Source organism: Acinetobacter sp. FY683, from assembly GCF_059515885.1.
The window spans coordinates 1-115,343 of sequence record NZ_JCAKNA010000003.1 but is presented as its reverse complement, the minus strand read 5'-3'; the positions used below and the strand labels follow the sequence as shown (position 1 = coordinate 115,343).

Here is a 115,343-nt window from a genome sequence, read left to right as displayed (position 1 = left end):
AAACGACGTTCAAACACACCCGAAACTTGTGCAAGCTCGCTATCTACATTTGTTTCTTTTTCAATAATTGAAGCCATCGTAAGTACTTCATATTTATCTTTATACGGTAAGTTTTCCTCACGCTGTTCCCATGCAGCATCTAAAGCTTTCATTTGACGTTTATATAAGTCTAATAAAATCGCTTTATCTGACTCACCTTTATCATAAAAATATGTATCTGGAGCAAATAAACCTTCAGGATGGTCGTAAGGAATATCTAAAGCTTTTAAAATTTCTGCATTAGACAAGTGGCTAACTTCATTTTTCACCAAAGGGTTCTTTCTTAAAGAGTTAATTAAATCTTTAAAAGTTGTACCCTCAATCACCTGAACTCGATTCATGTCAGCATTATCAATATTAGAAATCATATCCAATACTTGACGCACACTCATGCCTTTTCGAACTTCATAAACACCTGCTTTTAAGGTGTCATGAATCATTAGTTTTTGATAAAGCTTCAATACTATAGGGAAACTTACTTTATTTTCTTGCGCCAAACCATCAATAAAACCTGAGTAAGTATCTCCATTACTAATGACAAGACGTTGTTTAGACGTCTCTACAGGATAATCCTTAAACAAACTGCTCCAAAGTACACCTACAACTACAACCGCACAAATAAGTACAGTAATAACAATAGCTTTAGGCGAAAAAACTAATGAGGTTTTTTTCGTTTTCTTTTTAACTTTTGGCTTCGGTTTAGACATATTAGTGAATCTGGTTCAATTGAAGATGATGAAATAAATCAATACATGCTTGTGTATTTAACTGTTCAGAATTAAGTTTTGCCACTATTTTCATAGGACTTAAGGCATTACAAAAAAATAGACTTTGAATGTTTTGTATTTCATTCTGATCTATACGGCGTTGCTCACAAACTACGCCTTGTTGTTGCATGCGCTTAAGAATTTCTGCGCGCATAATACCATGAACACCATTATAACGAAGTTCTGGTGTCAGCCACGTGTTGTTTATTCGCACAAAACAATTACTACTCACCCCTTCAACTACAGCACCTTGAATATCTGTCACTAAAGCTTCAGCCAAGTTCTTATCATCTGCTTCTTTTTTTAAGAGGACTTGTTCTATTCGATTTAAGCTTTTAATTCCAACCAAATTAGGCATAAGCATACCTATAGATTGCGTTAAAACACCTGCTTCAATTTCTTCATATTGAAAATCCTGAACGTCTTTAGGATAGAAGTAAAACCAAAGCTCTGCATCATGTTCAGGTAGACTGTATCCACGCTGTCCATCACCTCGGCTAATAATAATTTTAAAAGTGCCATTGAGCACGCCATGTTCTTGTTTAAGTTGATCAATGCTTTGATCAATTAAATCTAAACTGACATTTAACAGTAATTTTTCACAAGCAAGTTTTAGGCGTGATTGATGTAATTGTGCTAATTCAATTTCATTATTACGAATACGTCCTGTCGTAAAGCAACCATCGCCATAATGGAATGCTCTGTCTAACAATGAGATATCCAAAACTTTTTGAGCATTTTTAAAACATTGCATACAGCATATATCCTATGAGCCTTAAAACATTTTAGAAATGATTAGTTCATTTCTTATTCACATAAATTCACATCAAATTCGTTTTTTATTATTTTTTTGGAAAAAAAACTCCCGCTATTCTTGCCTGACTTTAACAAATTATTCAAATAATACTTTGAGGCAAAACATGAATATTACTCATAAATTAAAACTTGGGATTCTCACAGCTCTTATTTCAGCAACAGCTTTTAGTGTTTCTGCAAAAGACTTTTTAAACGTATCTTATGATCCAACACGTGAACTATACGATAATTTTAACAAAGAGTTTGGTGCATACTGGAAAAAACAAACAGGTCAAGATATCCGTTATAAGCAATCACATGGTGGTTCTGGAAAACAAGCACGCGCTGTTATTGATGGTCTAGATGCCGATGTAGTTACACTTGCCCTTGCTGCAGATATTGATGAAATTGCAGAACGGGGTTTAGTTGCAAAAGATTGGCAGAAGAAGTTTCCACAAAACTCTACACCCTACACATCAACTATTGTTTTCTTGGTTCGTAAAGGCAACCCTAAAGGAATTAAGGATTGGGGGGATTTAGTTAAAAATGATGTTGCCATCATTACACCAAACCCTAAAACTTCGGGTGGCGCACGCTGGAACTATTTAGCAGCATGGGCTTGGGCTAAACATCAAAAAGGTGGTAACGACAAAACTGCTCAAGAATTTGTACGCAAAATTTATCAAAATACCAAAGTACTCGACTCGGGTGCACGCGGTGCAACAACTACATTTGCAGAACGTGGTATTGGTGATGTACTACTTGCGTGGGAAAATGAGGCTCATCTAGCAATTCGTGAACAACCAGATAAGTTTGAAATTATTACACCATCTCTTTCAATTTTAGCAGAGCCACCCGTGGCAATTGTAGAGAAAAATGCGAAGAAAAATGGCAATGAAAACCTTGCTAAAGCATATTTAAACTATTTGTATTCACCTGCAGGGCAAACAGTTGCTGCAAAAAACTTCTATCGCCCACGTAATGCCAGCGTACTTGCAAAATACAACACTGTATTTAAACCCTTAAAACTTGTGACGATTGATCAGGAGTTTGGTGGCTGGACAAAAGTACAAAAACAACACTTTGACAATGGTGGTATTTTCGACCAAATCGTAAAAGAAAATAGTAAAAAATAAAATTACACTCTATTTTAACCCTTTTAAAAACATTGGTTTTGTCCGCAGAATCAATGTTTTTTTGTATTTAATACATTTATCGTTTTTTTTCATATCAAATTCATTTTTTGTTATTTTTTTTGCATAAAGAAAATCGCTATTCTGCATCCATGTTTCAAAACATTAAAATATTGAGGTTGGCATGAGTGTTTCATCAAAATTAAAGCTTGGAGTCTTAGCTGCTCTAATCTCTGCAACATCGCTTACGGTTGCTGCTAAAGACTTTTTAAACGTTTCTTATGATCCTACTCGTGAATTATATGAAGATGTAAACAAGCAATTTGGTAAATACTGGGAAAGCCGTACAGGTCAAAAAATCAATTTTAAACAGTCACATGGCGGTTCTGGTAAACAGGCTCGTGCTGTGATTGATGGTTTAGATGCCGATGTTGTAACCCTTGCTCTTGCAGCCGATATTGATGTTATTGCTGAAAAAGCAAAATTATTACCATCCGACTGGCAACAGAAACTTCCTCAAAACTCAACACCTTATACATCTACAATCGTATTTCTTGTACGTAAAGGAAATCCAAAAGGCATTAAAGATTGGGGCGATTTAGTTAAACCTGACGTAGGAATTATTACACCAAACCCTAAAACGTCAGGTGGTGCACGTTGGAATTATTTAGCAGCTTGGGCTTGGGCGAAGCACCAAAAAGGTGGTAACGACCAAACTGCTCAAGAATTTGTTCGTAAAATTTATAAAAACACCAAAGTCCTCGATTCTGGTGCACGTGGCTCAACCACTACATTTGCAGAACGTGGTATTGGCGATGTACTACTCGCTTGGGAAAACGAAGCACACTTAGCCATTCGTGAACAACCTGGTAAATTTGAAATTATCACACCATCGCTTTCAATTTTAGCTGAACCACCTGTTGCTATTGTAGAGAAAAATGCTGCTAAAAAAGGCAATTTAAACTTAGCAAAAGGTTACTTAAACTACTTGTACTCACCTGCTGGGCAAGAAATTGCTGCGCGTAATTTTTACCGTCCACGTAACGCAACAACATTAGCAAAATATAAAGATACGTTTAAACCACTCAAACTAGTGACTATCGATCAAGAATTTGGTGGTTGGGATAAAGTACAAAAAGCACACTTTGAAAATGGTGGTGTGTTTGACCAAATCGTAAAAGCAAACAGCGCTAAATAACGAGCAGAAAAAAGGAGCAGGATCATGACACATACCGTAATTGTTCCAGGGGTTGGAGGTAGTGAATACAACCACTGGCAATCTATATTACAAAGACAGCTCATGCCCTCTTGCTCTCGTGTTCAACAAGCCAATTGGAATTTACCCATTTTAAAAAACTGGGTCGCAGAATTTGTTAAAACTGTAGCGCCTATTCAAGGTGATATTCAAATTGTTGCTCATAGTTTTGGTTGCCTAACTACTGTTGCTGCATTAGCACAGCACCCTGAACTGAAAAGCAAAGTTAAAAATTTAGTTTTAGTTGCACCTGCAAATCCTGCACGTTTTGGAAGTGCTGGTTTTGCTCGAAATAGCCATAACGACTATCAAGCTTATTTTCATCAGTTAAAAATACATGTGCCAACACATTTAATCATTAGTGAAAATGATCCGTGGTTAGAGTTTCAAGATGCCTTGCAATTGGCAAAATCGTGGGGCTTAAATCCAATTAATTTGGGTCAAGTTGGACATATTAATGTTGCATCTGGTTTTGGTTCTTTCCCTGAGTTAGAAAGCTATCTACTTTCAGATAAACCATCAAAACATATCAATATTTCTGATGTAGGCAAGTATTTTTTTAAATTTGCTATTTAACACTTGCAAACTATGCTTGTTTTCAATTTATTTATTTCACTGACTCATTTTAGTCAGTGCTCTCTTTTTGAGGAGTAATCATGTCGCAGCAATCCCGAGTGCTGCCAGGATTTGGTCTTTCTCTAGGCTTTACCCTAGCGTATTTATCATTAATTGTACTTATTCCACTTTCTGCGGTTTTTATTAAATCGTTAGGCATTGGATGGGATGGTTTATGGGAAATTTTAACATCTGAGCGTATTTTAAAGTCTTTACAACTCAGCTTTAGTGCAGCGGTTATTGCTGCTTTTATTAATGTTGTTTTTGGCTTATTACTGGCTTGGTGTTTAGTTCGTTACAACTTCCCCGGCAAACGTATTGTAGATGCTTTAGTCGATTTACCATTTGCATTACCAACGGCTGTTGCAGGTATTGCGCTTACATCACTTTATGCACCTACAGGTTGGATTGGTCAATATCTTGAACCACTTGGTATTCAAGTCGCTTATACCCCTTTAGGTATTACGCTTGCACTTATTTTTATTGGTATTCCTTTTGTGGTTCGTACAGTTCAACCTGTACTTAGCGACTTAGAAACCGAACTTGAAGAAGCTGCTTCTGCTTTAGGGGCAAGTCGTTTCCAAATTATTACTAAAGTGATTTTACCTATTTTATTGCCTGCATTAATTACGGGCTTCGCTTTAGCTTTTGCACGTGGTGTCGGTGAATATGGATCGGTTATTTTCATTGCAGGTAACCAACCATTTGAAACTGAAATTGCTCCACTCATGATTATTTCTCGCTTAGAAGAATATGATTATGCAGGTGCAACAACCATTGCTGTGGTCATGCTACTTCTGTCATTTGTAATTCTGTTCTTAATTAACCTATTACAAGCGTGGGCAAGTCGTCGTACAGGGAGAACTGCTCGATGAACACAAATAGTTTTGCTTTAGCTGAAAAACTACAATCTCGTGATGCGACACGTGAACCGACATGGGTACGTTATACGCTTCTAACTATTGCACTCATTTTCTTTTTGAGTTGCTTAATTTTACCTTTAGTTTTGGTATTTGTAGAAGCATTTAAACAAGGCGTTAGCGTTTATGTTCAAGCTTTGATTAATCCAGATACTTTATCTGCTGTGAAATTAACATTGTTGACCGCTGCAATTGCTGTACCACTAAACGTTGTATTTGGTATAGCCGCTGCTTGGTGTGTTGCGAAATTTCACTTCCGTGGTAAATCTATTTTAACCACTATTATCGACATGCCATTTTCGGTATCTCCTGTTATTGCAGGCTTAATGATTGTTCTCATTTTTGGGACACAAGGATGGATGGGCACTTGGCTCATGGATCACGACATTAAAATTTTATATGCCGTTCCTGCCATTGTTCTTGCAACTGTATTTGTTACTGTTCCTTTTGTTGCCCGTGAACTTATTCCTCTCATGGAAGCTCAAGGTACAGAGGAAGAAGAAGCTGCTATTGTATTAGGTGCTTCAGGTTGGCAAACCTTTTGGAAAGTGACCCTACCTAATATTAAATGGGGTTTAATCTATGGCGTCATTCTTTGTAATGCACGTGCAATGGGTGAATTTGGCGCAGTGTCTGTGGTTTCAGGACATATTCGCGGTGAAACCAATACATTGCCACTACACGTAGAAATTCTATATAACGAATATACATTCAGTGCTGCATTTGCTGTGTCTTCACTTTTGGCATTACTCGCAATTGTGACCCTCATTTTAAAAACATGGGTTGAGATTCGCCAAGAGAAACAAGACAAACGCAATGAAGATGCACAAGCTTAAGGAATGACCTCATGAGTATTCAAGTTAAAAATATTGAAAAACACTTTGGTGCATTCCATGCACTTAACAACATCTCTTTAGATTTCCCAGATGGTCAATTGGTTGCCCTACTTGGTCCATCTGGCTGTGGTAAAACAACATTACTTCGTATTATTGCAGGCTTAGAATCTGCAGATGGTGGTCAAGTTATTCTAGAAGGTGAAGATGCAACCAATGTTCATGTACGTGAACGTGAAGTTGGTTTTGTATTCCAGCATTATGCTTTGTTCCGCCACATGACTGTATTTGACAACATTGCATTTGGTTTACGTGTACGTCCACGTGCAACACGCCCATCTGAAGCTGAAATTAAAAAGCGTGTTACTCGTCTTCTAGATTTAGTCCAACTTGGTTTCTTGGCAGACCGTTACCCTGCTCAACTTTCAGGTGGTCAGCGTCAACGTATTGCACTTGCTCGTGCTTTGGCTGTTGAACCACGTGTACTTTTACTAGATGAACCATTTGGTGCACTAGATGCAAAAGTACGTAAAGAATTGCGTCGTTGGTTACGTACATTACATGATGAGCTTCACATTACCTCTATTTTTGTAACGCACGACCAAGAAGAAGCGCTTGAAGTGGCAGACCAAATTATTGTGATGAATAAAGGTAATGTTGAACAAATTGGTTCACCTCGTGAAGTTTACGAAAGACCAGCAACACCATTTGTATTCGACTTTTTAGGTCAAGCAAACCGTTTTGAAGGACACAATCAAAATGGTGTAATTCAAATTGGAGAAGATCGAGTTCAACTTGCAAGTTTACAAAATGCTCCACAAGGCAGTGTAATTGCATTTGCTCGTCCAGATGAGCTACATATTCATGCTCAACCGCAAGACAATGCAATTCAAGCAACTTTCTTACGTGAAGTATGGATTGCAGGTAAAGTTATTGCAGAATTACAAGATCGTCAGGGCAACTTAATTGAAATTACCTTAACGTCTGATGAAGCAAAATTACACCAATTCCGTCCTGACCAAACAGTTTGGTTAAGTGCAACGGCATTGCATTTATTTGAAAATCAAGTCGCTTAAGACTTTAGAGTGGGGTTAATTCCCCACTCACCAAAAGGGAACAAAGATAATGAATTTCCAACAACTACGAATCATACGAGAAACCGTAAGACAAAATTATAATCTTACAGAGGCTTCTGCAGCTTTATACACTTCACAATCTGGTGTAAGTAAACACATTAAAGATTTAGAAGATGAATTAGGCGTACAACTTTTTATTCGTAAAGGTAAACGCTTACTTGGCTTAACAGAACCTGGTCAATCTTTACTTGGTATCGTAGAACGAATGTTGGTAGATGCAGATAACATTAAACGTCTTGCAGATGATTTCAATAGAGTCGATGAAGGTACGCTGACCATTGCGACCACGCATACACAAGCACGCTATGTGTTACCGCCTATTGTAAATAAATTCAAAAAAGAGTTCCCTAAAGTTCACTTGATTTTACAACAAGCAAGCCCTGTTGAAATTACAGAAATGTTGCTCCAAGGCGAAGCTGATATTGGTATTGCAACAGAGTCTTTAACAACTGAAAGCAACCTTGCAAGTGTGCCATTCTACAATTGGCAACATAGTATTATTACGCCACAAAATCATCCGCTTGCAAGTAAAAGTAATATTACCATTCCAGATTTAGCAGAATACCCAATTATTACCTACCACGGTGGTTTCACGGGTCGTTCTAAAATTGATAAAGCATTTGAAGAATCTGGTGCAGATTTTGACATTGTAATGTCAGCACTAGATGCCGATGTAATTAAGACTTATGTTGAGCTTGGAATGGGCGTGGGTATTGTAAATGACGTTGCGTATGATGCTGAACGTGACCACCGTTTAAAGCAAATTCCAACAGATATTTTTGGTATAAATACGACATGGATTGCCGTTCGTAAAGGACATTTACTTCGTGGATATGGCTACGAATTTGTATCTTTATGCTCCCCAGAAACGGATATTAAAGCCTTAAAGAAAATGGCTTATCCTGAAGAATAATTTTAATCCTTAAAATTTAAGACATTAAAAAAAAGAGGCTATTAATAGCCTCTTTTTTAATTCAGACGTTAAATAAAATTACCAGTAGAAATTCACACCTACTTTACCAACGGGTAACCAAGCATATTTATTATCATTTTCAAGTTTATGTGCTTCCTTTGCCAACTCTGCATCTAAACTTGTTCCTGCATTATTGGTTGCCGAACCTGAAATAGTTTGTAAAGTTACAGTAGGATTACCTGTGTAGTAAGCACCAATTTCACCAAATACCCCCCAGTTTTTGCCAAACTTAGGTGCAATACCTAAACCTAAATATGGTGCAAGTGCATTGTCATATTTCATTTTACCATTAATATGAACACCTTCAGCACCTGCTAAAAAGTCGGTATTATTTACTGTAAAGCCACGTGCTCCATCTACACGGCGGTCTAAGTCATAATCATTTTTTAAATATGCTGCACCTGCTGCAACATATAGTCCTTGTGCCCAACGATTTTTGCTTGTACCCCAAGGGTGAATTTCCGCATTTAAATAGATATTTTTATTGTTCATATCAACATCATATTTAGAGCCATTAATTTTAATATCGTCAGACCATGACAAATCACCGCCATTATAACCTAGCGATAAACCGACATAAGGACTTGCAGTCCATTGAATTGCACCACCGTATCCCGTTGTACCAACTTCAGCACGCACACCTGTGGGGATTAATCGATTTTGTTCAAAAATATAACCATCTTTAATAACAGCATCTTCAGCCATTACCGTACCTGTCGCTGTTGTTAAAACAGATGCAACTAAGGCTGTTTTTAAATATTTCATTTCATACTCCATTAAGTGCGACATTGCCTTAAGCCATGAATCGTATAAATAACCAACGAATTCACTATAGTTTGAAAGTCGCTAATTTTTTGAGCGTGTTTTGCTTATTTTTGTTTTGTTTTACGTCATTTTCATAAGATTTAGTACAATTATGAAGGAAGATAGAATATATGATCACATTCAGTTATAAAAGATTAAAAAAATCAAAATATTTAAGAATAAATTCATTGCAGACTCGGTTTTAAGTCATTTTTTTAGTCAATATAGTGTAAAATCGTTAAAAATTTTTTTCTGGAAGGAAGATCATGTCTCAGCTTTCAACAATCATTGAACAAGCGTTTGAAGACCGTGCTAATTTCACAGCAGCGGATTGCTCTACTGAAATTCGCTCAGCAGTAGAAGAAGTTATTGCTGGCTTAGATAACGGCTCATTACGTGTAGCTGAAAAAATCGATGGTGAATGGGTTGTTCATCAATGGATTAAAAAAGCGGTATTGTTATCTTTCAAATTGAATGACAACAAACCAATGGAAGCTTGTGATCTTCGCTTCTATGACAAAGTTGATACTAAATTCAATGGCTGGACTGAAGAACAATTTAAAGCTGCTGGTGTACGTGTAGTACCTCCTGCTGTTGCTCGTAAAGGTTCTTTCCAAGCAAAAGGCGTAATTTTAATGCCTTCTTACGTAAACATTGGTGCTTACGTAGATGAAGGTACAATGGTAGATACATGGGCAACTGTTGGTTCATGTGCTCAAATTGGTAAAAATGTTCACTTGTCTGGTGGTGTTGGTATTGGTGGTGTTCTTGAGCCACTTCAAGCAAACCCAACAATCATTGAAGATAACTGTTTCATCGGTGCACGTTCTGAAATCGTTGAAGGCGTAATCGTTGAAGAAGGTTCTGTAATTTCAATGGGCGTATTTATTGGTCAGTCGACTAAAATTTATGACCGCGCAACTGGCGAAATCCATTACGGCCGTGTACCAGCAGGTTCTGTAGTTGTTGCAGGTAGCTTGCCTTCTAAATGCGGTACTTACAGCCTTTACGCTGCAATTATCGTGAAAAAAGTTGATGCGAAAACTCGCGCAAAAACAAGCTTGAACGATTTATTACGTGAAGATTAATCTTCTTCATTAAATAGATTACGGAACTTTAATTGTTCCTTGTCTCTACGGTCAGCCATGATCGTAGAGATTTTTATTTTTATAGTGTTCTATCTTCCTTGGTTAATTTTGTTATGAATAATCTCCGATCTTCCGCTATTCCTGTTTCTGATCCGTCTGCGGGTTTACGCATTACGGAGATTTTTTATTCATTGCAAGGTGAAGCAAATGCAGCTGGCTTACCTACGGTTTTTATCCGCTTAACGGGTTGCCCTTTACGCTGTACCTATTGCGATACAACTTATTCTTTTGAAGGTGGTGAACGCCAATCATTAGATGACATTATTCAAACAACACTAGATTTTAAAACACCTTATATTTGTGTCACGGGTGGTGAACCGCTCGCTCAACCCAATGCATTACCTCTTATGCAGCGTTTGGCAGATTTAGGTTGTGAAGTTTCTTTGGAAACAAGCGGTGCTTTAGATGTTTCTAAAGTAGACCCTCGTATTTCAAAAGTTTTAGATTTAAAAACACCAACTTCAGGTGAAGTTGCACGGAATTTGCTTTCAAATCTTGACCACTTAACAGCACACGACCAAATCAAATTTGTGATTTGTAACCGTGAAGATTATGAATGGTCTAAACAACAAGTTGAGCAATACAAACTGAATGAAAAAGTAAGCACTGTTTGGTTTTCGCCTGCATTTGCAGTTGAAAAAGGTGCCGTTCGTTTACCTCAACTTGCGCGTGATTTAGCGCAATGGATTTTAGACGACCATCTCCCTGTTCGTTTCCAATTGCAATTACACAAGTTGCTTTGGAATGATGAAACTGGTCGTTAATTTGATGCTGTTATAACTGCATCTCAGTATTTATTCTATATTTTTGGAGATTTAATATGCGCCCTCGTGCGATTGTATTGTTGTCTGGCGGTTTAGATTCAACTACATGTTTAGCTTGGGCTCAAGCTCGCTATGAATGTACAGCACTAAGCTTTATGTATGGTCAACGTTCAACGACTGAGTTAGTTGCTGCACAAGAACTCGCTAAGCGTTCAGGTGTAGAACATCGCATTATTAATATCGACTTAGGTAATTTAGGTGGTTCTGCATTAACAGATCACAATATTGAAGTTCCTGAGCAAGAACAAGAAGGTATTCCTGTTACTTATGTACCTGCACGTAATACCATCTTCCTGTCTTATGCTTTGGCTGCAGCTGAGGTTTTTGGTGCTGAAGCGATTGTAATTGGTATTAATGCAGTAGATTATTCAGGTTATCCTGATTGCCGACCTGAATTTATTGAAGCATTTGCCAACATGGCTCGCCTTGCTACAAAAGTTGGCGTGGAAGGTAAACCTTTAAAATTTGAAACTCCACTTTTACTATTATCTAAAGCAAATATTATTCGCTTAGGTCTCGAGCATGGCGTAGACTATAGTCAAACCGTGTCTTGCTACCAAGCAGATGACCAAGGACGTGCTTGTGGTGTTTGTGATAGCTGTCGTTTACGTAAACAAGGTTTCGTAGAAGCAGGTGTCGAAGATCCAACACGCTACATTCCAGTATAAAGGGGTATTTTGACCTAATGAAATCTAAAATTATTATTGCAAGTCTAGCTGCTGTGACTACTCTTTTTTCAGTAGCATCTTTCGCTGCTGCCGATCAATCTAAAATGGCTGCAGCTTATAAAAGTAATAATGTTAAACAAAGTTTAATTAATGTTTGTGTTGATGAGCAAACTAAAGCTGGTGCTTTAAAAGCAATTACTAAAGATGAAGTAAGTAAACTTTGTAAATGTAATGTTGAATCTCAAGGTCGTATGCCACAGTCTCTTCAATGGGAACTTCAAGGCGCTCAAAATGCGAAAGACCAAAAACGCTTTGCAACTGCAATGCAAGGTTTCGCAAAATCAGAGCAACCTAAAGTGAAAGCATGTTTAGGTACTGCTTTAGAAGCAAAATTATCTAAATTACAAAAATAATTTATTGAAGTTAAAAAAGCCACGTCATGTGGCTTTTTTATTGAATAAACACATGGCTTAAAAAAACAAAAAATCATTGAAAAGTCTTATCTATTTTTCCTCGCATTGAGTATGATCATCTACATAATTGAGAATTTTTAGAGTTTTAATATGTCTACTGAATTAAGTTTACTCAACCAAGTTTTCCCGACCACGTCAGGTGAAATTAATTTAACTGAAGTTCCTACAGAATGGTTAATTGTTTATTTCTACCCTAAAGATTCAACACCAGGTTGTACAACTCAAGCGGTTGGCTTTTCTTGTTTAAAAGATCAATTTGATACTTTAAACACCACTATTTTTGGTGTTTCTCGTGATTCTGTAAAAGCGCATCAAAACTTCACAGAAAAGCAAAACCTAACAATTGATTTAATTAGTGATAAAGAAGAAGTGCTTTGCCAGCATTTTGATGTGATTAAAGAAAAAAATATGTACGGTAAAAAAGTAATGGGCATTGAACGCTCTACGTTCATTTTCCATAACGGTAAATTAGTTAAGGAATACCGTAAAGTAAAAGCAGCTGGTCATGCTGAACAAGTTTTAGAAGATTTAAAAGCGCTTCAGGGTTAATTAAATCGTTAAGTTTAAAAGCAGGATACCCAAAAGCATCCTGCTTTTTTATGCAATTAACGAATACGCAATTCCCCACATCAAGAAACCAATACCCACATCTAAAACTTTCCAAGCCCTATAATCTTTAAACAATGGTTGTAAATATTTCGCACCATAACCCAAGCTAAAAAAGAAGATGAAAGACGCTAAACTTGCACCTATCGCAAAATGAACTTTATCCCCTGAAATTTGCGTAGAAATTGCGCCTATTAAAATGACTGTATCTAAATATACATGTGGATTTAGCCACGTAAATGCTAAACAAATCAGTAAAACTTTAACCAAGCTTGCTTCATCTTTGCCATTTGCTTCTAAGCTTTGTTTTTTTGTCCAAGCTTGATAAAAATGCTGTAAGCCATATAAAAATAAAAACATCGCACCTAAATATTTAGCAATATCCACCCAAGCTGTATGACTTTGTACAATATGACCAAAACCAAATACACCTGCAAAAATTAAAATGGCATCGGATATTGCACAAATCAAGCAAATCCAAAAAACATGTTCTTGTTTTAAACCTTGTTTCAATACAAAAGCATTCTGTGCTCCAATTGCAACAATCAGCCCAATACTCACTAAAAAGCCTTGAAGTACCGTATGTAGCATTTCAAATCACCGTCATTTAAATATGCGGGGAATTATGTCGTAAATTTTTAAAAATTAAGTATTATTGAGAAAATATCAATATAACTAAATTTTTTTTAGGATTAACTATGCTTCCACATAAAGCTTGCGAAGCCTTTCTTGCTGTAGCAGAAACAGGAAGTTTTGAGCAAGCTGCAATTCGCTTACACATTACTGCTTCTGCGGTCACACTTCGTGTGCAAAGTTTAGAAAAAGATTTAGGTAATACACTCATTGTGCGTGAACGCCCTTGTCGTGTGACATCAACAGGTCAATTACTTTTGGAACATTTGCAACATCAACGCTTAATGGAACAAAATTTATTACAACAACTCAAAGGAAAATCGGATACATCTTCCTTTTTTAAATTAAACATTGCGACTAATGCAGACTCACTGGAAACGTGGTTACTCCCTACACTTCAACCCACGCTTATTCATGAACGCATTGCACTTCAATTAAGTATTGATGATCAATCCCAAACGCATCAGCTGATGGAAGCTGGTATTGTGAATGCCTGTATTAGTTCTGAACAATTACACGTGAAAGGTTGTGTCACACATCACCTAGGGGCAATGCGTTATTTGATGGTTGCGACACCTGAATTTAAAAATACGTGGTTTCAACATGGTGTTAACCGTGAAAGTATTCGACGTGCTCCTGCGGTTATTTTTGGAGACAAAGATCAACTTCATTCAGATTGTATTTTGAAGTTATTTGGATTAAATATGCAAAGTTACCCCTATTACTTTGTTCCATCTTCATCGGCTTTCGCGGATGCAATTATTCTAGGTTTAGGCTATGGCATGGTACCCGAAATGCAAATTCGTAAAGAACTAAAAAATGGTCAATTAATTCCTCTTATTCCTGAAGCAGAAACTGATGTTCAATTATATTGGCATCACTGGAAACAACAGTCCGATGCTTTAAAAACCTTAACAACCATCATCCTTGAGCATACGAATAAGCTATTTATTCAAAATACAAAAGAGCCATCTTAAAGATGGCTACATAAGTAAGAAAATGCTTAAAGATCAATATTTGTTTTATCTTGATCTTTAAATTTCTGCTGTAGTTTTTTATAAATTTCAGTATTTTGGAATTTTTCTAGAAATTGGATTGAGCCTTCAGGAAAAGCTTCACGTAAAATATGACCATCATAATATGCTTCACGCATAGGTGTTGCAGACATTGAGCCTTCAAGGCTTTCAAGCTCCACCATTTCCCATTCAGGGAAAAATTTTAAATAGTAAGATGAATCATCTTTGAAATGTCCAATTAAACCAATTTTAGCCTCAGGTACAACAACGTCAGCGACTAAAGATTTAACAAGTTTCTGCCATTTTTCATCGTTATACACATCAACAACATGAACAAACTTAATCCGTTTTTGATCATCTTCTGAAAAATTAGAGAGCACCATTTTTTCACGTTCTGTCGCTAAAAATGGATTTTTGATATTACGTTCAAGTTGCGCCGAACCTAATGCTAAAACCACAAACTGACTTTGCTCTAAAGCAATTTGAATGGTTTTCATGTGTGCCAAATGAAATGGCTGTAGACGACCAATAAAAACGAGATAATCAAATTTATAATTCATAACCGATCTGACTTTTTATGACTCATGAGTTGTGTCCATATTAAAAATATGCGACATAATGAACCATAGAATAAATTAAGTTTAAAGCAAGGATAGTACGATGACACTCAGTTGTATTCAACAACCTCATCAACATTTAAACGCATCTTTAGAAAATGGCGTATTAACTTTAGCAATCAATCGCCCTGAAGCAAAAAATGCAATTTATGGTGAACTCTATTTAAAAATTGCTGAAGCTTTAGATCAAGCAGATTTAGATAACAGTGTTCGTGTTGTGATTTTACGTGGTCAAGATGCCGACTTTAGTGCGGGTAATGACATGCAAGATTTCATGAAGTTTATTCAAACACCACTACAAACTAAAGCAGGTGATGCGCCTCCATTTGTGGTATTAAAATCAGCTGCTCGTTTTTCTAAACCGTTAATTTCTGCAGTTCGTGGTGTTGCCATTGGTATTGGTGTCACTATTTTGTTACATGCAGACCTTGTTTATAGTGACAACACTGCCCTATTCCAAATTCCATTTGTAAGCTTAGGCTTATCGCCTGAAGGTGCTTCAAGTAAATTGCTCATTCAACAAGCGGGTTATCATAAAGCTGCTGAACTATTATTTACTGCTCAAAAATTTAATAGCGAAAAAGCTTTAAGTGCTGGTATTGTAAATAGTATTGAAGATGATGTTTATGCAACGGCTTTAAAACAAGCACAGCATTTAGCTGCTTTACCTTTAGCATCTTTACGTCAAACGAAAGCACTCATGAAGCACAATTTAACAGAAATTGTAGAATGTATTGACCATGAAGCTGAAATCTTTATGAAGCGTGTTGCTTCACCTGAAATGAAAGAGGCGCTTTCTGCATTTATGCAAAAACGTAAACCCGATTTTACACAGTTCAACTAAAGTCCATGATGCACTTTTTACTTTCATTTAAAGTGCATCATCTTATGAAGAATAAACATGACCACTTCTGAAAAAAAGCGTTATTACGAGCCTGCTCCTCAAGATATTGATATTAATAACTTCCGTAAAGTTATTGAAAGCCGTCGTTCTGTACGTAAATTTACCGAAAAAGCTATTCCTGAAGATGTGCTTGATGCCTGTTTAGATTTAGCCTTACTTGCACCTAATTCTTCAAATTTACAGCCTTGGACATTCTATGTTGTTCAAAATCCTGAGAAGAAAAAACAACTCGTCAAAGCTTGTTTAGGTCAATTAGCAGCAAAAACTGCTTCCGAGCTCATTGTATGCGTAGCACGTACAGACCGAATTGATGAAATGGCAAAACGTAATATCAAGGAATTTCCACTTCCGAAAGTTCCTGCTATGGTTCAAAAATATTACAAGTTCATTCCATACAACTATAAGACAGGTTACTTTAATTCACTAGGTAACTTTAAGAAAGTAGCTTTCAAAGTTGCACGTACACTAGATAAGCAACTTCCAGTTACGGCATTCAGCACAGATGATGCAAAACTTTGGGCAACAAAAACTACGGCACTTGCTTGTGAAAATCTTGTATTAGCTCTTCGTGCTTATGGCTTTGATAGTTGTATGATGGAAGGATTCGATGAGCCTTTAGTCGCTAAAATTTTAAAACTTAACCATCAGCAATACCCAGTAATGGTCATTGGTGCAGGTGAACGTGCTGAAGATGGTGTATTCTTCCCACAGTATCGTTTTGATCGAAATCTATTTATTCAAAAAGTTTAAAATAAAAAGACCTATATTAAATATAGGTCTTTTTCTATTTAGGTTCATTTATTTAAAAGCTTTTGCTTCTTGTGAGCCGTAAGACAAACTTTTTACAGATGAAATAAATGATCCTGTATTAGCATCACGACCTCATAATCAATATTTTGGGTTTTGCATGCTATAAACATTAAAAGCGACTGTAGAAGACTATCCAATAATCATTGAGCTTTTACCTGTCCCTTGAGTTTGGAAATAATCATTATAAAATTTAGATAGAAAATTATGAGGTTCTGAATACTATTTTTAAACATCCTTATAACCTTTATCACGTTTTAAACATTTACATACTTCAAAAGAAATGATGTGGAATTTTTATTATTTAGAATTTTATACAAGATACAAAAACTTATTTGATCAAAAACAGAGCAAATATTTTTGTTCCAATATTTATCTATTTTTTCTTAGAACCCTTATTACTCCTAAAATTCAGACGAATCACTACACTATAAAACCAATGATATTAACAATTTATAATAAATATAAGTGTGCAAATTTTATGAATTTAATGTAAATATAAATTCATTATTAGAATTTGATTTTGTAGATTTTTTAATAAATCAGTTCAATAATTAATGGAATATTAAAATAAAGGAGTATCAAAATAATGATTAAAAAATCACTATTCATTACAGGCTCAGTGCTAACAATTGGACTTAGTCTTGCAGGCTGTAATAAAGAAAAAATTACATCTGGTGAACCTAAACGACCTGAATGTATTGCCCCAGCTAAACCAGGTGGTGGCTTTGATCTGACCTGTAAGCTCGCTCAAAATGGTTTAAAAGCAACTGACATTCTTGAAGCTCCTATGCGAGTAACATACATGCCAGGTGGTGTTGGTGCAGTTGCATATAACAAAATTATTGCCAACGACCCTGCAAATGACAATGCTATTGTCGCTTTTTCGACAGGATCTTTACTCAATATCGCTCAAGGTAAGTTCGGCAAATATACAGAAAAAGATGTCCGCTGGTTGTCTGTTATTGGTACAGACTACGGTATGGTTGCGGTAAAAGCAGACTCTCCTTACAAAAATTTAAATGATCTTGTTGAGGCATTGAAAAAGAATCCTCAAGCAGTAAGCTTTGGTGCGGGTGGTAGTGTTGGTGGTCAAGATTGGATGCAGACTGCCATGCTCGCAAAAGTTGCAGGTATAGACCCTAAAAATATGACCTACATTGCTCTTGAAGGCGGTGGTGAGGCTGTAACAGCTGTACTTGGTGATCATATTCAAGTTGTAAGTGCAGGCGTTGCTGAAATTGTTCCACACATGAAAGCAGGTAAAATGCGTGTATTAGCCGTATTTTCAAAAGACCGCTTACCAGGCAATTTAGCATCTATACCAACAGCAAAAGAACAAGGTTTTGATATTGAATGGCCTGTAATTCGCGGTTATTACATGGGGCCTAAAGTTAGTGACGAAGCATATAACTGGTGGAAATCTTCATTCGATGCTATGGCAAAAAATGAAAAATTTGAACAAATTCGTCAACAATATGACTTATTGCCTTTAACTTTGACTGGTGATGAGTTAACTCAATATGTGTACAAGCAAACGAATCAACTTCGTGAATTATCAAAAGAATACTATCTAATTGGTAAGTAGTCAGAATTAAAAACAAAAAAGGAAGAATAAGCTCAAGCTTTAATGAGCTTATTCTTATTATTAAAAGGAAATATCATCATGCTTTTTGAAAGGATTTTTATAGGCAGTATCGGTATTGCATGCTTTGGATTACTCTTTATTGCATGGGGTTTTGTGGCTCCAATTGCATACGATCCGCTTGGACCAAGACCCTACCCACTACTTCTGCTTTCACTTCTGATTATTAGTTGTATTTATTTGGTTTTTAGACCTAAAAAACTCTCAGACAAAGTTGATGTCGGTTTTTTAAATCCTCTTATATTAAAAAAAGTGTGCTTAACACTTCTCTTCTTTTTTATTTATGCATTTACCTTCGAATTTCTAGGTTTCATTCTAGCAACTACCATTATGTGTTTTGCCCTTAGTATTTTATTTGGTGGAAATATTAAAGCTTCCCTCATTAGTGCTATTTCACTTAGCGTGTTTTGCTACCTGATGTTCGACTATGGTTTAGATGTTCCTTTGCCTTTAGGCTTTTTCTTTAGCAAGTGAGATAACAATAAATGGATACTTTAGCGTACCTTGCACACGGATTTGAAATTGCCTTACAACCACAAAATTTATTAATTGCTTTAATTGGTGCTTTCATTGGCACCATTGTCGGTTTATTACCAGGTTTAGGACCAATTAACGGTGTTGCTCTACTTTTACCTTTTGCATTTGCATTAGGTTTACCACCAGAAAGTGCTCTAATTTTACTTGCTGCCGTGTATTTAGGTTGTGAATATGGTGGACGTATTTCAGCTATTCTCATTAACGTACCTGGAGATGCTGCCGCCATTATGTCTACCTTAGATGGTTATCCACTTGCTAAACAAGGTAAAGCTGGAATTGCACTCTCTTTATCTGCGGCTAGTTCATTTATCGGAAGCATGGTTGCTACCTTAGGTATTGTTCTATTTGCGCCACTTTTAGCAAAATGGGCAATTGTATTTGGTCCTGCCGAATATTTTGTTCTAATGGTCTTTGCATTGACCTGCTTAAGTGGTCTTATTAGCGACCAACCTGTAAAAACAGGCATAGCCGCTTTAATTGGTCTTGGTTTAGCCACTGTTGGTGTGGATGCAGTCACAGGTGTTTATCGTTTTACCTTTGACTCTGTAAACCTAAGTGATGGTATTCAATTTACAACTATTGTGATTGGTTTTTTCAGTATCAGCGAAATTCTCATTATGCTTGAACAAACCACACTTGGACAAAAAGCCTTAAACCAAGGCAAACGTACCCTCTTCAACTTTAAAGAGTTTATATTCTCTTTGGGCGCTATTATTCGTTCTTCATTTTTAGGTTTCATTGTGGGTATTTTACCTGGTGCAGGTGCAACAATTGCAAGTGCTATGGCATATACCAGTGAACGCAAACTTGCAGGAAAAAACAATCAGTTTGGTGAAGGTGACTTACGAGGTATTGCAGCACCAGAAGCAGCAAATAACGCTTCTGCATGTGGTTCCTTTGTTCCAATGTTAACTTTAGGTGTCCCTGGCTCAGGTACAACGGCGGTAATGCTTGGTGCATTAACCCTTTACAACATTACACCAGGACCACAACTTTTTACGGAACAACCGACTATTGTTTGGGGCTTAATTGCATCGCTTTTCATTGGTAACGTCATTCTATTGGTCATGAATATTCCAATGGTTGGCTTCTTTGCAAAGCTTCTCACTATTCCGAATTACATTCTTATTCCTGCAATTGCAACAGTAAGCTTTGTTGGTGTATATGCAATTCACAGTACCGTATTTGATCTTGTATTTATGGTGGTATTGGGCATTTTTGGTTATTTATTAAGAAAAATGAATTTCCCACTTTCCGCATTAATTTTAGGTTATGTACTGGGTGAGCTTATGGAATCTAGCTTAAGACGTGCACTATCTATTTCTCATGGTGATTTATCTATTTTATTTCATGGTCCAATCACTAAAGTACTTTGGATTCTTGCAGGGCTAATGGTTGTATTACCATTATTCCGTTATATCCGTAACCGTCGCAATCCAACTTCTGCTTAATTTATAAGGAGTATCAACATACAAATTGTGTATTGATACTCCTTTTTAAGATACATATAAAACGGTATGCTTTATTTCCAATATTTCTACAGTTTTTGCTTTGCCCTTTGTGGTGCATTTATAGCGCAGCAACTCAACTTGCCTATTCCTTGGTTACTTGGTCCTTTATTTGTAACCGCTCTTTTAAAAATCAACAATGCACCTATCGAATGTCATAAATCTGCACGTCAAGTTGGTCTGCTTATTATTGGCTTATCGCTAGGTTTATATTTCACCCCCGATATGATTCGAACAGTACTCAGCCATTGGGCAGTTTTATTGGTAGGATTAGCCTTTGCATTAATCATGGGTGCAGTAACTGCATGTATTGTTTTTAAATGGGGACATGTCGACTTTAAAACAGCATGGTTTGGTTCTGCGGTTGGTGGTGCAAATGAAATGTCGAATTTAGCCGAACATTATCAAGCTCGCGTAGATAAAGTAGCATCTGCACATGCTTTACGTGTTCTGTTAGTCGTTGTATTTATCCCCTTCTTTTACCGTTTAATGGGTTGGCATGGCTCAGATCAATCTTTAATTTCAAGCATCCCTATTCATTGGGGAAAGTTCATTTTGCTATTTGTCTTATGTTTATTAGGGTGCTTTATTTTTAAAAAATTTAAACTTCCCAACCCTTGGACATTTGGTCCTTTACTTGTCGCTATTCTTCTAACATCAAACAGCATTCAATTATCATCTATTCCACCATCTATTTTGCATTTAGGTCAGGTGCTTTTAGGTTGGTCTTTAGGAAATAAGTTTAGTCAAAGTTTCTTTAAAACCGCACCAAGATATATGTCTGTTGTAGCAGGAGCAAATATCTTAAGTATTGGTATGGCATTTTTATGTTCTTATGCCTTGGTTTATTTTGTTGATATTCCTATACCCACTATTTTATTGGGTTTATCACCTGGTGGAGTTGCTGAAATGACCCTAACCGCAAAAGTACTTCATTTAGGTGTTCCTATGGTCACGGCATTTCATGTTGTACGAATGATTGGAGTCATGAGCACCGTAGGTCCTTTATATCTTTATATTGATAAAAAACTTAATCCCGACAAAAAATGATTTTTCAGCCCTGTCTTACATTTAAATATCAATAATTTGTAAAAACTCAAAAGCAGGTTCTTCATAGGGATGACTTGCTTTCAATGCATTTACCACAATTTTGGCTTTTTCTTCAGGCACAATGGTTTCGACTCTCCATTCAGGTAGCTGTTCCAATGTTTCAAGTTCACCAATAAATGGATTCGCGCCTTTTACAGGTTTAAATTGACCTGTACCAAGCACTTGCCAAGCACAATGTTCATAATGACCTATACCACCAGCACCCGCGTCAAAGATAGCAAGTTTAGTAGATTCAAGATGAGATTCAGGAACATAATAAATAAGCTTTAACATTAGCCAACCACCCCATAATTACTGTTATCAATTTAACAAATCTTACCCATGATCTATAATCATTTTTTCTTCCAACTTTCAGTCATATCACTTTGTATAGTTGAACCTAAGCGTTAAATCACAAGCTACATATAAAATACTAAATTCCATAATGGTTTAAATTTCAATCAATAAAAAATAAAAACCGACCTAAATACTATAAAATAAATAGATGATTGTTAATAAATCTTGTATTCATCTTTTTTATTCCTTAAATTAATAAAAACAGATATTTAAATTGCACTAGTACAACAAGGGAACACCAATGAATATGCTTTATGAACACATGCTGACTGTCTTTATGGCGTTCTTTGCAATCATGAATCCAATTGCAAATACTGCTGCATTTGCCGGTTTAACAGGCAGTATGAGCAATGAAATGAAAAAAGCGACTGCTCTAAAAGCACTTACTTTAACTTTCATATTAATTTCATTGTTTGCATTACTTGGACAAAAAATCTTTACCTTATTTGGAATTACCTTACCTGCACTACGTATTACAGGCGGTATTCTTGTATTTATGATTGGTTATCACATGCTGCAAGGTTCTGCATCTACAATCCACTCTTCAAGTAATGCAGATACCAATAATGATATTTCAATTTCTCCATTAGCCGTACCCTTACTTGCTGGACCTGGAACGATCGCAACAGCAATGAGCTATTCTTCTGGCGGTATTGAAACAGATTTATTAACAATCGCTGTTTTCTTTGTTCTATGTGTCATCACTTACTTCTGTTTTATTTTTTGTAATCAAATTATTTCCAAAATTGGTCAAAATGGTTTAAACATTGTGACGCGTTTAATGGGGCTTATTTTGGCTGTCATTGGTACGCAAATGTTAATTGCAGGTATTACAGGCGCTTTTAACTTAGGCTAATTGTGTTCACCGTTACTTTAAAAGCTTTAGTTATAACTAAAGCTTTTTTTACTTCTCTATTTCATATCCCTACTTCTAAGATGATAAGTTGGTCTTTTCAGGAAACTAGTAAATGAGTTTAAGTATTTAAATTCATTACTATAATATTAATAAACATAAAAAATTAATATTGGTATTCCCTCTCCTTTTAAGAGAGAGTTAGGGAGAAGGAGCATTCATTGATAGATTAAATAACTTTTATAAGTCTTAAATATTTTAATTTAATCAAATTTTCTTTAATTGTACTTTTTTTCTAATATCATAAAGATTTCTAAATAATTGAATAGCTTGTCGTTCTTCCTCCTGATATTCATTAGCCTTTTCATAAGAATCTTCATATCGCACGTTAGACTGTGAAGAAAAAATGCTTCTTCATTCTAATAAAAGTTTTTTATTACTATTGCCCTTTCAAAAGTAAGAGAAATATTTCCAGCAATAAAAAAACCACCTTACGGTGGTTTTTTTATTCTATTTCTAGAAACTATTCAACACATAACTTGCACTCAGCAATACAGCCTGAACCACAATAACAGCACCAAATAATTTCCAACCTTTCTGCTTTAGTTCAACTTTATCATCCGTGAGCTTTTCACTATTAATCATTTCATCACCTCATACTTGAGTGTTGATACTGAAATTATCGAGTTATCCAACTACTTAATTGTTGTAATTTTTCTGTGCATAAAACACACAAAAACATCATTACCTTTATATAAATGCAAAATATGAACCAAGTCTAGCAAGTTTATGTACAAATCATCTTTAAATTGCAACAAAATAAAAAAGCCACCCGAAGGTGGCTTTTTCTAAACGCAGTTCAAATTAACCAATGAACTTACGTGCATTACGGAACATACGTAACCATGCACCATCTTGATCCCAATCTTCAGGTTTCCAAGAATGCTGAATAGCACGGAAATTACGTTCAGGGTGTGGCATCATAATTGTTGCACGACCATCTGTAGACGTCACACCTGAAATCGCTTCAGGAGAACCATTCGGGTTCATTGGGTAATGTTGCGTTGGGTTACCATAGCTATCTACATAACGTAAAATCACTTGGTCACCCGCATTCAACGCAGCAATATTAGATTCCGGCGCTACAACACGACCTTCACCATGTGCAACCGCAATTGGTAAAATCGAACCTTCCATACCTTCTAACAATACAGACTTCGATTTTTCAACACGTACGTTTACAGCACGTGCTTCAAACATTTCAGATGTATTGCGATGGAAACGTGGCCAAGCTTCTGCACCAGGAATTAATGGCGCAAGTTGTGACAACATTTGACAGCCGTTACAAATACCTAAAGAGAATGTTTCATCACGGTTGAAGAATTTCTCGAACTGGTCACGAAGCTTCGGATTGAACAATACCGATTTAGCCCAACCACCGCCTGCACCAAGTACGTCACCGTAAGAGAAGCCACCACACGCCACTAAACCTTCGAAATCATCTAGGCTTACACGACCTGCAAGTAAATCACTCATGTGTACATCGACAGTATTGAAACCGACTTTGTCAAATGCAGCAGCCATTTCAACATGACCATTTACACCTTGTTCACGTAAAATCACCATGCTTGGACGGCGTTCCGCAATGTACGGCGCTTCAATTGGTTCATTCAAATCAAACGTAGGTTTAGCAATTAAACCTTGGTGTGATTTGTCTGTAATTAAAGCAAATTCTTGATCTGCAGTTTCTACGTTGTCACGTAAACGTTGGATTTGGTGTGACACTTCAGTCCAAGCCACTTGAAGATCGCTACGATCAAGGCTTAAACCATTTACAGTTAAAGTATCTGTATTGTTTACAGTACCAACTACTGCAATTGCATCTTTCAATGTAGATGCTACAACTTCGGCTTCTAATGCTGCCCAATCAGACTTACTGATTTGAAGCACTGCACCAATTTCTTCTGCAAATAACGATGCAACCGATTGATCTTCTAATGCCACACCTAAGCGTGAAGCAAACATCATTTCCGCAACAGTCGCAACTAAACCACCATCACCAATGTCATGGTAAGCCTGAATTAAGCCACGGTTGTTCCAGTCTTGAACCAATGCAAAGAATGCTTTGAAGTCATCAAAGCTATCAACATCAGGAGTCACAGAACCGATTGCTTTATACACTTGCGCTAAAATCGAACCACCTAAACGGAATTGACCTTTAGACAAGTCAATACGTACAAGTACAGATTCTAAGTTTTTAAGTTCAGGTGTTAAGGTTTTACGAACATCGGTCACTGGTGCAAATGCAGTAATTACGCCTGACATTGGAGATGTTACAGCTTTATCTTCACCTTCATCATTCCAAGTAGTACGCATAGATAAAGAATCTTTACCTACAGGAATTGCGATACCCAATGCAGGACACATTTCCATACCAATAGCTTTTACGCCTTCGAATAATGCTTGGTCTTCACCTTGTTGACCTGCCGCAGCCATCCAGTTTGCAGACAATTTAATGTCGCTAATCTGGTCAATTTTTGCAGACATGATGTTCGAGATTGACTCGGCAACAGATAAACGTGCCGATGCAGCAGGATTTAGAAGTGCAACGGGTGGACGTTCGCCCATTGCCATTGCTTCACCTGTGTAACCCACTAAGCTTGTTGTAGTTACCGCAGCATCCGCGACAGGAACTTGCCATTTACCTACAAACTGATCACGTGCAACCATACCCGTAATAGAGCGATCACCAATGGTGATTAAGAATGATTTAGACGCAACTGTCGGGTTTTTAAGAACACGGTAAATCGCATCTTTAAGATCAGTTACTTTTGAAGCTTCAAAGTCATCGCCTTTACGTTCAATTGTCTCAAAAGTACGGCTCATGCGCGGTGTACCACCAAGCATCACTTGCATTGGCATATCCACAGCTTTGTTTTCAAACAATGGATCTTCAACAGTTAAATGACGAGCTTCAGTCGCTTCACCAAGCACTGCAAACGGGCAACGCTCACGTTCACAAATAGATTCAAACAATTCTAAAGAGCTTGGGCGAATAGCCAATACATAACGCTCTTGCGCTTCGTTTGACCAAATCTCCATTGGAGACATGCCTTTTTCAAGCGATGGAATTTTACGTAAATCAAGTACCGCACCTAATTCGTGATCATTCACCAATTCAGGCATTGCATTTGAAACACCGCCCGCACCTACATCATGTACAGATACGATTGGGTTGTAATCTTCCATGCGCCAGCAAGTATCAATAACTTCTTGGCAACGACGTTCCATTTCTGGGTTTTCACGTTGTACAGAAGCAAAGTCAAGGTTTTCACCCAATTTACCGCTATCTACAGAAGATGCTGCACCACCGCCTAAACCAATCAGCATTGCAGGACCACCAAGAACAATTAATAAATCGCCCGGTTGAATTGCATCTTTTTCTACATGGTCAGGACGGATGTTACCGTAACCACCCGCAATCATAATTGGCTTATGGAAGCCTTTTACATCGCCATTTACATTTTGTTCGAAAGTACGGAAATAACCATTTAACGCAGGACGACCAAATTCGTTATTAAATGCAGCGCCACCCAAAGGACCATCAATCATGATCTGAAGTGGAGAAGCCATACGAGATGGTTTGCCGTAATTTTCTTCCCAAGGTTGTTCAAAACCAGGAATATTTAAGTTAGAAACCGTAAAGCCTGTTAAACCTGCTTTTGGCTTACCACCACGACCTGTTGCACCTTCATCACGGATTTCACCGCCTGAACCTGTTGCAGCACCAGCAAATGGCGCAATCGCAGTTGGATGGTTATGTGTTTCTACCTTCATTAAGATATGAGCAGCTTGGCTCTTATACTTATAAACATGATGACCGGTTTCAGCATCTTGTTTTGGATAGAAACGCTGAGTATCGAAGCCCACAATTACAGAAGCGTTGTCTTTATATGCCGACAATACATCTGTTGGAGATTCTTTATAAGTATTTTTAATCATCTGGAACAATGACAATGGTTGAACTTCACCATCAATTGTCCACTCAGAACCAAAAATTTTGTGACGGCAGTGCTCAGAGTTCGCTTGCGCAAACATCATTAATTCGATGTCATGCGGGTTACGACCCATTTTGATAAATGCGTCTGTTAAATAATCGATTTCTTCATCTGATAATGCAAAACCAAATTCAGAGTTTGCTTTAACCAGTGCATCTTTACCTTGACCTAAAATATCAATTGAATTTAAAGGCTTTGGTTCAGTTTCTAAAAACAATGCAGCAGCATCTTCAATTTGATTGAAAACACTTTCTGTCATGCGGTCATGCAATGCCAAAATTACTTCTTGAGAAATGTCTTTTAGACCCTTCAAAGTAAACAAAACACCGCGTTCAAGGCGGTGTATAGGGGTATTACAATTGGCAAAGATATCCGTTGCTTTAGATGACCACGGAGAAATTGTACCTACACGTGGTGTGACTAATATTTGAACTTCATCACTTGTAGCTTGGCGTAGTTCAAAAGATTGACCATCGTTTAATAGCTGTAAAGCAGATTGCTGTTGTTGCTCATTCAACGCTTGGTCAAATAGATAAACCCACTGGCTTTCTATAGATTGAACAGAACTAATTGAAGATAGACGTGTTAATAGTTGCGTTTTCTTAAAAGAAGAGTGTGCTGGTGCACCGGCCACGATAAACATGCTGATTTTGGCTCCACGGGCAGGTCTTTTGAACCTTGCCACAATGTGACTTGAAGAGAGCGCATATTCTACTGTGTATTGGATAAATCGGCTAGATGGAAATACAGATTAATCGGCAAAATAACTGTAACAAACTTAAAGAAATTCTTTATTTTCAGATAAAAATTTTGAATGTATAAAAATTTTAACCACATGTTTTAACTATATTGATCATTCTAAAGGAGTTCTGCCCATTAAAAAGAGTTTGAGCAATCTTTATCTACATTTTAATTTTGGGCAGAAACCTAAATTGAATTCAATACATTGCTTATCTAGATAGACTATTCAACAAATAGACCACCGCATCACCCGCAATTTGTAATGATTCTGGATCAACCTGATCAATTGTGTCGCACTTTTTGTGATAACACGGCGCAAACTCAAGTTCATCTCCGTTCATTTGCTCATTAAACATAATGATGGAAGTCACAGGAACTTTACCTAAAAAGGGTGCTGTATCACTTGCTGTTAAAGTTGATACATCTTTTTTCAACGTAATTTTTTTATCTTTAAAAAACTCAGATAACGTATTTTCCAATGCAATATCGCCAGCATGAGTAGGAACTGCTCTCAAACTATCTAAAACTGGCTTGTAATCATTTTCATCCATTTGGCGTTCTTTAAACAATTTTTCCATGTCCGTTACCGATGATTTAGACGCATCAGCAATCATGACATCTGGATTTTTTGTTCCAACCATATCTACATTAATATAGGCCTTAATGCCTTTTAATTGTTCAGCACTTAATTTTTTTACATAGTCTTGTGAACCCGCAATGCCTGTTTCTTCAGAATCCCAAAAAGCAAGAACAATTGTATTTTGAGGTTTTTCTTTCGAAGCCTTTAATTGGTGCATTAAATCTAGAAGCAATGCGACACCTGAAGCATTGTCATTAATCCCCGGTCCCATTTTTACAGAATCATAATGTGCGCCTAGCAATACGACTGATTCATTCGTTTGTCCTGGAATTTCTACAAATATATTTTGCCCCACCACTTTTTCACGATTTTCAAACGCTAACATTTGTACCTGTAAACCCGCTTTTTTTGCCTCATCTAAAATGTATTTTGCAGATGCCATGCCACCTTTTGTACCTACAGCACGATTCCCACCATTGGCTTGTGCAATTTTTTGAAAGGCAACTAAGTGAGTCATCATACGTGTACTATCAAGTTTAATACTTGGGTCAGATATAACTGCTGAAACCTGTGATGCTCCCTCTGATCGACCTACTGTATTACATGCCGTTAAAGAAAAACCTAAAGATACTGCTACGGCTAAAGCCAAAAATTTACTATTTTTCATTTTCAAAATCCTAAAACCCTTTGTTATTTCTTTTAAAACGTAAAACACATGCAAATTTTAAACACTGCACTCATAATTAAATATATCTTTTACGTAAATTCACTGATAGAACCATTTAAATAAAAGACAAGCTACGTCGCACTCGACTAGAGCTTTGTTTCATTTTTTGGCATGATAATAAACAAAGAGATGAGCGAATAACGATAAATGATGCAAATGAGATGGTTAGAACTACTTTCAACAGTTCGTTTAGGCAGTAAAAAGCAAAGTACAGAACAAGCACGAAGCCCTTATCATAAAGACTATGACCGCATTATATTTTCGCAAAGTTTTCGACAGCTCAACCGTAAAACTCAAGTCCACCCCCTTACACAACACGATGGTATTCACACTCGCCTCACCCACTCATTAGAAGTGTCCTGTATTGGGCGTTCATTGGGTATGCTTGCCGCTGAAAAAATCCAAGATGAGTTACCGCCTTGGATTACCCCTGCCGATGTAGGCGCAATTATTCAAGCAGCCTGTTTAGCGCATGATATTGGCAATCCGCCCTTTGGACATGCTGGTGAATATGCCATTCGTGAATGGTTTGATGATGCCTCGCATACAGACTTCTTAAAAGATTTAAGCCCTGAACAAGAAGCCGATGTACGTCAATTTGAAGGCAATGCACAAGGTTTACGCCTTTTGACCAAAATCGACTATCACCCGAACAATGGTGGCATGCGTTTAACCTATGCCACCTTAGGTGCTTACTTAAAATATCCATGGTTATCTAAAACCATCAGCTCACAAGGTAATATTCCTGCAAGCCAACGAGCAAAATTTGGTTGTTATCAATCTGAAAAAGAAATTTTGGCACAAATTGCAGAACAGCTCGGTTTAATTCAACTTGGTGATTACCATTACTGCCGTCATCCACTTACCTATCTATTAGAAGCTGCTGATGATATTTGTTATGCATTAATCGACCTTGAAGATGGCATTATTTTAAATATGCTGACGTATGAAGAAGTCGAACCTATTTTCTTAGATTTGATTGGCGACTATGGAACACCTGAAGAACTGGCACTGACCACCACAACATGGCAACAAAAAATTGCAGCTTTACGTGGTCGAGTTATGAAGCGTCTAGTCGATGAAGTAACCACTGCTTTTGCCCAAAAACATGGTGAAATATTAATGGGGCAACTTTCAGGAAGCTTATTACAGTACTGCTCACCTGATATTGAACTCGGTATTAATAAAGCAAAAAATCTTGCAAAAAATAAAATTTTCGAACATCCGCAAAAAGCAGGTTTAGAAATTATTGCCCATCAAAGCTTACAACATATTTTAGATGCTTTTATTCCACTCACCACACCAAACAAAACATTAAGTTTTAAAGAAAATCGATTATTCGCAATTTTAACACGTGCAGGCACTCAATTTTCCGATGATCATTATGACAACATCATGCAAGTACTTGATTTAATTTCTAAGTTTTCAGATCATCAAGCTTATAATTTGGCTCAAGAGCTACAAGGAAATAAAGCAGGTTTACTCTAAATCTATAACTCAGCATTTTTTGAACGAATTGTGTGGATAATTGCATAGATTATCCACAAACATTCAATTGGATTTTTTGCCTTTAAAAGCAATCACCACTACTATTAGCGTATTAACAAAGAAGCGAAAACAAACATGATCGGATGTCTTATTGGCGAAGTATTAGCATTGGAAGCACCCACCGTTGTTTTAAATGTAAATGGTGTTGGCTATGAAATAGATACGCCACTGTCTACATTTTGCCAATTACAGAAAGGTCAAAAAGCAACAATTTGGACTCACTTAGCCGTTCGTGAAGATGCTCAATTATTATATGGTTTTTTAGATTCACGTGAAAAAACCATTTTCCGTACTTTATTAAAAGTTAATGGCGTTGGGCCAAAAATGGCACTTGCGATTCTTTCGACACTCAGCGTGGAAATGCTTGTTCATACCGTTGAAAACGAAGATGTGAATACACTTGTTAAAGTTCCGGGTGTAGGCAAAAAAACTGCTGAACGCCTCATGATTGAATTGCGTGATCGCTTCAAAGCTATGTCTACAAGCTCACAACCAACCAATTCAACAGTAGAACAAATTCAGTTCACAGGAAGTTCTGCTGTTGCTGAAGCCGAAGCAGCTTTACAATCATTAGGTTACAAACCACTTGAAGCGCAGAAACTTGTAAATGCAGTAAAAGGTGAATTGACCGAAGCAGGTGAAATTATCCGTGCAGCATTAAAGTCGATGAATAGATAATTAGCCGATTAGAGAAGAATCAGAATATATGCAAGACCGTTTAATTAGTGGTTCTGAAAAACCTGAAGATCATTTTGATCGTGCCATTCGACCAACCTCACTCGATGACTACATTGGTCAGCCTGTGGTTCGCGAACAAATGGAAATCTTCATTGGTGCAGCACGTGGTCGTGGCGAAGCACTCGATCACACGCTTATTTTTGGACCGCCGGGTTTAGGTAAAACTACACTTGCCAACATTATTGCCCGTGAAATGGGTGGTAATTTAAAGTCGACTTCAGGACCAGTTCTTGAACGTGCAGGTGATTTGGCAGCCATGCTGACCAACTTAGAAGAAGGTGATGTTCTCTTTATTGATGAAATTCACCGTCTTTCGCCTGTAATTGAAGAAATTCTTTACCCTGCAATGGAAGATTACCAACTCGATATTATGATTGGTGAAGGTCCTGCTGCACGTTCAATCAAGTTAGATTTACCACCTTTCACTTTAGTTGCAGCAACCACACGAGCAGGCTTACTCACCTCTCCGCTTCGTGACCGTTTTGGTATTGTTCAGCGTTTAGAATTCTATTCTGTTGAAGACTTAACGCACATTGTTTCGCGTTCGGCAAATCTAATGGATGTGCCAATGACAGACGATGGTGCAAAAGAAATTGCACGTCGTGCGCGCGGCACACCGCGTATTGCAAACCGTTTATTACGCCGTGTTCGTGATTATGCACAAGTGAAAGGCACAGGTGAAGTAACACAAGAAATGGCGCAACTTGCCTTAGATATGCTGAAAGTAGATAAAGATGGTTTAGATACTTTAGACCGTCGTTATTTAAGCATGTTACTTGAACGTTTTGATGGTGGGCCTGCTGGTGTGGAAGCTTTGGCTGCGGCTATGGCGGAAGATTCGGGTACACTTGAAGATGTCATTGAGCCTTATTTAATTCAGCAAGGTTATGTTATGCGTACCGCACGTGGTCGTATTGCCACAAATATGGCGTATTTACAGTTTGGTTTAACACCGCCAGAGCCGAAAGATAAGTAAGAAAAAAAGCAGCTTAGGCTGCTTTACTTATTAAGTAGTTCATGAATAACATCAATAAAGTTATTATTCAAATCTATGAGATCTTGTAATTGATGATTCACTTCCTCTGTATCACCATTCATCATTACAGATAAAATTTCATCTATTTTATTATAAATATCTATAGCATTATTTTTTATATTCAAACTCTTATAAACCTTAACAAAATGACTAATACTAATAATGTATGATCGTAAATCAACCATTTCTTGTTTAAGTTCTATTAACTCATTAGAACTTAGATTTCCCAACCATACCTCCTTATTTTTTGTTATAAAAAGAATACGCATATTATTTACTGAGTGCTCAATTTCACAAAGCTTATTTATAATTTGGAGATTCCTTGATTCGTCAATCTCAAGCAATTTAAGTTTTTCCTGACTTTCATATAACTTAACATTTGATTCAATTTGATTCTGCGTTGTTTTTTTTACAAGATAACTTGTCAGTAAAAAACCTATCAAACTCAGCAATACAGATCCAGCAACCACCCAATCCGTTGAGTGCTGTAAATCCAAACGTATCATTTGATCAGTCGGCTGTTGTAAAACTACCGCTTGCGTATTTTGTTGTGTCACATTGTTCTCAATATTATTTTCCCCATAGCAAAGCTACAAAACCAACCAAACAAAATCAACAACTTAAAACAAAAAAAGTAATCTTAAAAAATAAAAACAGGTCTTAACCCTCTTTCCAATTAAACATTTTAAATTGATCACACTTAAAACCATTGCATATTTTTTTAATCACATATTATTATATATTTGTGACTTACATCACATAATGATTATTCTTAATAAAAACAGATCACCAACACTAAACACAATAATAAGTACTAAAAAATCCAAATAAATACAGGATACTAACAATGAAAACTCTAATTATTATACTTTGTACAAGTATTGCCCCTACACTACTTTGGGCAAACACTTCATCATGGAATTGCCAAAATACAATCAATGAAATTAGATGTAAAAACAAAACTTGTCATTCTAGTTCTGTTTTAGATTCTTCATTCAAAGTTTCTATTCAAGATCATTCAAAAGTAACAGTATGCACTCAAAAGAAATGCTGGAATGGTCAGGCTATTTCGCAAAGTAACGCAAATCAAGAACTCTATACAATTAAACAATTTGGCTGGACAACTCAAAACCAACCAAATGCAAATTACACTTTAGCTGTGAACAACTCAACAAACAGCCTATATCTTCAAGGCAATGAAAAAGTACACCCTCTTCAATGCCAACTTGCATAAACCTAAAACATGATTATTTAAAAATATTCAGGAGAAACAACAACATTAAAGTGCATTTATTACGCTTTTAGCTTCTATCTAAAACATAATTCAAGGTGCGCACAAACCCAAAAACCACAAAACAACCATACAAAACAAATACTTACAAAATATCCTATGAGTTATTTTTATGACTTTATACTAAGCTAAATATACTTACACTCAATGACTTAAGTTTGAAACCTTGTGCCATAGGACAACAAAGTCATTATGATAAAATTCTTGCCCTGAAAAACACGGCTTTTATCAAATATTTTCGTAAAATATTAAGTTAAAATTTGAGTCAAAAGTTTCTAAAACACTTTGAAATAAAGAAATGGGATACCAAAATGGCGAATAAATTCGAATTCAACATTCGTGTATATATTGAAGATACCGATGCTGGTGGTATTGTTTACCATGCAAATCATATTCGCTTTATGGAACGTACTCGTACAGAATGGCTTCGTGCTTCTGGTATAGATCATTATTGGCATCAAAAAGATTACAATTTTGTGGTACATAAAATTAACTTAAAATATTCACGCCCAATTCTTATGGATGATTTAATAACAGTCACTGCGAGTGTTGTTTCTTGTAAAGCTTCATCTTTTGTATTGCAACAGAATATTTATCGTGGTGAAATTATGTTGGCATCTGGTGAGGTCGAATTGGCATGTATTAATGCAGATATGCGACCATCTCGTCTCCCAGAAGAAATTCGTGAACTAATTCTAAAAGAATTGGAACAAGACTAAAAAAAATTAATTGGCTCAATGTAATTATGGCAACACAAATAGAATCTACCCTGCACGTTTCTGATCTTATTCTCCAAGCAAGTCCAGTTGTACAACTAATTATGCTTTTGCTTCTTTTAGCATCATTATTTAGCTGGTACTTAATTGCCAAATTACATATGAGCTATAAAAAAGCTCAAGCAGAAGATGACCATTTCCAAAAAATCTTTTGGTCTGGTGCAGAATTAAATACCCTATATAACAATGCTCAGCTCAACTCAAAACGAGTTGGCTTAGAAGATATTTTCTATCAAGGTTTAGGAGAGTTCCTGAAACTTAAAAAGCGCAATGCATCATCAAATCAAACAATTGAAGGTACAGAACGTATTTTACGTGTTGGTTTAAGCCGTGACCAAGGTTATTTAGAACAAGGCTTAGGTGCGCTTGCAAGTATTGGCTCTGTTGCACCGTATGTAGGTTTATTTGGTACAGTTTGGGGCATTATGAATGCCTTTATTGGTCTTGCAGATGTAGACCAAGTTACCTTAGCCACTGTAGCTCCAGGTATTGCAGAAGCCCTCATTGCAACAGCTATTGGTCTTTTTGCCGCAATTCCTGCTGTATTAGCATTTAACCATTTCACAGCTAAAGGCGAATCTATTTATTCAGACCGTGCTTTATTTGCTGAAGAAATGATTGCACTATTACAACGTCAATCTTTAGATTCAAATCAGGATCAAAAATAATGGCGATTCAACGTTCAGGACGCTTCGAGCGTATCAAAAAACCACTAAAAAGTGAGATGAACGTCGTTCCCTATATTGACGTGATGCTTGTACTTTTAGTGATTTTCATGGTGACTGCGCCAATGATCACAAGCGGAATTAAAGTCGATCTACCTCAAGCAAATAGCACTCCAATGGAATCTAAAGATGCGCCCGCTATTGTCAGCTTAGATAAAGATGGACAATATTTCTTACAGTATAAAGATCAAAAAGCCGATCAACCTTTAGAACTTGCAGAACTTACGGCTATTTTAAGTCAAGCTCAACAAACCGCAAAAACTGAAAACAAAGAACTTAATGTAGTCATTGAAGGTGAAAAAACACGTTCATACGGTGAAGTTATGTCACTCATGAACAGTCTTCAAGAAGCGGGGCTTACTCAGGTAGGTTTGCTTACAGAGCCATTAAAATAATTTATGAAAGATTTCAACAAGCCTCCTTTCAAACAGAATTCAATTGCAATTGCTTTCACACTTGGTGTGCATGTTATTGCAATTGTTGGCTTGCTTTATTTGGGCATGAGTAAAGCACCTGAACCACCAAAGCAAATCAAAACTGTTTTAATAACGCCTGAAGATTTAAAACCTGTAACTCGTGAAGTGACAGAGTTTGAAGAAACAGCTCATACAAATGTAAAAGAAGAAATTACACAGACTGCTGAACCAAGTGTTGAAGCTCCTGTTATACCAACCACACCGCCTGCAAATACCCAAAAAGCAAAGCAAGAAGCACAAAAAGCAGAAGCTAAGGCTGCTGAAGATGCAAAAAAGGCAAGTGAAAAAGCCAAAGCTGCTGCGGATGCAAAAGCGATAGCAGATGCACAAGCTAAAGTGGCAAATGATGCTAAATCAAAAGCTATTGCGGATGCTAAAGCTAAGGCTGCCGCTGAAGCAAAAGCTGCTGCGGATGCAAAACTGAAAGCAGCAAATGATGCTAAAGCAAAAGCTGCTGCAGATGCAAAACTGAAAGCGGCAAATGACGCTAAAGCCAAAGCTGCTGCGGATGCAAAGGCAAATGATGCTAAGGCTGCTGCGGATGCAAAGGCAAAAGCGGCAAATGATGCTAAAGCCAAAGCTGCTGCGGATGCAAAGGCAAAAGCGGCAAATGATGCTAAGGCTGCTGCAGACGCGAAAGCAAAAGCCGATGCTGATGCAAAAGCATCTGCAGCAAAAAAAGCCGCTGAAGAAGCTGCCACCAAAAAAGCGGAAGCCAAACGAATTGCCTCTTCAGCCAAGCAGGATTTTGAAAATAAAATTAAACGTGCATGGGATACACCATCAGGTTCATCAGGTAAACGTGCAACTGCACGCGTTACTCTAAGTGAAAGTGGTGCGGTGCAATCTGTTGTTGTTAACTCCAGTGACCCAGATATGAAAGCAAGTATTGAAGCTGCCGTTCGTGCTGCTGCACCATACCCTATGCCTTCAGATCCAGATGCACGACGTGAGGCAAGATCATTTACCTCAAGTTTTACATCAAAATAGTAAATGCATTAACACCCAATAAAGCCATTGACTAAAACAATGGCTTTATTTAATAATTTTTTGTTTTATTTTTAAACACTTTTATATTGTTTTAACAGTTCTTAATAATCATTTACTTTAAATATAATAAAATCGTGCCATTATGTGAAACAAACACAATAAACCATTTGATTTGAGTTAATAACGAATGATGGAAAAAACTCGTAAACATCTACTCTGCCTAGCTATTCTTACCTCTTTAGGTGCAACCATTTCAATTTCTGCACATGCACAGTTGCATCTAGAAATTGCTAAAGCACCTGAAGAAGCTCCCAAAATTGCAATTATTCCTTTTGCAAATGATTCTAGTCTTTATCCTATTATTGAAACTGACTTAAATCGTTCAGGTAAATTCGCAAGTGCATCACAAAACCTACCTGCCACGGCAAGCATGAACAACCCAAATGCTGCTGCTTGGCAAAGTGCTGGAGTTCCTTATGTTGTAACAGGAACAACTAAACAAAATGCGGATGGTGCATACGAAATTCACTATCAATTATATGATGTTCAAAAACAACAATATTTGTTAAACGAATTACTCACTGTTCCTGCCTCTCGTTTACGTGCAGCAGGACATATGATTAGTGACACCATTTATGAAGCACTTACAGGCATTAAAGGTGACTTTAGTGGCCGTATTGCTTATGTGTTACGTAATCCAGCAACACCAAATGAACGCTATACATTACAAATTGCAGATACAGATGGTGCACAACCACGTACTGTACTAACTTCACGCGATCCTATCCTTTCCCCTGCTTGGACACCTGATGCGAAAAAAATTGCATACGTTTCATTTGAAACCAAACGTCCTGCAATTTATGTTCAAGATTTAGCAACAGGTCAGCGTGAAAAATTAGCAAGCTTCCGTGGCTTAAATGGGGCACCAAGCTTTTCGCCAGATGGCAAAAGCATGTTATTTACAGCTTCTATGCATGGCAACCCTGAAGTTTATCAAATGAACTTACAGACTCGCGAATTGCAACGTATGACAAATGATAGTGCAATTGATACAGAAGCACGCTATGCACCCGATGGAAAATCATTTATTTTCACTTCTGACCGTGGTGGTTCTGCACAAATCTATACCTATAACTTAGATACAGGCTCAACCAAACGCCTAACTTTCCGAGGTGCATTCAATGCTCGTGGAACATTAAGTGCAGATGGTAAAAAGTTAGCTCTTGTACACCGCCCTAGTGGTAGTAATTACAAAGTTGCTATTCAAGATTTAAACTCGGGTATTACCAATATTTTAACACCAACAAGTTTAGATGAATCTCCAAGCTTCTCTCCTAACGGACAAATGGTGGTATATGCAACACGTGAAGGAAATCGTGGTTTATTGTCAGTTATGTCGTTAGATGGACGTTTCCGTATGAACTTACCAAGTGAACAAGGTGAAGTTCGTGAACCTGCATGGGCACCTAAATAATTTTAAAATTTCAAACTAACTTTAGAGATCAATACTATGAAAACTGTTAAATTTTTAGTTTTACCACTTTTAGCTACCGCTTTAGTTATGACGGGTTGTGCAAGCCGTAAACCTGCAAATATAACGGATGCAACACAATTTCCAAATGGTGCAGGAAGTGTAAACACCTCAGGTTTAAGCGAAGATGCAGCATTAAATGCACAAAACTTAGCTGGTGCTTCTTCAAAAGGTGTAACTGCTGCAAATAAAGCATTTTTAGCAAAACGTGTAGTTCACTTTGACTATGACAGCAGTGAATTAACCAACCAAGACTATCAAACACTTCAAGCACATGCCCAATTCTTAATGGCAAATGCAAACTCACGTGTTGCACTTACAGGTCATACAGATGAGCGTGGCACACGTGAATACAACATGGCTCTTGGTGAGCGTCGTGCAAAAGCTGTTGAAAACTTCCTTGTAACAACAGGTGTTAACCCAGTTCAACTTGAAGCTGTAAGTTATGGTAAAGAAATGCCTGTAAACGCAGGTCATGATGAAAATGCATGGAAAGAGAACCGTCGTGTAGAAATTAACTACGAAGCTGTTCCACCACTTTTAAAATAATATTTTGATTTCTACATAAGACATCAAAAATAAAAAAGCACTTCATTTTATGAGGTGCTTTTTTATATCGGTTTATTCGAATTTTTTTTAAGTTTGAGGATTTTCTTCCGAGCTTTGCATGGCTTCTATTAAATCGTGTTTATTTACTTTTTTATACTCAGGCTTAGCTTCATAATCTTTCCATGCTGCTTTTACGCTATCTACAGAAATATCATCAAGTTTAATTGCCTCATTAGGCGTTGGAGTCTTATCAAACTTTAATGTTGTCATTTTTCACTCTCCAATATTTTTCAATTATTTATATCAACATAGCAGTTCCTAAAATAGTTGCAAGGGTAAAATCACGTCAAATAGTGTAGTTTAATTTTTCTTTTAGCGCGTTCTGCTCTAAAATAGTCCGCAATATTGTTTTTGATAAGTCTTATCAATCCTATTTTCGGAGTTTCCCTACCATGTCATACCTCACCCTCGATCAATTCTTACAAAAACAAAGTGGTAATTTAACACCTGAACTTGCTCAAGTTATTGAAACAATTGCCAACACTTGTAAAGATATTGATCAACTTTTACAAAAGGGTGCTTTAGCAGGTGTTTTAGGTAGCGCACAACACGAAAACGTACAAGGCGAAGAACAAAAGAAATTAGATGTTATTTCTAATGACTATTTAATCGATGCTTTAAAAGTACATCCACATGTAGGTGGTTTGGCTTCTGAAGAATTAGACGAATTTACCCCAGCACAAGAAAATGGTGAATACCTTGTTTTATTTGATCCATTAGATGGTTCAAGCAACATTGATATCAACATGTGCGTAGGGACTATTTTCTCTATTTTGCCTGCAAAAAATGCAGTTACTCAAGCTGAAGATTTCATGCAAGCAGGCGTAAATCAAGCTGCTGCAGGTTACGTACTTTATGGCCCATCTACAATGATGGCATTAACAGTTGGTGCAGGTACTGTATTCTTTACTTTTGACCCTGAATCTAAAGAATTCTTACTTACTTCAGACAATATTCAAGTTGCTGCTGATACTAAAGAATATGCAATTAATGCATCAAACCAACGTCATTGGGAAGCACCCGTAAAACGCTATATCGATGAATTACTAGCAGGTAAAACTGGTCCACGCGAAAAAGACTTCAATATGCGTTGGGTTGCATGTATGGTAGGTGATATTCATCGTATTCTTTGCCGTACAGGTATTTTCATGTATCCATACGATACAAAAGATCCTAAAAAAGCAGGTCGTCTACGTTTAATGTACGAAGCAAACCCTATGAGCATGCTTATGGAGCAAGCTGGTGGTGCATCTACCACAGGTCGTGTACGTATTTTAGATATCCAACCAACTGAACTTCATCAACGTGTTCCTGTTGTTATTGGTTCTAAAAATGAAGTTGACCTTGTCACTCAATACCACAACTAATTTCAAAAAATGAAAGTAAGTCATGCAAACTGCATACTTACTTTCATGGATAAAATCTCCCATGCCAGCTTTTTTTCTAGATTCAAAAGATAATCCTAAAATTAAACACTTACGTGGTTTAATTGATCAAAATGCTTATCGTAAAAAAAACCGTCAAACAGTACTTGAAGGCACGCATTTAAGCCTTGCTTGGTTAGAACAGAAACGCCCTATCGTTTCAATTTTTACAACTGAAGTCGCTTATAGCCACCCAGATTTAGAAAAAATTGTTTCTTTATACGATGGCAATGTTTTTGTATTAAGCGAATCTTTATATAAAGATTTAAGTACTTTAGGTACATCTTTGGCTTGTCTTGCAATTGTAGACTTACCTACATCTCGTGATGCTCTTAATTTTACTGAAGACACGCTTATTTTAGACAACATTCAAGACCCAGGTAACGTAGGTACTTTATTACGTTCAGCTGCAGCAGCAGGTATTGAGCAAGTTGTATGTACAAAAGGCTCTGCTTCTATTTGGTCACCACGCGTTTTACGTGCGGGAATGGGTGCACATTTTTCATTAAATACGTATGAAAATGTGGAACTTGAAGATATTTTAAGTAAATTCACCATTCCTGTTTATGTTACTAGCTCACATCAATCTGAAAGTTTATATAGCAAAAACTTAAGAAAACAATGTGTTTGGATTTTAGGTAACGAAGGGCAAGGTGCATCTAGCTATGCTTTAAAAAATGCCGAAGCTGTTGCCATTCCACAACCCGGTGGTCAAGAATCTTTAAACGTAGCAATTGCAGGTTCTATTTGCTTCTTTGAAATGGTTCGCCAACGCCTTTAAAAACATCGTTATTTTATTTTAAATAAGCTAGCCCTTATTTAAAAATAGATTACACTAGAAAAATAATAACTTGTGATGTCAACCCAACCATTGTTTTCAACGTTATATAGAATATAAACTTGTTAATGATGGTGGGGATTCAATGACAGGATTTTCCATCTCTATGGACTCAGCACCCAAACAGTCTCGGATAGAAACACCAAGTACTCTTAAGAGTACTGCCGAACTTCGCCTAAAAAACTTCATGAATGAAGTTACAGGCCGTGCTTTAGTTATGATGGAAAGTGCAACTCAGGGACATCATGGTATTGCAATGGATTTGGTACAAGAAGCTTTTATTTCTTTACACAAATCTTATTCAGACAAAACCACAGATGAATGGTATCCCCTGTTCTACACCATTTTAAATAACAAATTACAAGATTGGCGCCGTAAAGAAGCTCGTCGTGCACAACCTTTTTCTTTTTTTAAAAAAGTAAGTTTAGACGATGACGATATTGAACAACTTGATATTGTAGATGAAAGCACACTCAATCCTTTTGATTTTTTAGATCAAGCTCTTGATGCTGAAGAAATACAAAATGCGATTGCGCAACTTCCAACACGTCAACAACAAGCTTTTATGCTTCGTGCATGGGAAGGATTTGACACTAAAACCACTGCACAAGTTATGAATTGCACCGAAGGCAGTGTAAAAACGCATTACCACCGAGCAATTCAAGCTTTGCGCTTAAGTTTGTCACACATGAATCCATATACAGGAGGATCATCCGAATGAAACAAGATGATTTCTTAAAACAAGTTTCTTCCAAGCTTGATGGACTCGCACAGCATCACCAAAATAAGCCTGCTGTGATGAACCATGTTTTGGAAAAAATCCAAGATAAAAAACAATCTAGATACGGTTTTTTTAAAATGTCTGGATATGCTTTAGCAGCGGCAATTACAGGATTTGTAGTACTTCCAAATGCATTGGATATTACAACTCAACCTGAAAATCAGGCAGTTGTAACCCCAAAACTCTCACCTCAAATGGTTGAAGATTTGGAAATGTTAATGGTGATGGGCGAGGATCAAGTTCAACATGGTAGCTAAAAGAAGATTAGTGCTTACATTTTGCATACTTGGTTTTTTGCAAACAAGTTTCGCAGGCTTTGATCGTTTTTGGTTTTTTTCCAAAGATGCAGATACACAAGTCAGCGATACTTGGGACAGCATGAGCGAAGAAGAACAACAAGCACTGATTAAACGCTACCAATCTTTAAATAAAGAGCTCCCTGCATCTGCTCGAAACTCATTACAACAACGTATGGATTGGTTTAGCCAACTTCCTGAAGCAGAAAAACAGCAAATGCGAGAAGCTTGGCAAAAAATGAGTACGCAAGAGCGTAAAGAGTTAAGCCAACGTTTACAAAATGCTGCGCCAGAAAATCGTGCAATCATTCGTGAAGAATATATTCAAAAATATAAAACAACATATAACAATTAAAATAGTACAGCTAAAATAAAAAGGTCTCTTCTGAGACCTTTTTATTTAATATTACTATGAGTCATATTCATCAATTAAGGCATAAATTTGACGAATATTAGAACCACTTAATTTCGTTTTCTCGCCTTTTAATAACTGAATAAGCTTTTCAATGAGTTTTAACAAATCTGAAGTTTGATGAGGACCATGTGCTAACAAATAATCAACGATTTGCTGATCAATATGAACTCCTCGACGCTCTAGAACAGAATTAACCAAAGCAAGTCGATCGGCAAATAAGCTTCCACTAGGTACCTTAACGCTTACTGCTTGCGTTAAACGTGACTGTAGATCTGGTAATTCAAGTTTAAGTTCTATTGGTGCAAAACGAGATGAAAATACCAATTGACCGCCCATTTCATCACTATAATTAATTAAGTGAAAAACAGCACGTTGCCAATGAGGAACTCCACTAATCGCTTCAATATCATCTAAAGCCACTAGGTCGTACTGATCAAGTGAAGTAATTGCTTCTGTTGGTGCATCTAACAATTCTAGTAAAGAAACATGAATTGCCGTTTTACCAATTTCTAAATAAGAATCGCAAATGGCAGACAATAAGTGGCTCTTTCCTGTTCCTGCCCCGCCATATACGTAAAATCGATTTAAGAGTCCTGCGTGCAATTGTCTTACTGCATCGACAACATGCCCCCAACCCGGACCCGAAAAATCACTAATTCGGGCATCAAGCTGTGGTTCTATGTCTAGCTGCAATTGACGCATAAATATATTATAACCCTAAGAATCTTTATTATCTGAAGCTTCAATACTACCCGATTTTTCGCTCTCTTGCAGTGCTTTTGCCTGATGCTTTTTCAGCTCAATATCCACTTCAATTTCGTCTGTTTCAATACTTATAGAGCCAGTTTGAACATCTTGTGAAACTGCAATATGTGGTTGATACATCTGACTTTGTTCATAGTAATCTCGAAGATGCTTCAACAAGACAACAATAACAGCCGCAACAGGTAATGCAAGTAGCATTCCTAAGAAACCTGCAAGTTGTGCTCCAGCTAACACTGCGAACACAACAGCAACAGGTGACAAACCAATTTTATCGCCCAATAAGAATGGCTGAAGAATATATCCCTCGATTGCTTGACCAATCATGAAAACAATACCAACTAGTAACAATTGCATCCAATCTAGACCGAACTGGAAAAATGTCGCAACTGCCGCAGCAATAATTCCAACAGCAAATCCTAGATACGGAATAATACTAGCAAGCCCTGCAATCATGCCAATAATCAAGCCAACTTCCAAACCAATAAGCTGTAAACCTACGGCATATACAACGCCCAAAAGGAACATCACAAGGAACTGTCCCTTAACAAATGCACCTAAAATGTTATGGCATTCACCCACAATTTTCAGTGTCGATTTTTCATAAGGACGAGGGATAAGTCGACGTAAACTATCAAGCATTTTTTCCCAATCTAGTAAAAAATAGAATGAGATAATTGGAATTAAAACAACCGTTCCACCCACCTGAATAAAGCTCAATCCTGACTGTGCTAATCTTGCAATAACAGTCTGAATACTGTCTGCACTATAGTTAGTTTGAATATATTCCATAACTGCTGCAGAAATTTGATCTACATCTAATTCCATAGGAACAAGATCAAATGTATGCGACGACCAAGGTAAAAAAGTATAATTAACCCAATGAATTCCAGCAGGAATACTCGATTTTGCATACATTAACTGTTGCCAAACCAAAGGAGCTAAATACCACATAGCCCAAGTAATAACGAGCCCTATACCTATAAAAACAATACTAATAGCTACCCAACGAGGTAAACCGATCTTATGAAGCCTATCCACAAGCGGACTAAATAAATACGCAATTAAAAGTGCACCAAGAAATGGAATAAGCACGGGCTTTAATAGATATAAAACCCAAAGAAGCAATACAATTCCGACAAGGATAAAAATGCGACGTAAGGTGCGATCTACCATAGGAACTCGCCTTTTTTCAGTATATTCATTATAGAAAGTAAAATATTTCGATAAAGATAACATTTTAAAGCATAAATAGCATAAGAGTTTCGTATATTCAGGTTATAATCCCCGCGCGAATGCGGAGACTTCAATATGAGCAACTCAACTTCTACCCCAAACACTGGTTTAAGCTACAAAGATGCAGGTGTCGACATTGAGGCGGGCGACGCGTTAGTCGATCGTATCAAATCTGTCGCTAAGCGTACTGCACGTCCTGAAGTAATGGGCGGTCTAGGCGGCTTTGGCGCACTTTGTAAAATTCCTAAAGGTTATGAAGAACCTGTTCTTGTATCTGGCACAGATGGTGTTGGTACTAAATTACGTTTAGCATTGAATTTGAACCGTCATGACACAATTGGTCAAGACTTGGTTGCAATGTGCGTAAACGATCTTCTCGTGTGTGGTGCCGAACCATTATTCTTCCTAGACTACTATGCAACTGGTCACTTAAATGTTGATGTTGCTGCTAATGTAGTAACAGGTATTGGTGCTGGTTGTGAACTTGCAGGCTGCGCATTGGTTGGCGGTGAAACTGCTGAAATGCCAGGCATGTATGAAGGTGAAGATTATGACCTTGCAGGTTTCTGCGTAGGTGTAGTTGAGCAAAGTAAAATTATTGATGGCTCTAAAGTTAAAGCGGGTGACGTTTTAGTTGGTGTTGCATCATCTGGTGCTCACTCAAATGGTTACTCATTACTTCGTAAAATTTTAGACGTTAAAAATGTCGATTTAACTCAAAACGTAGATGGTCGCCCTCTTGCTGATGCAGCAATGGAACCAACTCGTATTTACGTTAAACCAATTCTTGAATTGCTTAAACATGTAGATGTTCATGCAATGGCTCATATCACTGGCGGTGGTTTACCAGGTAACCTACCACGTGTATTACCAAATGGTGCACAAGCAGTTGTGAATGAATCATCTTGGGAATGGCCAGAATTATTCAAACTTCTTCAAAAAGAAGGTGGTGTTGAACAATTCGAAATGTACCGCACATTTAACTGTGGCGTAGGTATGGTTCTTGTTGTAGATGCTAATGATGCAGATAAAACTGTTGAAATGCTAAACACTCTTGGTGAAAAAGCATGGACAATGGGTCACATCGCAGACAATGCCGAATCTGTTGCGGGTGCTGACGAAAAAATCCGTGTGATTTTCGCTTAATAGATATCTCATGATTAAAATTGCTGTTCTTGTTTCAGGCAGTGGTAGCAACCTACAAGCCTTGATTGATGCAAATCTTTCAGGGCAAATTGTAGGTGTTATTTCCAATAAACCTGATGCATACGCTTTAGAACGAGCAAAAAGTGCCGATATTCAAACTGCAGTTATTGAACATAAACAATACCCTACTCGCGAAGATTTCGATGCCGTAATGCATCAACAACTTCTAGATTGGAATGTTGATTTGGTAATTCTTGCAGGTTTCATGCGAATTTTAAGCGCTAAATTTGTGCAAAACTGGGAAGGGAAAATGGTCAACATCCACCCTTCTTTATTGCCAAATTATAAAGGCATGCATACGCATAAACGTGTATTAAATACAGGTGATGTTTTCCACGGATGTACTGTTCACTATGTAACAGCTGAATTGGATGCAGGTCAGGCATTGGCTCAAGGTGTTGTAAAAGTAGCACACAATGATACTGAAACAACGCTTGCAAATCGCGTGCATGAACTTGAGCATATTATTTATCCTCAAGTCATTGAATGGATTTGTACAGGAGCTTTAAAACATACTTCAAATGGTGTGATTTACAGAAATCACCCAATGAAAGCACCAGTTCAATTTTGCAAGTTCTAAAATTTAAATCATAAAAAAACGCATCCTAGGATGCGTTTTTTTATTTCTATAATGGCGTATTCTGCTTAATCAGATCTTTTAGCATTTCCGCAACCTCAACGGGTCGCTCTAGAGGGAACATGTGTCCCCCTTTTTCAATACTAAAAGGAATACCAAATTTCCTTTGAGTAATTTGGGGAAATTTACGTGCTAAAAACGGTCCATCTTTCGCAATAACTAAATGCACAGGAACTTTTGGCTTTGCTTGTGGCAACCACCATAAAGATGGATTAGTTCTAAAAATTTCTACCTCATCATCACGTGAAATTGTCAGTTCAACACCACCACGTGCTGTGTCCTCTTTCAAAGCATATTGAATATAAGCATCAAAACAATCTACATCAAAATGTTGGTAAAAACCTTTAGGACGCAATAACTCAGCAGCTTGCTCACGTGAATCCCAATGATCACGACGACGCTTAGACAGACCTGCTGGAGACATTTTATCTAAACTCTTAAGCTTGAGTAATTTTGCAATATGAAAAGCAAAACCATCTTTACCCACAATCAATGGTGGATCAAGCATAATCACTTGCTCAAACAGTTCAGGGCGTTGTAACGAAGCCTGAAATGTAAGAACTGAACCTAGTGAATGCCCCAAGCCTATCACCTTACGACCATTTGCTTGACGAATAACACTATCAATTACTTGTTGAGTTAAGCTTTTCCAATGATTATCAATTGGATAACGCTTATCTGGTCCAAGTAGTGGTACATAAACGATGTCATAATCATCTTTTAGTGCATCAAATAACTTTTGATACACTTTTGATGGAACACCATTGGCATGTGCAAAATGAATTAAGGGCTTCATTGAATTTTCACATTTTGTTCAGTTTGAACTTGTTTCGAAAGTGACGTTGCAAAACCTTCACCAACTGAAGCTCCCATACGGTCTAAAATAGAATCGAATGGACTATATTCAATCGTATAGTTCACAGCTGTATCAATTTTCAAATCACGCTTTAAGGTATTTAAACTACCTGTTTTATCTGCAACACCTAATTTAACAGCCTGCTCACCTGTCCAGAATAAGCCTGAGAAAATTGCAGGATCATGTGATTTTAATTTTGCACCACGACCTTCTTTTACTGCATTAATAAAATGATCATGAACATTATCAAGTACACCTTGAACATGTGCTTTTTGTGCAGGATCAATTGGTTGTGTCATTGATAGCAATGCTTTGTTATCACCTGCTGTCATTGTACGATCTTGTACACCTAACTTCTGCATCAAACCTGTAACGCCATAATTTGGCATAATCACACCAATAGAACCAACAAGGCTAGATGGATTGACAATAATTTCATCAGCTGCTGACGCAATATAATAAGCACCTGAAGCACCTGTATCGCCAATAACTGCATATACTTTTTTATCTTTATACTGCTTTTTCAAATATTGAATTTCTTGCCAAATTTCATCTGACTGTACAGGTGAACCACCTGGAGAGTTAATATTTAAAACGACAGCTTTACTATTTACATTTTCAAAGGCTTTACGTAATGATTTAATTGTATCGCTACTATTCACACTTTGTTTATCTGCCGCAATTGTGCCAATAATATTTACGACAGCAAGATGTGATTTCGATGTAGGAGCTGATTCATTATTACTGCAACCATTCCCCATCAAAATAAATAACAAGATAAAAATATAACCAAAAGTTAAAAATTTGAAAAAAATCCCCCAACGGCGTGCTTTACGCTGTTCATCAACAGAGACTAAAATTACTTTTTCAAGTAACTTCCACTCTTCACCCGTAGGCTGTTGTTGATATTTTTGAGTGTTTTGATTCTCATCTTGTGGTTTTGGTGGCCAATCCGACATAAAACATTCCCAAATTTATTAATATTGCTAACATTATATACAATGATAGCGCGTTCTATATTTATACATCATAATTTCCCTGATAATATTTAAATTCTTTTCACACTTTAATGCGCTCTACAAAATTGAAGACAATGACTCATAAAAATTCAAATTTCACACGTTTAATTAATTTTGTAAGTCGCCAACCTCTTAGTGTTGCTCGTTTTACTGCAAAGTTTTTAGCATTATTGGTGAATACTTTTAAATTAACTAAAACAGCTCATATTATTCGGTTAAATCTAGCAATTGCTCTCCCTCATTTAAGCCAAACAGAAAGAAATAAAATTGCTCAAAATGCTATTCAAAATGAAATGATTTCATATTTTGAATTTTTTCATATTTGGGGAGCTAAAAATGATAAAAATATTGCACGTATCAACAAAGTTCATAATGAGCAGCTCTTTCATAATGCACTTGCTAAAAATAAGGGCTTAGTTTTAGTCATGCCACATTATGGTACTTGGGAAATTATGAATGCATGGCTTGCACAATATACTCAAATGACCATTATGTATAAGCCTATCAAAAATGAATCTGCTGATGATTTTGTTCGTAGTGCACGTAGTCGAGATCAATCGATATTAGTGCCCACTGATGAGTCTGGCGTACGTCAAATTTTTAGAGCTTTAAAACAAGGTGGCACAACCGTTATTTTACCCGACCATTCACCTGATCATTCAGGTGAACTTATACCTTATTTTGGTATCCCCCTATATTCAAGTAACTTAAGTGCAAAACTCATTCAAAAAACTAAAGCTGCAACTTTATTTATGTACGCACTTAGAAATGAAAACAACTCATTCGATATTTTTATAGAGGAAATTGATTCTGCAATTTATACCCAAACAGCAGAACAAGGTACAGAAACTATTCACCAACAACTTGAAGCGTTAATTCGTAAAAATCCAGAAAATTATCATTGGAGCTACAAACGCTTTAATGCTAATCCTGAATTGCAAAAAATTTATAATATTCCTACGGATAACGCCTTAGCCTTGGTCGAAAAAATACGCCTCAGTAAAACTATTCACTAATTTCTCTTTTTAGCCATAATCGATGATCTCGTTCTTTTTTGATCTCGATATGGCTATATTTATCTTGTGAAAACTGAATAGTTCCACTTTGAATCGTGCTCAACATAGGGATATTTAAGTCTTTTAACCGTGATTTTACAATTTCACTTGGATGACCGTATCGATTATTAAAGCCTGCCGATACTACTGCAATCTTAGGTCTAATCCTCTTTAAAAAATCATAAGAAGAACTATGCTGACTACCATGATGCCCAAGTACCAAAACATCTACTTTTAGGTTTGGATACGTCTGCAAAATCTCATATTCTGTTTGCCAGCCAGCATCACCCATCAATAAATAATTTTGATATTTTTGTGCATTTAAAACTTGAATATATAGCACACAAGAGTTCTCATTTTTATCATATTTAGCAAAAGCGAGTTGCTCTGTTTTAGGTGAAAGTACTTCTATTTTTACATGATTATTAAGTGTAAATATTTGCCCCTGCTTACAATAAAAAAATTTGGAATGTGGTAAAACATCAATCTGCTCATTTGAATAAACATGTTTAAAAGTCACATTATTCTTCAAATATGTATATGCACCACTATGATCCTGATCTAAATGTGTAAGAAATAAATAATCAATTTTTTTCATACCATTTACCGATAAAAATGGCTGAATAATTTGCTTACCTACACTAAATTTTGTTTCATCATAATAGCCACCCGTATCCACCATGATGACTGTGTCTGCACTACGAATCACAATAGATTGCCCTTGCCCAACATCTAAAACTGAAAATTCAAATGGATCATCTTTATGCTCACTCCAAAATAATGGAAATAAACAAATTCCTGCCCATGCTTTTGGCAAAAGTCCTTGCGGTGAAAATAAGATAATTAATGAGAGAATCAAGCAGATCATGAGCCAAAAATTCATTGCAACTGGGATTAGTTGCGGATGAAAAATTTGATCAATACATTCAACAATAAAGAGAAGTAAACCAATACAAAGATTATTTATTTGAAAAAATAGCTGACTTAATGGCTCAAATAGCAAATAACTTAAGCCTGCTAAAATATCTATAGGGACAATAACCAAACCAATAAATGGAATGGCAAAAAGGTTACTAAAAGGGGTAATCCAAGCAATTTGTTTAAAGAAAATAATCATTAATGGAAATAAAGCAATAAAGATTTTCCACTGAGATTCCACTAAAATCTTAAGTGCATTTATACTTTTTTGTATTAAATTTTGCTGTTCAAAATTCTGCTCTTGTATGGTTTGATAAATTCTTAACAACACAAAACATGCGCCATAAGACAGCCAAAAAGCTGCCGATAAAATACTAAAAGGATCAACAATTAATAATAATGAAGCGCTTAAAAGTAACAAGCTTAAAGCTTTAATTGGATACTTAAATAAAATCCACACACTAGCCAGCAAAGTCATTAGCAAAGTTCTTAGTGCTGGTATTTCAAACCCGACATAAGCACAATATAAAAATACACAGCTTAAAAATGGGAACAGAAGTAAAGTTTGTTTTGGAATTTTCAAATAAACTTTAGGGCAGTATTTTTTTATTACTTGATGAATAAGCCAACACATCATACAAGCAAAAATAATAACATGTGGACCTGATATTGCAAGCAAATGACTCATTCCAAAGCGTTGAAACTGTTCTTCTATTTGCTTATTCAACAAACTTTCATCACCTGTTAAAAGTGCGAGCGTTAAACCTTTATGCTGTATTGGTTGCTTTTGAATAAAATAACGAATATCTAGCCGCTGAAGCTCTACCCATCTTTTAAATTTTGCTGTAAAGCTTTGGTTTTTCTTTACATAAGAAGCATATCCAAGCTCTTTGACTTCATCTTCAGATAAAGGCTTCACATGCTTAATCTGAAAATTACCCATCCAATTCTGCTGTATATACCATTGCTCGATATCAAAAACACCAGGTGTTGCATAACTATGAATAGGAGAAACTTTACCTTGTAACCGATAGTACTTCCCTATCTCAAGGGGTTTAAATTGTTCAGCTTTAAGTGAACTATTCCAAATAACGGGTTGCTCAAACTGATTAAGCACAATTAATTGCTGTTGAATTGTTTCATGTTTTAATTGATTAATAGAGTTCACAGCCACAATAACGTCAATATTATCTGTATGCTGTACTCGATATTTAAGACGTTCTAATAGTTGATTGTTTGAATAATTCACACCAAGAAAACTTGCAATAATAAATGCAAATACCGCACTGATTATACGTAGAGGAATTTTATTGATTCTGAAATAAACTAAAAATAAAACAATAAGTAAAGCCGTAACACTAGAAAGACCAACAGAAGAAAGCTTTAGGTCATTTTCAATATTTTTACCTAAAAAGCTAATGCCGAATATCCATCCAGCACAAATCATTTGAATCATTATTATAAGCTTTATTTTAATTATTACGCGCAATAATAAAGCCCACTAAAGTGGGCTTCAAGGTTACTTGTCGTATTTACAAAATTATTCGTCTACCCAAATACCATCTTGCATATGCAAGATTTTATCGGCAGATTGAGCAAGCACTTCATCATGCGTCACAATCAGCATTGCCATATTAAACTCATTACGTAAATCGCTTAATAATTCGAAAATTTTAACTGCTGTTTTACGATCTAAGTTACCTGTTGGCTCATCTGCAAGCATCACCGCAGGCTTAGTAACCAAAGCTCGCGCCATCGCAACACGCTGACGCTCACCACCAGAAAGCTCACCTGGCTTATGTGTTAAACGATGAGATAATCCCACTCGATCTAACAAATATTCCGCTTGTTCTTTAACTTTTTTATAGCTCGTACCATCACGCAGCATTAAAGGCATTGCAACATTTTCCAACGCAGTAAATTCAGGTAATAAATGATGGAATTGATACACAAAACCTAAATGTAAATTACGCTGAAAACCACGTTCAGATTCACCTAAAGTGTCAAATCGTTGTCCATTTAAAAATACCATACCTTCCGTTGGACGCTCTAAACCGCCTAACACATGTAATAAAGTACTTTTACCTGAACCACTTGAACCTACAATAGAAACAAACTGACCTTCTTCAACTTTTAAATCTAAACCACGAATCACTTCGACTGTAGTTTTTCCATCAGTAAAATGCTTCGATACATTCTTTGCTTCAAGGACTACTTTATTCATAACGTAATGCCTCTGCAGGTTGAATTTTCGCAGCACGAAAAGCTGGGTAAATAGTTGCTAAGAAACTTAAAATTAAAGATAAACTTACAATCACTACAACATCTTGCCATCTTAAATATGATGGTAAATAGTTAATAAAGTAAGCATCAAATAAATTTAAGCCAAATGCAGTACTAATCCATCCCACAATACTACTAATACTCGTTGCAAGAATAATCCCTAAAATAGCACCCGAAACTGTTCCAATTACGCCAATAACAGTTCCTTGAACCATAAATATTTTAGTAATTGTGGCAGGTGAAGCACCTAAGGTTCTTAAAATGGCAATATCTGCTTTTTTATCGGTTACAACCATAACCAATGAAGACACAATATTAAATGCAGCAACCAATACAATAAGAAACAACAGTAAGCTCACCATTGCTTTTTCCATTTGAATTGCACTGAATAAATTACCGTGTGTAAACGTCCAATCAGAAGCATAAAAATTAGATGGTAATTCACGTACAATTTCATTTGAAACAATAGGTGCTTGGAAAATATCATCCAACTTCATACGCACACCTTGAGCGCCATCAGGAAGGCGTAAAAGTGTGGAAGCATCATTGAGTGCGATATAACCCATCATTGAGTCAACTTCGGCACCAATACTAAAAATACCAACAATTTTAAAGCGTTTAAAACGTGGTACAACACCCGCTGGAGACGGCGTAGCTTCTGGTAAAACTAAAGTAACATTGTCATTTAAACCTAAACCTAAGGCATCCGTCAGTTGTTTGCCTAAAACAATACCAAACTCACCTTTTTTTAGATTATCAATATTACCTTCAACCATATGATTTTGTATGATAGAAACCTTCTTCTCATACTTTGGTTCTATACCTGTCACCATAATGCCAGATACCTGCCCTTGAGCTGTTAACATCCCCTGTAATTGCGTGAAAGGTGCTGCACCTGTCACATGTGGATGTTGCTCAATTTTTTTGGCAAGTTCAGGCCAATCTGTTAATATTTGGGTTGAAGAAACAGTAGCTTGCGGTACCATACCCAAAATACGATCTTTTAATTCACGATCAAAACCATTCATTACAGAAAGGACAGTAATGAGTACGGCAACACCTAAGGTAAGGCCAATCATTGAGACCAAAGCAATAAAAGAAATAAAATGGTTACTGCGCCTAGCGCGAGTATATCTCAACCCTATATATAGCGAGATTGGTTTAAACATACCATCTAGTCCGAGGTAAGATTATGGAAAAATTTCAGCATCAATTTGGTCAAAATGACCGTCGTGTAATGTCGCGTATCGATGCTGCCTTGAGAATCAACTATCAGGTCATTTCTGAACAAGTTGCGCTAAACGACCCTTATGATTCAAATTTTGTGTTGCCACGTTATTTTCTTCTACTTGCAGAATTAGATCAATTTGATCTTGCATTAGACCACGAAATAGAACAAATATCTGAAAAAGATCAACAGATTGCACGCATATTATCGTTATTCAATCAAAAGTTAAACCTCATCACAGGTACTTTATACGATGCAATTGTACAATCCTTGTTACCAATTCCTGAAAATGTGAATATATCTGAAAGTGGTATTAGCTTTTTTTCAGATCAGCCCCTCACAGAAAATACATATATTCATATTACCCTAAGCCATCCCGAGAATTTTTTCCATATCGCAGCTATTGCACAAGTGGTTCATTGCCGTGAAGAGGATAATGGGAAATATAGAACAGGTGCTTATTTTATTACTTTATTGCCACAAGACCGTAGTAAATTAAGTGAAGCTCTTAAACTTATACAAGCACAATAAAGCCGAATTAATCTAGAGATTCAGCTTTTTTAATGGCTCTACTTTGCATAAGATCTTTATAGAAATATACAAACAGTCCTGTTAGTAAAACCACAGTACCAAGAAATATCATGCTGGTGAGTTTTTCATTATTCAACAATGCCCCAAACACCATTGCAAGTAATGGTGTCATAACTGTGGTTAAAGATAATGTCGTCGCTTTAATATTTTTCACCAATTTAAAATAACAAAACATTGCAAGCAACGAAGCCATAATTACAGCATAAAACAAACCAATTAAAGATTTTGTACTTGGAATATGAGTGGGTGCGTACTGCCAAATGAACGGCAACAAACACAATGCAAACATACTAGAAACAATAATTGAACCAGATGCTTGCGCCATAGGTTCTAGTGGTGCATTAATTTTTTTAACCCAGAAAATAGACATACAATATACAAAAACGCTAATGAGCATTAAAACAATACCTATTGGCTGTATATGATGTTCACTTCCTCCCACACAAATAATCATTAAACCAATAACAGCAATCAGCATCCCAACCCATTGCATACGGTGTAAATGAATATTAAATACGAATCGACCAATAAGCCCAGTCATAATGGGCGCTAAGCCGAACATCAATGCGATAATGCCCGAACTTAAATAACTTGTTGCTAAATACGTAAAAAATTGCGAGCCAATAAAACTACAAGCGCCAGCAATATAACTATGAATAGAAAGAAAATTAAGCTGTAATTTTACTTTCATTAAAAAAAGCAGCACTAAAGATAAAGGCAGTGCTATAAAAAAACGTAATACCAAAGCCCACAAACTATGAAGATCTGAAACGCTCCAGACAATAGCAAGAGGTGTTGTCGACCAAATAAATATCAGCAATACATAAGTCGATATTAAGTTTGCTTTAGATGGGATCATAAATATCTAGGCTGTTTTACGTTTTTGTTTTTGAATGGTCTGATCCAACGAACTAGAAAACTCTCGCTTATCACGCTCAGCAAGTGGCGGTGGTCCACCTGTTTGTACACCTGCACCACGTAAAGTGTCCATAAAATCACGCAAATGCAGACGAGCCTTGATATTTGCAGTTGTATACACTTCACCACGCGGATGAATAGCAACACCACCCTTTTCAATCACCTGTGCTGCAAGAGGAATATCTTGTGTAATGACAATATCATTCTCTTTCATACGATCTACAATTTCTTGATCTGCAACATCTGCACCACTCATTACCTGAATTGAGTTAATCCGTACAGATGGTGTAATACCGACACTTTGATTTGCCACAAATGTAACTTCCATTTGATAACGATCCGATGCACGAATAATCACATCTCTCAAAATACGTGGCAAAGCATCAGCATCAACCCAAAGTTTAAATGGCAGCACAGGAAAACCCTAAATAATTAAGCATGATTAGTCTATCAAATTTGTATCACTTACATGATAGATAATCTCTTTTAAAGTCCTCTATCTAGATTTGTATATACACTTGCTATCTAAGCAGATTTTGATTAGCTTTAAATGAATGTTTTGTTACATGAAAAAGATAATTTTCAGTTTCTTTAAGCTTATGACTTGAAAATTTCAAATAACCCTCGATCTAATAGATAAATACAACCCAAAATCAATTGTGCATATGAAAAATCAAAATAGTCCTGAACGGATCACCATTGAAGATCAACACTTCGGTAGTCATGCAGAGCACTGGAATTTGCTCACAGACCAACCAGCCATAGATGTGCCAAAATGGTTAGGTATGGCACTTGATGCTCCAATTATGCCAATGGGTTTGTGTCGAGCAGAAGCTGAAATGGATGAACAATCTTGGTTAATTCAAGGTCCAAGTACGGCAGACATTTTACTCAACCAAGTCATTGATGTTGAAAATAATAAACCTAAAGCGGTTAAAACTGCTTTTCCAACCTTTGATAGCCCATATAAAGTAGATGCAAAGATTGAACGCATTATTTGTGGGAAATCAAATGCTCAAGCGGTACTTCAGCTTAATGTAGGCTCTGGTGTTGCCTATGCTTTTGACAACTTATATAGCGTAAACCGCCAACAATATAACAAAGATCAAACGTACAGCGTTCAACTCAATGGCTGGGCATACGAACTAGAAGCTGTGTCAGATCACGAACAAATCATTGTAGATGATCCTGCTTCTATTAAGCACCACCGCGCATTGAATGATATTTTGGCAGAACATGGTGGCGTTGCACCAGAAAACTTACAAGAACTACTCGATGCTTGGGAACCTAAAAATGACGATGATAAAGAACCTGTTACCGTTAATTTTTCAAAAATGGTTGCTTATCTTTATGGTGAAACCATAGGACAAGAAGATGAAGCATGGTTCCAAGGTAAAATTGTGGGTAAAACTTCTATGAGTTTTATGGATAATGAATACACACTTTATGATATCACTCTGTTTTTAGAGGAAAATCAACCTGCGATTCTTGCACGTATTGCAACAAAAGATCATGCCTATAGTCACTTTGAAATTGGTCAATACATTCGTGGCAATATCTGGCTTCAAGTCAGTATTTTTAATAAAAAAAAATAATTTATTTAAATTAAAATCTCGGTTTCATGATCAATTTAATTGAATGAATACCGAGATTTTTTTATAGCTCATTGTTGTTACCTCAATTAAATATAGAATATTTGATTATTTTATCCACAAATAAAGACTGTTTTTTAATCAAATTAAATTCAAAAAATAATAGTTATCCACAGATTTAAATTCAATTTTGCATTTTTAAATTCAAAATATTGTGCATACTTTTATTCTAATTAATTTACTTCGATATAATCTGAAAGCCCGAATTTACTTGGATTAATATAATAATTTGACAATAACTCTATTAAATAAAAAATATATTAAGTTAATTTTAAATAGTACTTTATTTAATCAATTTTTTATGTTAAAAATATGACAAACTAATGGAATCAACGATAAATAGATCATCGGAAATAATATCTATGAGAATCGTGCAAGAAGAAAATTTACAACAAGTGGAACATCGAATTGGAAATCGCTACCAATTAGATCTTATATCATGCCTATTTTTTGCATTGGGGATGTTTATTTCTGCTTATTTATTACATACATTTGTTTTCTAATACGTAAATTCCGTTTTAGATTCATCCAAATATCAAAAAGCCCATCTATTGATGGGCTTTTGCATGTCTTTTAATTTTACTTAAGCATTGCGTTTCGCAAAATCGTCCATGAAGTTTACAAGTGCTTGTACACCTTCTAGTGGAACCGCATTGTAAATACTTGCACGCATACCACCTACTGAACGGTGACCTGCCAAGTTTAATAAATGCTGTTCTTCAGCTTCTTTCAAAAATTGTTTTTCAAGTTCCGGTTTTGCTAAAGTGAAAGGCACATTCATAATTGAACGGTTTGCTTTTGCAATTGGATTTGCATAAAAATCGCTTGCATCGATATAACCATAAAGAAGTTCTGCTTTTTTCACATTTTCTTTATGAATTGCATCTACACCACCTTGCTCAAGTAACCATTCAAATACCAAGCCAGATAAGTACCAAGCGTATGTTGATGGTGTATTTACCATAGAACCATTTTTTGCTTGATCGCCATATTTTAAGATGCTTGGAATTTCAGATTTCGCTTGATCTAATAAATCATCACGAATAATCACAAGTGTTAAACCAGCAGGACCAATATTTTTTTGTGCACCAGCGTAAATTAAACCAAATTTAGTGACATCAATTGGTGCAGATAAAATACTTGAAGATAAATCGGCAACTAAAGGCTTATCTGTTTTTGGAACCTCTGCAAACTGGATACCGCCAATTGTTTCATTTTCAGCATAATGAACATAAGCAGCATCAGCAGATAAATTCCATGTGCTTTGATCTGTTATTGCTAACTTACCATCAGCATCGGTTACGCCAGCTTCAATAACATTAATATCGCCATAGCGTTTTGCTTCTTTCAGTGCTTTTTCAGACCAAATACCTGTATGAATATAATCAGCTTTGCTGTTTTTACCCAAAAGGTTTAACGGAATAGCTGAAAATTGCAGCGATGCACCCCCCTGTAAAAATAGAACTTTATAATTTTCAGGAATATTCATGAGTTTACGTAAATCTGCTTCTGCCTTTTCAGCAACTGCAACATAATCTTTACTACGATGGCTCATTTCCATAATGGAAAGCCCCTTCCCTTGCCAGTCGAGCATTTCAGCTTGAGCTTTTTCTAAAACGGCAGTAGGTAATGCAGCTGGACCAGCACAGAAATTGTACGCGCGCATGATTTTTCCTTTCAAAGTGAAGCACAATAAAATAAGGGCATTTAACCACATCTTTAATGCTCTTGCACAAATTTATTCCAATCTAGAACTATTATTAAAGCTAAAAAATCAATATAGATTAAAAAGATATATTTATTGTATTTTTCACTTTTAATTTGGAGCTAATCCTATTATTCTCCTTGGTATTAAGCTTAAATTCACGCACCCACCCTCTGTATTTGTCAAATGCTAACGTACTATAAAATATGAAAATTAAATACTCTCATGCTGCCTTAAAATATACGTTACTCACTGCAATGATTTTTTGCAGCAACACAAGTTATGCCCAAACTATTAGCTTCCAAGATGCTGAAAAACAACTAATCCAAAACTCTTATAATACGCAAGCTTTCCAAAACCTAACCGAAGCATCTAAACTTTCTGCTGAAGCCGTAAAAAATCTAGGCTTGCCTCAAATTGATTTAAATGTTCGCGCAATTTCTTACCATACTCGGGTTGATGTCCCACTCGAAACACTTAAAAACAACCTAAATCAGGGCTTAACAGATAATATTAATAATAAAATTGATCAGCTTCCCAATCTAGATCCAACAATTGCAAATGATCTAAAAGGCTTATCTCAGCAAGGGATTAGTGAGGGTGTTGGCTTAATTCCAAATAGTTATGACATGACATTAAAAGATCACATGGTGAGACCAACGATCTCTATGATCATGCCTATTTATACAGGTGGTTTAATAACAAGTACGAAACAAGTCGCTGAAATTATGAAACAGCAAGGACAACTCAACGAGCAACAACAACAAGATTTACAACTTTTCGATTTGATACAAGTTTATTTCAATGTTCAGCTGCAAAAGCAATTATTTAGCTCTAGCCAATACAATAAAAAAGCAATGCAAATGCATTATGACAATGCATTAAAATTGGAAAAACAAGGTTTTATTAGTAAGGGGCAACGCTTACAATTTGAAGTTGCTTTAAACACAGCAAAACGTATTGAACAATCGACACATGCAGCATTGCAGTCTAGTCTATTTCATTTAAACAATATGCTACACGACAGTCAAATTACGCAGTTAAGCACTCCATTATTTGTCAATACAAACACACAACTTTCACTTGATTCATTACTAAAATCTTTCAATAACCAATCTACTTTAATTAAGAAGCTAGAAGCCGATTCAAAGCTAGCGGCTGAGAATGTCAAAGTTAAAAATGCAGCTCAAAAGCCCAAATTATTCGCTTTTGGTGAATATGCACTAGATGAAAAAGACAATTGGATTGTCGGAGTTGCAGCACAGTACAATTTATTTTCAGGCGTGAGCAAAGGTAAAAGCATTCGTGCTGCTGAGTTAGAACATTCAGCAACTAAACTTTTGACAGCACAAGCAAAAAAAGAAATTGAAAATATTATTTATAAATCTTTTAGCGAATTAACAACAGCACAGCAAAGTAATACCCTCATTCAAAGTAACTTTTCGGCAGCTGAAGAAAACTTAAGAATTCAAACTTTATCTTTTAAAGAAGATATGGGAACAGCAACGCAAGTCATTGATGCTCAAAACCTTATTTATGCGTTAAAAACTGAAAGTGCCGTAAATGCTTATAAGTATGTTCTGTCTTTAGCAAGCTTATTACAAAGTAATGGATCTCTTCAGAGTTTCCAGAGCTTTTTAAATCAACCAAACACCCACTATATTAAATAATAAGTGAGTCATATATGACTGATGAACAACACATTGAACAAGCTGAAAATGTTCATTCACCAAAGAAAAGCTCTCGTTCGGCTCTTCTTAAAGTCGCTATTATCTTAGTCGTACTCATTATTGGATTGTTAATTGCTTTTGGTCTATGGAAAAGCTATCAACCTTCCGAATTAGATTTACAAGGTCGAGTTGAAGCTGAAACTTTATATGTCAGTACAAAAGTACCTAGCCGTATTGAAGAACTTTTTGTTCAAGGTGGTGAAACCGTACGCAAAGGCGATCCTCTAGTACGTTTAAGCAGTCCTGAGGTAGACAACCAAAAGAAGCAAGCTCTAGGTGCATTACAAACAGCTTTAGCTTTACAAGCAACTGTTGATAGAGGTGCTCAAGCTGAAAATATTGAAACGCTATATGCAAATTGGCAAGCGTTAAAAGCACAAGCAAGTTTAGCAAATACAACCTATCAACGTGGCAGCAAGCTTTATAAAGAAGGTGTAATTTCACGCCAACGTCATGATGAAATGAAAGCAGCGGCTCAATCTACTGCAGATTTAGCTGAAGGTGGTTATCAGCAATATCTTCGTGCAAAACGTGGTAGCACCTCTGAACAAAAGCAATCTGCAGATGCTCAAGTTCAAATTGCAACTGCTGCAGTTGATGAAGCAAATGCTTTACTCGATGAAACACTCTTAAACGCTCCGATTGATGGCATTATTTCCAAAACTTACGGCAATGTTTCCGAGTTAGTAGGAATTGGTGTGCCGATTATCAGCATTATCGACCAAAAGAATCTTTCGGTAAGTTTGAATGTTCGTGAAGACCACTATCAATATCTTTATAAAAAGAAAGAATTGAAAGGTTTTATTCCTGCATTAAATCAGACTGCAACATTTAAGCTTAAAGAAATTAGTCCTCAAGGGGATTTTGCAACCATTAAAACCACACGCCAAACGGGTGGTTATGACATCCGCAGCTTCAAATTTAAACTAGTACCAATCAAGCCTATGCCTAACCTTAAAGTGGGTATGAGTGTTTTATTTGATGTCAAACAGGTGAAAAATTAATGTGGTTTGGCATTCAGCGGGAACTTAAATATTTACTAAAAAATAAATGGGACTTGGCACTTGTTACCCTTGTGCCACTGTTTCTTATTGTCATGTTTAGTGCAATGTTTACCCAAGGTTTGCCAAGACACCTACCCATTGGAATTATTGACCAAGATCAAAGTAATTTAAGCCATAAAATAGAAAATTACTTGTCTTTGAATGACACTATTCGCATTGTTACGATTTCTCCAAGCCAAGAAGAAATTGAACATCTGCTCAATAAAAATGAAATTTGGGGCTATGTCCATATTCCTGCTGGTGCAGAACAAAGACTAACTCGTGGTCAAGATGCTGAAATTAACATGGCATACAACCAAAGCTATTACAGCATTGGAGATATGCTTTCATCAGCTATGCTCACAAGTACTCTACAAGCAACAGCAAACTATTTAGGTACAGAATTTTTTGTAAACGATATTCCACATTTTAATATTCCAACACCCAATATCAAAATGTCTTTATTGTTTAATCCAAATTTCAATTATGAGTTTTATCTTGAACCTTATGTAATTCCCGCAATTTTTCATTTATTACTCGCATGTTGTGTAGCTTTTTCCGTTGGACAAGAATTTAAACAACGTAAAGCACAAGAATGGATTAGCCAACAAAGTCTTTGCTCTGCCATTCTTTCTAAAAATATCGTTTATGTTGTTATTTTTAGCATCTGGACATGGATATGGATGTTCTGGCTTGTTGATATTCGTGGTTGGTTTGTCGCTGGACACTTATGGGTTATTTTACTCGCACAAGTTTTATTCTATTTGGCGTATGCCTTAATTAGCACATTCTTAGTTTTAATTACTAAAAAATCCTTAGAGGTTTTTGGTGTATTAGCGGTTTATGGTGGTTCATCATTAAGCTTTGCAGGTGTCACTTTACCTGTCACAGAAAATGCATCTTGGTTTACCAAGTTATGGTCAAATATTATTCCTTACACACACTATGCACGTTTACAAACTCAACAATGGGTTATTGGTAGCCCTGTAAAAACCTCTGTTGAGCCTTTATTTGCACTAGTTATATTTTGTATTGTTAGTTTTATTATTGCGTTCATTTTATTAAAAAGATTCTCACAAGGGCAAAAATCATGAAGGAATTTCTATTTTATTATCGGAAAACCTTCAAAAACATTGTCACAAGTGAACCTCTTGTTGCAACGCTTATCCTATCGATCTTCTTTTATGGGATTTTTTACCCAACAGCTTATGATGCCCAACAACCTGAAGGCTTACCCATTGTTATTGTAGATGAAGAGCGCAGTATAACAACTGATCGAATTATCGATAACATTTATAGTAGCCCTGATGTTCACATTGTGACTATTTCAGGTAACTTTTATGAAGCTAAAAAGATGGTACAAGAAGAAAAAGTGCAAGGCATTTTACTCTTACCTGATGGCTTATCAAATAGTTTACGTCGTGGTGAACCTGGTGGAATTGGCTTCTATCTCAGTGCTTCGAATCTTTTAACCACTAAAAAAATTGGGGAAGGCTTAGCCTTATCGGTTGAAAACACATTAGCGCAGCAATATTCAAAACTAGGAAACATCACACAATTTAAACCTACGGTTCCGATTCACCAAATTCCGCTATATAACACCCTTTCAGGCTATGGTAGTTATGTATTTCCTGCAATTTCATCTTTAATTGTGCATCAAACAATCTTACTCGGTTTAGGTATGCTTGTGGCGGGTTACAGAGAGCTTAAATGGAAAGCAACACCTATAGAGTTTGGAGCAATTTTTGCAGCTCTACTCACCATTGGCTGTTGTGGTTGTCTATACTTTTTTGGCTTTGTTTTTTGGCTATTTGATTATCCTCATGGGGGTAATTTTTGGGGCATGCTTATTGCCGTACCAATTTTTGTTAGTTCAGTCATTGCCCTCTCTTTTCTCATTGCTTCTTTCATGGATTGTGCAGAACGTATTGGACATATTATTGTTGCGAGCTCCGTTCCGCTCTTTCTTTTAAGTGGCATTGCATGGCCATATGAAGCAATGCCAACTTGGATTCATTGGATTGGTCAAATACTCCCTTCATCTGTTGGTCCACAAATGTTTATCCAACTCAATCAAATGGGAGTACCAACATCTCTTGTCATTCCTAAAATGATTTATTTAGTTTTCTTTACTATTTTCTGTTTAACAATCGCATTTCATCGATTAAAAAAATGATAATCATTAATAATTAGAATATGTATCATAATGTTTTATTAAATTACACTTAAACATTTAATAGATTTATTAAATTAAACTGTAAAAATAACAACCAGTCACCACGATTTTTACGAAAAATAATAACTGCGTGTCAATTTTGAATGCACAATAAACATCTCCCTGACTTTTAAATATTATTCACACATTATTGTTTCTACTTTAGAAGCACATTGTCTGACGTTTAATGGTTTTAGCTAATTTATATTTTCAGAGCTGAGTATGAAAAGAATTAAGATTAGCCTTGCTTGGCAGATCGTAATTGCCCTTATTATTGGTGTATTGGTAGGCTCTTTCCTACACTATTCTCCTGAATATCGCGATGATTTAGTCATGAATTTCTTGAATCCTTTGGGTTCAATTTTCATTACGCTCATTAAAATGATCGTGGTTCCACTTGTTGTATCTATGTTAATTCTAGGTATTGCAAATAGTCACGGTCAGAGTCTTGGCAAGCTAGGTTTCAAAACAATTTTATACTTTGAAATTGTTACTACAATTGCAATCGTTGTTGGTCTTGTTGCAGCAAACGTATTCCAGCCTGGTGCTGGTATTGATATGTCCTCATTAACGCAAGTAGACATTTCTAAATATGCAGAAACAACACATCAAGTAAGCGAAGCACATCATGGTTTAATACAAACCATTCTTTCGGTTATTCCATCAAACTTCTTTGCTGCTTTAACAAGTGGTCAAATGCTTCCGATTATTTTCTTCTCGGTAATGTTTGGTATTGGTTTAGGTGCACTTGATCGAGAAGTTAAACAACCATTACTTAATGTATTAAACGCTGTTTCTGAAACAATGTTTAAAGTTGTTCACATGATCATGAAGTTTGCACCTATTGGTGTATTTGGTCTCATTGCTGCAACTGTTGCTAACTTCGGTTTCTCATCGTTACTACCCTTGTTAAAACTTGCACTTCTTGTATATGGCGCGATCTTCTTCTTTATTTTTGCTGTTTTAGGTGTTGTGGCTAAAATTTGTGGCTTCAGCATTTGGACAATTATCAAAATTCTTAAAGATGAATTAATTCTTGCCTATTCAACTGCAAGCTCTGAAACCGTTTTACCTCGTATTATGGAAAAAATGGAAGCTTATGGTGCGCCAAAACCAGTTACAAGCTTCGTAATTCCACTGGGCTATTCATTTAACCTAGATGGTTCGACCTTATATCAAAGTATTGCAGCAATCTTCATTGCTCAGCTCTATGGTATTGATTTAACGCTAACGCAAGAAATCACGCTTGTTTTAACGTTAATGATTACGTCTAAAGGTATTGCAGGTGTTCCTGGCGTTTCTTTTGTTGTGTTATTGGCAACTTTAGGCAGCGTAGGTATTCCTCTTGAAGGTCTTGCATTCATTGCAGGTATTGACCGTATTTTAGATATGGCACGTACGGCATTGAACGTTATTGGTAATGCTTTGGCAGTACTTGTAATTAGTAAATGGGAAGGCGTATTTGACCAAGATAAACGTAAAGAATATGAGCTTGAGTTAAACAGCAAATAATTTTTTATGTAATGAAAAAAGGACACTAAGGTGTCCTTTTTATTTTATAAAAATAACGTTATATTGTTTAAATATTAAGCATTTTTTTGCTGGGGATTTGAATGGATAACTTTATAAATAAATTAAATAATCATATAGAACATGTAAAAAGAGTTGGATCTCATTGCTCCACAGAAGAAACAACGAAACAAGCATTAATTTTACCCTTCTTAGATATATTAGGTTTCAACCCTTATGATCCAACAAAAGTTCTAGCAGAATTTGCTGCTGATTTTCCTGGAGTAAAAGCCACTGAACGTGTTGATTATGCATTATATTGCAATAATCAACCTGTTATGTTCATTGAAGCAAAAACACATTCTGCAAATTTAACAAATCATGCGCCACAGCTTTCAAGGTATTTTAATAGCAGTTTAGGTGTTACGATTGGTGCAATTACCAATGGGCGTGAATGGCGCTTTTTTACAGATCTAATCAACCCCAATGTTATGGATGAAAAACCATTCTTAACTATTGATTTTACAAAGCATAAAGCTGAGGAATTAACTCAATTAGCCGAATTTAAACATGATAATTTCCATGTCGATAAACTAAGGTTTTTTGCAGAAGAAAACCAATATATTCAACAATTTAAATCTGTAATTAAAAGAAGTATAAACGAAGTAGATATTGATTTTGTGCGATACATTGCACAACAAGCCAATATTCAACGTCAGTTAAATACAAAGTTTTTAGAGACAATTCAACCTTTTGTAAAACAAGCTGTAGAACAAGCTATCAGTGATACTGTTGTTAAAGGATTATCCTCACCTACCATTATTACAGCTCAACCGATTGAGCAGAATTCTATTATTAGTGGAAAAGCTGAAAATTATTCTGAAGACACTCTAACCGATCAGATTAATAGAGATAATAATAGAATTGTAACCACTGTTAATGAGCAGCAACTATTTAATATTGTTCAAGAAATTCTATCTGATTCTGAGTTAATGCCTAAGGATACTGAAAGTTATTATTCTGTTTTATATCAAAATAAAAATAATAGATGGTTGTTTCGCTACGATGTAAACCGTAAGCGTCCCACAATTCAATTTGTAGTACCAATTGATGATATCCGTAAGACTGAATTAATACGTGCAGGTTTAGAAGTTCAACCGAATGGTTTAATATTTATCGACAAGCCTGAATATTTATATCGTATGGTTGGCATACTAAATGATGCTTACTCTTATTGCATTAATGATGACAACTTTAAACGAACTCCATAAAAAAGGACGCTTCAGCATCCTTTTTTATAAACTATATTTATTTTTTAGTTAGTCGATTCACCAAATACAGAAACATTTAAATCAAGAATTTTAGTACTACCATCAGGTTTATCAAAACTTACATCATATTGAACCAAATTTTTATCATAACTATATTCATACGTTACGGTATACAAACTTGGTTGATCTGTCGATTTTTCAATTTGCTTGGACACAATTTTTTTATGTTTAAGCTCAGACTTAGGCAAAGCCGATGCAAACTTATGCAAAGTTTTTGTATTTTTATTAAATTCAGCCTGTAATTCAGGTGCTAAATACATCAGAAATTGATCGAATTTTTTATCACGTAAATCATTATAAGCATCTGCTGCAACTTGTTCCTGTGCAGGACTAGGATTAGGAATAGAATCCATCGCCTTTTGACCAAGCTTGTCACAACCCGCTAAAGCAAACAAACTACTTAAAAGCAATATTTTTACTTTCATCATTTACACATACATTCAAACTCTAAAAGCTAAGTATATAAAAAAAGGACGCCTAAGCGTCCTTTTTTACACAATAAAACTTAATCTTCTGATGGATTTACATCAGTTTCAATATCTGCTTCATTTGTACTTGTTGTTTCAACTTCAGAAGTTTCACCATCAACATCTTCAATAAAGTCATCTTCTTCTACAGCTTCAACAGAAACCACACCAACAAGAATCTCTTCATTTCCAAGACGAATTAAGCGAACACCTTGAGCATTACGACCTGTCGTTGCAACTTCAGATGCACGCGTACGTACTAAAGTACCACCATCCGAAATAAGCATTAGCTCTTTTGTTTCATCAATTGAAACAGCACCAACCAATTCACCGTTACGCTCAGATGTTTTAATTGCAATCACACCTTTACCGCCACGTTTCTTCGTTGGGAAGTCACCTACTGGTGTACGCTTACCATAACCATTTGCACATGCACACAGTACTTCACCTTCTTCAGGCACAACCACTAAAGATACAATACGGCTAATAAATGTTGAATCTGTATCTTCTTCATCAGAATCTACATCTGTTTCAACATCATCTTCCACAACAGAAGCTGCAAATGTTACGCGCATACCACGCACACCTTTTGCAGAACGTCCCATTGAACGTACATCTGTTTCAGCGAAGCGAATTGCTTTACCTTCGTTAGAGAACAACATAATTTGCTGTTCGCCATCGGTAATAGCAACACCAATTAAAGTATCTTCTTCTTTTAGCTCAATTGCACGTAACCCATTTGAACGAACATTGCTAAATTGTTCTAATTCAACACGTTTAATTGTGCCCGATGCTGTTGCCATAAATACATAGAAGTTTTTACGAACAGCTTCTGCTTGTTGAGCAAAGTCATTAATGATTTCATCGTCTAGATCGGTTGTAGAAAGCTCTAAACCAAGCTGTTTCAACTGAATACGTAATGCATCAGAAATATCATCAGCACCATCTTCAGACTCAGTTAAAGCTGCTTCAAGCTCTGTATAATGACTATTGATCACTTCGTTTGTTTGTAGCGTTGCAGCATTAGCTTTCACAAATGCTTTAAAATCTGCCAAACGTTCTTTGAATTTTTTCGGTGCATCAACTACAGGTAAAATTGCTGTAATTGTCTCGTTTTCATCCAATGGCAATAAATTCACCATTGGGCGCCCTTTCGAGCCACGAGATGCTTGAGGCACTTCATAAACCTTCAGACGGTACACTTTACCTACGTTAGTAAAACAAAGAACCGTTGCATGGTTAGATGTCACAATCAAATGTTGAATGTAATCATCTTCTTTCATAGACGTTGCAGATTTACCACGACCGCCACGACGCTGTGCCGCGTAGTCAGATAATGGTTGAGTTTTCGCATAACCTGTCTTAGAAACGGTAAGCACCATTTGCTCTTCAGGAATCAAATCTTCACGAGAGAAGTCGATACGAGATTCAACAATATCTGTTTTACGTGCATCGCCATATTGCTGAAGAATAAGTGCTAATTCTTCACGAATGACATTCATCAACAAATTAAAGTCATTTAAAATTGCTGTTAATTCAGCAATTTGCGCAAGAATTTCAGTATATTCCGCTTGTAACTTGTCTTGTTCTAGACCTGTTAAACGATGTAAACGTAATTCTAAAATTGCACCCACTTGTGTTGGAGACAAACGGTAAACAGCACCATCAATACCAAATGGACGACTTGGATCTTCGCCTTCAATTTCATCAGGACGTACAGAAACTGCGCCTGCTTTTTCAAGCAATGCAGCAACACCGCCTGCTGCCCACTCACCTGCTTGTAAACGCTCACGCGCTTCGGCTGGGTTTGCAGACGTTTTAATGGTTTCAATAATTGCATCAATATTCGCAAGTGCAACCGTCAGACCTTCTAAGATATGACCACGCTCACGTGCTTTACGTAATTCAAACATCGTACGACGTGTTACCACTTCTTGACGATGACGAATAAATGCAGCAATGATATCTTTTAAATTCATTAACTTAGGTTGACCATTATCTAGGCAAACCATGTTAATGCTGAATGAATTTTCTAACTGAGTATTTTGGAACAAGTTGTTCACAATCACTTCAGCATTTTCACCACGCTTTAAGTCAATGGCAATTCGCATACCATCTTTATCTGACTCATCGCGAAGCTCTGAAATACCTTCAAGTTTTTTCTCTTTCACTAACTCAGCAATACGTTCAATCGTTTTTGCTTTGTTAACTTGATAAGGAATTTCAGTAAATACAATCGTTGTACGACCTGTTTTTTGGTCTTCTTCAAAATGGTATTTACCACGAATATGTAAACGACCTTTACCTGTGCGGTAAGCATCTACAATACCCGATTTACCATAAATAATACCGCCTGTAGGGAAATCTGGACCAGAAATGTGTTCCATTAACCCTTCAATACTAATTTGCGGATCATTTGCATAAGCTAAACACGCATTCACGACTTCTGTCATGTTATGCGGAGCCATATTAGTTGCCATACCAACAGCAATACCTGTTACCCCATTAATGAGTAAGTTCGGCACACGTGTTGGCATAACTTGAGGAATACGTTCAGAGCCATCGTAGTTGTCTTCCCACTCAACAGTATCTTTTTCAAGATCTGCTAAAAGCTCATGGGTAAGTTTACGCATACGTACTTCGGTATAACGCATTGCTGCTGCGCTATCACCATCGACAGAACCGAAGTTCCCCTGACCATCAACCAATTGATAACGCAAACTAAAATCTTGCGCCATACGAACAATTGTTTCATAAACTGCAGAATCACCATGAGGGTGATATTTACCGATTACGTCACCAACCACACGGGCAGATTTTTTATACGCTTTGTTATAGTCATTGCCCAATTCGTGCATTGCGAAAAGCACACGACGATGAACTGGTTTTAAACCATCTCGCACATCTGGCAAAGCACGTGACACAATCACGCTCATTGCATAATCGAGATATGAGCTTTTAAGTTCATCCTCAATGGCAATCGGTCTAATTTCCGATACGCTCATGCATACTCCTTGTTATACAAGCAGAATTCTGCCCGCATTTTATATCGTAAAATCAGTGAAAAGCTCGTCTTAAAAGACGTAACTAAAATTAAAAATATAGCCAATTATTATAGCATAGATAGCAATGTTTTTGTGCCAAACAATATCAACTATAACCATGATTTTTTGCATTTATTTTGATCAATTTAGCTAATTTTATGACAAAAAAACCTCCAATAATGGAGGCTTTTATTTTTAACTTTAATCGTATTCAGACCAAGCTGATATTCAGCAAAATATATAAATTTTACCGAACAATAACTTACCCTTTTCCCTTATCTTGTTTCATCAATGAAAATGCGATCAGAAACAATCCAATAATGAGTGGGAATTCATATAACTCTTCAATTAAGTCCCCATATTGAACATCATGCAAAAATATTGGAGCAATTAAACGCCCGTGCTCTACAGAATCTGCAATAACTAATCCAAGTACAGAAATAACAATGGCCCAAGCAGGAAATACAGCCTTTTTAAACTTATTTGCAATTTCACCTCTCAAATGGGATGAAAAAAGCATAAATACAACTGGAGCAATGACAAAAACAGAAATTACACGAAAATATTCTCTCGGCACATCTGGAAAGTAATCACGCCCCCAACTTGTACTACGACCAAATAGTAGAATCCACCAAAAAATAGCCCATAACCAAAATTGCTTTTGACCATTTTCCAACTGAAATGGCTTCACGTAAAAATAGGTGAATATTGCACACAGTAACAATAAAGTAGCTTGTAGCGCTTCTATTACAGTTACAAGAAAACCATCAAATAATGGAACATGAAAATCAGCAAAAAATGGAAAAATAACAATTAAAACTGCGCATATCACAACAGGCACAGTGATACGATATTCAATTAACAAGGGAGACTCTCCAAATCTTGCTAAAACAACAAGAAATGATTAAAAAATGATTACAATAGTAACACAAATAAACAATGTAAAATTAAGTCAATAGATACATACTTTTAATCAAATACTTTATTATCAACTAGTTATGAGTTATTTAAAAAATTAAAGCCAATAACAAAAGAATAATGAATTATAAATTCTAGCTAAAAAATTAATTAAAATAACAAGATATCAATTATATTATTTTTAGATCTTACTGTTCTATAAATAAGCTTGTACGTTAATCAAAATTATGAACAATAAAAAGCACTCAAAATGAGTGCTTTTTATTCTGTATTCTAGAAATTAGATTTTTGAAACTAATTCAGGAACTACAGTATTCAAGTCACCTACCAACCAGTAATCAGCTACTGCATTAATTGGAGCTTCTTCGTCTTTGTTAATCGCAACGATTACTTTAGACTCTTTCATACCAGCCAAGTGCTGAATCGCACCTGAGATACCTACAGCGATGTATAAGTCAGGTGCAACAATTTTACCTGTTTGACCTACTTGCATATCATTTGGCACAAAACCAGCATCAACCGCAGCACGTGAAGCACCTTGTGCAGCGCCTAACTTATCTGCCAATGGGTCAAGTACAGCGTGATAGTTTTCACCTGAACCTACACCACGACCACCAGAAACAACAATACGAGCTGCAGTTAATTCTGGACGTTCTGATTTTACGATTTCTTCAGAAACGAACTTAGAAATACCAGCATCACCTTGAGATGCTACTGCTTCAACAGTTGCTGAACCACCTTCAGCAGCAACCGCATCAAAAGCAGTACCACGAACAGTAGCTACAACAATTGCTTCGCCAGATTCTACAGTTGCAATTGCATTACCTGCATAAATAGGGCGTTTGAAAGTTTTAGCACCATCAACAGCAATTACATCAGTAATCATACTTACATCAAGAAGTGCAGCTGCACGTGGAAGTACGTTTTTACCTGTGGTTGTAGAAGCAGCAAGGATATGTGTATAACCTTTACCTACTTCAGCAACTAATTTAGCTACGTTTTCAGCCAATTGATTTGCATAAGCAGCATCATCAGCAAGTAAAACTTTGCTTACACCAGCAACTTTAGCTGCTTGATCAGCAACTGCTTGAGCGCCAGAACCTGCAACTAATACAGTGATATCACCACCAATTTTTTGCGCAGCAGCAACAACGTTTAGAGTTGCACCATTAAGTGCTTTGTTGTCGTGCTCAGCGATAACTAAAATACTCATGATTTTTATCCTTCTGTATTAGATCACTTTCGCTTCATTTTTCAATTTTTCAACAAGTTCATCTACAGATTTAACTTGTACACCAGCTTTACGTTCTGCAGGAGCTTCAACTTTAACTGTTTTAAGCTTAGTTGTAGCTGTAACACCAAAGTCTGCAGGAGTTTTAGTATCAAGTGGCTTTTTACGTGCTTTCATGATGTTTGGAAGAGCAGCATAACGTGGCTCATTCAAACGCAAGTCAGTTGTGATGATTGCAGGAAGTGCAAGCTCAACAGTTTGTAAACCACCGTCAATTTCACGAGTAACTTGTACTTTATCGCCTTCAACTTTAACTTCTGATGCGAAAGTACCTTGACCTGCACCAAGAATCGCACCAAGCATTTGACCAACTTGGTTAGAGTCATCATCAATTGCTTGCTTACCAAGAAGAATCAACTGAGGTTGTTCAGCGTCTACAACACCTTTAAGAATTTTAGCAATTTCAAGAGCACCTAGTTGGCTGTCATCAGCTTCAACTAAGATACCGCGGTCAGCACCAAGTGCCATCGCTGAACGGATTTGTTCTTGAGCTTCTTTAGGACCAATAGAAACAACAATGATTTCTGAAACAGTTCCCTTTTCTTTTAAACGAACCGCTTCTTCCACTGCGATTTCACAGAATGGGTTAATTGACATTTTAACGTTAGTAAGGTCAACCCCACTATTGTCCGGTTTAACGCGAACTTTAACGTTGGCATCAACCACACGTTTTACAGCAACAAGAGCCTTCATGTAATCCTCGGCTGTTTTAGCAAATGTAAATGTTGAGAAGAATATTGTAATTCTTCACTTAAATTTTTTAGGTGTCCTATCTTGCAATGTGTATGGCATTTCGGTCAAGTCACAATTCAATAAACACCTGTAAAAATGCGTAAATTTCCTTGAACGATGCGTTCACATTTTTATTTTGATGCTATTTTAAAACTTTAAATGGGAAATTTAGTTATTTTTTAACCATTGATTTATATTATATTTTTATTTGATTTATCTCATCAAAACTACTGATTTTGGCAAATAAGAAAAGATGCTCTATTTAAGTCCCTTTTATACTAATGTCTTGGCAAAAAATACAAAGCGATCAACCAATCTCAAATTATTTATTTGTCTAGAAAACTTTGTACCCATCTAACTCATTAAACAATTTAGATTTTTAGTCCATAGCTATTTACTTATATAAATAAAAAAGCACATCAATAAGATGTGCTTCCTGCTTATTCATTTAAACACTATTAATTAATAATTAACCATGTCGCAGCGGCTGCCAACAGTCCACCTGATGTTCCATCAATGATTTTCTGCTTACGTTCATCTATATGTGTTTTTTGCGTAATTTTGGCAAATACAATACTTAACGTACAATACACAACAAAAATTAAGCCAATAAAAATAAACGATAAAATTAAACCCTGACTTACTGTATCACCTGTTTTATTGATAAATTGCGGCAAAATCGCAAAATAAATCAGCATACCTTTTGGGTTCAATAATGCAGTAAAAAAACCTTTTTTAATTGGATTAGATGCACTCTTTTTCTCAATTTTTAGTTTTTTACTGCTAAATACAGACTTCAATAAACTTGCAGCTAAATATAAAAGGTAAGCAATTCCTAGCCAGCGGATCGTTTCAAATAAAATTGGAAATGAAACAATAATGGCTGCAATTCCTAAAGCAACTAAAACGGAGTGAACCAAATAACCCGAACATACACCTACAGTTGCCATCATACCTGCTTTTGCATCCTTACCCATCACTTGTGACAGGATAAAAAGCATATCTGGTCCTGGTGTGAAAATAAGTGGAATTACCGTTAAGGCAAACAATGCAAATACAGACATATCCTTTTCCTTTCTCATTTGTCTGAAAGTTGAAGTAGTATCTGCGAAAAGCTTTAAAATAGGATTTCAAATATTCTATAATTAATATTATTTTTCGAATTATATTCTAATTTATGAGAATTATATCTAAGTCTATTTCAGTAAAACTAGATCGAATCGATAAATGTATCATTTATGAGCTACAAAAAAATGGGCGTATTCAAAATAACGATTTAGCTAAAGAAATTGGCTTATCACCTTCGTCATGTCTACGTCGAGTTAAGCTACTCGAAGAAGCTGGTGTCATTGAGCGTTACACCACCATTGTTGATCAGCACAAAATTGGTTTTAAGTTAATTTTATTTTCTCGAATCTGGCTCGTTGGTCAAGATGCTGAAACTATTGATACTTTTATTGAAGCAATGAAAGAGCTTCCTCAAGTTATGGAGTGCTATATTATTTTAGGTGAATGTGATGCGATGCTAAAAGTCATTGTCCCCGATTTAGAAAGTTATCGTAAATTTCAGTCTACTCATTTAACCAAAAAAAATGGCATTACGAGTGTAAAAACAGATTTGCCTAGTCAGATTATTAAGCAAAGCACTCAACTACCACTCGATGACCTCTAGTGAACTTTTAATTTAACCAATATAAAAAAGCATAGTTAAAACTATGCTTTTTTACTTCAAACTTAAAGGCTAAGCTGAAACAGAATCTAAAAAATCACGATGTACATGACTTAAATCTATTAATTCATACTGCTCTAAACCAAAAATTTCCCACACAGCAATTGCATCTTCTTTTAAGTCGATATTTACAGTTGCAATCGGGCGCTCTTGCCACTGTAAATCTGAAATCCACAAATATGTTTGTTGTGTTGTAGGATTAATGGCTTGCACTTTTCCCTCTGCATTAATTCCCTGAACATGTGCACCTTGAGGCAATACAGCTTCAATTTTAGGTAAACTAATTTCCACAAAATGCTTCACTTGACGTAAGCCATAGCCAGCAAAAATCTCTTTTTGTACTAAAGATAATTGATCATATTTTTCTTGAACGTCTAAAATCATTTTTATACCTTGTTTAAAAACAATTGCTTATTAATACATCCAATGGAACGAAAAAACCTTTTCATGTTTTATACAGCCACCTTCACTTATACACTAATCTTATACATCAAAAATTGACTTCTTTTTATTCTACGTTAGTTCAAAAAGTCATCTTTTATCTTGATAAACAATAGCATTAATTTTATTGCAACAGCATTATTCAACGTTTTTGAATTGTTACTATTTTTTTACTTGTGCCCGAGGATGTGCTTGGTCGTAAACTTGTGCCAAATGATCAAAATCGACATGAGTATATATTTGTGTTGTCGTTAAATTACTATGCCCCAACATTTCTTGTACGGCACGTAAATCTCCACTGTTTGACAACATATGACTAGCAAAACAATGTCTTAACAAATGCGGATGCAAATCTACATTAACACCTGCTCGTTGCGCTTGAAACTTTACTCGATTTTCAATTTGCCTTACCCCTAAAGGATTTCCTTTTTGAGTAATAAAAATATTCGCCTCAGGTACAAAATCACCATGCCACGATGGATACAACTGTAACCATTGCATAACAGCTGTTTTTGCTTTCTCTCCAAATGGAACAACACGGGTCTTATTGCCCTTACCTGTAATTCTGAGTAATTGACGATTAAAATCGACATCTCGGATAGTTAGTCCTTGAACCTCTGCCAAACGTAAACCACTTGAATATAACAACTCTAAAATTGCTTTATCTCGAATCCACAACTGCTTTTGCACTTCAGATTCAGGCTCTGGTTGATCTAAAATTTGATTAATTGTTTCAATATCAATCATGCCAGGTAGTGGTCTTGGCTGGCGTTTCAACTGAAAATCATCTGTTGCGTTAAAAGCCAAATACTGTCCTTGCTCTGCCCATTTCATAAATTGGCGAATAGATGAAAGCATACGCTGCAAACTACTTGAGCTTAATTGGTGTTGTTCTACTTTATTTGCTAAGTAACTACGCAAATCGGTTGTTTCTATATTATTTAATTCTAATTTTTGATGTTCACAATAATTTAAAAAGTCAGAAACATCTCGAAAATATGCCTGTAAAGTATGTTTAGACTGATTTTGAATTTCACGTTCTTTTAGCCACATAGACAGTAGTTGCATGGATTGCTGTTGCACCTAAACATCCTCCATATACCGTCTGATTCCATATAAAAACTGAGTGTAGCAAATTTATATCAATTCAACATTTATTTCATTCACAAAAAAGCCCTAATACATTAGGGCTTTTTTGTCGCTTATTCTTAAGACTGGAAATAGCGTAAATCTAAACGCCCTTCAAAAACTGTTGCTGTTGGACCTGTCATCCAAACAACATCACCTTCTTTCCATTCAATTAAAAGCTTACCACCTGCCAATTCAATTTCCACAGAACTTGCTAACAAACCACGGCGCATGCCTGAAATAGCAGCTGCACACGCACCTGTACCACAAGCAAGTGTTTCACCCACACCACGCTCAAACACACGTAAACGTGCATGCTTTTCATCAATAATTTGCATAAAACCTGCATTTACACGCTGTGGAAAGCGTTCATGAGATTCTACTTGTGGTCCAATTTTAGCAACATCGGCTGTAAGTACATTTGGCACAACCGTTACTGCATGTGGGTTACCCATATTCACAACATCTATTGTTAGCTTTTCATCATTTGCTAAATCAATGTCATAAAGATTTTCTGGTTCTTCCGCAATAAACGGAATTTCTTGTGGCAAAAATTTAGGATAGCCCATGTTTACACGTACCCAGCCATTTTGACCAAGTTCAGGCTCCACAATACCAGCTTTCGTTTGCACTTTAATTTTGGTTTTTGTCGTAAGTTTACGCTCATGAACAAAACGTGCAAAACAGCGTACACCATTACCACATTGCTCAACTTCAGAACCATCTGCATTAAAAATACGATATTTAAAATCTGCATTTGGTACATCTGGTGGTTCAACAATAAGTAACTGGTCAAAACCAATACCAAAGTTACGATCTGCCAAACGTTGAATTGTGAGTGTATCTAAAAACGCTTTTTGACTAATGAGATCAACCACCATGAAATCATTGCCTAAACCATGCATTTTGGTAAATTCTAATAACATCTAAAATTACTCCTTAAGGCAATAAGCGCTCATTTTCCCACAATGATTCAATGGTTTCGCGTTCACGAATCAAATGTGCATTTTCACCATTAACCATTACTTCAGCAGCACGACCACGGCTATTGTAATTTGAACTCATTACAAAACCGTATGCACCTGCGCCAAGCACAGCCAATACATCATTTTCTTTTAGTGCTAACTGGCGTTCTTTACCCAAGAAATCGCCTGTTTCACAAATTGCACCAACCACATCCCACTCTTTTACCTCAACATCTGTACGTGGCGTTACTTCTTGAATGTCCATCCATGCTTCATATAGCGCAGGACGTATTAAGTCATTCATTGCAGCATCAATAATGGCAAAGTTGCGATGATTTGTTGGTTTTAATAAATCAACTTTGGTAACTAATGCACCTGCATTTGCAGAAATGCTACGCCCAGGTTCCATATACACTTTTAAGCCTAACTTTTCTAAAGCTGGTTTAAGTGCATTAGCATATTCTTCAACTGTAGGCGGCACTTCATCTTTATAAGTCACACCTAAACCACCACCAATATCGATGTGTTTAAGTGTAATACCCATTTCTTTTAGCTTATCGATCATAACAATGACACGATCTAAAGCATCAACAAAAGGCTGAGTTTCAGTAAGCTGTGAACCAATATGACAATCGATTCCCACAACATCTAAATTTGGTAAAGATGTTGCATACTGGTAAGTTTCAAATACTGTATCTGAAGGAATACCAAACTTATTTTCTTTTAAACCTGTAGAAATATAAGGATGTGTTTTTGCATCCACATCAGGGTTTACACGCAAAGAAATAGGTGCTTTTTTACCTAGTTCGGCAGCAACCTTTTGAATACGATCAAGCTCTGCATAAGACTCAACATTGAAACATGCAATACCAACTTCCAATGCTTTTTTGATATCTGCTTCAGTTTTACCTAAACCAGAAAACACAATTTTAGATGCATCGCCACCAGCTTTTAATACACGTGCAAGCTCGCCACCTGTCACAATATCAAAACCTGCTCCAAGCTTGGCTAATACATTCAATACCGCAATATTAGAGTTTGACTTTACCGCGAAACATATTTGATGATCGATAAAGCTAAAAGCACGATCCATATCTAAAAAATGCTTTTCAAAGGTTGCTTTTGAATAAACATAAAGTGGCGTGCCGAATTGCTGTGCAAGCGTTTGTAATGAACATTGCTCTGCATGCAATACCCCATTAATGCGGGTGAAACTCATGAATGTATCCTTGCGTTGATCGAGTTAAGGTGTCTGTGTCTCAGAACTTGATGGTGCAGCAAATTGTTGCTGTACAGGTGCTGTAGCTTGTTCTTTTTGCTTTTCTACAGATTTAGAATCTGAATAAAGTAAATACTGTGCACGCTTATCATAATTCTCATCTTTGGCTAACTGTAATGCGCCAGATTGACCACAGCCTACGAGTGCGTAACTTGTAACTAAAATACCGATGCCGCAAATGACTAAACGCATCTGACCACCTATCCATTAATTTTAACAAAGTATACCGTGATCACTTTCATGACCAAAGCACTAAACGCAAAAGATTAGCCTCTGAAATAAAAAAACGCCAGTAAATAACTGACGTTTTTGCTAAAAATTTAAACTTTATTTATGTTTTGGCTTATAGAAACCAAAATATCCAATAACCAAAATAATGAACCAAATAGGACTCACCATTAACGCTTGGCGTGTATCTGCCTCAAGTGCAAGAATACCAATAGTACAAATAAAGAAAATTGCAACAACCGCACACGTAAATAAACCACCAGGTAATTTAAATGTTGATTTTGCATGAAGCTCAGGACGAGTTTTGTAATAAACCACATAACTCCAAATAATCATAAGCCATACACAAATGAATAAGATGGTCGATAATGTTGTTGCAAGTGTAAATGCCAACACTGTGTTTGGAACAAAATACTGTAATGCAGCACCAGCAAATAAACACACAGTTGAAAAATACAATGCATTTGCAGGAACAGCGCGCTTATTCAATTTGCCCAATGACTTTGGAGCTTGCTCTTCACGAGATAAACCAAAGAGCATACGGCTTGTAGAAAATACACCGCTATTCATTGATGACATTACCGATGACAGAACAACAAAGTTCATAATAATAGCTGCAGCAGCAATACCTGCTTGGCTAAATAAGTTTACAAATGGGCTGATTGACGGATCAATCTTATTCCATGGTGTAACAGCCATTACCACAACCAATGCCAATACATAGAAAATAATGATACGAATTGGAATTGAATTCACTGCTTTTGGTAAGTTCTTTTCAGGATCTTTCGTTTCTGCTGCGGTTGTACCCACTAACTCAACACCCACAAATGCAAAAATTGCAATTTGGAAGCCTGCTAAAAAGCCTGTTAAACCTGTTGGGAACATCCCACCATGACTCCATAAATGAGTTAATGATGCGACTTGACCTGAAGTAGATGTAAAACCTGTAAAGATCATCCATCCACCAACGGCAATAAGTACCAAAATTGCAATGATTTTCACCATTGCAAACCAGAACTCCATTTCACCAAATAATTTTACCGTTGCTAAGTTCAAACACATAATGAACGAAATTGAGGCAACACTAATCAATACGCCTTCTAATGGTGAGAATGACACTCCTCCATTAAAGAATTGTAAATAATAAATAATGGCTGATAAGTCTGCGATACCAATTGTGATCCAGCACAACCAATACGTCCAACCTACAAAATAACCAGCCCATGGACCAATTAAATCGGTTGAGAAATCAATAAATGATTTATATTGAAGATTAGATAATAGCAATTCTCCCAATGCACGCATTACAAGAAAAACCATGAAACCGATAATCATATAAATAAATAAAATGGACGGTCCAGCAAGACTAATTGTTTTCCCTGAGCCCATGAAAAGCCCTGTCCCTATGGCTCCGCCAATCGCAATCAACTGCAAATGTCGATTCGACAAGCTTCTTTTTAAATCACCATCTTCCGTTGGCGAATTTATTTTTTGCTCTGACATTTTTTAATTCACCTTTAATATAACCAACTAAAATTAACTTAAATTTTAAATAATGCAAAAGAAAACGTCCTACGATCAGTATTTCCTTAATAATCGTAAATATTGATTTATTTTACTTATTTGCTTTTTTTAGTGATTAATACAACGTGTATATTTATTTTTTGTTGATTTACTTATTGTAACAAACCCATTTTTGTGTACAAAATAAACAGGTATGTTGTGGTTCATTACCATCTCATACGACATAAATAAATTTCAAAAAAATGGCATAGCAATTGCTTAATTCAAATAACGAATAATCAGGATGAAAAGAAAATATTTATGCAAAATTTACAATCAATTATGGAAACATTAAGTGGATGGGTTTGGGGTCCTTACATGCTCGTACTCATTGTTGGTACAGGTGTGTTTTTAACCTTCCGTCTACTCTTTTGGCAATTTAGAATGCTTCCTTTAGCATTCAAACAAGTATTTGGAAAGCATCCAAATAAAAATGAACCTGGGGATATTTCGCAGTTTGCATCACTAATGACAGCGCTTTCAGCAACCATTGGTACGGGTAATATTGCAGGTGTTGCTACAGCTTGCGTACTAGGTGGACCTGGTGCTGTTTTCTGGATGTGGATGACTGCATTATTTGGTATGGCAACGAAATACGGCGAAGGTGTTTTAGCTGTTAAATATCGTGTCAAAAATGAAAGTGGGCAAATGAACGGTGGTCCAATGTACTATATCGAGCGTGGTCTCGGTACAAAGTGGAAATGGATGGCTGTATTATTCGCTTTATTTGGTACGCTTGCATCATTTGGTATTGGGAGCTCGGTTCAATCTAATACAGTAGCGCTTGCTGTTGAAAATAGTATGGGCGTTGAAACGTGGATTACAGGAATTGTGATTACTGCTTTTTCAGCATTAGTGATTTTAGGTGGGATCAAAAGCATTTCTAAAGCATCTTCTGTTATTGTCCCTGTGATGGCAATTGGTTATGTTGCTGGTGGTTTAATTATCATTTTAAACAACCTAGAATTGGTTATGCCTGCACTAGAAATGATTTTCACATACGCGTTTACGGGTGAAGCTGCTGTTGGTGGTGCAATTGGAGCTGCTATTCGTTACGGTGTTGCACGTGGTGTATTCTCTAACGAAGCAGGTATGGGTTCTGCACCTATTGCTGCTGCCGCTGCAAAAACTGACCATCCTGCGCGTCAAGGCTTAGTATCTATGACAGGTACATTCATTGATACGATTATCGTATGTTCTATTACAGGTATTGTACTTGTCATGGGCTACATCATGGCTGGAAATTCATTTGATGGTCAAACAGGTGCCGTACTTACCATTTCAGCATTTGATAAACTATTACCTGGTGTTGGTGGTTGGATCGTTACTTTAGGTATTATTTTCTTCGCTTATTCAACTATTCTCGGTTGGAGTTATTATGGCGAAAAATGCTGTAGTTACCTTCTCGGTGAAAAATTTGTATTGCTATATCGTATTATCTACATCATTTCTGTATTTATTGGCTGTGTCGCGACACTAGACCTTGTTTGGTTATTCGCAGATACATTTAACGGTTTAATGGCTGTACCTAACTTAATCGCATTATTATTACTTTCAGGTATTATTGCTAAAGAATCTAAAGATTTTATTGCAAAACGCAAATCAGGCGAGTTGTACTAACTTTAAAAATAAATTTACGTATAAAAAAGCCACCTAAAGGTGGCTTTTTTATACTCGCTTTTCATTTTATGACGGTGTGCCATTCCAAGTATCATCTTCAAAGCTAGTATCATCACGAGCCATGACACGTTCCGCTTCAATTTCAATTGCTGTTTCTAAATACAGTACAAAGAAATAAACACCTTCAATTTTCATTTCACCGTCTTCATCTTCTAAGTAATCACTCAAAATTTGATATTGTGCATTTTCCAAATCAAATGGAACATCTATATATATATCGCCTAAATAGCTATCAATTAAGCCTTCTTCTTCAAACCCCATACACGGAGTATATTCAATATTATTTTGCTCTAACCAATTGAGTACATTTTGACGCTGTGAATCTAGATTTTGATCATTTTCTTCATAATTTTCAAAATGTACAAAAAGTACATCACGATTTTTTTCGCGTGCAATCGCATCAATATGTTGCATCAATTGCGGCATGATGTATTCCATTTCAAAATAAAGATGTATCTATTATAGAGCGTGACAAGCATTTAATGTCAGATCAATTTTATTTAAACGTCAAAGCTTGTCGTAAATCGATACTTTTTCATGCGAAACACTTGGTTTTAAACCCTATTCACCGCTATGCTGTTCAATAATTTCGAACAATAATTTTCTTCATTATGGCAAAAGCGAAAAGTGTTTATCGTTGTGAGCAATGTGGTACAGATCATCCTAAATGGGCAGGTCAATGTTCAGACTGTGGAGAATGGAATTGCTTAACTGAAGTAAGCATTGCACCTGCTGTTACGCATCGAGCTCAAGCTAAAATGGGTGGCGGTTATGCTGGTCAGGCAGCAAATGTTACTACATTAAATCAAATTACGGTTTCTCATGAATCACGTTTAGCCACAGGTATTAGCGAATTTGACCGAGTATTAGGTGGTGGTTTAGTCACAGGCTCTGTCGTTTTGATTGGTGGTGACCCCGGTATTGGTAAATCGACCATTCTTTTACAAACTGCAACCTATATGGCAGCAGCAAAAAATTCAGCTTTATATGTCACAGGTGAAGAATCTTTATCTCAAGTCGCTTTACGTGCAAATCGTTTAGACTTACCAACAGATAGACTTCGCGTTATGGCTGAAACTTGTGTTGAACGTATTTGTGATGTTTTAGCACATGAACGCCCTGCTGTTGCCATTCTAGATTCTATTCAAACGCTATATACAGAAACCTTACAATCTGCTCCGGGCGGTGTATCTCAAATTCGTGAGTCTGCGGCAATTTTAACGCGCTTTGCAAAAAACAGTGGTACAGCCTTATTTATTGTGGGTCATGTAACCAAAGAAGGCTCACTTGCAGGACCTCGTGTTTTGGAACACATGGTCGATTGCGTTTTATATTTTGAAGGTCAGTCGGATTCTCGTTACCGTATGATTCGTGCTGTGAAAAACCGTTTTGGAGCCGTAAACGAACTTGGTGTTTTTGGCATGACAGACAAAGGGCTTAAAGAGGTTGCAAATCCTTCTGCCATTTTCTTAAGTCGTTATGATGAAGCCATTCCAGGCTCTATTGTTATGATTAGCCGTGAAGGTACTCGCCCTCTTTTGGTTGAAGTTCAAGCCTTAGTTGATGATGCTCACGGTCAACCAAGACGAGTTGCCCTCGGTCTAGAACAAAACCGTCTTAATATGCTACTTGCAGTGATGCATCGCCATGGCGGTGTGCAAACCTCAGGACAAGATGTTTATGTAAACGTGGTTGGTGGTTTAAAAATTACCGAAACAGGCTCGGACTTAGCCGTTTTATTGGCATGTGCATCAAGCTTGCGAGGAAAAGCACTACCTCAGCAACTAGCTGTATTTGGTGAGGTTGGATTATCGGGTGAAATCAGACCCGTACCAAATGGACAAGAGCGCTTAAAAGAAGCAGTAAAACATGGCTTCAAATATATTATTTTACCAAGAGGTAATGCACCACAAAAACCAATTCCTGGTGTACAAGTTATCTCGGTTGCACGCTTACATGAAGCACTTACCGAAGCGATCAATTTAAACGATGAGTAAAACCCACATTGATTAAATTACAAACAATCTAAAAATTATTCGATTTTAATTGTTGAAAAACATCTAAAATGACTGCATAAATAGAGATGTATTACTTATTATTTTATTAGGAAACTTTAATGGAAGTTCGACAGCGTGGTTTGATTGCTGGTTTTTTAACAGCAGCTTTATTGGTAGCACCTTTAGCAGCAGAAGCAAAACGTGCAGGTGGCGGTAAAAGTCATGGCATGAGCCGCCAAGCAGCGCCTTCTCAGTCTTACCAACAACCTCGTCAAGCGACTCCTGCTCAACAGCCTGCTGCTCCAGCGACTGCTCCTGCTAAATCAGGCCCAGGTGTTGGTGGCATGGTTGCAGCGGGTGTTGCTGGTGCTGCAATTGGTGCAGTTGCTGCAAATGCTTTAGCAGATGATAAAGCTCCTGCTGCCTCTGAAGCTCAAGTAGCTCCTCAACAAGAAGAGGAAAAAGGTGGCATTCCAAGTTGGATTTGGATCCTACTTGCTGCAGCTGCTGCCTTCTTCGTTTTCCGTAAGATGGGCGCAAAAAAAAAATTAGCAACTAACAACCCGTATGCACCAAATAGCGGTGCAAACAACGCACCGTTTGGTCAAGCACCATCTACTGGTCGTCCATCAAATGACAACAGCAATATTTTTGGTCAAAACGTAGGTGGTTCTGCGCCAACAAATAATGCTCCATTTGGTGCTGCGTATACAAATAGTGGTAGTCAATTGCCTGATGGTACAGAACCTGCAACATTCTTACGTGTTGCTCGTCAGCGTTTTAACCATATTCAGTCAATGAATACAGCAAGCAATATCGCAGAAATTCAACGCTACTTAACACCTGATCTTTACCAGTCTATGTATAACGACATTATGGCAAACCAAGATCAAGATGTAGCTGAGTTTTCTAACTTAAATGCAATGGTGACAGATTCTGCAACTGAAAATGGACAACATGTTGTAAGTGTTCGTTTCACAGGTACTGTAAGCGAAGATTTAAATAGCTTGCCACAACCATTTGCTGAAGTTTGGCATTTTGTAAAACCTGCTGGTTCAACTGAAGAATGGTTGGTTGCAGGCATTCAACAAGAAAGTTAATTCATAAAATTAACTTTTGAAAAGCGAGCTTTAGGGCTCGCTTTTTTATTTACTATTTATCATGAAATCTACTATTGTATTGACATGTATTTCTGTTGAATCAAAAAGAGGGACAGATACATCATCGTTTGACAACAACATGCCAATTTCAGTACAACCTAAAACAACACCCTGCACCCCATCTTCAATAAAGTCATTAATAATTGAAATATATTGTTGTTTCGATTCTTCCAATATTCGACCTAGACATAACTCATCATAAATAATTGAATGTACTATTTCTTGCTGATGTAAATGAGGTACGACAACATCAATCCCCTTTAAGTTCAGCATCTTTTTATAAAAATCTTTTTGCATTGTAAATTTAGTACCAAGCAATAAAACCTTATTTTTACCCACACTATTAATTTGATCTGCTACAGCATCGGCAATATGTAAAAATGGAATAGAAATATTATTCGATATTTCACTGGCAACCAAATGCATTGTATTTGTACATAAAGCAATTGCATCCACATCTATATATTCTAATTTTTGAGCAATTTTCTTTAAGTAATCTCCCGCTTTCTCCCATTGATCTTGTGATTGCATACATTCAATTTCTTGAAAATTCACACTATATAAAATTAAGTGTGCCGAATTTAAACCACCTAACCGATCACTTACTAATCTGTTTATTTTTTGATAATACAAGTCTGATGATTCCCAACTCATACCACCAATCAATCCAATTTTTCGTATTACCTAATCCTTCTTATTTTGTTCTGCACTTTTAATAAAAAAGCTCCCTTAGGAGCTTTTTTAAAATTCAAATATAGAGATTTAAAATATTTACTGTTTTGGAAGTGGAATAAACTGCTTATCTTTACTATTTTGTGATTTACGCTCACCAATCACGACAGATAAAGTTATATTTTCCCCTCCACGTTGCACAACCACTGAAACCGTACTAGCTGGATCTTGAAGAGCAACATAATTAATTAAATGCGAAGGTGTTGTTATTGCTTCATCATTCACACTCATAATGATATCACCACGTTTTAATCCAGCTCTCGCCGCCGGTCCATCTCTTAAAACATCGGCAACAACAACACCTTTTTGCTCAGAGACCAAAATATCGTCTGGCTGAGATGGTAGTAAACTAATACCCAACCAACCACGAACCACACGACCATCTTTTAGAATCGAGTTTAAAATTTGTTGGCAAATTTTCGCGGGAATAGAAAAACCAATCCCCATAGAACCACCAGATTGCGAAAAAATTGCAGTATTTACACCAATTAAATTACCCGCCACATCAATTAAAGCACCACCTGAATTACCAGGGTTAATTGCTGCATCCGTTTGAATAAAGTCTTCGTAAGTATTAATGCCCAAATCTGAACGACCTGTCGCAGAAATAATACCTTGAGTCACGGTTTGCCCTACACCAAACGGATTACCAATAGCGAGAACAACATCGCCTACCTCGTTACCACTTAATTTAAATGGCAATACAGGTAAATCATCTAATTCAATTTTAATGACTGCTAAATCTGTTTCAGGATCTGTTCCAATGACTTTAGCAATTGCACGGCGACCATCATGTAATGCAACAACTATTTGATCAGCCTGAGATATCACATGATTATTCGTTAAAATATAACCATCTTTACGAACAATAACGCCCGATCCTAAACTGTTTTCATTAGAACCTTCTTTAAGCTGATCGGGTAATTCATTACCAAAAAATTCACGAAATGCAGGATCATCTAATAATGGATGATTGATCTGTTTCACTTTCTGTGTTGTAAAAATATTTACAACTGCAGGTGCAGCAACTTTCACTGCCGCATTATATGAAACCACACCACCCGTACGTGTTGTATTAATCAGTGGTTCTACTTTTTCTGCCGGCATTTTTACCCCATCAGCAGCGACAGGTGCTTTTGGTTTTTGCATAATCTGCCAACCCAAAAAGCCCAAAATGACAACAACAAGTAACACCCATGGTAACCAAGTAAAGGTACGGCGCACGATTTTGTCCTCTTAAATATTTTAATTCGTTGATGACTAAAGTAATTTATGCCCTATTGTAAGACGAAACACAATTAGATACATAAAAAAGCCCAATAGTTTTGTCTTGCTTTAGTTACAATTTAAAATGTATGTTGAACATTATGTATTTTTAAGGCGTTATAAACTTATGGCAAAGCTGAATGACATTATTGAGTGGTGCAATAACACCTTAAAATCTTCTGAGTTTAAAGATTACGCACCAAACGGCCTTCAAATTGAAGGGGCTCAAGAAGTAAAGAAAATTTTATGTGCAGTAACTGCATCTCAAGATGCAATTGATGCTGCAATTGCTCAAAAAGCCGATTTGCTTTTAGTACATCATGGCTATTTTTGGAAAGGTGAAGCTTATCCAATTACAGGAATGCGCGGCAATCGTATTCGTAGTTTAATTAAAAATGATATTTCTTTAGTTGGCTATCATCTACCTTTAGATTCACACCCCACTTTAGGAAATAATGCAGCTATTGCAGAAATTCTTGAACTAGAAAATATTGAACAACTTGATCCTAGCGAACGCCATCCTATAGGTAATATTGGCTACTTACAGCAAGCAATGACACCTGAAGGCTTTAAAAACTTTTTAACAGAGCGTTTAGGGTTCGATACTATTCATCTAAATGCGGAACGAAATACCATCCAAAAAGTGGGTTTCTGTACAGGTGCTGCACAAGACTATATTACTAAAGCTTATGAACAAGGCTGCGATGCATTCATTTCTGGTGAAGTGAGTGAACGTACTTTTTATGAAGCAAAAGAGTTAAATGTCCATTACTATGCTTGCGGACATCATGCTACAGAGCGCTATGGTGTTCAACGTTTAGGAAAGGCAATTTCAGATCAATTTGATATCGAATTTAGCTATTTTGAATTGAATAACCCAATTTAATAAGCACGATTATCAAATAATTTTACAAGCCCCCGATCCTTATTCAAATATATTTATGCTTTATTCGCTATTGTTATTAGTACTCAATGCGCAATTTTAGCTAAGAATCTATTACAATAAGACCACTAACTGTCAAAACCCAGCAAAATGCAAGGAATTGAAAAATGACTACGATTACTTTACCAGCATTACCTTATGGTTACGAAGATCTTGCTCCTCATATCAGCAAAGAAACTTTAGAATTCCATCATGACAAACACCACAATACTTATGTTGTTAACTTAAACAACTTAGTTAAAGGTACTGACCTTGAAGGTAAGTCTTTAGAAGAAATCATCACTGCTACTGCTGGCGATGCTTCTAAAGCAGGTGTTTTCAACAATGCTGCTCAAGTTTGGAACCACACGTTCTACTGGAACTGTATGGCTAAAAATGGCGGTGGTGCTGCAACTGGCGCTTTAGCTGCTAAAATTGATGAAGCTTTCGGTTCATACGAAAAATTTGCTGAAGAGTTTGCTGCTGCTGCAACAACTCAATTCGGTTCAGGTTGGGCTTGGTTAGTTGCTGACGAAGTAAACGGCAACCTTTCTATTCTTAAAACTTCAAATGCGGATACTCCACTTGCTCACGGTAAAGTTGCTGTATTAACAATTGACGTTTGGGAACATGCTTACTACATCGATTTCCGTAACGCACGTCCTGTCTACATCAAAACTTTCTTAGAAAGCCTTGTAAACTGGGATTATGCAAACGCTAAATATGCAGGTCTTGCTGCTGGCGTTGAAAAATAAGATTTAAATATTTCTTATTTTTAGTGTAAAAAATCACCCAATTTGGGTGATTTTTTATTTTTTAAGCAATAAACGAATACTTATAAAGCAAACAATTCATTTCTTTACATTATCAGGTTGACGACTTGTCATTTCATCTCTAAAATCCGCATCAGATTCTCCAATAGCTCAGTCGGTAGAGCGACGGACTGTTAATCCGCAGGTCCCTGGTTCGAGCCCAGGTTGGAGAGCCATCTATTCTTCCATAGCTCAGTCGGTAGAGCGACGGACTGTTAATCCGCAGGTCCCTGGTTCGAGCCCAGGTGGAAGAGCCAAGATTCTAAAAAGCCCAAGCATGATGACTTGGGCTTTTTTATATCTCTATATTTAGGTACTTTTCTCACAACAACTCTGTATATTGTTCATTTCATGTTTTTTCGCTATCTTAAAAATAATGAATAAAATGAATGATTAAAATTTATGGACACACCTTGGTTAAAATCTCTTATTTTATGGTCAATTGTAATTACGGTTATTTTTGCAATTTTTCAATGCTCGCAGAAAACTGAAAATAATAAGCAAGCCTCTGCCCTAATGTATGAACGCCTTTACCAATGCACACGTGATTTAAAAACTGAGCATAAAACGCTACTAACTTCTATTCAGCAAAAATTAACATCGAATTTAAACCAGCAAGACATGGTAAAACTCATTAATGAATGTAGAACAGTAAATCCAACCAAACCACGCGAGTATTACATTCAGGCTATTAAATCGAGTTAAAATTTCTCAGATATATGAAACATGGATAATAAAAAAGTACGATCGGAAATGCTTTGGATTTTTAATACACAATAACTTTATGATTTATACAAAAATACAAAAGCATTTCGTCTAACGTCTATTATGTTGATTTTAGGCAAATTAAATAATTCAGAGTATTCTAATGACTAGAAATGAACTTATTAAATGACTAGAACATCCAGGAATTCATCACAGCAGTTACTCTTTTGATGAAATTAAGAAATCAGAATGTTTTAGTATTTTAAAACATAAAACTGATTGGTGTATTTATTACACCGCAAGGGATAAACCGAAACTAATATTTTCTTCGAAAAAAGAAAGTGATGCTTATGATTTCATAGCTAATGAGTTTAAAAGATGGGTTTCATAGCAACCTATTTGACATAATGGCAATTAAACAACCCTAATTATCCAAATAAAACAAAAATTATTTTCCATATTGAGTCTCCTCTCAAATAAGAATTCGCACTCCCACATCTACAATATGCCTATTTTTAAAACATTCAATTGAAAAACAGCATGTTTTTTATAATTCATGCTTGACCTAATAGCATTTGCCCCATAGAATTCGTTTCAGATTCTCCAATAGCTCAGTCGGTAGAGCGACGGACTGTTAATCCGCAGGTCCCTGGTTCGAGCCCAGGTTGGAGAGCCAAATTCTAAAAACCCACTCATTACGAAGTGGGTTTTTTATTGCTTAAAGATCCTGCCGTGTTCGAATCAATTCAATTTACTTTCTTCCTTATAGGATGTATCGCCTCTTTGGCTTTATTTATCCTCATTGTTCAGCGTTATGTAAAACCAACGCAAAAGTATTACCCTCGCCCAGTCATTACCAACTTTGAAAGTAAGATGTTTAATCGACTCAATCAAAGCTTTCCTGAATATCATATTCTTGCACAAGTCGCATTTAGTGCGCTAATCACCCATCAAAATATAAAAGTTCGTGCCAAGTTCAATCGAAAAGTAACCGACTTTGTAATTTTAGATAAGAAAATGCAAGTCATTGCAATTATTGAACTAGATGACCCAACACATATAGGTAAAGAAAAAGAAGATGCTGAACGCGATGAAATGCTGTTACAAGCAGGTTATCAAGTATATCGCTATACAGATATCCCGAGCCCACAAAGTTTAAGACGTGATATTTTAAATCACACTTAATATTTAAAAATAAAAAAGCGACATATAAGTCACTTTTTAAATATAGATCTACATTTTATAAAATTAAGGATTTGTCTTTGTTGCTAAAGCTTCAGAAGCTGCACGCTCTCTAGCTTCCCTTTCTTGCACTTTTTTCATAATTTCTTCACGTTGCTGTTTATACTTTTCTTGATTCTTTGCATCACTATTGGCCGCAAGAAATGCCATTGAAACTAAAAATATAGGAATAATTAATCCTAAACTTGCTAAAAATAAAATTTTTTTAGAAATTGGCTTCTTTGTAGATTGCGTCATTTAAAATCCAGTATGCAAGGAACAAAAGGTCATTCAATATACTTGAAACAAAATAGGATTCAATAAAAAAGCACCCTGTTTAGAATGCTTTTATTTTAAAAATGGTACTTATACAATGCTTACAGTAAAGTGATAGCAATACCAATAAAGATTATCAACCCGACCCATCTATTATGTCTAAATGCCCAAAAGCAAAGTTGTGGATTTCTATCTTTAGTTTTAGACCATTGGTAAATAAAATCGGCAGCTACGCATAGTAAAGCAATCAGACCAAATGGAATAAGTAAGTTTTCAATATATAAAGCTGCGCCAATTAAAACAATGCTAAGTAACTGAAGCAGTGAAATAATTTCAATATCGTATTTACCAAATAAAATTGCGGTAGATTTCACCCCAATTTTTAAATCGTATTCACGGTCTGTAATGGCATATTGCGTGTCATAAGCCACTGTCCAAGCTAAATTACCAAAATAAAGCAACCAACAGGTTAAACCTAATTCAGCCCCTACAGCCGTATATGCCATAGGAATAGACCACGAAAATGCAGCCCCTAAAAAGACTTGTGGCAAATGTGTATAGCGCTTCATAAATGGATAAATAAAGGCTAAGAACAATGCGCCAAATGAGCAATAGAATGTTTCTATAGGCAAGAAAAACAACATACATGCACTTGCTGCAACCAAAAACAAGAATACATAAATTGCTTCTTTTGCGCTAATAATACCTGTTGCCAATGGACGTGTTTTTGTTCGTTCTACGTGAGCATCAACTTTTCGGTCAGCAAAATCGTTAATAGCACATCCTGCTGCACGCATAAAAATAGTGCCCAAAATCATTGGAATTAAAATACCAATACTTGGTATTCCTTGATTGGCTATCCATAAAGCCCACATGGTGGGCCAAAACACCAATTCTGTACCAATTGGCTTATCAAAACGGCACAAATAATAATAGGCTTCTAAGCGCTCACGCCAAGTGATCTGTTGCGCGACAGACATAAATATCCCTTAACCTTGCTTTATATACTGCTCAAAGGCAGGTAAAAAAGTTTCTTGAACAATAAATTTACAATCATGCCAAGTATAACAACTTTGACGCGTCCATCCTTCATCTAACAAAATAACTCGTCTTTCACATTTAGGATTTGTTCGATCAAATAAAAACATTCCGATTGGTTTACGACCAATATGTTGAAAAATTCGCGCTTTCTTTTGTAGGCTTAAAATAGGAAAGATACTTTTTGCTTTTACCCATGGCTGTTCTTCTGAGCCAAATAATAGGCTTTCACGCACCCATGATGTATGTTGATGTGGCATATCCATCCACTTTGCATCCAAACGTGTCATACGTACAAAACTTTCTTGTGTTGGTTCTACACGAAACTGACCATTTGCTAAATCGGTGAGCTGCTGGGTCAGTGAACCCGATGCATACAACCATTTTTTTAACTCAGGATTAGTTTTTGAATCCTGTATATTAAATTCATGATTGTTTCGCATATTTCCACTGCCTTCTTATATTAAAACCCATCTAAAAAATCATTATATGATTCTATTGATATACATAGTAGAACATATTCTGTCTTTCAAAAGATAAGACTACTTTTTTACACTCTTTTCATCTATTCAAATGCGATATGATCAATAAAATATCTTAGATAGCTTGATATGCGCTTATTACCTTGTGCTTTTCTCTTTTTACTTTCAATTGCAAGTGTACCTAGCAGGTAAAAAACGCATTGCACACAAGAAATATCAAGGGCATTTAATTGGAAAGCACAGCAACGCTTAAATAAAATCAAAAACCTAAAAAAGATTTAATCTTGAAGAATAAATCCTTATGATTAAATCTTAGTTTTAAAAGCCACATTTAAGCATTATCTGACTTAGCAATAACTTCATATTGACCATTTGGGAGTTTTTGCAGAATAAATCCTTCAGCACTCAAATAGAATGTTTCAGGGTAATTATATGCAAGTGCTAATTCTGGATTTCTAAGCTCAATAAATTGCGCTTGCTTATATCCCTCCACTGTCCTACCCACCTCCAAATAAGTCACTTCAGAAAAGTTCAATTTAAAACCTTGCTCATGATCTTTAGGATCGTTCCAAGGAAAAAAACCTGTATGCTTTTTACGTGGCTTCGCCATAACAATAACTCAATTCTCTTTTGCTTATATTAACTCAATATAGAAAAAACCCGCGACAAGCGCGGGTTTTTTACAGTGAAATTCGAGAACGAATTACAAGCTGTAGTACATATCAAATTCAACTGGGTGAGTAGTCGTGTTCAAACGACGAACTTCTTCAGTCTTAAGTTCGATATATGCATCAAGCATTTCTTTAGTGAATACGCCACCTTTAAGAAGGTAATCGTGATCCGCTTGAAGTGCTTCAAGTGCCATATCAAGGCTGTGTGCAACTGTAGGGATTTTCGCTTCTTCTTCAGGAGGAAGATCGTACAAGTTTTTGTCAGCAGCTTCACCTGGGTGAATCTTGTTTTGAATACCATCAAGACCAGCCATTAACAATGCAGCAAAACCTAAGTACGGGTTCATCATTGGATCTGGGAAACGAGCTTCAATACGTTTGCCTTTAGGGCTAGAAACGTAAGGAATACGGATAGAAGCAGAACGGTTACGTGCTGAGTAAGCAAGCATAATTGGTGCTTCATAATGCGGAACTAAACGCTTGTACGAGTTTGTAGAAGGGTTAGTAATTGCATTCAATGAACGAGCGTGTTTAATCACACCACCAATGAAGTACAACGCCATTTCTGACAAGCCTGCATATTCATCACCAGCAAACAAGTTCTTGCCATCTTTAGAGATAGACATGTGAACATGCATACCAGAACCGTTATCGCCAACCATTGGTTTAGGCATAAACGTAGCTGTTTTAGCGTATTGGTGCGCAACATTCCAAACAGCATATTTAAACTGTTGAACTTCGTCCGCTTTACGAACCATAGTGTTGAAGCTCACACCAATTTCTAATTGGCAAGATGCAACTTCATGGTGATGCACTTCTACACGACCAGGACCCATGATGTCTTCAATTTTTGCACACATATCTGCACGCATGTCATGTGAAGAATCTACTGGAGGAACTGGGAAGTAACCACCTTTAACACGAGGACGGTGACCAGAGTTACCAGCTTCATAGTCTTTACCTGTAGACCAAGCAGCTTCTTCAGCGATTAATGTATGGCGCGCGCCAGACATATCGATGTCCCATTTCACTTCGTCAAATACGAAGAATTCTGGTTCTGGACCAAAGAATGCAGTATCACCAATACCTGTAGATTTTAAATATTCTTCTGCACGGCGAGCAATCGAACGTGGATCACGGTCATAACCTTGACCAGTTGAAGGCTCAATTACATCACAAGTCACAACTACTGTTGGCTCTGCGAAGAATGGATCGATGAAACATGTTTCAGCGTCTGGACGTAAAATCATGTCTGATGCTTCGATACCTTTCCAACCAGCAATTGAAGAGCCGTCAAACATTTTGCCGTCTTCAAATGTGTCTTCGTCAATTGTATCTGCTGGGTAAGTTACGTGTTGCTCTTTACCCTTAGTATCAGTAAAGCGAAAATCGACCCATTTTGCGCCACTTTCTTGGATGAGTTGAAGGACCTTGTTCGCCATGCTCATTTTGCTCCGATGTTTTTTGTTGCACTTCTGAAGTGCGTGTTAGTAGTTGACTAGTATTAAGCAATTACCGTACCAACTTTTAAAACCAATGCCAAAATCCAGAATTCCTTAGCAGAAAACATGCAATATGGGCTTGGCTTAGCGCCTATTATACTGTCTGAAAATGGAAATGCACCATATTCACCCACACTTCATCACATTTGTTTGAAAAGATTTTTTGATAGCACTGATTTGGTGCGTTGATTGCTTTAATTTCACAATAACTGATGGATTTTTGAGTGTTTTTTATATTTTCATCTAAAACACTTAAGGTAAATTAAAAAATCTTACTTGCCTATCAACGAATAATTAAACACTTATCGAAATATTTTATTGCATCATTTTGGGTCGTTTTCTTTATTTTAAAAGTACCTCCCCCTCCCTCAAATTGCACTCACTATTTAGTCAATTCAAATCATAAGCTTTAACAAAGATTGTTATATAAATAAGTCAGCAGGAAATGATTATTTTTTGCTATGATGTTCGGCACTTTCTCTGCTAAATCAAAAATTTGTTATTTAAAGCTTTTTACAAATTACCATTATGCATAGAAAGGTATTTTCCGAATATAAAAGCACAAAATGTGCGTTAATTTCAATAGGTTAAGCTCATGCTCTTAATGATCGACAACTATGACTCTTTTACTTACAACATCGTTCAATATTTTGGCGAATTGAATCAAGAAGTAAAAGTAGTACGTAATGATGCCGTGACATTGGAGGATATTGAGCGATGGCAACCCAAATACTTAGTTATTGGTCCTGGTCCTTGCTCACCATCTGAAGCAGGTATTTCAATTCCTGCGATACAGCATTTTGCTGGCAAAATTCCATTACTTGGTGTGTGTTTAGGACATCAAAGTATTGGACAAGCTTTCGGTGGTGATGTTGTACGTGCAAAACGTGTTATGCATGGTCGTTTATCTGACATGTATCACAGTGATACAGGCATTTTTAGCAACTTACCCTCTCCTTTTTCTGCAACGCGCTATCACTCACTTGTGATTGATCAAGCAACATTGCCAGACTGTTTGGAAGTAACTTGCTGGACCAATGAAGAAGATGGTTCTATGGAAGAAATTATGGGTGTTAAACATAAGACACTACCTGTTGAAGGTGTGCAGTTCCATCCTGAATCTATTCTGAGTGAACATGGTCATCAAATCTTTAAAAACTTCTTAGAAATTTACGCATAATTGAGTTTTATACACATGGATATTCAACAAGCTTTAAGCCATATCACAAAAAACATTCACCTCACTCAACCGCAAATGGAAGATGTGATGCGCACCATCATGAATGGTGAGGCTTCAGATGCACAAATTGGTGCTTTAATGATGGGCTTACGTCTAAAAGGCGAAAGCATTGACGAAATGACAGCAGCTGCACGTGTAATGCGTGAGTTTGCGACTAAAATTGATGTCAGTGACCTGCCTTACCTTGTCGACATTGTGGGTACAGGTGGTGACGGTCAAAACTTATTTAACGTTTCAACTGCATCTGCATTTGTTGTTGCAGCAGCAGGTGCAAATATTGCCAAACATGGCGGTCGTGGTGTTTCAGGTAAATCAGGTTCTTCTGACTTACTCGAGCAAGCAGGAATTAGCCTTGCCCTAAACATGGAACAAACTGAACGCTGTATCCGCGATATTGGTGTTGGCTTCTTATTTGCCCCAAACCATCATAAAGCAATGAAATATGCGGCAGCTCCTCGTAAGGAACTTGGTTTCCGCTCTATTTTTAACTTACTCGGTCCGCTTACGAATCCGGCTGGTGTAAAACGCTTTGTGATTGGCGTATTTTCAAATGAACTTTGTCGCCCAATGGCTGAAGTTTTAAAGCAACTTGGTGCTGAACATGTCATGGTTGTTCACTCTAAAGATGGTTTAGATGAAATTAGCCTAGCATCTCAAACTTATGTTGCAGAACTTAAAGATGGCGAAGTTAGCGAATGGATGATTACTCCTGAAGAAGTTGACATTGAATCTCAAACATTAACAGGCTTAACAATTGATAGTCCTGCTGAAAGCTTAGCTTTAATTAAAGCAGCTTTAAGTAAAAAGAAAACTGAAATTGGTGACAAAGCTGCCAATATGATTGCTTTAAATGCTGGGGCTGGTATTTATGTTTCGGGTTTAACAAGCTCTTATAAACAAGGTGTCGCATTAGCACATGACATTATTTATGGTGGGCAAGCACTCGAAAAAATGGAAATCTTGTCAGAATTTACCAAAACGCTCAAACAATACGAAGCTTAAGACAGGAGATAAATCATCATGGTTGATATTGCAAATACCATCTTAGGAAAAATTGTTGATCGCAAAAAAGAAGAATTTGCCTTACGCCTTAAACAGCATAGCTATAAAGATGTTGAAGAGCTGGCACAAGCCGCCACACCTGTCCGTGGCTTTGCTCAATCTTTACTAAGTAAACGCCCGGGTGTCATTGCTGAAATTAAAAAAGCATCGCCATCTAAAGGAATTATTCGTGAAAACTTTAATCCTGCTGAAATTGCACAACAATATGAAGATGCAGGCGCTGCATGTTTATCTGTACTAACCGATGTAGACTTTTTCCAAGGTGCAGATGAAAACATTCAAATTGCACGCTCAAATTGTGCTTTACCCGCACTACGTAAAGATTTTTTAATTGACCCTTACGGTGTGATTGAAGCACGTGCTTTACATGCAGATTGTATTTTGTTGATTGTGGCATGCTTGTCCGATCAACAGCTTGAAGAAATGTCTAAAACTGCATTTGAATACAATTTAGACGTTCTAGTAGAAGTACATGATGAACATGAACTTGAACGTGCTTTACGCCTGTCAGATCGTTGTTTATTAGGTGTAAATAACCGCAACCTTAAAACATTTGATGTCGATTTAAATACATCTTTACGTTTAAAGGCTTTACTTGAACCATCACGCTTATTGGTCACTGAAAGTGGGATCGCAACCCCTACTGACGTTGCAATGATGCAAGAAAATGACATTCACGCCTTCCTAGTTGGTGAAAGTTTTATGAAGCAAGCTCGTCCTGATCATGCTTTTAAAGAGTTGTTTGGTATACCGACTTCTATATAAAACAAAAAGCTCGGAATGTTAGCATTCCGAGCTTGCACTATTTTTAAACATTTCTAATAAATCTCTCTGCGTTACATTTAAAAATATATACATTTTTTAACAAAATATTCCATAAAAACAAGATAATTTATTTAAAAATATGGACATTAATAATAGATATCACCATGGTAAATCAACATAACCCTGCATGGGCTCTTTATATTCCTTGGCTAAGTTTAGCTGTACTTGCTTTAAGTTTAGTTTCACCTCAATTTTTCGGTATTGTTGCTCTACTTTCTATTGGTCTAATCGCAAGTGTTATTTGTGCAGTACATCATGCTGAAGTGATTGCACATAAAGTCGGAGAGCCTTTTGGCACACTCGTTCTTGCTTTATCTGTCACTATTATTGAAGTAGCGCTCATTGTTTCTATGATGCTATCAGGCGGTGAAGAAGCAATGGGGCTAGCTCGAGATACCATTTTTGCCGCAGTTATGATCATTCTTAATGGCATTATTGGTTTAAGCTTAATTGTGGGTGGTCGAAAACATTTAGTTCAAGGTTTTAATCTTGAAGGCGTTACAGCTGCAATTGGCACAATGACCGTCATTATCGTATTTTCTTTAATTTTACCCAACTATGTGACTAGCTCAGGTATTGAGGGCATTTACACCCATAAGCAGTTACTCTTTGTCTCTTTCATTACTTTAGCTCTCTTTACCGCATTTACATTGTTTCAAACTATTGGGCATCGCGAATATTTTTTACCTGTTATTGATCCCTCTAAGCCAGAACCAATCACAAAAGATAATAGTCATAAACCAAGTTTAAAAGCGACATATATCAGCTTATTCTCACTCATTGTTTCTTTAATTGCGGTTGTACTTAGTGCAAAAGCAATTTCACCTTCTTTAGAGGCCTTCTTAGGGAAAGCGGGTGCCCCTCTTGCAACTTTGGGTATTCTCATTGCTGCAATTGTTCTTTTACCTGAATTTGGTGCAGCTATGCGTGCTGCAAAAGCCAATCGATTACAATCGAGTTTAAATCTTGCAATTGGTTCTGCTATTGCAAGTATTGGTTTAACTATTCCTGCTGTTGCTATTTTGGCTGTTTATATGGATTGGCCAATTGAACTTGGTCTGGATGCAAAATCTATTGTATTGCTTGTACTATCATTATTTGTTGTTTCTAATTCTTTACGCACAGGAAGCACGACAATATTGCCAGGTATTATTCATGTATTAATCTTTATTACTTATTTATTTATGAGTTTTGTGCCATAGAAATCTTATAAATTATTTTAGCTCCTAAACAATGATATAAAAGCTGTATGTATCTTCTTTAGGAGCTTTTATTTTTTTAAAACAACATATTTTTCATTTCTGTCTTCAAAAATCTTCTCATTATCATTCAGTTCAAATCTCAACAAATTACGACTATAATCACCTATCTTTCAGCTAATCTGCTTATTTCCTAATACTATGAGTAAACATGATTCTTCCCTTTCTAAAGACCAATTCAATCTACTGAAAGCCTTTAAAAAGCAAATCACCAATCCTCATTCAACAGCAATTAAAAAAGCTGCTGAGGAAAAAGCGCAAGTTCAACCCGAGCCTGAAGACGATATCGAATTATTTCGCAAACAAATGCAAGGTGTCCAAAAAATGGAGACAAGCAACATTGCGAAAATTGAAAAATCAAAAACAAAAAAACCAAACGCTCAAATACTGGCAAAACGTGCTGCTGCCGAAGGCGGTCTAGAAACAAACGATGCTGAACTTTCAGATACTCATGCCATGCTCAATCCAGTTGCAAGCCAAGCAACGCTTAGTTATCGCATTGCTACATTACAGCATAAAGTTTTTGAAGATTTAAAGGCTGGCAATTTACGTTGGTTTGAAGCGGTCGATTTACATGGTTGCACCATTGAAGAAGCTCGTACTGCTGTTCTACAAATTATTCAAATTGCGAAAGATGAAAACCAAAATGTACTTAAAATTGTGCATGGTAAAGGTCCTGAAGCTATTTTAAAAACCCATGTAAATAGTTGGCTCCGTCAACACAGAGATGTTCTTGCTTTTGTGAGTGCACCTGAAAAACAAGGGGGGACAGGCGCTGTTTTAGTTTTGCTTAAACGTGCTGAAAAGAACCCAAAGTTTAAACAATAATCTGATTTTCCCCTAAAATAAGGCATTGCTATAGTTTTCTGCTACAATGCCGACCTTGTTCAACATCATGTCAAAGTGAACACGTTTATGACTATGCAGCAAAACTACGCAAATATCCTAACCTCTATTGGCGAAGACTTAGATCGCCCCGGTCTAAAAGATACGCCTGCGCGTGCTGCTAAAGCTTTTTCATACTTAACATCTGGCTATCAAAAAACTCTAGAAGAAGTAACCAATAATGCGGTTTTTCCATCAGATAACCGTGACATGGTGCTTGTAAAAAATATCGAATTCTATTCTTTATGTGAACATCACTTATTACCATTTCATGGTCGTGTTCATATTGCCTATTTACCTGAAGGTAATGTTTTAGGCTTATCTAAGTTTGCACGTATTACAGAAATGTTCGCACGCCGCTTACAAATTCAAGAAAACCTAACACAACAAATTGCTGAAGCAGTTCAAGAAGTTACTGGTGCACGTGGTGTTGCCGTTGTTATTGACTCTGCTCACATGTGTATGATGATGCGCGGTGTAGGCAAACAAGAATCTACAACTCGTACGGTTTCTTTCTTAGGTGATTTCAAAACCAATAAAGAAGATCGCCGCGAATTCTTAAGTGCTGTACCTGAAAGTTATTAAGATTTAAATGCCTCACATGTTGAGGCATTTTTTTTGCTAAAATTTTACGATCACTCAATGAATGATCTAAGGATCAAATGCAATGCCTTCAATATTCTTAGCAGGACAAGGTTTAACTCAAAATGAAATCACGGTTGACTATCCACGTCCCGACCGTCTTGTTAAAGGCAACCCTAAACGCTTAACCACTGAATTATACAATCATCCAAATATGAACTGTGGAATTTGGGAATGTGAAGTAGGTGCTTGGAATATCGTATTTTCAGCAAACAAACAAGAGTTCTTTCAAATCATTGAAGGCCTTGTTCGTTTGCATGATGCTGAAACCGGTCAATATGTAGAAATTACCGTTGGCGAGGCTGGAGTTATTCCACCATCGTTCAAAGGTATTTTTGAAGTCGTTGAAAAAGTTAAAAAGTACTATGTAGTGGTTGAGGCATAAGCCCCAACATTAACAAAGCTCGTTAAGTTCAACCTGCGATACAAAAACTCGATTACGCCCTAAGTTTTTCGCTGCATACAGACTATGGTCTGCAGCATCTAAAAATTTCTGATAGTCTAAATGTCCTGCATAAGGCTGTATCCCGATACTGACAGTGAAGGTAAAGGGCACATTATCTGCTGCATATAAAACAGATGCTTCAATACTTTGGCGAATACTTTCCGCAATGACCTTAGAGCGCGTTATATCTGTATCTACAAGTAATACTAAAAACTCCTCTCCGCCAACTCTAAATGCGTAATCACTTCCTTTACTGTATTTCATTAATGTGTCGGCAATATATTTCAGGGCGGTATCACCTGCTGTATGACCAAAGCGATCATTCACCAATTTGAAATAATCAGCATCAATTGCCAACAAACATAATGGAGTATGGTTTTTACGTGCAAGCTCAATTTCTCGAGAAACAACGGTATCTAAATAGCGACGATTCAACAACTTCGTCAATGAATCATTACCCATTTCAATATAATCAGAAACTTGAAAAAGCTGATCTAACAAATGCTGAATTTCTCGGTTTTTTTGACGAATATCTTGAATATATTGATAAATACTGGCTTTATCTTCAGAGTTTCTAATATCTTCAACCAACTCATCAATCTCACTAATAATATTGATGATGACTTTAACTTGCTCTGAACCTGTAAAGGCATAAGATGCTTTATGAACAAACCACAAACCAAATTCAGATTTTGACAAAAGCGAATGAAAGATATTTTCAGGCAGTGAAAATGCTTTAAAAATTAACTCATTTTCCCAATCTAACAAGCTACTACGTTGCTTATCCTTCTGAACAGAAACATCTTGCATGGCAGAAAATAACCGATAACTATGCTTAGCCTCCTGATGAACTTCTGTTTTTTCTTCATAAGAGCGACACATAATTTCTGTTGAAAAGCTCAATAGCTCCACAATATAACCAATCAATGATAAAGCATTATCTTTGGTATATTGTTTTGAAGCTATTTCAAAAATTTTCTTTTCAATTTCACGCACACCACGAATAATCAACCAAGATGGAATACCCACACGTGCATGTACATGCCCAACAAGCTTCTGCTTTTCAACAGCTTCTTTATAGTTTTGATTGATTGCAACACCAAAGCTTTCCAATAACCATTGGTGCAAAGTGTTTTGTAATCGTTGCTGAATTAAATCATCAGAAAAAAACTCTGCCGATTCTTTTTCATCCAGCATTTTTTTATAAAACTCATAAACTAAGGTTGAAGCATGCTGTTGTATAAAATGAAATGCGTCTAATACATCTGATGCATCATAGCTTTTACATAAACTTTTCCACTGTACAGTCAAGTCATTTAAAATTTCGCTATTCATTGACCGTTACCCCAGATCAAAAAAATTAATAAATACGGCGAATTATTCGCTCAACTTTAGAATATCTTTTGCTTCTCATTACCCCATGAAAAACAAAAAAATAATAAATTCTCTTTACTTTCAGATCTTAATTTAACTTCCATAAACCATTTGGTTTACGTTGCCCCAAAATTCCCAACACAAGTACCAAACTTAAGAGAAGTAATAAATACCAAGAACCCAATTTACCCCATCCAACCATATGCCAAGCATCAACCTGACTTGGATACAGCCAAATTTTATAAAAAGTACTAATATTTTCAGCAATCCAAATAACAAATGCTAAAAGTACTAATACTGGAAGCATTGGCAGTTTAAATTGGCGATTTTGAAGCATAAAACCCACTTTTGTATTCCAAAAAATTACGATGCTCCATACAAATAAGAAATATCTAATATCAGGAATAAAGAATTTGGTCATGAAGTTTGCATAAGACAAAATAGCCAGCGCCATCATATTCGAAAAACTAGGTAAATACTGAAAATGTACTTGATATAAGCGCAAAGAACGTGCAAAGAAACTGCCTACAGCGGAATACATGAATCCTGCAAACAAAGGAACAGTAAGTATTTTAAAAACAGCGGGTTGTGGATATTGCCATGATGCAATATAAGGACTGGTTAGAAAAATCTCCATCACCATTGCCAAAACATGAAATAAGGCAATCACTTTAGCTTCTGCCCAAGACTCAAGTTTTAAATACAGCAAACACACTTGAATGATTAAGGCATAAAACAACAAATAATCGTATCTAAAATATCCAAAATATTCGTGGCTTCCCATACTGGCTGTTAAAGCAAAAGCAACCAATAATAAGATACCAAATAAGGCAGCCGAAGCTGCCTTACATGAAAATTGGATCAACAAACCCAAATTTTGAATCACAGAAAATCCTTATAAATATTTCGCGCTGTATTCATGTACCGTATCAATAAACACTTTTGGTTTTTCAGGATCAACCCATTGCGTAATTCCATGACCTAAGTTTGCGATATAACCCGTTTTTTCACCATTTGCATAAGCATCATCAAGCATTGCTTTCGTTGCTTTTGCGATATTTTCAGGTGTGCCATATAACGTTGCAGGGTCTAAATTACCTTGTAATGCTGCACGACCATTTACAGTTTGACGCGCCACATTTAACGGCGTTGTCCAATCTAGACCAAATGCATCTGCACCTGTTGCAATCATTGGCTCTAACCACTGCCCGCCACCTTTAGTAAACAAAATGACAGGAATTTTGCGACCATCTTTTTCACGTTGTAAGCCTGCAACAATTTTTTGCATGTATTTCAATGAAAATTCAAGATATTCACGATGTGCTAATGCACCGCCCCAACTATCAAAAATTTGTACAGCTTGCGCACCTGCATCAATTTGAGCATTTAAATAATCAATAACCGCATCTGCTAAACGATCTAACAAAGCATGTAAAACTTCAGGCTGTGCATACATCATATTTTTAGTAAAACGGAAATCCTTACTTGAACCACCTTCTACCATATATGTTGCAAGTGTCCATGGACTACCTGAGAAGCCAATAAGTGGAACTTGTCCACCTAACGCAGAACGAATAGTAGACACCGCATTCATCACATAATCTAAATCAGATTTTGCATTGAATTTTGGAAGATTCGCAACATCTTGTTCTGTACGTACTGTTTTATGAAACTTAGGGCCTTCACCTGCTTCAAAGTACAAACCCAAACCTAAAGCATCAGGTACAGTTAAAATATCTGAAAATAAAATTGCCGCATCAAGTTCATAGCGACGTAAAGGCTGAAGCGTAACTTCGCAAGCAAACTCTGTATTTTTACATAAAGAAAGGAAATCACCTGCCTTAGCACGTGTTTCACGATATTCTGGTAAATAACGGCCCGCTTGTCGCATCATCCATACTGGTGTTGTATCTACAGGTTCACGCAATAAAGCACGTAGAAAACGATCATTTTTTAAGGTCGTCATTTACTTTCCTAATTGATTTTTAATCTTCCAAGCATCATAACAAAAAGGTCTAAGATTTAATAATCTGTCTGTATGTTAAAATTCGATTGTTATAAATGATAAAACTGATATTTAGTCAAAACATTTACTGCAACACCTGTTTTTTTCTGTAATACTTGTGTTGTTTTTTCACAATGTTAATGAATTATTCTTAAGGTTGAATTACATGTTCGTTCGCTCAATACTTGCAATGAGTTTAAGCTGCATATTTGCTGGTTCTGCAATTGCGGCATCAACTGCTGAACAAGCATTAAATCCTCAAAAGATTAAAGATATTGCTATTGAAGATCCTATCGATCCTTTAGCAATAAGCAAGTCAGCAGAGCAAGCATCTTCGGAAGCAAAAATAACCCCACAAGAACAACAAGATTTAAATCAAGCCTCTGAAACACTTGATAATCTTCAAAACACTGAAGACGATTCAGCTGCTATCGGCACTGCACCATCTTCACCAACAAAGTCTGTTCCTGCTAGCACAACATATAAAGGTCCTTGGTCTTTAGACAGCCTAAATAATGCTAAATGGGAAGACTTAGGCCGTGGTCAATTCCCAATGTACGCACGTGCACATGTCATGTTAAACAATGCACATGCTTCACCTGGCGCAATTGATGGCTCAAGTGGTAAAAATACTCTAAAAGCAATTGCTTCATTCCAACAAATGAATGGTTTGAAAGCAACAGGAATTCTGACTCAAGAAACTTGGGATGCTTTAGTTAAAAATCAAGGTTCTAAACCTACATACGTGGAATACACCATTACTGCTGCTGACCTTAAAGGGCCATACGCAAAATCTATTCCGAGTGACTATGCACTTCAAGCAAAAATGCCTGGTTTGTACTACACACGCGTAACAGAAATGTTAGGTGAAAAATTCCATATGGATGAAGAATTCTTGAAAAAGATCAATCCAAATGCGAATTTTAATAAAGTTGGCGAAAAAATTATTGTTTCAAGTGTACGTAATCAATTACCTGAAGATATTCATTTAATTGTTGCGCATAAAGGTGCAAAACAACTTTATTTATTCAACAGCAAAAATAAGATGATTGCATCTTTCCCTGCAACCATTGGTAGCTCAGATACACCTTCTCCAACAGGCACGTATAAAGTAACTGGCGTAGCACCAAACCCTTGGTATAGCTACTCACCAAGTAACTTTGTACAAGGTAAAAACTTAAAACCACTTTCCTTACCACCTGGTCCTAATGGTCCTGTAGGTAATATTTGGATTGGTTTAAGCAAAAAATCATTTGGTATTCATGGAACACCAAACCCTTCTGCTATCTCTAAAACAGCGTCACATGGTTGCATTCGCTTAACCAACTGGGATGCTAACGACTTAGGCAAAAAAGTCCGCTCAGGCGTAACAGTGAAGTTCTTAGAATAATGAAATAGTGATATAAAAAAGCCTGCTCTTATGCAGGCTTTTTTATATTCATTCACTATCATTCTAGAAATAGAACAATATGTCGCTTTTTATCAATATAAAAGAACAATCTAAAGCCTTAAAATAGCATCAAGTTCAAATAATAATGAGGTATTCACATGAATGCTTATTTACATCGTAGTGAAGATCGTGGGCATGTCAAAATGGCTTGGTTAGACACCAAGCACAGTTTTTCATTTGGTAGTTGGCACAACCCTAAATATATGGGTGTAAGTGCATTACGTGTCATTAATGATGACACTATTGATGCCCATCGAGGTTTTGGTACGCACCCCCATGACAATATGGAAATTTTAACTTGTGTCTTAGACGGTACAATTTCGCATAAAGACAGCATGGGCAATGCTGGAGGAATTTCCGCAGGCGAATGGCAATTAATGAGTGCTGGCACAGGTGTTCAGCATAGTGAAATGAATGATGGTGATCATCCTGTTCATCTACTCCAAATTTGGATTCATCCAGATGTTCGTAACGCTGAGCCTACCTATCAACAAATTAAATTAGATCCTAAAGATCAGCCGAACCAATGGCATTTAATTGTTGGACCAAACGACAATGCGCCTATGCATATTCGTCAGCAAGCCGAAGTTAAAACGGCTGTGCTAGAACAAGGCTTATCTTTAGAAATAAAGGCAACTCAAGTTTTGAATTATATTCATGTGATTCGTGGTGAAGTTCAAATTGAAGAGCATATTGTAAAAGCTGGTGATGCTTTACTTTTCCGAGATAATGCAAAAATTACAGCAAACGAAGAAAGTCAGTTTATTTGGTTTGATTTACCAGAAAAATAAAATCTCTAAAGATTTTAAAAGGCTCCTAGGAGCCTTTTTTACATTCCACATTGGAATGCAAATATACAATTTAAACATCCACGTTAAGTTAGCTTTCACACTATTATCTTTGTATTTATCTGAAATTAATCCGCTATATCCTCATGAAGCAGATACATTATTTTTTAATTTAATTTCTTAAATTAAAAATTGCACCATTAAGTGAAAATGGCACAGCATTTACCTCAAAAGAATTCCCTCCACTAAAGAATGCTAAATTCGCATCATTATTTCAATTTCCATAATAGTGTTGCCACCCCAATGTTCCTTTTACTGTCATTGTATTTGTATCACCAAGTTTTATTTGACTAGCGAAATGAATCCCTAGCGTAGACGTACTCAAATCTATATTTTGTTTTTTATTTCTAACGCTGCCGCCCCACCACTCGCTCGTGCTCTTTTGGAATCAAAGTTCGCATAACTTAAGTTAATAAATAGCTCAATTAATCCTAAACAGAATCTTATGATTACAACACATGGCTTTCGTTCTGCATTCCGAGATTGGTCTTCTGATAGCAGATTACCCTCATGAAATATGTGAACACGCCTTAGCTCATAAATTACCTGATGATGTTGAAGCCGCTTATGTACGTGGTGCATATCTCTTTAAAAGTGTAAAAACCTGATAGCAGATTAAGCTAACTAAATATTGTAGCTAATATTATGTTAACCCCTTTTAGGTAGATAAGCCGAGTTTTGAATCATTATTTTTCATTAGATCCTATTTACTTTGCAACACAGTGGTTTGAAAGACAAATTGTTCCTCATTAAACCGCTGAACACCACCTATTTTAAATTCTTCAAGATATCGTTTGCTACTGCTCATAAACACCTCTTCAATTAGCTAGTTTATCTAACTAAAGAGTGTCTACAAAATCGGAGGCTATTCAGTTTTGACTTGGATTGCACTCTGTCGTCGCACACGTGAAGTTGTTGCTTATGTGTGTAGTCAGCGCAACATAAAACAAGTACAGATTTACGCTGTCGAATTCCTTCAAACTATTTTAATTTAGCAACATGTAGTGATTATTAGTCAAGTTATGCTGAGGTATTTGCCCCTACTACCCACTGCTCTATTGGTAAACATACAAGCTTAATTAACCATATTGAGCGATTCAATTCGACATTAAGAAGTTGTTTAGGACGTTTTATCAGGAAAAATTTAAGCTCTTCGAAGAAGAAAGAAAATCATGAGTCTGTATTGCATATATTTTTATTGAAATACTATCCAGACATGAAAGATAAGTGGGTAGCACGTCAGATTTGAGAACTACCAACAAATTTACTGACTTAGGTCGAACTCACACCAGAAACTTCACTTAAATTTTAAATACTTAGGATAAATATATCTAAAAAGCTTTATACAATAAAATTCCTTTCAAACCATTGTATGCAATCAAGTCACATCACCCTTGCTGTTTGCAATATTCAAATAACGCCAGCGCATTGGGCTATAACCCGTCCAACTCTTAAATGCACGATTAAATGAAGTTTGCTCCTTGTATCCTAAAAAAGTAGAAATTTCTATAATAGAGGTGTCTTTTTTAATCAAATATTGTTTTGCTAATGTTAAACGCACTTTGTTTAATAAGTCTTGAAAACTCATCCCTTGATCTTTTAAAGCCATCTGAAAAGTACGTGTACTCATATTTAAATATCCAGCAACAACACTAACTTTAGGATCTTGAGCATTAATAGACTTTATAATTGCCTTATTTACATTTTCTAGAAGATTTGTGTCATTAGGCATTTTATCATACATTTGGGTTGCTGTTTTTTCCAACAAATGTAACAACACGGGATCTTCCGTAGTTAATGGAATATCACACAGATTCAATGGTATTTTTAACAATGTCCTATCGGCATCAAAACTTACTGGGCAATTAAAATAATTCTCATATAATTTAGTGTTTTTAGGTTTTGAAATAGCTAACTCAACTTTCTTTAAAAGTTGATAATTAGAGCCTAAAAGAGCTAGCAATAGTTGATAGATTGTTGCAACTTGTAATTCTTCTGAAATAGCTGTTTCTCTAAGATGTAAACCAGCACTGTAATATGCAGGTTTTTCCCAAGAAATAAGAACCTCATTATCAACAATCCTTATATCCTTCTGCGTATAGTCACACCATGCGAAAAAATACTGTAATGGCATTCCCATGTAACTTCTTAAGTTTTTGCAAGACAAAGCGATATAAAAAGAAATACCTAAATGACTAGGAGCTACTATTTTTGCAATTTCTATACCTAAACCTTCTTTATCATATTGCTGATCTATATATTTAAGCTTCTGTAACCAATGAATAAAGATTACTCTATCATCAAAGTCATAAATACGATGCACAGGTGTTTTTAAAGAATATTTATCACAGAAAGTGTCCAGTAATCTAACCATTCCACTATAAACACTTCTTTTTTTTAAAAATGATTTCATCTAACCTTCGTCTCAATCTATTTTTCTATTTTCTGCAACTTAAGAACATGCCGAACACGGAAAATGAAAAAATTTTCTGCATATACATTAATTCAATGTAGAAAACATAAAAAACACCGATATTTTGCTTTTATTATTTTTATTTTTCTTGTCCCTTTTTTCTAAAATAATTAGCAAATTACGAAAATATATCACTCTATTTTTATTCACCTATTCAAATAAATAAGCGAGCTTCTGCTCCCATCTACCCACGACTTGCCAACTTGTTTTCAATCCACTGATAGATTTCCCAAGCTGACCAACCAATACGTGATTCACTTAATCGTATTGATTTTGGAAAACTTGGATCATAGTATTTCGATTTTTTCAGCACACATCACGACGGATCAAAGCACAATTGTATGATGGCCAGTTTGTTGTACGATACATTTTAGGTGTAGGTTTATTCATCTAATAGTTATATTACTGAATAAGCCTTTATAGATAGGTTCATGCAATAAAGTCGACTAAAACTAAAGTAAAAAAAAGACCCTTAATAAATTAAGGGTCTTTTTTGAATTTGGCGGAAGCGGTGTCCGTCAAATTAAACCACTATCTATATGTTTTATATTATATATATTTATTTACGATTTTTTCTTACTACAATTCTTACTACACAAATTTTGTTACATTCAGCCTGAATTTTAGGACATGAGTTATACCGTTTATCGGCTTATTAATCTTGTTTAACAGCGAAGATAAGATAATTACAGGTTGTAAGACATTGAATTAATTAAATATTAAAAATAGAGGAAAACTTTTATATTGGCATCCCTTACCTAATCTGATGTAAAAGCTTATTGACTCATTTTTTAACCACTGATAGCGTATTTATTACACAGCAAAATCTGTGTTCAGGCGTGGAAACCTGATACGATCTAGGTGCATGAAATGTCGCACTTGCGGCTATTTTTTTGCTTACTGTTTTATGCAGTCTTTATGGCAGCATGACAGGGCAACTTCGTGTTGGCTGATCCTAGATTCAGTATTTCCACCCCTGTCTGTTGCCACCTCAGCTCTGTGGAAATGAGTTGTGGTGGTGTATATCCCAATCTAGGAGTGCATCATTATGCAAAATCAAATTTCAGCAAAGCGCATCGTCACGCAGTTGATTCAAAACGTTGCCAAGAAAATCCCAACTGAGGATCTGCAACGCCTTACAGATCTTTATGTTCTCATTGAACGCTTAGAAGATCGTATTCCACAGAATGATAGCCGTTCTTCCAACACAATTGGCCATACAAATGTAGCCACACAATATCCTGAAATGTGGGCAAAACGTACTAAGCTACGCCCTAAACGGACGACTTTTAAAAATTAATTTAAATTGATGTATTAGAACTAGGAATGTTTTGACCGAGTGTCAAAACATCCCCTCTTTTAGAACTCTAAATCCCGTAAGTTCTTTCTCTTCGGTTCTGGTGTTTTAGGTACGATTTGCATGTCTTGTTTACGCTCAGTTTGCTCATCAGACTTCTTGTGGTTATAAGGTTCTAGATAAGATCTAAGTTCATTCATACAATCTTTCATATCAAGCCTTGAAGCATCATTCGCATTGATCAAAGGTGAATTTTCTTCTTTCAGGTGTAGTCGAGGATGGTTAAGATCAATCATCTGCATATAATGATCCATGGTGTTTAAAAATCCCAAGATATTTGGATCATCTTTTCTAAATAGATGAATATTTTGAATGAGTTTTTCCGTACACAACCTAAACTCTCGAGCGAATTTTAGTTTTTCTTCTGTTGGATACCGATTCCCTTTTTTATTTTCATCGATCAAGAAACGGATATGATCTGTGATTTGATCATCCACCCTTTCCGCATAGACCCTCATCATGGTGAAGTCTTGGTCAGGATGTTGTTGCACGATGTTATTGATGAAATGACTCAAGCGGTACTTCGGAAAAATACGTTGTATCGACCAATCTAGCGCTGTTGATATAAATTGATGAGCTTGCTTAAATCGTTGCTCATACTCATGACTTCGTTCAGCACATTGTCTAATTCTTTTTCGACGCTTTTCTCGGGATATTGCAAACTTGCCCAATTGATCGAATTTAGTGTCTCTAAACAACTCGAGTAACTGCTGAGTTTTGCTTCGATATACCTCTGCCACTGCATTTGAAACTGTTCTGATTGGAGATAGATAACCAAAGACTCTTTGAACAACGGCACCAAGATATTGGATAAGTTTGTTTGATCTGGTACGTCGATGTTGCTGGATAAATAATTCTGATACTGTTGGATCTGCTGATCCTTGTGCTGTAGCTCGCTGTTCAATTGTTCGATCAATTGTTGCAATTTTTCTTGATAAGCTTGCTGCAATGCGATGGTATTGTTGGCTTCTTTGATCTCGTCCTTCATCTCTTGCAAGTAACTTTTCAAAGCTTGATTTTCTTGTTGTAACAATTGCAGTTGTTGCTGAGTCAGATGTTGTAACTCGGTATGGAATTCGGGCATTTAGATACCTCTTATGTTGGTGTAGATTAAAATGAGACTGTTGCTGAAAGTCAGTATCAGCAAGAGCACTAAAATAAATGTAGGTGTTTTGGCGATGCTCTGCTGAATCTCCTCTATGGTATTGAGATCGGGTTTCATCCTGAGTTGTTGGCTGATCTCTTTGAATCGTGTGTCGCTCGACATCGAGGAATTCAAAACTAATTTTTTGATTTTCTCTATCGCCTCTAAGATCTCCAAATGTGATTGTTGATGACTTTGCATCTGTAAGAGTATTTCCCCCATCTGATTGTTCTGCTGTTCGTTCTCCTCCTCGATATGGATCTTGTAGCATTGTAACTTCTTCAACTGCTGGCTCAACTGCGTATGTGCTTCGTTGATCATTGCCAATTGCTGCTGATATTGGTTCAGGGTCTCGATATGTTCGTTCATTGTACTGCTGGCGTTTTGCTCGTACGTCTTGAATGCGTTGCTCAGCTTCTCGCAATGCTCGAGTCCGTTCTGCAAGCTTTCTTGAATCCTCAATTGATGGAGATCCAAGAGCGTCTCTTCTTCTTTGATCTTCAAGGTAATCTGAGAGGTAAAACTGTTTGTCATAATATGCAGCCTTTAATCTGTCTGTACCTGCCTCGGTACGAAGTGAAATATAGTTTTGTCCGACCCGTGTGATCGTGCCGATTTCAGAGAGTGCTTGCAGAATGGTCGGACGGTCATAGACCACGCCTTGTAACATACGGTGTTCGATAAACTGATTGATCAGCTCAATTCGTGTTGCTTTAGGCTGTTCAATCAAATTGGCTCTTAAAGCAGCCGAATTCTGCTTAAGTTCATGGTGTTGAAGTTGTAAGCTTCTCGCTCGAGCAGGATCATCAGGTCTTGCCCAGTCATATTTATGATTGAAGTAATCTCGCAGTGGATCGAAGTAATGCCGATGCCCAGGCGGGGCGATATTGAGGGATTTCTCAGTACTCAGTTCAAGACGTGGAATCAAGACATGGATATGTCTCGATCGATTCTCTTCTTCGTGCATCACAGCCGTCATGTGGTACTGATGTGGTTTTAAGCCTGCAAAAGCATGTTGTTCAAAGGCATCAAGGACTTCGTTGATTTCATCAAGACCCACTTCATCTTCTGCGGCCCATGCAATCACCACTGAGGTATAGCGATATTTATGTGGTGAGCTTTGTGCAATCGAAGCAAAGGTCATTGGGTCACCTCGAAGTACTTCTACACCTGTACGTGGCAAATTCAGATGATCCTTATCATCCATCACATAAGCAGCAGCACGAAAAGGATCACCTTTACCGTGAGGAAGAAACTTAATAATCATGCCTCTTCCCTTTGTGTAGTCACATAACGTAAAGCTTGTTCTTTACGACGTTCAACCTGATATTCGGAGCGTGTGATAATGGGTAAAGGATCTAGATGCTGATGAAGCTCCTTTTGAATATTTTCTAAGACAGCCAAGCATTGGATATATGAAAAATCCATCTTCTGTTTTTGTTGGCTGAGACAAAGGATATTCAGAGATTTGGCAATCTGATTGATGTTATTTCCAATCCGCCCTAACTCTCTGAGAAACTCAGGATCAAGCTTGCAATAGGATGTGGCTACACGACTGACTTTTGTGGCTACATTCTTCACACGTACGATGCTGTTTTGAGATTCGATCTCTCGCGGGACATAGGGCTGACTGGTTGCATATTCATGTGCAATGAGTGCATGGACTAGGTCGGTAAAGCTTATTCCTTTCCACTCGAGCAACTGTTCAAGCTGCTCCGCCTGTAGATCTAGAAATCTTAGTCTTTTGACAATATTTCGATTGCCTTGTTTCATTCTTTCACCTGTTATTATTTTTATTGTGGTATCAGTAATGTGTTCGTTTAGGTTGTAGCTACAAGGATCTCTTTACAGATAATGCTGTAGCTACAAGCCGTTGAATCATTCTTTGTATGTGGCTACAGACCTCATCGCTTTTCTAAGCATGGCTACAAAACAACATTACTGAGTGCTGAAAGAAACTTTAGCAAATTATTTTTTTTGGGAATCGTAAATGTGGAATTTGAGAGAGAAATAAAAAAATAGGATGATTATTCAGCGACAATATCTATTAAAGCGCTATCTAATAATATTAAATCAATCAACTTTTTTTATCCCCTTGTTTTTAAAATTATCTTTATATCTCAGAAAAACAAAAAGCTCACCGGATAGTGAGCTTTAAAAAAATGGTGGCGGACCAGGGAGTTGAACTCACTTAAGTTTAACTCCATTAGAATCCATCAAACATAAGCATATGTATTTACTGTTTTTTAACCATTTCACTTTAATTAACAATGATAGTATTTAAATAAAGTGTGGCAAAAAATGTGGCAGATCATTTACGAGTATTTTTTACTGACAATTGTGGTGCAATTGGTTGTAAGCTAGATTTTAGGTGCTGACTTCTTCATCTGTAAATTATATTGCTCAAGAGCCCCTCATTGTACAAAAAATCTCTTCCGATTTATAAGGTAGGTAGTTTCACAGGTAATTTATAAAATTTTATGAACTGCTCAATTGGCTGCTCTTTTAAAGACTCAGGTAAATTTTCATCAGCGTACTGATCTGGATAAATAATTAGACAATCTACAACAACATTCTGCATTTCATCATCCCTATAACCAAGACATTGCAATATCTTTTTATCTCGTGCGTACCCAGCTATTTGTCGTATATCATCAGAATTATAACGGTAATCCTCCCATAAATAACCGAAGTTAAAAGTAGAGGTTAAGCAGCCATTAGAGGTGGCTTTCCTTTGTTAGCTTGATGTGGTCTTTCATGGTTGTAATGCCACAACCAGTTTGTTGCATAATCTTGTACTTCATCCAATGAACCCAACAAAAATAATTATGATTAGCCTTCTTGTAATATTTGCTTTCTTAATAGGTGCTGTTTTTTTCTAATAATGAGTGGCTTTGTTGCACAAAGATTTGAAATGCAAAGCGCCCCTAATTGAGCCAAATTTAAGGCGTAATTTGGGTAAGTGGTCGACCTAATTCCGTAAATCGGTTGAGGACTGCTACACGTGCATGAATTTCATTCACCTGACTAGGAAAGCTTCTTGCCATTAATTTAGCGCCTAATAATTTGATGCAATGCATCTTGGTTTCCACCAAACTGCGGCGATGATAGCCTGACCATTTTTTCCATAATGTCCTGCCTAAACGTTTAACTGTTCGAAGTAATTCATTTCGCTCTAGCGAGCTACTCTTTCTATCTTTCCATGGTTTCGCATTTTTTCTAGGTGGAATCACCGCATGCCCTTGCCGATCTGCAATGACCTGACGGCATTGCTTGGTGTCATAAGCTCCATCGGTATAAACAGAGTCAATCTGCTCATCTTGTGGAATCTGATTAAGTAAATCACCAAGCACCTGTGAATCACTGACATTATTGGTTGTAAGCTGAACTGCTCGTATTTGTAGGGTTTTAGCATCTATACCAATATGAAGTTTACGCCATTGGCGACGATATTCAGGTCCATGTTTCTTGCGTTTCCATTCGCCCTCACCTAGAAACTTCATCCCTGTAGAGTCCATGAGTAGATGCAGCCCATCGCTACTTTTTTGGTAGCTGATTACAATATCAATATGCTTTTGTCTTCTACAAAGCGTGGTGTAATCTGGAGCTATCCAATTTAATCCGCAAAGTTTAATCAGACTTTGCACAAAGCCAGT

General features: G+C 36.5%; 114 protein-coding genes, 3 tRNA genes and 3 pseudogenes (1 of these 120 running past the window's edge). 68 read left to right on the top strand and 52 right to left on the bottom strand.

The features are described from left to right. Both mltG and pabC read right to left on the bottom strand, forming a co-directional pair. A protein-coding gene (mltG, locus tag AC5YDH_RS02525) for an endolytic transglycosylase MltG (RefSeq protein WP_496116714.1) crosses the window boundary here: on the bottom strand, positions 1-746 show its 5' portion. 310 nt of this gene lie to the left of the window's left edge; the window shows 746 of its 1,056 coding nt (coding positions 1-746); its start codon is at positions 744-746; its stop codon lies beyond the left edge, outside the window. A 1-nt stretch (position 747) separates the two neighbouring features. Then, complete coding sequence (gene pabC, locus AC5YDH_RS02520; RefSeq protein ID WP_496116713.1) at positions 748-1,560, bottom strand: aminodeoxychorismate lyase; 813 nt, start codon at positions 1,558-1,560, stop codon at positions 748-750. A gap of 166 nt (positions 1,561-1,726) precedes the next feature. Here pabC and AC5YDH_RS02515 point away from each other — a divergent pair, with 166 nt between their 5' ends. The 7 genes from AC5YDH_RS02515 (at position 1,727) to AC5YDH_RS02485 (ending at position 8,406) form a co-directional block, all read left to right on the top strand. Next, positions 1,727-2,737 (top strand): sulfate ABC transporter substrate-binding protein, encoded by a 1,011-nt coding sequence (locus AC5YDH_RS02515; RefSeq protein ID WP_496116712.1) that lies wholly within the window; start codon positions 1,727-1,729, stop codon positions 2,735-2,737. Between the two features lie 181 nt (positions 2,738-2,918). Continuing rightward, positions 2,919-3,932 carry a sulfate ABC transporter substrate-binding protein gene (locus AC5YDH_RS02510; protein WP_496116711.1) on the top strand — a complete coding sequence of 338 codons (1,014 nt, stop codon included), beginning with the start codon at positions 2,919-2,921 and terminating at the stop codon, positions 3,930-3,932. 24 nt (positions 3,933-3,956) lie between these two features. Next, complete coding sequence (locus AC5YDH_RS02505; protein WP_496116710.1) at positions 3,957-4,565, top strand: alpha/beta hydrolase; 609 nt, start codon at positions 3,957-3,959, stop codon at positions 4,563-4,565. 80 nt (positions 4,566-4,645) lie between these two features. Then, entirely contained in the window at positions 4,646-5,479 is an 834-nt protein-coding gene (cysT, locus tag AC5YDH_RS02500) for a sulfate ABC transporter permease subunit CysT (protein ID WP_496116709.1), read from the top strand. Further along, positions 5,476-6,360 (top strand): sulfate ABC transporter permease subunit CysW, encoded by an 885-nt coding sequence (gene cysW / locus AC5YDH_RS02495; RefSeq protein ID WP_496116708.1) that lies wholly within the window; start codon positions 5,476-5,478, stop codon positions 6,358-6,360. The genes cysT and cysW overlap by 4 nt, the downstream gene beginning before the upstream one ends. An 11-nt stretch (positions 6,361-6,371) precedes the next feature. Further along, positions 6,372-7,433, top strand: a complete 1,062-nt coding sequence (locus AC5YDH_RS02490; protein ID WP_496116707.1) for a sulfate/molybdate ABC transporter ATP-binding protein — start codon at positions 6,372-6,374, stop codon at positions 7,431-7,433. A 49-nt stretch (positions 7,434-7,482) separates the two neighbouring features. Further along, positions 7,483-8,406 carry a CysB family HTH-type transcriptional regulator gene (locus AC5YDH_RS02485; protein ID WP_496116706.1) on the top strand — a complete coding sequence of 308 codons (924 nt, stop codon included), beginning with the start codon at positions 7,483-7,485 and terminating at the stop codon, positions 8,404-8,406. Positions 8,407-8,484: 78 nt separating this feature from the next. Here the strand turns inward: AC5YDH_RS02485 and carO are convergent, their stop codons facing one another. After that, entirely contained in the window at positions 8,485-9,231 is a 747-nt protein-coding gene (gene carO / locus AC5YDH_RS02480) for an ornithine uptake porin CarO (protein ID WP_496116705.1), read from the bottom strand. Between the two features lie 305 nt (positions 9,232-9,536). Between carO and dapD the strand changes: the two genes are divergently transcribed. From dapD to AC5YDH_RS02455, 5 genes are all read left to right on the top strand, one after another. Then, entirely contained in the window at positions 9,537-10,358 is an 822-nt protein-coding gene (gene dapD, locus AC5YDH_RS02475) for a 2,3,4,5-tetrahydropyridine-2,6-dicarboxylate N-succinyltransferase (RefSeq protein ID WP_496116704.1), read from the top strand. Between the two features lie 113 nt (positions 10,359-10,471). Next, complete coding sequence (gene queE, locus AC5YDH_RS02470) at positions 10,472-11,182, top strand: 7-carboxy-7-deazaguanine synthase QueE (RefSeq protein WP_496116703.1); 711 nt, start codon at positions 10,472-10,474, stop codon at positions 11,180-11,182. A gap of 56 nt (positions 11,183-11,238) precedes the next feature. Next, positions 11,239-11,910, top strand: a complete 672-nt coding sequence (gene queC, locus AC5YDH_RS02465; protein WP_496116702.1) for a 7-cyano-7-deazaguanine synthase QueC — start codon at positions 11,239-11,241, stop codon at positions 11,908-11,910. A gap of 17 nt (positions 11,911-11,927) precedes the next feature. Further along, complete coding sequence (locus AC5YDH_RS02460; protein WP_496116701.1) at positions 11,928-12,323, top strand: hypothetical protein; 396 nt, start codon at positions 11,928-11,930, stop codon at positions 12,321-12,323. Positions 12,324-12,473: 150 nt separating this feature from the next. Then, positions 12,474-12,932, top strand: a complete 459-nt coding sequence (locus tag AC5YDH_RS02455) for a peroxiredoxin (protein WP_496116700.1) — start codon at positions 12,474-12,476, stop codon at positions 12,930-12,932. A gap of 48 nt (positions 12,933-12,980) precedes the next feature. Here the strand turns inward: AC5YDH_RS02455 and AC5YDH_RS02450 are convergent, their stop codons facing one another. After that, a complete protein-coding gene (locus AC5YDH_RS02450) occupies positions 12,981-13,580 on the bottom strand; it encodes a LysE/ArgO family amino acid transporter (RefSeq protein ID WP_496116699.1) in 600 nt (199 codons plus the stop codon). A gap of 107 nt (positions 13,581-13,687) precedes the next feature. Between AC5YDH_RS02450 and AC5YDH_RS02445 the strand changes: the two genes are divergently transcribed. Continuing rightward, positions 13,688-14,599, top strand: a complete 912-nt coding sequence (locus AC5YDH_RS02445) for a LysR family transcriptional regulator ArgP (protein WP_496116698.1) — start codon at positions 13,688-13,690, stop codon at positions 14,597-14,599. A 26-nt stretch (positions 14,600-14,625) separates the two neighbouring features. On the opposite strand, the gene AC5YDH_RS02440 is transcribed toward AC5YDH_RS02445, so the two are convergent. Beyond that, positions 14,626-15,198, bottom strand: coding sequence for a nicotinate-nicotinamide nucleotide adenylyltransferase (locus AC5YDH_RS02440; RefSeq protein ID WP_496116697.1), 573 nt, complete (start codon positions 15,196-15,198; stop codon positions 14,626-14,628). 100 nt (positions 15,199-15,298) lie between these two features. Between AC5YDH_RS02440 and AC5YDH_RS02435 the strand changes: the two genes are divergently transcribed. The 6 genes from AC5YDH_RS02435 (at position 15,299) to AC5YDH_RS02410 (ending at position 21,706) form a co-directional block, all read left to right on the top strand. Further along, a complete protein-coding gene (locus AC5YDH_RS02435; RefSeq protein WP_496116696.1) occupies positions 15,299-16,099 on the top strand; it encodes an enoyl-CoA hydratase in 801 nt (266 codons plus the stop codon). 57 nt (positions 16,100-16,156) lie between these two features. Further along, positions 16,157-16,909, top strand: a complete 753-nt coding sequence (locus AC5YDH_RS02430; RefSeq protein ID WP_496116695.1) for a nitroreductase family protein — start codon at positions 16,157-16,159, stop codon at positions 16,907-16,909. Between the two features lie 646 nt (positions 16,910-17,555). Next, a complete protein-coding gene (locus AC5YDH_RS02425) occupies positions 17,556-18,554 on the top strand; it encodes a tripartite tricarboxylate transporter substrate binding protein (RefSeq protein WP_496116694.1) in 999 nt (332 codons plus the stop codon). Positions 18,555-18,632: 78 nt separating this feature from the next. After that, complete coding sequence (locus tag AC5YDH_RS02420) at positions 18,633-19,085, top strand: tripartite tricarboxylate transporter TctB family protein (protein WP_496116693.1); 453 nt, start codon at positions 18,633-18,635, stop codon at positions 19,083-19,085. Between the two features lie 11 nt (positions 19,086-19,096). Continuing rightward, positions 19,097-20,599 (top strand): tripartite tricarboxylate transporter permease, encoded by a 1,503-nt coding sequence (locus AC5YDH_RS02415; protein WP_496116692.1) that lies wholly within the window; start codon positions 19,097-19,099, stop codon positions 20,597-20,599. A gap of 66 nt (positions 20,600-20,665) precedes the next feature. Next, positions 20,666-21,706, top strand: a complete 1,041-nt coding sequence (locus AC5YDH_RS02410; protein WP_496116691.1) for an AbrB family transcriptional regulator — start codon at positions 20,666-20,668, stop codon at positions 21,704-21,706. Between the two features lie 21 nt (positions 21,707-21,727). Here the strand turns inward: AC5YDH_RS02410 and AC5YDH_RS02405 are convergent, their stop codons facing one another. Further along, positions 21,728-22,039 carry an NGG1p interacting factor NIF3 gene (locus AC5YDH_RS02405; RefSeq protein ID WP_496116690.1) on the bottom strand — a complete coding sequence of 104 codons (312 nt, stop codon included), beginning with the start codon at positions 22,037-22,039 and terminating at the stop codon, positions 21,728-21,730. Positions 22,040-22,343: 304 nt separating this feature from the next. Here AC5YDH_RS02405 and AC5YDH_RS02400 point away from each other — a divergent pair, with 304 nt between their 5' ends. Further along, complete coding sequence (locus AC5YDH_RS02400) at positions 22,344-22,958, top strand: MarC family protein (protein WP_496116689.1); 615 nt, start codon at positions 22,344-22,346, stop codon at positions 22,956-22,958. Between the two features lie 513 nt (positions 22,959-23,471). Here AC5YDH_RS02400 and AC5YDH_RS02395 read toward each other — a convergent pair. The 3 genes from AC5YDH_RS02395 to AC5YDH_RS02385 all read right to left on the bottom strand — a co-directional run bounded on the left by AC5YDH_RS02395 (position 23,472) and on the right by AC5YDH_RS02385 (position 29,001). Then, on the bottom strand, positions 23,472-23,600 hold the full coding sequence (locus tag AC5YDH_RS02395) for a KGW motif small protein (protein WP_496116688.1): 129 nt from the start codon (positions 23,598-23,600) through the stop codon (positions 23,472-23,474). A 219-nt stretch (positions 23,601-23,819) separates the two neighbouring features. Then, complete coding sequence (purL, locus tag AC5YDH_RS02390) at positions 23,820-27,656, bottom strand: phosphoribosylformylglycinamidine synthase (RefSeq protein ID WP_496116687.1); 3,837 nt, start codon at positions 27,654-27,656, stop codon at positions 23,820-23,822. Between the two features lie 307 nt (positions 27,657-27,963). After that, positions 27,964-29,001 carry a M20/M25/M40 family metallo-hydrolase gene (locus tag AC5YDH_RS02385; RefSeq protein WP_496116686.1) on the bottom strand — a complete coding sequence of 346 codons (1,038 nt, stop codon included), beginning with the start codon at positions 28,999-29,001 and terminating at the stop codon, positions 27,964-27,966. A gap of 207 nt (positions 29,002-29,208) precedes the next feature. Here AC5YDH_RS02385 and AC5YDH_RS02380 point away from each other — a divergent pair, with 207 nt between their 5' ends. From AC5YDH_RS02380 to ruvB, 3 genes are all read left to right on the top strand, one after another. Beyond that, positions 29,209-30,549: a deoxyguanosinetriphosphate triphosphohydrolase gene (locus tag AC5YDH_RS02380; protein WP_496116685.1), complete on the top strand. Its 1,341-nt coding sequence runs from the start codon at positions 29,209-29,211 to the stop codon at positions 30,547-30,549. 135 nt (positions 30,550-30,684) lie between these two features. Further along, the gene (ruvA, locus tag AC5YDH_RS02375) at positions 30,685-31,287 is read left to right on the top strand and encodes a Holliday junction branch migration protein RuvA (protein ID WP_496116684.1); all 603 of its coding nucleotides are present in this window, start codon (positions 30,685-30,687) and stop codon (positions 31,285-31,287) included. A gap of 28 nt (positions 31,288-31,315) precedes the next feature. After that, positions 31,316-32,323 carry a Holliday junction branch migration DNA helicase RuvB gene (gene ruvB / locus AC5YDH_RS02370; protein WP_321089110.1) on the top strand — a complete coding sequence of 336 codons (1,008 nt, stop codon included), beginning with the start codon at positions 31,316-31,318 and terminating at the stop codon, positions 32,321-32,323. Positions 32,324-32,346: 23 nt separating this feature from the next. Here ruvB and AC5YDH_RS02365 read toward each other — a convergent pair whose 3' ends face one another. Further along, positions 32,347-32,940 (bottom strand): hypothetical protein, encoded by a 594-nt coding sequence (locus AC5YDH_RS02365; RefSeq protein ID WP_496116683.1) that lies wholly within the window; start codon positions 32,938-32,940, stop codon positions 32,347-32,349. A gap of 290 nt (positions 32,941-33,230) precedes the next feature. On the opposite strand from AC5YDH_RS02365, the gene AC5YDH_RS02360 reads away from it, so the two are divergent. The 7 genes from AC5YDH_RS02360 to pal all read left to right on the top strand — a co-directional run bounded on the left by AC5YDH_RS02360 (position 33,231) and on the right by pal (position 38,721). After that, on the top strand, positions 33,231-33,617 hold the full coding sequence (locus AC5YDH_RS02360; RefSeq protein ID WP_496116682.1) for a hypothetical protein: 387 nt from the start codon (positions 33,231-33,233) through the stop codon (positions 33,615-33,617). 368 nt (positions 33,618-33,985) lie between these two features. After that, positions 33,986-34,393 carry a tol-pal system-associated acyl-CoA thioesterase gene (gene ybgC / locus AC5YDH_RS02355; RefSeq protein ID WP_496116681.1) on the top strand — a complete coding sequence of 136 codons (408 nt, stop codon included), beginning with the start codon at positions 33,986-33,988 and terminating at the stop codon, positions 34,391-34,393. A gap of 26 nt (positions 34,394-34,419) precedes the next feature. Then, positions 34,420-35,118 (top strand): protein TolQ, encoded by a 699-nt coding sequence (gene tolQ / locus AC5YDH_RS02350; RefSeq protein WP_496116680.1) that lies wholly within the window; start codon positions 34,420-34,422, stop codon positions 35,116-35,118. Next, positions 35,118-35,570: a protein TolR gene (gene tolR / locus AC5YDH_RS02345; protein WP_496116679.1), complete on the top strand. Its 453-nt coding sequence runs from the start codon at positions 35,118-35,120 to the stop codon at positions 35,568-35,570. The genes tolQ and tolR overlap by 1 nt, the downstream gene beginning before the upstream one ends. Before the next feature lie 3 nt (positions 35,571-35,573). Beyond that, entirely contained in the window at positions 35,574-36,641 is a 1,068-nt protein-coding gene (gene tolA, locus AC5YDH_RS02340; protein ID WP_496116678.1) for a cell envelope integrity protein TolA, read from the top strand. Between the two features lie 190 nt (positions 36,642-36,831). Continuing rightward, positions 36,832-38,115 (top strand): Tol-Pal system beta propeller repeat protein TolB, encoded by a 1,284-nt coding sequence (gene tolB, locus AC5YDH_RS02335; protein WP_496116792.1) that lies wholly within the window; start codon positions 36,832-36,834, stop codon positions 38,113-38,115. Between the two features lie 36 nt (positions 38,116-38,151). Continuing rightward, on the top strand, positions 38,152-38,721 hold the full coding sequence (gene pal, locus AC5YDH_RS02330; RefSeq protein ID WP_496116677.1) for a peptidoglycan-associated lipoprotein Pal: 570 nt from the start codon (positions 38,152-38,154) through the stop codon (positions 38,719-38,721). Positions 38,722-38,808: 87 nt separating this feature from the next. Here the strand turns inward: pal and AC5YDH_RS02325 are convergent, their stop codons facing one another. Then, entirely contained in the window at positions 38,809-38,991 is a 183-nt protein-coding gene (locus AC5YDH_RS02325; protein ID WP_496116676.1) for an NF038105 family protein, read from the bottom strand. A gap of 182 nt (positions 38,992-39,173) precedes the next feature. On the opposite strand from AC5YDH_RS02325, the gene AC5YDH_RS02320 reads away from it, so the two are divergent. The 5 genes from AC5YDH_RS02320 (at position 39,174) to AC5YDH_RS02300 (ending at position 42,475) form a co-directional block, all read left to right on the top strand. Next, positions 39,174-40,148, top strand: a complete 975-nt coding sequence (locus AC5YDH_RS02320; protein WP_496116675.1) for a class 1 fructose-bisphosphatase — start codon at positions 39,174-39,176, stop codon at positions 40,146-40,148. A gap of 61 nt (positions 40,149-40,209) precedes the next feature. Next, the gene (locus tag AC5YDH_RS02315; RefSeq protein WP_496116674.1) at positions 40,210-40,986 is read left to right on the top strand and encodes a TrmH family RNA methyltransferase; all 777 of its coding nucleotides are present in this window, start codon (positions 40,210-40,212) and stop codon (positions 40,984-40,986) included. Between the two features lie 163 nt (positions 40,987-41,149). Next, positions 41,150-41,764: an RNA polymerase sigma factor gene (locus tag AC5YDH_RS02310; protein ID WP_496116791.1), complete on the top strand. Its 615-nt coding sequence runs from the start codon at positions 41,150-41,152 to the stop codon at positions 41,762-41,764. Beyond that, positions 41,761-42,081 carry a hypothetical protein gene (locus tag AC5YDH_RS02305; RefSeq protein ID WP_496116673.1) on the top strand — a complete coding sequence of 107 codons (321 nt, stop codon included), beginning with the start codon at positions 41,761-41,763 and terminating at the stop codon, positions 42,079-42,081. Before AC5YDH_RS02310 ends, AC5YDH_RS02305 begins: the two co-directional genes overlap by 4 nt. Next, on the top strand, positions 42,071-42,475 hold the full coding sequence (locus tag AC5YDH_RS02300) for a DUF3106 domain-containing protein (protein ID WP_496116672.1): 405 nt from the start codon (positions 42,071-42,073) through the stop codon (positions 42,473-42,475). Before AC5YDH_RS02305 ends, AC5YDH_RS02300 begins: the two co-directional genes overlap by 11 nt. Positions 42,476-42,529: 54 nt before the next feature. On the opposite strand, the gene hda is transcribed toward AC5YDH_RS02300, so the two are convergent. Beyond that, a complete protein-coding gene (hda, locus tag AC5YDH_RS02295; protein WP_496116671.1) occupies positions 42,530-43,237 on the bottom strand; it encodes a DnaA regulatory inactivator Hda in 708 nt (235 codons plus the stop codon). Positions 43,238-43,252: 15 nt separating this feature from the next. Then, on the bottom strand, positions 43,253-44,473 hold the full coding sequence (cxpE, locus tag AC5YDH_RS02290; RefSeq protein ID WP_496116670.1) for a chloramphenicol efflux transporter CxpE: 1,221 nt from the start codon (positions 44,471-44,473) through the stop codon (positions 43,253-43,255). 135 nt (positions 44,474-44,608) lie between these two features. On the opposite strand from cxpE, the gene purM reads away from it, so the two are divergent. Then, complete coding sequence (gene purM / locus AC5YDH_RS02285; protein ID WP_496116669.1) at positions 44,609-45,679, top strand: phosphoribosylformylglycinamidine cyclo-ligase; 1,071 nt, start codon at positions 44,609-44,611, stop codon at positions 45,677-45,679. Positions 45,680-45,689: 10 nt separating this feature from the next. Continuing rightward, positions 45,690-46,319: a phosphoribosylglycinamide formyltransferase gene (gene purN / locus AC5YDH_RS02280; protein WP_496116668.1), complete on the top strand. Its 630-nt coding sequence runs from the start codon at positions 45,690-45,692 to the stop codon at positions 46,317-46,319. Positions 46,320-46,365: 46 nt separating this feature from the next. On the opposite strand, the gene AC5YDH_RS02275 is transcribed toward purN, so the two are convergent. Together AC5YDH_RS02275 and sppA are read right to left on the bottom strand one after the other, a co-directional pair. Next, positions 46,366-47,172 (bottom strand): alpha/beta fold hydrolase, encoded by an 807-nt coding sequence (locus tag AC5YDH_RS02275; RefSeq protein ID WP_496116667.1) that lies wholly within the window; start codon positions 47,170-47,172, stop codon positions 46,366-46,368. Beyond that, positions 47,169-48,191 (bottom strand): signal peptide peptidase SppA, encoded by a 1,023-nt coding sequence (gene sppA / locus AC5YDH_RS02270; RefSeq protein ID WP_496116666.1) that lies wholly within the window; start codon positions 48,189-48,191, stop codon positions 47,169-47,171. Before sppA ends, AC5YDH_RS02275 begins: the two co-directional genes overlap by 4 nt. 134 nt (positions 48,192-48,325) lie before the next feature. Between sppA and AC5YDH_RS02265 the strand changes: the two genes are divergently transcribed. Next, a complete protein-coding gene (locus tag AC5YDH_RS02265; RefSeq protein WP_496116665.1) occupies positions 48,326-49,267 on the top strand; it encodes a lysophospholipid acyltransferase family protein in 942 nt (313 codons plus the stop codon). Here AC5YDH_RS02265 and AC5YDH_RS02260 read toward each other — a convergent pair. From AC5YDH_RS02260 to AC5YDH_RS02250, 3 genes are all read right to left on the bottom strand, one after another. Beyond that, positions 49,257-51,680, bottom strand: coding sequence for a DNA internalization-related competence protein ComEC/Rec2 (locus AC5YDH_RS02260; protein ID WP_496116664.1), 2,424 nt, complete (start codon positions 51,678-51,680; stop codon positions 49,257-49,259). The two genes, AC5YDH_RS02265 and AC5YDH_RS02260, sit on opposite strands and share 11 nt — an antisense overlap. Positions 51,681-51,764: 84 nt before the next feature. Next, the gene (locus AC5YDH_RS02255) at positions 51,765-52,448 is read right to left on the bottom strand and encodes an ABC transporter ATP-binding protein (RefSeq protein WP_496116663.1); all 684 of its coding nucleotides are present in this window, start codon (positions 52,446-52,448) and stop codon (positions 51,765-51,767) included. Beyond that, complete coding sequence (locus AC5YDH_RS02250; RefSeq protein WP_496116662.1) at positions 52,441-53,676, bottom strand: lipoprotein-releasing ABC transporter permease subunit; 1,236 nt, start codon at positions 53,674-53,676, stop codon at positions 52,441-52,443. The genes AC5YDH_RS02255 and AC5YDH_RS02250 overlap by 8 nt, the downstream gene beginning before the upstream one ends. Before the next feature lie 23 nt (positions 53,677-53,699). Here AC5YDH_RS02250 and AC5YDH_RS02245 point away from each other — a divergent pair, with 23 nt between their 5' ends. After that, positions 53,700-54,266 (top strand): PilZ domain-containing protein, encoded by a 567-nt coding sequence (locus AC5YDH_RS02245; RefSeq protein WP_496116661.1) that lies wholly within the window; start codon positions 53,700-53,702, stop codon positions 54,264-54,266. Positions 54,267-54,273: 7 nt separating this feature from the next. Here the strand turns inward: AC5YDH_RS02245 and AC5YDH_RS02240 are convergent, their stop codons facing one another. After that, entirely contained in the window at positions 54,274-55,182 is a 909-nt protein-coding gene (locus tag AC5YDH_RS02240) for a DMT family transporter (protein WP_496116790.1), read from the bottom strand. Positions 55,183-55,191: 9 nt separating this feature from the next. Next, complete coding sequence (locus AC5YDH_RS02235; protein ID WP_496116660.1) at positions 55,192-55,659, bottom strand: YaiI/YqxD family protein; 468 nt, start codon at positions 55,657-55,659, stop codon at positions 55,192-55,194. 250 nt (positions 55,660-55,909) lie between these two features. Between AC5YDH_RS02235 and AC5YDH_RS02230 the strand changes: the two genes are divergently transcribed. After that, positions 55,910-56,839 (top strand): hypothetical protein, encoded by a 930-nt coding sequence (locus AC5YDH_RS02230; protein ID WP_496116659.1) that lies wholly within the window; start codon positions 55,910-55,912, stop codon positions 56,837-56,839. Between the two features lie 640 nt (positions 56,840-57,479). Here AC5YDH_RS02230 and serC read toward each other — a convergent pair. Next, entirely contained in the window at positions 57,480-58,562 is a 1,083-nt protein-coding gene (serC, locus tag AC5YDH_RS02225; RefSeq protein WP_496116658.1) for a 3-phosphoserine/phosphohydroxythreonine transaminase, read from the bottom strand. Positions 58,563-58,807: 245 nt separating this feature from the next. On the opposite strand from serC, the gene AC5YDH_RS02220 reads away from it, so the two are divergent. From AC5YDH_RS02220 to AC5YDH_RS02195, 6 genes are all read left to right on the top strand, one after another. Next, the gene (locus AC5YDH_RS02220) at positions 58,808-60,271 is read left to right on the top strand and encodes a TolC family protein (RefSeq protein WP_496116657.1); all 1,464 of its coding nucleotides are present in this window, start codon (positions 58,808-58,810) and stop codon (positions 60,269-60,271) included. A 14-nt stretch (positions 60,272-60,285) separates the two neighbouring features. Beyond that, positions 60,286-61,335 carry an HlyD family secretion protein gene (locus AC5YDH_RS02215; protein WP_496116655.1) on the top strand — a complete coding sequence of 350 codons (1,050 nt, stop codon included), beginning with the start codon at positions 60,286-60,288 and terminating at the stop codon, positions 61,333-61,335. Next, on the top strand, positions 61,335-62,468 hold the full coding sequence (locus AC5YDH_RS02210; protein ID WP_496116654.1) for an ABC transporter permease: 1,134 nt from the start codon (positions 61,335-61,337) through the stop codon (positions 62,466-62,468). Before AC5YDH_RS02215 ends, AC5YDH_RS02210 begins: the two co-directional genes overlap by 1 nt. Beyond that, a complete protein-coding gene (locus AC5YDH_RS02205) occupies positions 62,465-63,550 on the top strand; it encodes an ABC transporter permease (protein ID WP_496116653.1) in 1,086 nt (361 codons plus the stop codon). Before AC5YDH_RS02210 ends, AC5YDH_RS02205 begins: the two co-directional genes overlap by 4 nt. A gap of 261 nt (positions 63,551-63,811) precedes the next feature. Next, a complete protein-coding gene (gene gltP / locus AC5YDH_RS02200) occupies positions 63,812-65,101 on the top strand; it encodes a glutamate/aspartate:proton symporter GltP (protein ID WP_496116652.1) in 1,290 nt (429 codons plus the stop codon). Between the two features lie 101 nt (positions 65,102-65,202). Beyond that, entirely contained in the window at positions 65,203-66,369 is a 1,167-nt protein-coding gene (locus tag AC5YDH_RS02195; RefSeq protein WP_496116650.1) for a type I restriction endonuclease, read from the top strand. Positions 66,370-66,413: 44 nt separating this feature from the next. Here AC5YDH_RS02195 and AC5YDH_RS02190 read toward each other — a convergent pair whose 3' ends face one another. From AC5YDH_RS02190 to AC5YDH_RS02165, 6 genes are all read right to left on the bottom strand, one after another. Beyond that, positions 66,414-66,854 carry a DUF3887 domain-containing protein gene (locus tag AC5YDH_RS02190; protein WP_496116789.1) on the bottom strand — a complete coding sequence of 147 codons (441 nt, stop codon included), beginning with the start codon at positions 66,852-66,854 and terminating at the stop codon, positions 66,414-66,416. Positions 66,855-66,934: 80 nt separating this feature from the next. Beyond that, on the bottom strand, positions 66,935-69,901 hold the full coding sequence (gene gyrA / locus AC5YDH_RS02185; protein WP_496116648.1) for a DNA gyrase subunit A: 2,967 nt from the start codon (positions 69,899-69,901) through the stop codon (positions 66,935-66,937). Positions 69,902-70,202: 301 nt separating this feature from the next. Next, a complete protein-coding gene (locus AC5YDH_RS02180; protein WP_496116647.1) occupies positions 70,203-70,805 on the bottom strand; it encodes a hypothetical protein in 603 nt (200 codons plus the stop codon). Positions 70,806-71,138: 333 nt separating this feature from the next. Beyond that, positions 71,139-72,071, bottom strand: a complete 933-nt coding sequence (locus AC5YDH_RS02175) for an FAD-binding protein (RefSeq protein ID WP_496116646.1) — start codon at positions 72,069-72,071, stop codon at positions 71,139-71,141. 18 nt (positions 72,072-72,089) lie between these two features. Beyond that, positions 72,090-72,842 (bottom strand): electron transfer flavoprotein subunit beta/FixA family protein, encoded by a 753-nt coding sequence (locus AC5YDH_RS02170; RefSeq protein WP_496116645.1) that lies wholly within the window; start codon positions 72,840-72,842, stop codon positions 72,090-72,092. 497 nt (positions 72,843-73,339) lie between these two features. Then, a complete protein-coding gene (locus tag AC5YDH_RS02165) occupies positions 73,340-73,945 on the bottom strand; it encodes a LysE family translocator (RefSeq protein WP_496116644.1) in 606 nt (201 codons plus the stop codon). A 113-nt stretch (positions 73,946-74,058) separates the two neighbouring features. Here AC5YDH_RS02165 and AC5YDH_RS02160 point away from each other — a divergent pair, with 113 nt between their 5' ends. Further along, positions 74,059-74,553, top strand: coding sequence for an Lrp/AsnC family transcriptional regulator (locus AC5YDH_RS02160; protein WP_496116643.1), 495 nt, complete (start codon positions 74,059-74,061; stop codon positions 74,551-74,553). 69 nt (positions 74,554-74,622) lie between these two features. On the opposite strand, the gene AC5YDH_RS02155 is transcribed toward AC5YDH_RS02160, so the two are convergent. The 6 genes from AC5YDH_RS02155 to AC5YDH_RS02130 form a co-directional block, all read right to left on the bottom strand. Next, positions 74,623-74,994, bottom strand: a complete 372-nt coding sequence (locus tag AC5YDH_RS02155) for a hypothetical protein (RefSeq protein ID WP_496116642.1) — start codon at positions 74,992-74,994, stop codon at positions 74,623-74,625. Between the two features lie 219 nt (positions 74,995-75,213). Continuing rightward, entirely contained in the window at positions 75,214-76,104 is an 891-nt protein-coding gene (xerA, locus tag AC5YDH_RS02150; RefSeq protein ID WP_496116788.1) for a site-specific tyrosine recombinase/integron integrase, read from the bottom strand. A 155-nt stretch (positions 76,105-76,259) separates the two neighbouring features. Continuing rightward, positions 76,260-77,105, bottom strand: coding sequence for a diaminopimelate epimerase (dapF, locus tag AC5YDH_RS02145; protein ID WP_496116641.1), 846 nt, complete (start codon positions 77,103-77,105; stop codon positions 76,260-76,262). Between the two features lie 13 nt (positions 77,106-77,118). Beyond that, the gene (gene lysA / locus AC5YDH_RS02140) at positions 77,119-78,363 is read right to left on the bottom strand and encodes a diaminopimelate decarboxylase (RefSeq protein WP_496116640.1); all 1,245 of its coding nucleotides are present in this window, start codon (positions 78,361-78,363) and stop codon (positions 77,119-77,121) included. A 24-nt stretch (positions 78,364-78,387) separates the two neighbouring features. Beyond that, positions 78,388-78,615: a lipoprotein gene (locus AC5YDH_RS02135; RefSeq protein ID WP_496116639.1), complete on the bottom strand. Its 228-nt coding sequence runs from the start codon at positions 78,613-78,615 to the stop codon at positions 78,388-78,390. Between the two features lie 135 nt (positions 78,616-78,750). Continuing rightward, complete coding sequence (locus AC5YDH_RS02130) at positions 78,751-80,154, bottom strand: amino acid permease (RefSeq protein WP_496116637.1); 1,404 nt, start codon at positions 80,152-80,154, stop codon at positions 78,751-78,753. Positions 80,155-80,475: 321 nt separating this feature from the next. On the opposite strand from AC5YDH_RS02130, the gene AC5YDH_RS02125 reads away from it, so the two are divergent. Next, complete coding sequence (locus AC5YDH_RS02125; RefSeq protein ID WP_496116636.1) at positions 80,476-81,834, top strand: alanine/glycine:cation symporter family protein; 1,359 nt, start codon at positions 80,476-80,478, stop codon at positions 81,832-81,834. 66 nt (positions 81,835-81,900) lie between these two features. Here the strand turns inward: AC5YDH_RS02125 and AC5YDH_RS02120 are convergent, their stop codons facing one another. Continuing rightward, positions 81,901-82,320, bottom strand: a complete 420-nt coding sequence (locus AC5YDH_RS02120) for a hypothetical protein (RefSeq protein ID WP_496116634.1) — start codon at positions 82,318-82,320, stop codon at positions 81,901-81,903. Between the two features lie 185 nt (positions 82,321-82,505). Here AC5YDH_RS02120 and radA point away from each other — a divergent pair, with 185 nt between their 5' ends. Both radA and AC5YDH_RS02110 read left to right on the top strand, forming a co-directional pair. Further along, on the top strand, positions 82,506-83,891 hold the full coding sequence (radA, locus tag AC5YDH_RS02115; protein ID WP_496116633.1) for a DNA repair protein RadA: 1,386 nt from the start codon (positions 82,506-82,508) through the stop codon (positions 83,889-83,891). A 119-nt stretch (positions 83,892-84,010) separates the two neighbouring features. After that, complete coding sequence (locus AC5YDH_RS02110; RefSeq protein ID WP_496116632.1) at positions 84,011-84,991, top strand: Tim44 domain-containing protein; 981 nt, start codon at positions 84,011-84,013, stop codon at positions 84,989-84,991. 45 nt (positions 84,992-85,036) lie between these two features. Here AC5YDH_RS02110 and AC5YDH_RS02105 read toward each other — a convergent pair whose 3' ends face one another. Together AC5YDH_RS02105 and AC5YDH_RS02100 are read right to left on the bottom strand one after the other, a co-directional pair. Beyond that, a complete protein-coding gene (locus AC5YDH_RS02105; RefSeq protein WP_496116787.1) occupies positions 85,037-85,732 on the bottom strand; it encodes an aspartate/glutamate racemase family protein in 696 nt (231 codons plus the stop codon). Positions 85,733-85,822: 90 nt separating this feature from the next. Beyond that, positions 85,823-87,007 (bottom strand): S1C family serine protease, encoded by a 1,185-nt coding sequence (locus AC5YDH_RS02100; RefSeq protein ID WP_496116631.1) that lies wholly within the window; start codon positions 87,005-87,007, stop codon positions 85,823-85,825. 169 nt (positions 87,008-87,176) lie between these two features. On the opposite strand from AC5YDH_RS02100, the gene AC5YDH_RS02095 reads away from it, so the two are divergent. The 7 genes from AC5YDH_RS02095 to AC5YDH_RS02065 all read left to right on the top strand — a co-directional run bounded on the left by AC5YDH_RS02095 (position 87,177) and on the right by AC5YDH_RS02065 (position 90,673). Then, positions 87,177-87,935, top strand: a complete 759-nt coding sequence (locus AC5YDH_RS02095; protein ID WP_496116630.1) for a Nif3-like dinuclear metal center hexameric protein — start codon at positions 87,177-87,179, stop codon at positions 87,933-87,935. A 164-nt stretch (positions 87,936-88,099) separates the two neighbouring features. Beyond that, positions 88,100-88,726 carry a superoxide dismutase SodB gene (gene sodB, locus AC5YDH_RS02090; RefSeq protein WP_496116629.1) on the top strand — a complete coding sequence of 209 codons (627 nt, stop codon included), beginning with the start codon at positions 88,100-88,102 and terminating at the stop codon, positions 88,724-88,726. A gap of 157 nt (positions 88,727-88,883) precedes the next feature. Beyond that, positions 88,884-88,959 (top strand) — tRNA-Asn (locus tag AC5YDH_RS02085). A gap of 5 nt (positions 88,960-88,964) precedes the next feature. Further along, a tRNA-Asn gene (locus tag AC5YDH_RS02080) sits at positions 88,965-89,040 on the top strand. Positions 89,041-89,185: 145 nt separating this feature from the next. Beyond that, positions 89,186-89,488 carry a hypothetical protein gene (locus tag AC5YDH_RS02075; RefSeq protein WP_496116628.1) on the top strand — a complete coding sequence of 101 codons (303 nt, stop codon included), beginning with the start codon at positions 89,186-89,188 and terminating at the stop codon, positions 89,486-89,488. A gap of 600 nt (positions 89,489-90,088) precedes the next feature. Continuing rightward, positions 90,089-90,164, top strand: a tRNA-Asn gene (locus AC5YDH_RS02070). Positions 90,165-90,220: 56 nt separating this feature from the next. After that, on the top strand, positions 90,221-90,673 hold the full coding sequence (locus AC5YDH_RS02065) for a DUF2726 domain-containing protein (protein ID WP_496116627.1): 453 nt from the start codon (positions 90,221-90,223) through the stop codon (positions 90,671-90,673). Positions 90,674-90,736: 63 nt separating this feature from the next. Here AC5YDH_RS02065 and AC5YDH_RS02060 read toward each other — a convergent pair whose 3' ends face one another. From AC5YDH_RS02060 to AC5YDH_RS02035, 6 genes are all read right to left on the bottom strand, one after another. Then, positions 90,737-90,967 carry a hypothetical protein gene (locus tag AC5YDH_RS02060; protein ID WP_496116626.1) on the bottom strand — a complete coding sequence of 77 codons (231 nt, stop codon included), beginning with the start codon at positions 90,965-90,967 and terminating at the stop codon, positions 90,737-90,739. 119 nt (positions 90,968-91,086) lie between these two features. Further along, positions 91,087-91,965, bottom strand: coding sequence for a 4-hydroxybenzoate octaprenyltransferase (ubiA, locus tag AC5YDH_RS02055; protein ID WP_496116625.1), 879 nt, complete (start codon positions 91,963-91,965; stop codon positions 91,087-91,089). 9 nt (positions 91,966-91,974) lie between these two features. Further along, positions 91,975-92,466, bottom strand: a complete 492-nt coding sequence (locus tag AC5YDH_RS02050; protein ID WP_496116624.1) for a chorismate--pyruvate lyase family protein — start codon at positions 92,464-92,466, stop codon at positions 91,975-91,977. Between the two features lie 370 nt (positions 92,467-92,836). Beyond that, positions 92,837-93,115 carry a hypothetical protein gene (locus AC5YDH_RS02045; RefSeq protein ID WP_496116623.1) on the bottom strand — a complete coding sequence of 93 codons (279 nt, stop codon included), beginning with the start codon at positions 93,113-93,115 and terminating at the stop codon, positions 92,837-92,839. A gap of 93 nt (positions 93,116-93,208) precedes the next feature. Then, complete coding sequence (gene glnA, locus AC5YDH_RS02040; RefSeq protein WP_496116621.1) at positions 93,209-94,624, bottom strand: type I glutamate--ammonia ligase; 1,416 nt, start codon at positions 94,622-94,624, stop codon at positions 93,209-93,211. Positions 94,625-94,680: 56 nt separating this feature from the next. Then, on the bottom strand, positions 94,681-94,812 hold the full coding sequence (locus AC5YDH_RS02035) for a hypothetical protein (protein ID WP_496116620.1): 132 nt from the start codon (positions 94,810-94,812) through the stop codon (positions 94,681-94,683). 461 nt (positions 94,813-95,273) lie between these two features. Here AC5YDH_RS02035 and AC5YDH_RS02030 point away from each other — a divergent pair, with 461 nt between their 5' ends. From AC5YDH_RS02030 to AC5YDH_RS02000, 7 genes are all read left to right on the top strand, one after another. Then, a complete protein-coding gene (locus AC5YDH_RS02030) occupies positions 95,274-95,858 on the top strand; it encodes an anthranilate synthase component II (protein WP_496116619.1) in 585 nt (194 codons plus the stop codon). Between the two features lie 15 nt (positions 95,859-95,873). Then, positions 95,874-96,920, top strand: a complete 1,047-nt coding sequence (trpD, locus tag AC5YDH_RS02025) for an anthranilate phosphoribosyltransferase (protein ID WP_496116617.1) — start codon at positions 95,874-95,876, stop codon at positions 96,918-96,920. An 18-nt stretch (positions 96,921-96,938) separates the two neighbouring features. After that, entirely contained in the window at positions 96,939-97,745 is an 807-nt protein-coding gene (gene trpC, locus AC5YDH_RS02020) for an indole-3-glycerol phosphate synthase TrpC (RefSeq protein ID WP_496116616.1), read from the top strand. 164 nt (positions 97,746-97,909) lie between these two features. Continuing rightward, positions 97,910-99,007, top strand: coding sequence for a calcium:cation antiporter (locus AC5YDH_RS02015; protein WP_496116615.1), 1,098 nt, complete (start codon positions 97,910-97,912; stop codon positions 99,005-99,007). Between the two features lie 198 nt (positions 99,008-99,205). Further along, positions 99,206-99,892 carry a Smr/MutS family protein gene (locus AC5YDH_RS02010; protein WP_496116614.1) on the top strand — a complete coding sequence of 229 codons (687 nt, stop codon included), beginning with the start codon at positions 99,206-99,208 and terminating at the stop codon, positions 99,890-99,892. A gap of 93 nt (positions 99,893-99,985) precedes the next feature. Then, complete coding sequence (folE, locus tag AC5YDH_RS02005) at positions 99,986-100,534, top strand: GTP cyclohydrolase I FolE (protein WP_496116786.1); 549 nt, start codon at positions 99,986-99,988, stop codon at positions 100,532-100,534. 82 nt (positions 100,535-100,616) lie between these two features. Continuing rightward, positions 100,617-100,976, top strand: coding sequence for a cupin domain-containing protein (locus AC5YDH_RS02000; protein ID WP_496116613.1), 360 nt, complete (start codon positions 100,617-100,619; stop codon positions 100,974-100,976). A gap of 9 nt (positions 100,977-100,985) precedes the next feature. Here the strand turns inward: AC5YDH_RS02000 and AC5YDH_RS01995 are convergent, their stop codons facing one another. The 3 genes from AC5YDH_RS01995 to hemE all read right to left on the bottom strand — a co-directional run bounded on the left by AC5YDH_RS01995 (position 100,986) and on the right by hemE (position 104,376). After that, positions 100,986-102,371 (bottom strand): diguanylate cyclase, encoded by a 1,386-nt coding sequence (locus AC5YDH_RS01995; RefSeq protein WP_496116611.1) that lies wholly within the window; start codon positions 102,369-102,371, stop codon positions 100,986-100,988. Between the two features lie 127 nt (positions 102,372-102,498). Next, positions 102,499-103,293 carry a DUF817 family protein gene (locus tag AC5YDH_RS01990; protein WP_496116785.1) on the bottom strand — a complete coding sequence of 265 codons (795 nt, stop codon included), beginning with the start codon at positions 103,291-103,293 and terminating at the stop codon, positions 102,499-102,501. A 12-nt stretch (positions 103,294-103,305) separates the two neighbouring features. Continuing rightward, positions 103,306-104,376, bottom strand: coding sequence for a uroporphyrinogen decarboxylase (gene hemE / locus AC5YDH_RS01985; RefSeq protein ID WP_496116610.1), 1,071 nt, complete (start codon positions 104,374-104,376; stop codon positions 103,306-103,308). Positions 104,377-104,581: 205 nt separating this feature from the next. Here hemE and AC5YDH_RS01980 point away from each other — a divergent pair, with 205 nt between their 5' ends. The 3 genes and pseudogenes from AC5YDH_RS01980 to AC5YDH_RS01970 form a co-directional block, all read left to right on the top strand. Continuing rightward, positions 104,582-105,805, top strand: a complete 1,224-nt coding sequence (locus AC5YDH_RS01980) for a L,D-transpeptidase family protein (RefSeq protein ID WP_496116608.1) — start codon at positions 104,582-104,584, stop codon at positions 105,803-105,805. A gap of 158 nt (positions 105,806-105,963) precedes the next feature. Then, positions 105,964-106,656 carry a pirin family protein gene (locus AC5YDH_RS01975; protein WP_496116607.1) on the top strand — a complete coding sequence of 231 codons (693 nt, stop codon included), beginning with the start codon at positions 105,964-105,966 and terminating at the stop codon, positions 106,654-106,656. A 481-nt stretch (positions 106,657-107,137) separates the two neighbouring features. Next, a pseudogene (locus AC5YDH_RS01970) lies at positions 107,138-107,321 on the top strand (tyrosine-type recombinase/integrase); the annotation flags it as partial. A 770-nt stretch (positions 107,322-108,091) separates the two neighbouring features. Here the strand turns inward: AC5YDH_RS01970 and AC5YDH_RS01965 are convergent. Next, positions 108,092-109,126 carry an AraC family transcriptional regulator gene (locus AC5YDH_RS01965; protein WP_496116606.1) on the bottom strand — a complete coding sequence of 345 codons (1,035 nt, stop codon included), beginning with the start codon at positions 109,124-109,126 and terminating at the stop codon, positions 108,092-108,094. Positions 109,127-109,370: 244 nt separating this feature from the next. Then, positions 109,371-109,493, bottom strand: a pseudogene (locus AC5YDH_RS01960) (AlpA family phage regulatory protein); the annotation flags it as partial. A gap of 741 nt (positions 109,494-110,234) precedes the next feature. On the opposite strand from AC5YDH_RS01960, the gene AC5YDH_RS01955 reads away from it, so the two are divergent. Next, entirely contained in the window at positions 110,235-110,486 is a 252-nt protein-coding gene (locus tag AC5YDH_RS01955) for a hypothetical protein (protein ID WP_144725255.1), read from the top strand. A gap of 59 nt (positions 110,487-110,545) precedes the next feature. On the opposite strand, the gene AC5YDH_RS01950 is transcribed toward AC5YDH_RS01955, so the two are convergent. The 5 genes and pseudogenes from AC5YDH_RS01950 to AC5YDH_RS01930 form a co-directional block, all read right to left on the bottom strand. Then, positions 110,546-112,954, bottom strand: coding sequence for a hypothetical protein (locus tag AC5YDH_RS01950; protein WP_496116604.1), 2,409 nt, complete (start codon positions 112,952-112,954; stop codon positions 110,546-110,548). Beyond that, positions 112,951-113,388, bottom strand: coding sequence for a plasmid mobilization relaxosome protein MobC (mobC, locus tag AC5YDH_RS01945; protein ID WP_496116603.1), 438 nt, complete (start codon positions 113,386-113,388; stop codon positions 112,951-112,953). Before mobC ends, AC5YDH_RS01950 begins: the two co-directional genes overlap by 4 nt. A 739-nt stretch (positions 113,389-114,127) precedes the next feature. Beyond that, entirely contained in the window at positions 114,128-114,268 is a 141-nt protein-coding gene (locus AC5YDH_RS01940; RefSeq protein ID WP_162622154.1) for a hypothetical protein, read from the bottom strand. A gap of 125 nt (positions 114,269-114,393) precedes the next feature. Further along, positions 114,394-114,507: pseudogene (locus AC5YDH_RS01935) on the bottom strand (integrase core domain-containing protein); the annotation flags it as partial. Positions 114,508-114,629: 122 nt separating this feature from the next. Beyond that, on the bottom strand, positions 114,630-115,343 hold a 714-nt coding region (locus tag AC5YDH_RS01930), incomplete at its 5' end, for an IS5 family transposase (protein WP_496116602.1).

What these genes read in the sequence shown, in the direction of transcription:
- pabC (WP_496116713.1), bottom strand. Translation starts at nt 1,560, where the DNA reads ATGCAATGTTTTAAAAATGCTCAAAAAGTTTTGGATATCTCATTGTTA.
- AC5YDH_RS02515 (WP_496116712.1), top strand. Translation starts at nt 1,727, where the DNA reads ATGAATATTACTCATAAATTAAAACTTGGGATTCTCACAGCTCTTATT.
- AC5YDH_RS02510 (WP_496116711.1), top strand. Translation starts at nt 2,919, where the DNA reads ATGAGTGTTTCATCAAAATTAAAGCTTGGAGTCTTAGCTGCTCTAATC.
- AC5YDH_RS02505 (WP_496116710.1), top strand. Translation starts at nt 3,957, where the DNA reads ATGACACATACCGTAATTGTTCCAGGGGTTGGAGGTAGTGAATACAAC.
- cysT (WP_496116709.1), top strand. Translation starts at nt 4,646, where the DNA reads ATGTCGCAGCAATCCCGAGTGCTGCCAGGATTTGGTCTTTCTCTAGGC.
- cysW (WP_496116708.1), top strand. Translation starts at nt 5,476, where the DNA reads ATGAACACAAATAGTTTTGCTTTAGCTGAAAAACTACAATCTCGTGAT.
- AC5YDH_RS02490 (WP_496116707.1), top strand. Translation starts at nt 6,372, where the DNA reads ATGAGTATTCAAGTTAAAAATATTGAAAAACACTTTGGTGCATTCCAT.
- AC5YDH_RS02485 (WP_496116706.1), top strand. Translation starts at nt 7,483, where the DNA reads ATGAATTTCCAACAACTACGAATCATACGAGAAACCGTAAGACAAAAT.
- carO (WP_496116705.1), bottom strand. Translation starts at nt 9,231, where the DNA reads ATGAAATATTTAAAAACAGCCTTAGTTGCATCTGTTTTAACAACAGCG.
- dapD (WP_496116704.1), top strand. Translation starts at nt 9,537, where the DNA reads ATGTCTCAGCTTTCAACAATCATTGAACAAGCGTTTGAAGACCGTGCT.
- queE (WP_496116703.1), top strand. Translation starts at nt 10,472, where the DNA reads ATGAATAATCTCCGATCTTCCGCTATTCCTGTTTCTGATCCGTCTGCG.
- queC (WP_496116702.1), top strand. Translation starts at nt 11,239, where the DNA reads ATGCGCCCTCGTGCGATTGTATTGTTGTCTGGCGGTTTAGATTCAACT.
- AC5YDH_RS02460 (WP_496116701.1), top strand. Translation starts at nt 11,928, where the DNA reads ATGAAATCTAAAATTATTATTGCAAGTCTAGCTGCTGTGACTACTCTT.
- AC5YDH_RS02455 (WP_496116700.1), top strand. Translation starts at nt 12,474, where the DNA reads ATGTCTACTGAATTAAGTTTACTCAACCAAGTTTTCCCGACCACGTCA.
- AC5YDH_RS02450 (WP_496116699.1), bottom strand. Translation starts at nt 13,580, where the DNA reads ATGCTACATACGGTACTTCAAGGCTTTTTAGTGAGTATTGGGCTGATT.
- AC5YDH_RS02445 (WP_496116698.1), top strand. Translation starts at nt 13,688, where the DNA reads ATGCTTCCACATAAAGCTTGCGAAGCCTTTCTTGCTGTAGCAGAAACA.
- AC5YDH_RS02440 (WP_496116697.1), bottom strand. Translation starts at nt 15,198, where the DNA reads ATGAATTATAAATTTGATTATCTCGTTTTTATTGGTCGTCTACAGCCA.
- AC5YDH_RS02435 (WP_496116696.1), top strand. Translation starts at nt 15,299, where the DNA reads ATGACACTCAGTTGTATTCAACAACCTCATCAACATTTAAACGCATCT.
- AC5YDH_RS02430 (WP_496116695.1), top strand. Translation starts at nt 16,157, where the DNA reads ATGACCACTTCTGAAAAAAAGCGTTATTACGAGCCTGCTCCTCAAGAT.
- AC5YDH_RS02425 (WP_496116694.1), top strand. Translation starts at nt 17,556, where the DNA reads ATGATTAAAAAATCACTATTCATTACAGGCTCAGTGCTAACAATTGGA.
- AC5YDH_RS02420 (WP_496116693.1), top strand. Translation starts at nt 18,633, where the DNA reads ATGCTTTTTGAAAGGATTTTTATAGGCAGTATCGGTATTGCATGCTTT.
- AC5YDH_RS02415 (WP_496116692.1), top strand. Translation starts at nt 19,097, where the DNA reads ATGGATACTTTAGCGTACCTTGCACACGGATTTGAAATTGCCTTACAA.
- AC5YDH_RS02410 (WP_496116691.1), top strand. Translation starts at nt 20,666, where the DNA reads ATGCTTTATTTCCAATATTTCTACAGTTTTTGCTTTGCCCTTTGTGGT.
- AC5YDH_RS02405 (WP_496116690.1), bottom strand. Translation starts at nt 22,039, where the DNA reads ATGTTAAAGCTTATTTATTATGTTCCTGAATCTCATCTTGAATCTACT.
- AC5YDH_RS02400 (WP_496116689.1), top strand. Translation starts at nt 22,344, where the DNA reads ATGAATATGCTTTATGAACACATGCTGACTGTCTTTATGGCGTTCTTT.
- AC5YDH_RS02395 (WP_496116688.1), bottom strand. Translation starts at nt 23,600, where the DNA reads ATGATTAATAGTGAAAAGCTCACGGATGATAAAGTTGAACTAAAGCAG.
- purL (WP_496116687.1), bottom strand. Translation starts at nt 27,656, where the DNA reads ATGTTTATCGTGGCCGGTGCACCAGCACACTCTTCTTTTAAGAAAACG.
- AC5YDH_RS02385 (WP_496116686.1), bottom strand. Translation starts at nt 29,001, where the DNA reads ATGAAAAATAGTAAATTTTTGGCTTTAGCCGTAGCAGTATCTTTAGGT.
- AC5YDH_RS02380 (WP_496116685.1), top strand. Translation starts at nt 29,209, where the DNA reads ATGATGCAAATGAGATGGTTAGAACTACTTTCAACAGTTCGTTTAGGC.
- ruvA (WP_496116684.1), top strand. Translation starts at nt 30,685, where the DNA reads ATGATCGGATGTCTTATTGGCGAAGTATTAGCATTGGAAGCACCCACC.
- ruvB (WP_321089110.1), top strand. Translation starts at nt 31,316, where the DNA reads ATGCAAGACCGTTTAATTAGTGGTTCTGAAAAACCTGAAGATCATTTT.
- AC5YDH_RS02360 (WP_496116682.1), top strand. Translation starts at nt 33,231, where the DNA reads ATGAAAACTCTAATTATTATACTTTGTACAAGTATTGCCCCTACACTA.
- ybgC (WP_496116681.1), top strand. Translation starts at nt 33,986, where the DNA reads ATGGCGAATAAATTCGAATTCAACATTCGTGTATATATTGAAGATACC.
- tolQ (WP_496116680.1), top strand. Translation starts at nt 34,420, where the DNA reads ATGGCAACACAAATAGAATCTACCCTGCACGTTTCTGATCTTATTCTC.
- tolR (WP_496116679.1), top strand. Translation starts at nt 35,118, where the DNA reads ATGGCGATTCAACGTTCAGGACGCTTCGAGCGTATCAAAAAACCACTA.
- tolA (WP_496116678.1), top strand. Translation starts at nt 35,574, where the DNA reads ATGAAAGATTTCAACAAGCCTCCTTTCAAACAGAATTCAATTGCAATT.
- tolB (WP_496116792.1), top strand. Translation starts at nt 36,832, where the DNA reads ATGGAAAAAACTCGTAAACATCTACTCTGCCTAGCTATTCTTACCTCT.
- pal (WP_496116677.1), top strand. Translation starts at nt 38,152, where the DNA reads ATGAAAACTGTTAAATTTTTAGTTTTACCACTTTTAGCTACCGCTTTA.
- AC5YDH_RS02325 (WP_496116676.1), bottom strand. Translation starts at nt 38,991, where the DNA reads ATGACAACATTAAAGTTTGATAAGACTCCAACGCCTAATGAGGCAATT.
- AC5YDH_RS02320 (WP_496116675.1), top strand. Translation starts at nt 39,174, where the DNA reads ATGTCATACCTCACCCTCGATCAATTCTTACAAAAACAAAGTGGTAAT.
- AC5YDH_RS02315 (WP_496116674.1), top strand. Translation starts at nt 40,210, where the DNA reads ATGCCAGCTTTTTTTCTAGATTCAAAAGATAATCCTAAAATTAAACAC.
- AC5YDH_RS02310 (WP_496116791.1), top strand. Translation starts at nt 41,150, where the DNA reads ATGGACTCAGCACCCAAACAGTCTCGGATAGAAACACCAAGTACTCTT.
- AC5YDH_RS02305 (WP_496116673.1), top strand. Translation starts at nt 41,761, where the DNA reads ATGAAACAAGATGATTTCTTAAAACAAGTTTCTTCCAAGCTTGATGGA.
- AC5YDH_RS02300 (WP_496116672.1), top strand. Translation starts at nt 42,071, where the DNA reads ATGGTAGCTAAAAGAAGATTAGTGCTTACATTTTGCATACTTGGTTTT.
- hda (WP_496116671.1), bottom strand. Translation starts at nt 43,237, where the DNA reads ATGCGTCAATTGCAGCTAGACATAGAACCACAGCTTGATGCCCGAATT.
- cxpE (WP_496116670.1), bottom strand. Translation starts at nt 44,473, where the DNA reads ATGGTAGATCGCACCTTACGTCGCATTTTTATCCTTGTCGGAATTGTA.
- purM (WP_496116669.1), top strand. Translation starts at nt 44,609, where the DNA reads ATGAGCAACTCAACTTCTACCCCAAACACTGGTTTAAGCTACAAAGAT.
- purN (WP_496116668.1), top strand. Translation starts at nt 45,690, where the DNA reads ATGATTAAAATTGCTGTTCTTGTTTCAGGCAGTGGTAGCAACCTACAA.
- AC5YDH_RS02275 (WP_496116667.1), bottom strand. Translation starts at nt 47,172, where the DNA reads ATGAAGCCCTTAATTCATTTTGCACATGCCAATGGTGTTCCATCAAAA.
- sppA (WP_496116666.1), bottom strand. Translation starts at nt 48,191, where the DNA reads ATGTCGGATTGGCCACCAAAACCACAAGATGAGAATCAAAACACTCAA.
- AC5YDH_RS02265 (WP_496116665.1), top strand. Translation starts at nt 48,326, where the DNA reads ATGACTCATAAAAATTCAAATTTCACACGTTTAATTAATTTTGTAAGT.
- AC5YDH_RS02260 (WP_496116664.1), bottom strand. Translation starts at nt 51,680, where the DNA reads ATGATTCAAATGATTTGTGCTGGATGGATATTCGGCATTAGCTTTTTA.
- AC5YDH_RS02255 (WP_496116663.1), bottom strand. Translation starts at nt 52,448, where the DNA reads ATGAATAAAGTAGTCCTTGAAGCAAAGAATGTATCGAAGCATTTTACT.
- AC5YDH_RS02250 (WP_496116662.1), bottom strand. Translation starts at nt 53,676, where the DNA reads ATGTTTAAACCAATCTCGCTATATATAGGGTTGAGATATACTCGCGCT.
- AC5YDH_RS02245 (WP_496116661.1), top strand. Translation starts at nt 53,700, where the DNA reads ATGGAAAAATTTCAGCATCAATTTGGTCAAAATGACCGTCGTGTAATG.
- AC5YDH_RS02230 (WP_496116659.1), top strand. Translation starts at nt 55,910, where the DNA reads ATGAAAAATCAAAATAGTCCTGAACGGATCACCATTGAAGATCAACAC.
- serC (WP_496116658.1), bottom strand. Translation starts at nt 58,562, where the DNA reads ATGCGCGCGTACAATTTCTGTGCTGGTCCAGCTGCATTACCTACTGCC.
- AC5YDH_RS02220 (WP_496116657.1), top strand. Translation starts at nt 58,808, where the DNA reads ATGAAAATTAAATACTCTCATGCTGCCTTAAAATATACGTTACTCACT.
- AC5YDH_RS02215 (WP_496116655.1), top strand. Translation starts at nt 60,286, where the DNA reads ATGACTGATGAACAACACATTGAACAAGCTGAAAATGTTCATTCACCA.
- AC5YDH_RS02210 (WP_496116654.1), top strand. Translation starts at nt 61,335, where the DNA reads ATGTGGTTTGGCATTCAGCGGGAACTTAAATATTTACTAAAAAATAAA.
- AC5YDH_RS02205 (WP_496116653.1), top strand. Translation starts at nt 62,465, where the DNA reads ATGAAGGAATTTCTATTTTATTATCGGAAAACCTTCAAAAACATTGTC.
- gltP (WP_496116652.1), top strand. Translation starts at nt 63,812, where the DNA reads ATGAAAAGAATTAAGATTAGCCTTGCTTGGCAGATCGTAATTGCCCTT.
- AC5YDH_RS02195 (WP_496116650.1), top strand. Translation starts at nt 65,203, where the DNA reads ATGGATAACTTTATAAATAAATTAAATAATCATATAGAACATGTAAAA.
- AC5YDH_RS02190 (WP_496116789.1), bottom strand. Translation starts at nt 66,854, where the DNA reads ATGAAAGTAAAAATATTGCTTTTAAGTAGTTTGTTTGCTTTAGCGGGT.
- gyrA (WP_496116648.1), bottom strand. Translation starts at nt 69,901, where the DNA reads ATGAGCGTATCGGAAATTAGACCGATTGCCATTGAGGATGAACTTAAA.
- AC5YDH_RS02175 (WP_496116646.1), bottom strand. Translation starts at nt 72,071, where the DNA reads ATGAGTATTTTAGTTATCGCTGAGCACGACAACAAAGCACTTAATGGT.
- AC5YDH_RS02170 (WP_496116645.1), bottom strand. Translation starts at nt 72,842, where the DNA reads ATGAAGGCTCTTGTTGCTGTAAAACGTGTGGTTGATGCCAACGTTAAA.
- AC5YDH_RS02165 (WP_496116644.1), bottom strand. Translation starts at nt 73,945, where the DNA reads ATGTCTGTATTTGCATTGTTTGCCTTAACGGTAATTCCACTTATTTTC.
- AC5YDH_RS02160 (WP_496116643.1), top strand. Translation starts at nt 74,059, where the DNA reads ATGAGAATTATATCTAAGTCTATTTCAGTAAAACTAGATCGAATCGAT.
- AC5YDH_RS02155 (WP_496116642.1), bottom strand. Translation starts at nt 74,994, where the DNA reads ATGATTTTAGACGTTCAAGAAAAATATGATCAATTATCTTTAGTACAA.
- xerA (WP_496116788.1), bottom strand. Translation starts at nt 76,104, where the DNA reads ATGTGGCTAAAAGAACGTGAAATTCAAAATCAGTCTAAACATACTTTA.
- dapF (WP_496116641.1), bottom strand. Translation starts at nt 77,105, where the DNA reads ATGTTATTAGAATTTACCAAAATGCATGGTTTAGGCAATGATTTCATG.
- lysA (WP_496116640.1), bottom strand. Translation starts at nt 78,363, where the DNA reads ATGAGTTTCACCCGCATTAATGGGGTATTGCATGCAGAGCAATGTTCA.
- AC5YDH_RS02135 (WP_496116639.1), bottom strand. Translation starts at nt 78,615, where the DNA reads ATGCGTTTAGTCATTTGCGGCATCGGTATTTTAGTTACAAGTTACGCA.
- AC5YDH_RS02130 (WP_496116637.1), bottom strand. Translation starts at nt 80,154, where the DNA reads ATGTCAGAGCAAAAAATAAATTCGCCAACGGAAGATGGTGATTTAAAA.
- AC5YDH_RS02125 (WP_496116636.1), top strand. Translation starts at nt 80,476, where the DNA reads ATGCAAAATTTACAATCAATTATGGAAACATTAAGTGGATGGGTTTGG.
- AC5YDH_RS02120 (WP_496116634.1), bottom strand. Translation starts at nt 82,320, where the DNA reads ATGCCGCAATTGATGCAACATATTGATGCGATTGCACGCGAAAAAAAT.
- radA (WP_496116633.1), top strand. Translation starts at nt 82,506, where the DNA reads ATGGCAAAAGCGAAAAGTGTTTATCGTTGTGAGCAATGTGGTACAGAT.
- AC5YDH_RS02110 (WP_496116632.1), top strand. Translation starts at nt 84,011, where the DNA reads ATGGAAGTTCGACAGCGTGGTTTGATTGCTGGTTTTTTAACAGCAGCT.
- AC5YDH_RS02095 (WP_496116630.1), top strand. Translation starts at nt 87,177, where the DNA reads ATGGCAAAGCTGAATGACATTATTGAGTGGTGCAATAACACCTTAAAA.
- sodB (WP_496116629.1), top strand. Translation starts at nt 88,100, where the DNA reads ATGACTACGATTACTTTACCAGCATTACCTTATGGTTACGAAGATCTT.
- AC5YDH_RS02075 (WP_496116628.1), top strand. Translation starts at nt 89,186, where the DNA reads ATGGACACACCTTGGTTAAAATCTCTTATTTTATGGTCAATTGTAATT.
- AC5YDH_RS02060 (WP_496116626.1), bottom strand. Translation starts at nt 90,967, where the DNA reads ATGACGCAATCTACAAAGAAGCCAATTTCTAAAAAAATTTTATTTTTA.
- ubiA (WP_496116625.1), bottom strand. Translation starts at nt 91,965, where the DNA reads ATGTCTGTCGCGCAACAGATCACTTGGCGTGAGCGCTTAGAAGCCTAT.
- AC5YDH_RS02050 (WP_496116624.1), bottom strand. Translation starts at nt 92,466, where the DNA reads ATGCGAAACAATCATGAATTTAATATACAGGATTCAAAAACTAATCCT.
- AC5YDH_RS02045 (WP_496116623.1), bottom strand. Translation starts at nt 93,115, where the DNA reads ATGGCGAAGCCACGTAAAAAGCATACAGGTTTTTTTCCTTGGAACGAT.
- glnA (WP_496116621.1), bottom strand. Translation starts at nt 94,624, where the DNA reads ATGAGCATGGCGAACAAGGTCCTTCAACTCATCCAAGAAAGTGGCGCA.
- AC5YDH_RS02030 (WP_496116619.1), top strand. Translation starts at nt 95,274, where the DNA reads ATGCTCTTAATGATCGACAACTATGACTCTTTTACTTACAACATCGTT.
- trpD (WP_496116617.1), top strand. Translation starts at nt 95,874, where the DNA reads ATGGATATTCAACAAGCTTTAAGCCATATCACAAAAAACATTCACCTC.
- trpC (WP_496116616.1), top strand. Translation starts at nt 96,939, where the DNA reads ATGGTTGATATTGCAAATACCATCTTAGGAAAAATTGTTGATCGCAAA.
- AC5YDH_RS02015 (WP_496116615.1), top strand. Translation starts at nt 97,910, where the DNA reads ATGGTAAATCAACATAACCCTGCATGGGCTCTTTATATTCCTTGGCTA.
- AC5YDH_RS02010 (WP_496116614.1), top strand. Translation starts at nt 99,206, where the DNA reads ATGAGTAAACATGATTCTTCCCTTTCTAAAGACCAATTCAATCTACTG.
- folE (WP_496116786.1), top strand. Translation starts at nt 99,986, where the DNA reads ATGCAGCAAAACTACGCAAATATCCTAACCTCTATTGGCGAAGACTTA.
- AC5YDH_RS02000 (WP_496116613.1), top strand. Translation starts at nt 100,617, where the DNA reads ATGCCTTCAATATTCTTAGCAGGACAAGGTTTAACTCAAAATGAAATC.
- AC5YDH_RS01995 (WP_496116611.1), bottom strand. Translation starts at nt 102,371, where the DNA reads ATGAATAGCGAAATTTTAAATGACTTGACTGTACAGTGGAAAAGTTTA.
- hemE (WP_496116610.1), bottom strand. Translation starts at nt 104,376, where the DNA reads ATGACGACCTTAAAAAATGATCGTTTTCTACGTGCTTTATTGCGTGAA.
- AC5YDH_RS01980 (WP_496116608.1), top strand. Translation starts at nt 104,582, where the DNA reads ATGTTCGTTCGCTCAATACTTGCAATGAGTTTAAGCTGCATATTTGCT.
- AC5YDH_RS01975 (WP_496116607.1), top strand. Translation starts at nt 105,964, where the DNA reads ATGAATGCTTATTTACATCGTAGTGAAGATCGTGGGCATGTCAAAATG.
- AC5YDH_RS01965 (WP_496116606.1), bottom strand. Translation starts at nt 109,126, where the DNA reads ATGAAATCATTTTTAAAAAAAAGAAGTGTTTATAGTGGAATGGTTAGA.
- AC5YDH_RS01955 (WP_144725255.1), top strand. Translation starts at nt 110,235, where the DNA reads ATGCAAAATCAAATTTCAGCAAAGCGCATCGTCACGCAGTTGATTCAA.
- AC5YDH_RS01950 (WP_496116604.1), bottom strand. Translation starts at nt 112,954, where the DNA reads ATGATTATTAAGTTTCTTCCTCACGGTAAAGGTGATCCTTTTCGTGCT.
- AC5YDH_RS01940 (WP_162622154.1), bottom strand. Translation starts at nt 114,268, where the DNA reads ATGCAGAATGTTGTTGTAGATTGTCTAATTATTTATCCAGATCAGTAC.